The following is a 110458-nucleotide window of genomic DNA, read 5'->3' as shown; positions in this document are numbered from 1 at the left end:
ACGGGCGCCGGCGTGCTCAACCCGCTGCACGAGGTGGCGCAGGTCGTGGCCCGGCACGGCCGGGGGCTGATCGTGGACGCCATGAGCTCGTTCGGCGCCATCGAGATCGATGCGCGCAAGACGCCGTTCGATGCCGTGATCGCCGCCTCGGGCAAATGCCTCGAAGGCCCCCCGGGCATGGGCTTCGTCATTGCGCGCCGCAGCGTGCTGGAGCAATGTGAGGGCAACGCCCACTCGCTGGCGCTGGACCTGTACGACCAGTGGGTCTACATGCAGAAGACCACGCAGTGGCGCTTCACGCCGCCGACCCACATCGTCGCGGCGCTCGACGAGGCCATGACGCAGTACATCGAGGAAGGGGGCCTGCCCGCGCGCGGCGGGCGCTACGCGCGCAACTGCAAGGCGCTGATCGAGGGCATGCGCGCCCTGGGCTTGCGCAGCTACCTGGATGAAGGGCTGCAGGCGCCCATCATCGTCACCTTCCATGCGCCGGTGGACCCCGCGTACGAGTTCAAGGCCTTCTACCAGGAGGTCAAGAAGCGCGGCTACATCCTCTACCCCGGCAAGCTCACGCAGCTGGAGACCTTCCGCGTGGGCTGCATAGGCCACTTCGGCGAGGCCGGCATCCCCGGCGCCGTGGCCGCAGTGGCCGAAGCGCTCAAGGCCATGGGCGTCAAGCAGGTCAGCGAGCCCGAAATGGCCTGACCGGCCTGCTTCCCGCCCGCCCCCGGGGCGAGCGGGAAGGCGCAGAACTCCTAGAATCCAAGTCAGCGCCCGCGGCCGCATCGCGGGCGCAAGAGCGTGTTCAAAGGACTCCAGGAGACACCCCACCATGCGCATCCTCATCGCCGAAGACGACCAGGTGCTGGCCGACGGCCTGCTGCGCACGCTGCGCGGCTCCGGCGCCGTCGTGGACCATGTGGCCAGCGGCAGCGAGGCCGATGCCGCGCTGCTCACCAACAACGAGTTCGACCTGCTGATCCTGGACCTGGGTCTGCCCCGGCTGCACGGGCTGGAGGTCCTCAAGCGCCTGCGCGGGCGCGGCTCGGCCCTGCCGGTGCTCATCCTCACCGCGGCCGACGGCATCGAGGAGCGCGTCAAGGGCCTGGACCTGGGGGCCGACGACTACATGGCCAAGCCCTTCGCCCTGTCCGAGCTGGAGGCGCGCGTGCGCGCGCTCACGCGCCGCGGCATGGGCGGCACCAGCGCCACCATCAAGCACGGCCCGCTGGTGTACGACCAGGCCGGCCGCGTGGCCACCATAGACGGCAAGATGGTGGAGCTGTCCGCGCGCGAGCTGGGCCTGCTGGAGGTGCTGCTGCAGCGCGCCGGCCGCCTGGTGAGCAAGGAGCAGCTCGTCGAGCGCCTGTGCGAATGGGGCGAGGAGGTGAGCAACAACGCCATCGAGGTCTACATCCACCGCCTGCGCAAGAAGATAGAGCGTGGCCCGATACGCATCGCCACCGTGCGCGGCCTGGGCTACTGCCTCGAAAAGATTCCCGGTTAATGCTTCCATTTTGATAGCTGCAAGCGTTTGCCAGTAGGGCACTTGCGGCCAAAAAGACCGAAACCGTGAAAATCTTCCAGCGCGAGCAGCGCTCCCTCTTCGGCGAAATCCTGGACTGGATGCTCACGCCGCTGCTGCTGCTGTGGCCCGTGAGCCTGGCGCTCACCTGGCTCGTGGCCCAGGGTCTGGCGAACAAGCCGTTCGACCGCGCGCTCGAATACAACGCCCATGCGCTGGCCCAGCTCGTCACCGTGCAGGACGGGCGCGTGCTGTTCAACCTGCCCCAGCCGGCCAGCGAGATCCTGCGCGCCGACGAGTCCGACATCGTCTACTACCAGGTGCTCTCGCCCACGGGGGAATACCTCTCGGGCGAGCGCAGCCTGCCGCTGCCGCCGCCCGAGGAGCGCGTGATCTCCGGCGAGGTGCGGCTGCGCGACGCCGAGATGCGCGGCATCGACATCCGCGTGGCCTACATCTGGGTGCGCGTGCCCCTGCCCGACGCCCCGGCCGCCCTGGTGCAGGTGGCCGAGACGCGCTCCAAGCGCAGCGTGCTGGCCACCGAGATCATCAAGGGCGTGATGCTGCCGCAGTTCGTCATCCTGCCGCTGGCCGTGCTGCTGGTGTGGCTGGCACTGGCGCGCGGCATCAAGCCGCTGCACCAGCTGGAGGAGCGCATCCGCGCGCGCAAGCCCGACGACCTCTCGCCGCTGGACCACAAGGCCGTGCCCATGGAGGTGGCGCCGCTCGTCGATTCGGTCAACGACCTGCTGCGCCGCCTGTCCGAGTCCATGGCCACGCAGAAGCGCTTCCTGGCCGACGCGGCGCACCAGCTCAAGACACCGCTGGCCGGCCTGCGCATGCAGGCCGACCTCGCGCAGCGCGAGGGCACGAGCACCGAGGAGCTCAAACAGTCGCTCAAGCAGATCGGGCGCTCGTCCATCCGCGCCACGCACACCGTCAACCAGTTGCTGGCGCTGGCGCGCGCCGAAGGCGGCAGCGCCGTGGTGCAGCGCCAGCCGGTGGACCTGGCGCGCCTCGTGATCGAGGTGGTGGAGGGCAGCGTGCCGCGCGCCATGGACAAGTGCATTGACCTGGGTTACGACGGCGTCGACCCCGGTGTGCCCGGCGTGTGGATGGACGGCAACCCCACGCTGCTCAAGGAGCTGGTGCGCAACCTGGTGGACAACGCCATCAACTACACGCCCTCCACCAGCGACCATCCCGGCATGGTCACGGCGCGCGTGCTGCCCGACACCTTCGGTCGCGTGGTGCTGCTGCAGGTCGAGGACTCGGGCCCCGGCGTGCCCGAGGCCGAGCGCGAGCTGGTCTTCCAGCCCTTTTACCGCGCGCTGGGCACGGACGCCGACGGCTCGGGCCTGGGCCTGCCCATCGTGCGCGAGATCGCGCGCCAGCACGGCGCCGAGGTGGTGCTGGAGGACGTGCGCCCGGGCAGCAGCATGCCGGGCGCGCGTTTCAGCGTGCGCTTTGCGGCCGGCCGCCCCGGCGCGTGACGCTTGGAGGGAAAAGCAGGGACGGGCCGCCGTGGCGCAGAATGGCGCCCTCGCTTTCCAGACCGTGATGACCATGAGGAAAACCATCGCATCCGTATTCGCCACCCTGTCCGTCATGGCGGCCGGCGCCATTCCGGCGGCGCATGCGCAGGCCCCGGACCTGCCCGCCAAGCCGATCCACATCGTCGTGCCGTTCACGCCGGGCGGCGCGCAGGACATCATCGGCCGCGCCATCGGCACCAAGCTCGCCGAGCGCATCGGCCTGCCTGTCATCGTCGACAACAAGCCGGGCGCGGGCGGCGTGATCGCGGCCGAATCCGTGGCCAAGGCGGCGCCCGACGGAACCACGCTGTTCCTGGCCAGCGGCGGCGCGATCTCCATCGCACCCAGCCTGCTGGGCGGCAAACTGACCTACGACCCGGCCAGGGATTTCGCTCCGATCGCCATGCTGGTGGACACGCCCATGACCGTGGCGGTGCGCATGGACAGCCCGTTCAAGACCCTGGCCGACCTGATCGACGCCGCCAGGAAGAACCAGGGCAAGGTCAGCTTCGCGTCCACGGGCAACGGCACCATCACCCACCTGACGGGCGAATACCTGGCGCAGCGCGCCGGCGTGAAGATGCTGCACGTGCCGTACCGCGGCGCCGGTCCGGCGATCAACGACACCCTGGGCGGGCAGGTGGACTTCATCGTGACCAGCGTGGCGTCGGCCGAGGCCATGGTCACCGGCAGGAAGATGCGCGTGCTGGGCACGTTCACCGGCCGGCGCATCCCCAGCCTGCAGGGCGCCCCCACCGTCACGGAGGCCACGGGCCTGGGCGGCATGGAGGTGCCGGTGTGGGCCGGCCTGCTAGCGCCCGCGAAGACGCCGCCGGCCATGCTCAGGCGGCTGGAGTCCGAGGTGCTCGCCGTCTGCCGCTCGCCCGCGATCCACGAGCAGTTCGAGAAGCTGGGCGCCCTGTCCACCTGCGCCGGCGCGCCCGAGCTCGACCGCATGATCAAGGCGGACACGCAGCGCTGGAGCGAGGTGATCAAGCAGGGAGGGATCCAGGAATGACGCGCCAGGACATCCACGTGGGCGTCGCCGGGGTCGGCGGCATCGGCCTGGCGAACGCGGCCTGGCTGCGGCAGGCGGGGTTCGGGGTCTCGCTGTGGTCGCCGCGCGGCACGGGGCTCGCGGGCCCGGCGCGCTGCGAGCTGCATGCCACGGGCGTGCTCGGCGGCAGCTTCGAGGTGCAGGTCGCGGCATCGGCCGCCGAGCTGTCGCGGCATGCCGACGTGCTGGTGATCGCCGTCCCCGTGAACGGCCACAAGGCGGTCTTCGACGCCCTGGCGCCGCACCTGAGGACTGGCCAGACGGTGGTGGTGAGCTCCATGAGCTCGCTGTCCGCGCTGTACGCATACGAGCTGGCCAGGAGCCGGGGCGTGGACATCACCGTGGTCAGCATGGGCACGACCACGCTGACGGCGCGCCGCGCCGCGTCCAACGAGGTCAAGGTCATGACGCGCCGCACGCGCCTGGGCATCTCCGCGCTGCCGCAGTCGGCCCTGCCGCGGGCCAAGGCGCTGTGCCAGGCGCTGTTCGGCGACGTGTTCGACGAAGACGCGAACGCGCTGGCCAGCGCGCTCACGAACATCAACCCCGTGGCGCATGCGCCGCTGGCCGTGTTCAACTGGACGCGCATCGAGCGCGCGGAGAACTGGCCCCAGTACCACTACATGACGCCGCACGTGGCGTCCGTGATCGTGCGGCTGGATGCCGAGCGCCGCGCGCTGGCGCGTGCCTTCGGCCTGCACGTGCGCTCCATCGAGGAGCATTTCGCCAAGTCCTTCAACACCCGCTCCGAGCAACTGGCCGACATCGCGGCGGAACTGCACGCCAGCCGCGGCGGCCCCCCGGGCCCGACCGACGTGGGCACGCGCTTCCTGGGCGAGGACGTGCCCTATGGCCTGGCGTTCTCCAGCGTGCTCGCGCGCATCGCCGGCATGCCCATGCCGTGCACCGAGACCATGATCGAGGCCTCCAGCCTGATCACCGGCCGCGACCTGCGCGCGGAGAACGACCTGATCGACGCGCTGGGCCTGCGCAGCGAGACGCCCGACGGCCTGCTGGAGCGCCTGCGGTAAGAGGCTTGCCTCAGAAATCCCAGAGGTAGCTTTGCTGCCTGCGCGTGAACATCACGCACTCGCGCGTCGCCTTGCAGAACCAGGTCTGCAGGGTGGCGTCCAGCCCGCCCGGGGGCTCCCGCAGGCTGGCCGGGTCGAACACCACGGCGCAGGCCGCGCCGGGCGCGCGCACCGAGGCATAGCGCAGCCATTGCACGCCCCTGTCCTGGGCCGCCGCCGCGACGGCCTGGGTCTGGCGGTAGTCCGTGCCGCGGGTCCAGTCCGCCTGCGCCTGCGCCCATGGCGGCTGGGTCAGGTCTACGGCCCGCCCCCCGACGGCCGCCTGGAAGAAGCTGTGCTGGGTGAGCAGCGCCTCGTTGCGCAGTCCGGCGCTGTCGCGGATGAACCGGTTGCGCCAGTACGCCACCTCGGCGCATGCGGCATGCACGGTCTCGGCGCCGTACCACTGGCCCTTGGCCCCGGCCGGCCGGAAGCGGCTGGGGTGATGCGGGAAGTACCGGAACGGGGTAGCCAGCAGGTAGTGCGCGCCTCTGGCGCCGGGCGGCAGGCCCGGCTTGCTCGCCTCCAGCAGGTCCTCCAGCAACTCCTGCTCGCGCGGCGTATCGGCAAGCCGCATCGTCGCCACCACATGCTGGGCCTCCACGCCGCGCCAGGCCAGCATGGAGCGATCCGCCACCGAGCCGTCGAACCAGGAAACGGCCCAGGCCATTAGGGTCTGTTCAAAGTCTTTTCATGGAGCCCGTTGTCTCGCTTGGGGCTCGGCTGCAAGGCGCAAACCGCAGCCGGGCTGGTGGCCCGGCGAGGATTTGCAACGCCGCAGACGGGCTTCAAGCGAGGCAACCCTTCGGGCATGGCAGCAAACCGCCACGCTCGTCGTTGCTCCCCTTGCCCAGGCCGCCAGCATGGGCTGCGGCGGGCGCCTGGATCGTGACGGTTTGCTGCCATGCGGGCTCCATGAAAAGACTTTGAACAGGCCCTAGATGGGCGCCCTCATGCCATCGAGGTAGTTCAGGGTCGCCACCAGCCCCTCGGCCTTTTGCACGAGCACGAGCGGCTTGCCGCCCAGCGCATCGTTGTGGCTGTTCATCCACGCCAGGCGCTTGCGGTCGTCGTTGCCCACCAGCGCGTCCAGCGAGCGGAACACGCGCACCAGCAGCAGGGACAGCTCGCCCTCCTTGGAGTCGGGCCGGATCGGCTTGCCACTGTTGACGATGCGCGAGACCGTGGCCTCGCTCAACCCTATGGTGCGGGCCAGCGCCGCGCCCGAGAGGCCGAGCAGGGCCGCGGAGCGCGCCGTGGCCTTGGCCAGCACCTCGGCGCTCTGGGGTTTCAAGGCGCGGTGCTCCATGTGGCTTCTCCGTCAATACTTTCTATAGAAAGATTATGTGCCAAACCCATGAATTTTGGCTGCCCATGCGTCGGTTCAGGGTCACTCCGCCTCGCGGCCGCCTCCCTGGGTCTTGTCTATGCGCTGCATGTTCTCCAGCAGCTTGAGCAGGTAGTGCAGGCTGTGGGCGATGTCGTTCACCGAGAAGCCCTCCAGCGCATCCTCGTAGTAGGCAAGGATCTTGGGCTGCGCGCCCACCAGCCATACGTGCCGGCCCGCCTCGGTCATCGAGGCCAGGCGCGAGCGGCGGTCCCGCGGATCCGCCGCCAGGCTGACATGGCCGTCGCGTTCCATGCGGCTGAGCAGGCCGGAGAGGTTCTGCCGGCTCACCATCAGGTAGCGGGCCAGCTCGCCCACGCTCATGCCTTCGGCCGCCTGGGGGCGGGAGAGCGCCCCGAGCACCGCCCACTGCTGTGTCGTCAGTCCGTCCGATTCGAGGGCCCGCGTTCCTGTTTTATGCAACATATTTGCGCATTGGTAGAGGCGGAAGAAGACCCGGTTGGCCAGATCCATTCGAGAATTGTTCTCTTTTTGCATGGGGAAAACCATGAATTATCCAAAAATCAGCATGAATACTCTTGCTGTGCGAGAGGTTGATATGTAAATATCTTTACTCAATATCTTGCAAAAGCAAAGCAACACCCCCAACGATAGCAACTTGGCACATCGGGACCCAGGCCATGCATGTCGACACCCCCAATCCTTCGCCTGATGCCGTGTGGCGGCCGGACCGCGGCACGGTGGAAAACGCCAACCTCACGCGTTTCATGCGGGCGCTTGGCGTCGATGGTTTCGAGCAGCTCAACGAGCGCGCCGGCGCGGACCCGGGCTGGTTCCACGATGCGCTGATCCGCTTTCTGGACTACCGGTTCGAGCAGCCCTACGAGAAGGTGCTCGACCTGGGCGAGGGGCTGCCCTTCGCGCGCTGGTGCGTGGGCGGGACCACCAACGTGGTGCTCAACTGCATCGACCGGTGGCGCGGCACGGCGCGCTACACGCGGACCGCGCTGGTCTGGGAAGGCGAAGACGGCGCGGTGCAGGCCTGGAGCCTTGCGGACCTTGACCGCGAGGCCTGCCGGCTCGGCTGGGGGCTGCGCCGGCTGGGGTTGGGCCGGGGCGATGTGGTGGGCATGTACCTGCCCAACCTGCCGCAGGCCGCCGTCGCCATGCTGGCCGTCGCCAAGATCGGCGGCATCGTGCTTCCCATGTTCTCGGGGTTCGGCGCCGACGCCATCGCGCAGCGCCTGGGTGACGGGCAGGCCAAGGCGCTGATCACGGTCGATGGCTCCCTGCGGCGCGGCAAGCCGGTCGGCGCCAAGGCGGTGGCCGACGAGGCGCTGCCGCAGTGCCCCGGCGTGCGCCACGTCGTGGTCCTGGATCATCTGGCCACCGGGCATGGCTGGCGCGAGGGGCGCGACCACTGGTGGCACGAACTCGTCGCCGGCGCGCCGGACGACTGCGCGGCCGTGCCCACGGAAGCCATGCCGGCCGACGCACCCTTCCTGCTGATGTTCACGTCGGGGACCACCGGCAAGCCCAAGGGCGTGGTGCACTCGCACTGCGGCTTCCCGGTCAAGACGGCGCTGGATCTTTCCATCTGCATGGACCTCAAGCCCGAGGACCGTTTCCTGTGGATGTCGGACATGGGCTGGCTGGTGGGGCCGATCCTGGTGTTCGGCGGCTTGCTCGTGGGATCGACGGTGGTGCTGGCGGAAGGCGCGCCCAACTATCCGCAGCCGGACCGCCTGTGGCGCCTCATCGAACGCCACCGCGTCAGCTATCTGGGCCTCGCGCCCACGGTGGCGCGTCTTTCGATGTCGATCGCGGACGACGCCCTCGGAGCCCTCGACCTCGCATCTCTGCGCGTCATCGTCTCCACCGGCGAGCCCTGGACGCCCGAGGCCTGGCGCTGGACCTTCGAGCGCGTGGGCCGGTGCCGGGTCCCGCTCCTGAACTATTCCGGCGGCACCGAGGTGGGCGGCATCCTGACGGGCACGGTGATCCACCCGCTCAAGCCCTGCGCGTTCGCCGGCCCCGTGCCGGGGACGGGTGCCGACGTGGTCGATGCCGAAGGGGCCAGCGCCGGGCCGGGCGTGATGGGCGAGCTGGTGATGCGCAGCCCCAGCATCGGGCTCACGCGCGGGCTGTGGCATGACCGGGAGCGCTACCTTCAAAGCTACTGGTCCCGCCTGCCGGGCATGTGGGTGCATGGGGACTTCGCCAGCCGCGACGCCGATGGCATGTGGTACGTGCATGGCCGGTCCGACGACACGCTCAAGATCGCGGGCAAGCGCACCGGCCCCTCCGAGATCGAGGCCCTGCTGATGGACACCGGGCTGCTGCAGGACGCGGCTGCGATCGGCGTGCCCGATCCCGTCAAGGGCACGGCGGTGGTGTGCCTGTGCGTGCCGCGCTCCGGCATCGAGAAGGCCGGCGCGGCCGAGGCCCTGTCCGCCGCGGTCGCCGCGGGGCTGGGCGGGGCGTTCCGCCCCGCCAGGGTCGTCTTCGTCGATGACCTGCCGCGCACGCGCAACATGAAGACGATGCGCCGCGTGATCCGTGCCGCGTGGCTGGGAGACGACCCCGGAGACCTGAGCACGCTGGTCAACCCCGAGTCGGTGCAGGCCATCCGCGCGGCACTCGCGGCGCAGGGGCCAGCGTGACGCACCGGGCCCCTCTACTTCCTCTACTTCCATCACGTCGAACGACCAAGGAGACAACCATGCCACTGCGCACCCGCCACATTGCCCTGCTGCTCGGCCTTGCCGGCCTCGCGAGCTTCGGCGCCCAGGCCCAGGAGAAGATCCGCATCGGCTTCCTGACCGACATGTCCAGCGCCTACGCCGACCTGGACGGCAAGAACGGCGCCATGGCCATCCAGATGGCCATCGACGACTTCGGCGGCAAGGTCAACGGCCTGCCCGTCGAGCTCATCAGCGCCGACCACCAGAACAAGGCCGACATCGCCGCCTCCAAGGCGCGCGAGTGGATGGACACCCAGAACATCAGCATGCTCGTGGGCGGCACCAACTCCGCCGCCGCCCTGGCCATGGCCAAGCTCGCGCAGGAGAAGAAGCGCGTGTTCATCGCCAACGGCCCCGGCACCTCGGCGCTGACCAACGAGCAGTGCTCGCCCTACACCATCCACTACGCCTGGGACACCACGGCCCTGGCCAAGGGCACGGCGGGCGCCCTGCTCAAGCAGGGCTACAAGAACTGGTTCTTCCTCGCGGCCGACTACGCCTTCGGCGAGGCCCTGCAGCGCGACGCGACGAACGTGATCAAGGCCCACGGCGGCCAGGTCATCGGCGGGGTCAAGCACCCGCTGGGCGCGGCGGACTTCTCGTCCTTCCTGCTGCAGGCGCAGAACTCCAAGGCGCAGATCCTGGGCATCGCCAACGGCGGCAGCGACATGATCAACGCGCTCAAGGCCTCGCGCGAATTCGGCATCGGCAAGAACATGAAGGTCGCAAGCCTCATGCTCTTCCTGGTCGACGTGCACAGCATGGGCCTGAAGAACGCCGAGGGCCTGCTGTTCACCACGAGCTGGGACTGGAACCTGAACGACGAGAGCCGCCAGTTCGGTCGCCGCTTCTTCGAGAAGGCCAAGCGCATGCCCACCGACGTGCAGGCCGCGAACTACTCGGCCACCATGCAGTGGCTCAAGGCCGTGCAGGCCCTCAAGACCACGGATGCCGACAAGGTCATGGACTGGTTCAAGAAGACCCCGCTCAAGGACTTCTACGCCCAGGGCCGCGTGCGCCCCGATGGCCGCTACGTGCACGACATGTACCTCATGCAGGTCAAGGCGCCGGCGGAGTCCACCATGCCCTGGGACTACGTGAAGGTGGTCGCCACCATGCCGGGCGAAGAGGTCTTCACGACCAAGGCCGAGAGCCGCTGCGCGCTGTGGAAGTGACGCGCCGGCCATGTGGGACCTCTCCCTCCAGGGCGCCGCGCTGACGCCCTTCAGCGCCGAGGTGGAGCGCGGCCGCCTGCGCGCCTTCGCCCGGGCCACGGGGCAGGAGCATCCGCTGTTCCTGGACGAGTCGGCGGCCCGCGCGGCGGGCCACCCCGCCCTGCTGGTGCCGCCGACCTTCCTCTTCTGCCTGTCCATGGAGGGCCCGAACCCGCAGGAGATCTACGAGCGCCTGGGCGTGAACTATGCGCACGTGCTGCACGGTGAGCAGCATTTCGAGTACCACCGCCCGGCCTTCGCCGGCCAGATGCTGCACTTCGCGCCGCGCATCGGCCGGCTCTATGCGAAGAAAGGCGGCGCGCTGAGCTTCTTCGAGTGGGAGAACCGCGTGACGGACGGCGACGGGCGCGCGGTGGCCGAGCTGCGCAGCGTCATGGTGGAGCGCACGCCGCGGCAGGAGGGCGCGCATGCAGCCGCTTGACTTCGACGCCATCGCGGTGGGCGACGCCCTGCCAGGGATCGTGGAAGGCCCCGTCACCCGGCACGCGCTGGGCCTGTACGCCGGCGCCTCGGGCGACTACAACCCGCTGCACATCGACCAGGACTATGCGCGCCGCGAGGCGGGCATGCCGGACGTGTTCGCGCATGGCATGTTGTCGGCGGCGTACCTTGCGCGCGTGCTCACCCGCTGGGTGGACCCCACGGCCATCCGGCGCCTGAGCGTGCGCTTCGTGGCCATCACGCATGTCGGCGACGAGGTGCATTGCCGGGCCACGGTCGCCGGCAGGTTCCTGGACGGCGGCACGCCCTGCGTGCGCCTGGACCTGCGCGTGCACAACCAGGTGGGCGAGCCCCGGCTCAGGGGCACGGCCGTGGTCGCCGTGCGACGATCCCCTTCATCCATGTACGAGGACAGGACATGAAAGCAGCATTCATCACCGCCCACGGCGGCAACGAAGCGGTGCAGGTGTGCGCGCACAGCCTCCCCGCACGCACACCCGGCGAGGTGCGCGTGCGCGTGCAGGCGGCCACGCTCAACCAGGTGGACCTGTACATGCGCAACAGCGGCGCCGGCATCACGCACCGGCTGCCGCAGATCATGGGGCTGGACGCCGCCGGCACGGTCGAGGACTGCGACGACGCCGACCCGCTGCTGCGCCCGGGCCAGGAGGTGGTCATCCATCCCGGCGTCGCCTGCGGCCGCTGCGAGTTCTGCCAGCGCGGCGACAGCGCCCTGTGCACGCGCATCCAGTTCCTGGGCGAGCACCGCGACGGTACGTTCGCCCAGTGGATCCAGGTGCCGGCCGCGCAGGTCTTCCCCAAGCCCGCGCACCTGGGCTGGGCGGAGGCCGCCGCCCTCGGGGTCAACCACCTCACGGCCTGGCGCATGCTGTTCTCCAAGGCGCGCCTGCAGCCGTGGGAGACGGTGCTCGTCTTCGGCATCGGCGGCGGCGTCTCGCTCGCGGCGCTGCAACTGGCCAAGGCCATCGGCGCGCGCGTGATCGTGACCTCGCGCGACGACGCCAAGCTCGAACGTGCGCGTGCGCTGGGGGCCGACCACGGGATCAACGGCAAGACCCAGGACGTGGCGAAGGAAGTCATGGCCCTCACGGGCGGCCGCGGCGTGGACGTGGTGTTCGAGAACGTGGGCGCGGCCGCGTGGCCGTCGGCCATGAAGTCGCTCGTGCGCGGCGGCCGGCTGGTCACCTGCGGCGCCACCACGGGCGACCAGCCCGGGGCCGACCTGCGCCGCATCTTCGTGCGGCAGCTGCAGATCTTCGGCTCCAGCCTGGGCACGCACGGCGAATTCCATGACCTGCTCGGCTTCGTCGGGCGCACCGGCCTGCGCCCCGTGATCGACAGCGAATTCCCGCTGGACGAGGTGCATGGGGCGCTCGACCGCCTGGAGTCGGGGGCGCAGTTCGGCAAGATCGCGCTGCGCATCGACGGGCACTGAGCCCGGGTCAGCCGCAGGGCCGCAGTGCCTTGCCGGCGAGTGCCGGCTGCAGCGTGGCATCGATGTGCGCACGCTGCGCCCCGCTCACGGCCGGCAGGCGCAGCGTGTAGCCGGGCGTGTCGGAGCGCTCCTGCACCACGCGGGCCTTGCGCACGCCCTGGCCGGCGAGCTGGCCCAGGGCGCGCTGGGCGCCTTCCTCGGTGGAGTAGCGCCCCAGGGACAGGCCGGGCTCCAGCGCGGCGCCGGGGCGGTCGTAGTCCACCTTGAGCGCGCGCAGTTCGGCGCGCTTCCTGGCCACGGCCTCCTCGTCGGGGAAGCGCCCCAGATACACCATCCAGCGGCCCGCGGCCTGGACGGGCTCCAGGCTCCAGCTGCCGGCGGGCAGCTGGGCGGCGGCCTGGCGCAGGGCCTCGGCCTGGCGCGCGTCGAACATGCCGGCCTGCAGGCAGGCCGGGGGCTCGTCTGGCGTGGTGGCGGCTGCGCGGGCCGGCTGCGCGGAGGCAGGGCCCTGGCCCCCGGGGGGCAACAGGCGCAGGTTCTGCGGTTCGATCTGCTGCTCCAGGCGCTGCGGCTCGGACTCGCTGGCGGGGCCCAGCCCCCAGCCCTGCAGCAGGCCTTGCGACCAGGCGTAATAGCCGGCATTGGCCAGCAGCAGGACGATGGCGGCAAGGCGCAGCATGTCAGCTCTCCAGGATGCCGCGCATCGCCCGCAGTCCATGAAGCTGGCGCATCCCATGCGAGGGCCGCCGTGCAAGGGCCGCCCCGCCGCACGGGCGGCGTCCCCCTTCGAAGCGTGAGAGAAGGGGGAAGGCGCAAAGCGCCTCAGGGGGATGTCTCATTGCGGTTTCACGCTGATCTCGGCGCTGGTGATGGCCTGCATGCCGCGCGCGGTGTGCACGAGCAGGGCGCCGTCCTCGGCCACGCCATGGGCCGTGCCCTGGGTTCCGTCGCTCAGGGTCACGCCGCGCCCGGCCAGCAGGTCGCGCTGCGCGAAGCGCGCCTGGAAGGGTGCGAAGCCGTGCTCGGCGAAGCCCAGCAGCGTCTGCACCAGCGGCAGGGCGATGCGCTGCAGCGCGCTCGCTGCCGTGAGGGTGGAGTCCACCTCGCGCAGGCAGGCGGGCGGAGTGGACAGGCCCTGGGTGAGCACGGGCAGCACGTTCAGGCCTATGCCGATGACCACGTAGCGCGGCTCGCTGGGCGCGCCCGCAAGACTGGCCGTCTCCACCAGGATGCCGCCGAGCTTGCGCCCGTCCTGCAGCCACAGGTCGTTGGGCCACTTGAGCAGGATGCGCGGCTGCCCGCCGTCCGCGCCGGGCAGCGCGGGCTGCAGGCTTTCGGCCACGCTCACGCCCACGGCGAGCGACAGGCCCGCCCATTCGCGCGGCGCCAGCGGCAGGCCCAGCGAGAAGGTGAGGGCGGGCACCATGCCCGTGCCCTCGTAGGCGCCGGTGTGCCACTGGCGGCCCAGGCGGCCGCGCCCGGCGGTCTGCTCCTCGGCCACGAGCAAGGTGGGCTCCAGCCGGCCGTTGCGCGCGCGGCGCATGAGCTCGGTGCTGGTGGAGTCGATGCTGGGCAGCACCTCCACGGTGAAGCCGGGCAGCAGGGGCGCGACGGCCTGCCAGATGGCCTCGGCGGGCCAGCGCGCGGGGGTGGGGGCCGGGCTCATCGCTGCGCGCTCCGGCGGGCCTTGGGCGCCTTGGGCTGCTCCGGCGGGCCGGGCGGGGCCCAGCCGCGCTTGGGCGCGAGCAGCGTGCCGCGGCAGTTCCTGCTGCCGCACCAGCAGGGGTATTCGGCCTTGAGCTTCGGGGTGTAGCGCTCGTCGATGATCAGGCCGTAGTCGTAGTTGAGCTCCTCTCCAGCCTCGATGTTGCGCAGCGCGGTGATGAAGATGCGCCCATGGCGCTCGTCGGCGTAGCAGTTGGGGTTGCAGCTATGGTTGATCCAGCGCGCGGAGTTGCCGCCGAACTTTGCGTCGATCACGCGGTCTTCATCCACGTGGAAGTAGAAGGTGTGGTTGGGCTGCGCCGGGTCGTGCGGGTGGCGGCGCAGAGCCTCCTTCCAGCTGATGACCTCGCCCGTGTACTCGATGACGACCTCGCCCGCGGCGATGGGCTGCAGCGCGAACACGCCCTTGCCGTGCACGCCAGAGCGCCGGGTCTGTATGCGCCGCCCCGGGGCTGGCGTGGGGACTGCGGAGGATGTGGTGCCGGGCATGGTGGAAACTCTGTTAACTTGAATAGGTGCACACATGCGTGCGCGTGCGCGCGCAAGCAGCGGATTGTAGAAGCGCCTGTAAGGCGGAATTGACCCACAAATGACCAAGACCCTGGTAATTGCAGAAAAACCCTCGGTGGCGCAGGACATCGTGCGCGCCCTCACCCCCGTGGCCGGCAAGTTCGACAAGCACGAGGACCATTTCGAGAACGATCGCTACGTGGTCACCAGCGCCGTGGGCCACCTGGTGGAGATCCAGGCGCCCGAGGAGTTCGACGTCAAGCGCGGCAAGTGGAGCTTCGCCCACCTGCCGGTGATCCCGCCGTACTTCGACCTGAAGCCCGTGGACAAGACCAAGAGCCGCCTCGCCGCGGTGGTCAGGCAGGCCAAGCGCAAGGACGTGACGGAGCTTGTGAACGCCTGCGACGCGGGCCGCGAGGGCGAGCTGATCTTCCGCCTCATCGAGCAGTACGCCGGCGGCGCCAAGGGGGGCTTGGGCAAACCCGTGAAGCGTCTGTGGCTGCAGAGCATGACGCCGCAGGCCATCCGCGACGGCTTCGAGCACCTGCGTAGCGACGCGCAGATGCAGGGCCTGGCGAGCGCCGCGCGCAGCCGCTCCGAGGCCGACTGGCTCGTGGGCATCAACGGCACGCGCGCCATGACGGCCTTCAACTCGCGCGACGGCGGGTTCTTCCTGACCACCGTGGGCCGCGTGCAGACGCCCACGCTGTCGCTGGTGGTGGAGCGCGAGGAGAAGATCCGCAAGTTCGTGAGCCGCGACTACTGGGAGATCCACGCCGGCTTCCAGGCCGAGGCCGGGCAGTACCTGGGCAAGTGGTTCGACCCGAAGTGGAAGAAGAGCGAAGACCCCGAGGCGCGCGCCGACCGCGTCTGGTCGCTCAAGGAGGCCGAGGCCATCGCCCACGCCGTGCGCGGCAAGGCCGCCACCGTCACCGAGGAGAGCAAGCCCACCACGCAGGCATCGCCCCTGCTGTTCGACCTGACCAGCCTGCAGCGCGAGGCCAACGGCAAGTTCGGCTTCTCGGCCAAGACCACGCTGGCGCTGGCGCAAAGCCTGTACGAACGCCACAAGGCGCTGACCTACCCGCGTACCGACTCGCGCGCGCTGCCCGAGGACTACCTGCCCGTGGCGAAGAACACCTTCGCCATGCTGGCCGGCAGCGGCATGCGCCACCTGGCGCCCTACGCGCAGCAGGCGCTGGACGACGGCTACGTGCGGCCGTCCAGGCGCATCTTCGACAACGCCAAGGTGTCGGACCACTTCGCCATCATCCCCACCACGCAGGCGCCGCACGGCCTGTCGGAGGCCGAGCAGAAGCTCTACGACCTCGTGGTGCGCCGCTTCATGGCCGTGTTCTTCCCGAGCGCCGAATACCTCGTCACCACGCGCATCAGCCAGGTGGTGGGCCACTCGTTCAAGACAGAGGGCAAGGTGCTCGTCAAGCCCGGATGGCTGGCCATCTACGGCAAGGAGGCCGCGAGCGAGGTCGAGGGCGGCAAGGAAGGCGACAAGGGCCAGCCGCTGGTGCCCGTCAAGCCCGGCGAGATGACGCACACCGAGTTCGCCGAGGCCAAGGGCCTCAAGACCAAGCCCCCCGCGCGCTACAGCGAAGCCACGCTGCTGGGCGCCATGGAGAGCGCCGGCAAGCAGATCGACGACGAGGAACTGCGCAGCGCCATGCAGGAAAAGGGCCTGGGCACGCCGGCCACGCGCGCCGCCATCATCGAAGGCCTGCTCACCGAGAAGTACATGCTGCGCGAGGGCCGCGAGCTCATCCCCACGGCCAAGGCCTTCCAGCTCATGACGCTGCTGCGCGGCCTGCAGGTGGAGGAGCTGTGCCGCGCCGAGCTCACGGGCGAGTGGGAATACAAGCTCGCGCAGATGGAAAAGGGGCAGCTCAGCCGCGAGGCCTTCATGCAGCAGATCCAGGCCATGACCGAGAAGCTGGTGCGCAAGGCCAAGGAATACGACCGCGACACCATCCCCGGCGACTACGCCACGCTTGCCACCCCCTGCCCGAACTGCGGCGGCGTGGTCAAGGAAAACTACCGCCGCTACGCCTGCACCGGCGCGGGCGGCAGCGGCGAGGGCTGCGGCTTCTCGTTCGGCAAGTCGCCCGCCGGCCGCACCTTCGAGACGGCCGAGGCCGAGCAGCTCCTGCGCGAGCGCCGCATCGGCCCGCTGGAGGGCTTCCGCTCCAAGGCCGGCTGGCCGTTCACGGCGGAAGTCACCATCGCGCGCGACGAGGAGGCGGGCAACTACAAGCTCGAATTCGACTTCGGCGACGACAAAAACGCCGAGGAATCGGGCGAGATCGTGGACTTCGCGGGCCAGGAGAGCCTGGGACGCTGCCCCGTCTGCGGCGCGCCCGTCTACGAGCACGGCGGCAACTACGTCTGCGCCAAGGCCGTGCCCACCGCGCAGCAGCCGGTGCCGTCGTGCAGCTTCAAGAGCGGCAAGGTGATCCTGCAGCAGCCCGTGGAGCGCGCGCAGATGCACAAGCTGCTGGCCACGGGCAAGACCGACCTGCTCGACAAGTTCGTCAGCATGCGCACGCGTCGCCCCTTCAAGGCCTTCCTGGCTTGGGACGCGGCCGCGGGCAAGGTCAACTTCGAGTTCGAGCAGCGCGAATCCAAATACCCGCCGCGCAAGACCGCTGCTGCTGCGAAAACAGGAGCTGCCAGCGCCCGTGGGACGGGCGCTGCAGGCCCAAAAACCTCCAAGCCCGCCGCGAAGAAAACCGCCGCCGCCAAGACACCCCGCAAGACAGGCGCCGCCGGCAAGACCCCCAGCGCGCAACTCGCGGCGGTGATCGGCGCCGAGCCCGTGGCCCGCCCCGAGGCCGTGAAGAAGATGTGGGACTACATCAAGGCCCACAACCTGCAAGACCCCAAGGACAAGCGCACCATCGTCGCCGACGACAAGCTGCGCGCGGTGTTCGGCAAGGACAGCATCGGCATGTTCGAGCTGGCGGGCGTATTGGGCCGGCACCTGGCCTGACCTTCCAGCGATTCGGATTCATTCACTCAGGAGACCAAGTAACCATGTTCAGCCACGTCATGCTGGGAGCCAGCGACCTCGACAAATCCAAGCAGTTCTACGACGCCTTCCTCGGCGCCCTGGGCTGCAAGCCCGGCTTCACCGACCCGAAGAACCGCACCTTCTGGCGCCACGCGGGCAACACCTTTGCCATCTCCGCGCCCATCAACGGCGAGCCGGCCTGCCATGGCAATGGCAGCACCACGGGCTTCGCGGCCCAGTCGCCCGAGCAGGTGGATGCGGCGCACGCGGCGGGCCTTGCCGCCGGCGGCGTGACGTGCGAGGACCCGCCGGGCTGGCGTGCGGGCGCGTCGGGCGGGCCGCTGTACCTTGCCTACCTGCGCGACCCGGCCGGCAACAAGCTGTGCCTGCTGCACCGCCCGCCCAAGGAAGCCAAGCCGGCCTGACGGCGCAGCGCGCAAGGAGCCACACGCATGCTTCTGTCCGAACAATGGGTGCTGGTCACGGGCGGCGCCCGGGGCCTGGGCCAGGCCATCACGCGCGCCCTGGCGCGCGAGGGCGCCGGCGTCGTCGTCAACTACCACCGCAGCGAGGCGGCCGCGCTGGCGCTGGCCGAGGAGCTGGGCCCGCGCGCCATCGCGCTGCAGGCCGACGTGACCGACGCGGCCGCCGTGCAGAGCCTCTTCGCCGCCGCGCGCGAGCGCACGGGCGCCGGCATCAGCGCGGTGGTGAACAACGCGCTGGCGCAGTTCTCGTTCGACGGCGATGCGCGCCCCAGGCTGGGCGACATCGCCTGGGAGCGCTTCAGCCAGCAGATCGAGGGCGCGGTGAAGGGCGCGCTCAACACCATGCAGGCCGCGCTGCCCGGCATGCGCGCGCAGGGCTTCGGGCGCATCGTGAACGTGGGCACCAACCTGTTCCAGAACCCGGTGGTGCCGTACCACGACTACACGGCGGCCAAGGCGGCGCTGCTGTCGCTCACGCGCACGGCGGCGAACGACCTGGGGCCCGACGGCATCACGGTGAACATGGTCTCGGGCGGGCTGCTGCGCACCACCGACGCGAGCAGCGCTACGCCCGAGGCGGTGTTCGACCTGATCGCCAGCCTGACCCCGCTGCGCCGCGTGACCACGCCGGCCGAGTTCGCCGACGCGGTGCTCTTCTTCCTCTCGCCCTGGGCGCGCGCCGTGACGGGGCAGAACCTGGTGGTCGACAGCGGCCTCGTAAAGGATTGACCATGGCTCTCACGCACCCCATCACGGCCAAGTGGCCCGCCCGGCACCCCGACCGTCTGCAGCTGTATTCGCTGCCCACGCCCAACGGCGTGAAGGTGTCGATCGCGCTGGAGGAGATGCAGCTGCCCTACGAGGCGCACCTGGTCAGCTTCGAGAGCAACGACCAGTTCTCGCCCGAGTTCCTGTCGCTGAACCCGAACAACAAGATCCCCGCCATCCTCGACCCCCATGGCCCGGGCGGCAAGCCGCTCGCGCTGTTCGAGTCGGGCGCCATCCTCGTCTACCTGGCCGAGAAGACCGGCCAGCTGCTGCCCCAGGACGCGGCCGCGCGCTACGAGACGCTGCAGTGGCTCATGTGGCAGATGGGCGGCGTGGGGCCGATGTTCGGCCAGCTCGGCTTCTTCCACAAGTTCGCGGGCAAGGAGTACGAGGATAAGCGCCCGCTGGGCCGCTACGTGGCCGAGTCCAGGCGCCTGCTGGGCGTGCTGGAGCAGCGCCTGGCGGGCCGCGACTGGATCATGGGCGCCGACTACACCATCGCCGACATCGCCGTGTTCCCCTGGGTGCGCAACCTCGTGGGCTTCTACGGCGCGGGCGAGCTGGTGGGCTTCGATGCGTTCCCCAACGTGCAGCGCGCGCTGGCCGCGTTCGTGGCGCGGCCCGCGGTGCAGCGGGGGCTGGAGATTCCGGCGCGGGGCTGAAATGGTGGTCAAATCGGGCTGTGGCGCTTGACTGGTAAGCGCTTGCAGCTATGGTTTTGATACTTCTATCAGCGCATCGACCACCACGGCGCCTTCGCCAGCGGCGCCCACCATCACCGGGTTGAGGTCCAGCGACGCGATGGCACCGCGCGCGCCCGCGACCACCTGGCCCACGGCCACGGCGATGCGCGAGAGGGCCTGCACGTCCAGCGGCGGCTCGCCGCGCACGCCGCCGAGCAGCGGCGCGATGCGCAGCGTGCGCAGCGCGGCTTGCACCTGCTCCTCGGAGAACGGCGGCAGCAGCACGGCGCAGTCCTTGAGTGCCTCGACGTACTTGCCGCCGTCGCCCACGACGACCACGGGGCCGAAGACGGGGTCCATGCGCGCGCCCACCATGAACTCGCGCCGGGCCTTGTGTGTGGCGGCCACGATCACGCCGTCGCGCTGCACGCCAATCGCATCCATCCTGGCCCAGAAGCGCTCGAACAGCTCGGCGGCCTGCTCGCGCGTCTGCACGTTCAAGGCGACGAGGCCATGCTCGGATTTGTGCGGCACCTCGGCCGAGCAGGCCTTGACGACCGCGGGCGCGCCGATGGCGTCGAACGCGGCGCGCGCTTCATCCGCCGTGCGGCACAGGTGCATGGGCACCGTGGGCACACCGTGGCGCGCCAGCAGGCCCAGGCTGTCCACCTCGTTGAGAAAGCCCTGGGCGCCGGCGGGCACCTGCACGTCGGGCAGCGCCGGCCAGGCGGGGCGCGGCGCGCGCATCAGGGCCGTGTGGCCGGCCACCTGGGCCAGCACGGCGATGGCCTCGCCCTCGTTGGGGAAGGTGGCGATGCCGTGGGCGCGAAACGGCGCGGCCACGCCCTCCTGCCACGCGGCCACGGCCACGGGTTTGCTGGCGGCGGCCTCGAACGCGGCGGCGTCGCGCGCGAACCGCTCCACGTCGTAGCCCGCGCCGGCCACGGGAATGTTGATGAAGAACAGGTCGGCCGCCGGGTCCTGCGCCACGGCCGGCAGCACGTCGCCGAACAGGCCGCTGTTGGACAGCAGCGCGGCGGTCACGTCGATCGGGTTGCTCGCGGTGGCGAAGCCCGGCAGCTTGGAGGCCACGGCGGCCTGCGTGGCTTCGCTCAGCGGCGCCAGCGCCAGGCCCGCGTCGTCGGCCGCGTCGGCGCCCATCACGCAGCTCGCGCCGGAGTTGCTGATGACCACCAGGCGCCGCCCCTCTGGCCGCCAGCCCTTGAGGTAGGCGTGCGCGGCGCGCGCCTGCTCGTGCGGGTCGCGCACGCGCCAGATGCCGTGGTGCCGGAGGAAGGCGTCCACCGTGCGGTCCTCGTTGGCCAGCGCGCCGGTGTGCGACGACGCGGCCTTCTGCCCGCCCGCCGTGCGCCCGGCCTTCACGGCGACGATGGGCAGGTCGCGCTCGCGCGCATAGGCGGCGGTGGCGGCCAGCATCTCGGGCTGGGCGATGCTCTCCAGGTACAGCAGCAGCAGCTTCACGCCGGGGTCGTGGGCCACGGCCCAGGCCATCTCGGCCACGGTCACGTCGGCCTCGTTGCCCGTGGCGTGCACGTGGCGCACGCCCAGGCCGCGCCCGCGCACCAGGCCGTAGGCCACGGAGCTCATGCCGCCGCTCTGGCTCACGATGCCCACGGGGCCGTCCATCGGCGGCACTTCGATGAACATGGTGGAAAAGCCCGCGATGGCGCCGGTGCCGAAGTTGGCCAGGCCCTGCGTGTTGGGGCCATACAGGCGCATGCCCGCGGCGCGGGCCCTGGCCACCATGTGGTCCTGCAGCTCGCGCCCGGCGGGGCCCGTCTCGCCGAAGCCCGAGGCGATGACCACGGCGCCCTTGACGCCGCGCGCGGCGCATTCCTCCACGGCGGCGACGGTCTTGTCGCCGCCCAGGGCGATCACGGCGAGGTCGGGCACCTCGGGCAGCGCGGCCAGCGACGCGTAGCTCCTGTGGCCCTGGATCTCCTCGCGTGCCGGGTTGATGGGATAGACGGTGCCCCGGTAGCCGTGGCGCTGCATGTAGTAGATGGGGCGCCCGCCGATCTTGTGGATGTTCTCGGACGCGCCAATGATGGCGACCGAGCGCGGGTCGAGGGCGGAGGCGAGCAGGTCTTGCATGGGGGCCTTCAGTCGATCTTTGCGCCGGAGGTCTTGACCACCTTGTCCCACTTGTCTACTTCGGCTTGCAGGAAGCTGGCGTAGGCGGCGGGGGTGTTCCACGTGGCGGAGAAGCCCTGGGCCTCGAAGCGCTGGCGCACCTCGGGGTTTTCCAGCACTTTCTTCAGCTCCGCGCTCAGGCGGTTCACCACCTCGGGCGGCGTGCCGGCCGGGGCCAGCAGGCCGTTCCAGGCGATGGCCTCGTAACCGGGTAGGCCCGATTCGGCCACGGTGGGAATGTCGGGCGCGCTGGGCGAGCGCTGGCCGCTGGTGACGGCCAGGGCCTTGAGCTTGCCGGCCTTCACGTGCGGCATGGACGAGAGCATGGTGTCGAACATCAGGTCGGCCTGGCCGCCCATCACGTCGGTGAGCGCGGGGGCGCTGCCCTTGTAGGGCACGTGGGCCATCTTCACGCCGGCCATGGCGCTGAACAGCTCGGCCGACAGGTGCGTGGATTGGCCGTTGCCCGACGAAGCGTAGTTGAGCCCGCCCGGCTTGGATTTGGCGAGCGCGATCAGCTCCTTGACGTTGCTCACGGGCGTGGCGGGGCTGGTCACGATGACCAGCGGGCCGCTGGTGAGCTGCGAGACGGGCGCGAAGTCCTTGGTGATCGAGTAGTTGAGCCTGGCGAACAGCGAGGGGTTGATGGCGTGCGCCGTGGTGGCCACCACCAGCGTGTAGCCGTCGGGCGTGCTGCGGGCCACGGCCTCGGCGCCGATGTTGGCGCCCGCGCCGGGGCGGTTGTCCACCACGAAGGGCTGGCCCATCTGCTCCTGGAGCTTCTGCGCCACCACGCGCGCCACGATGTCCGTGGGGCCGCCCGGCGGGTAGGGCACGACCAGCTTCACGGGCTTGTCGGGGTAGCCGCTGGCCCAGGCGAGCGGGGCGGCGCACAGCGCTGCGCAGGCGAGGCCGATCCAGCGGCGGCGGGAGGGAATGGGGTGCATGTTTTGTCTCCTTGTGGCGGTTTCAGTCGATGGGGGTGAAGCGCAGCAGGGTGCGGCCCTGGTGCTCGAAGAACCCGGCCCGCACGCCCTGGCCGATCTGCACGCCCGGCGCGGCATGGCCCATGAGGCGCGGGCCTTCGTCCAGCTCCACGATCACCAGCGTGTAGGGCGCGAGCGGGCGGAAGTCGTCGGACGGCGCGCGCGCCACCACCGTGGCGGCGCGCACGGTGGCAGTGCCCGCGGCGTCGTGCCAACGCAGGTCTTCGCGGCCGCAGCGCTGGCAGGCGTGGCGCGCCAGGGTCTGGGCGTGGCCGCAGGCGGCGCAGCGCTGGTAGCGCACCACGCCCACGCGCAGGCCGTCGTTGAAGGGGGCGGCAAGCATGGTCAGTCCTCCCGGGAAAGAATCAGGCTCACGTGCGAGGACATCACGCCCCCGTCGGCATGCACGAAGGCGCGGCGCGGCGCGCGGATCTGGCGCTCTCCCGCCTGGCCGGTCATCTGCCGCCAGGCTTCCACTGCGTGCGCCATGCCGCCGGCCACGCCGCAGTGGCCGAACGAGAGCAGCCCGCCGTGCGTGTTGAGCGGCAGCGCGCCCGTGGGCGCGAAGTCGCCCGCGCGGGCCCGCGCGGCGGCGCCGGCGCGCGGGGCGAAGCCGGTCTCTTCGAGCAGCATCGCCAGCGTGATCGTGAACGAGTCGTAGATGCCCAGGTAGCCGATATCGGCGTGGGCCAGGCCGGCCTCGGCGAACGCCTGCGCTGCAGCCTCGCCCGCGCCGCACTGCATCACGTCGGCCATCGCGGTCAGATGCTGGTGGCGGTGCGCCTGCCCCGCGCCCGCCATGCGCACGGGCGCGTGCGGGCCGGGCTCGGCGGATACGACGAGCGCCATCGCGCCGTCCGAGATGGGGCAGCAGTCCAGCAGCGACAGCGGCGCGGCGATGGGCTTGGAGGCCAGCACCTCGGCCTGCGTGATGGGCGTGCGCAGGTGGGCCTCGGGGTGGCGCGCGGCGTTGGCGCGCATGAGCACGGCGAACTCCGCCAGGTCGGCGCGTGTGATGCCCGTGCGGTGCATGTATTCCGAGGCCATGAGCGCGTAGTAGGCAGGCACGCTGGCGCCGTTGGGTACCTCGTAGTCGGCGTCGCCCACCTGGGCCAGGGTCTGGATGGAGCTGTCGCGCGACTGGCCGGTGAGGCGGTTCTCGCCCGCCACCACCAGCACGTTGCGGCAGCGGCCCGCGCGCACCAGCTCGCGCGCGGCCATGAGCATGGCCGCGCCCGTGGCACCGCCCAGCTGCATGCCGTGCGCGTAGCGCGGCGACAGGCCGAAGCGCTCGCACAGCAGCGTGGACAGCATCAGGTGCGGCAGTGTGGTGGCGTAGCCGCAGAGCATGCCGTCGATGTCGCCGCGCGCCAGTGCGGCGCTGGCCAGGGCCTGCCGCGCGGCATCGGCCATCAGGTCGATGGGGCCGCGCCCTTCGTGGCGGCCGAAGGGCGTGCCGCCCGCGCCGCGCAGCCAGGCGGTGGGGGAATGGGTCACGGATGAGTCTCCTTGGCAGGGGGGCGTGGCGCGGCGCGGTGCTGCTGCGCCTCGGCCCAGCGCACCTGGCAGACGGTGGATTCGTGCTGCAGCGTCTGGGCCAGTGCGGCCTCGCGCGTCAGGATGCGTTCGTTCAGCGCCGCGATGCTCAGCGCCGCCACGGGGCGGCCCTCGGGGTCGAGGATGGGCACGGCGATGCCGCCCATGCGCTCGACCACCACGTCCAGCAGCACGACGTAGCCGCGTTCGCGCGCGTTGGCGATGCGCTCGCGCAGCAGCGCGGGCGTGATGCGCGGGTAGCGGCCCATCTGGCTGGCCAGGATGTCCAGCGCCGCCTCGCGCTCGGCCTCGGGCATCCAGGCCAGCAGCGCCAGGCTGCCTGCGCCGGCGCCCAGCGGCCGGCGGCTGCCCACGCGCAGGTAGTTGGCGCGGATGGGGTAGGTGCCCTCTTCCACGTCGATGCACAGCGATTCCACGCCGCTCGGTATGGAGAGCACCACGCTGTCCTCGAACCGCCCCACCAGCCGCAGCAGGCTGGGGCGCGCGAGCGGGCGCGGGTCGAAGCGCCGCAGCGCGGCGGCGCCCAGCACCATGAGCTCGGGCCCCAGCGAAAACTGCTTGCTGCGCGCGTTGCGCATCACGAAGCCGTCGCGCACCATCACCTCCAGCAGGCGCAGCGCGGTGGCCTTGTCCAGGTCGGCCGCGGCCGCGATGTCGGTCAGCCGCGCGTTGCCGCCCTCGGACATCACGCGCAGCACGCGCATGGCGCGTTCCACGGTGGATGTGCTGCTGCCGGGCGAATGGTTCACCACGGCCTTGGGGCGGGCGCTGGGGGGCATATGGGTGTTTCTTTCTTTGAAACGGCGGTGTGCGGGGGAATTTAGGTGCAGCCTGTACCCGGGGGCAAAGGCTGCTTTCGAAGTTTCAATGAATGAAACGATTGCCCCACCCCTCAAGGGGTAACCCTGACGCGGCCGCGTGCGGGACAATGCCAGGCTTTGCGCCGGTTTCCGCCCATGCCCCACGCCGTCTCCCAGCTGCGCGCCGAGCGCCTTGCGCGCAGCGCCAAGCCCTTCCTCGCGCGCGGCGGCTCGCGCCGCGCGCACTGCCCGGGCTGCAGGCTCGTCCCCAGCCACTGCATCTGCGCGCTGCGCCCGCTGTGCGGCACGCGCGCGGGCGTGTGCCTGCTGATGCACGACATCGAGCCGCTCAAGCCCAGCAACACCGGCTGGCTGATCGCCGACGTGGTGGCCGACACCTTCGCCTTCGGCTGGGCGCGCACCGAGGCCGACCCCGCGCTGCTCGCGCTGCTGGCCGATCCCCGGTGGCAGCCCTATGTGGTGTTCCCGGGCGAGTTCGTCGATCCCGCGCGCGTGGTGCACACGCTGGCGCCGCAGGCGGCGGCGGGGGAGGGCGGCGCGCCGGCGGCAGGCCGCCGCCCGCTGTTCGTGCTGCTGGACGCCACCTGGCCCGAGGCGCGCAAGATGTTCCGCAAGAGCCCCTACCTGGAGCGCCTGCCGGTGCTGAGCCTGCATGGTGATGCGGCCTCGCGCTACCGGCTGCGCCGCTCCACGCGGGGCGACCATTTCTGCACCTCCGAGGTCGCGGCCCAGTGCCTGGCGTTGGCTGGCGACGCGCGCGCGGGTGCGTTGCTGCAGGCCTGGCTCGACCTGTTCAGCGAGCGCTACCTGCAGGCGCGGGAACAGCGCCCTGCGGATGCGGACAGCGCCGCCCACCGGCAACTGCGCGCCCTGAGATCATGAACACGTTCTGATGACCGCGCATGCGTGATGCAGCCGGTTGCACGCGGCGGCGCGGGCATCAGCACAATGGGGCGTTTCGAGAAGCACACCACCATGCACCGCAGACTCCTCCTGACCCACACCGCCGCTAGCGCTCTGGCCCTGCTGGCCGGCTGCGCCAGCGCGCAGTCCGGCTACACCATCAGCACGCAGCAGATGCAGCAGGCGCTGGCCGAGCGCTTCCCGCGCAGCTACCCGCTGGGCGGCCTGCTGGACCTGCAGCTGCAGGCGCCGCGCCTGGTCCTGCTGCCCGAGCGCGACCAGGTCAACGCCGTGTTCGACCTGGCGGCCACGGGGGCGCTGCTGGCGCGCCGGCACACGGGCGTGTTCGACGTGGACTTCGCGCTGCGGTACGAGCCCACGGACCGCAGCATCCGCGCCTACCGGCTGCACGTGAACGCGCTGCGCCTCGATGGCCTCAAGCCCCAGGCGTCCGAGCTGCTGCAGCGCTACGGCCAGCAGCTGGCCGAGCAGTCGCTGCGCGAGGTGGTGCTGCACCAGCTGCGCGACAAGGACCTCGCGCCCATCGCCGCCATGGGCCTGCAGCCCGAGAGCATCAGCGTCACGCCGCGCGGGCTGCTCGTGCGCTTCGGCCCCAAGCCATTGTCCTGATTGCTCGTTATCTGATAGCTGCAGGCGCTTGCTGCACGGTCGCTGCGGCGTGTTTCTGCTTGGAACGCACAGGCGCGGGCACTGTCCTACGCCGCCATGGCGGCGCAGCGGTTACAAAAGAGGGATAGCAGCCACTACCCGTACCACGCCATGAACCAGACCCCGCCCGCCGCCCCGCATTGCCTGACCGCCGCCCCGCCCGAGCCGGTGGTGGTGATCACCGGCGCCTCCAGCGGCATAGGCCATGCCACGGCGCTGGCCTTCGCGCGGCGCGGCGCGCGCGTGGTGCTGGCCGCGCGCAATGCCGACACGCTCGCCCCCGTGGCGCTGGCCTGCCATGCCGAGGGCGGCCGGGCGCTGGGCATACCCACCGACGTGACCGACGCCGAGGCCGTGCAGGCCCTGGCCGACAAGGCGGTGCGCCACTTCGGGCGCATCGACATCTGGGTCAACGCCGTGGGCGTGGGGGCCGTGGGGCGCTTCGAGGGCGTGCCGATCGGGGCCCACCGCCGCGTGATCGAGGCCAACCTGCTCGGCCACCTGCACGGCGCGCACGCGGCGCTCACGCGCTTTCGCGACCAGGGCCACGGGCTGCTGGTGAACCTCATCTCGCTCGGCGGCTGGCTGCCCACGCCCTATGCCGCGGCCTACGCGGCCAGCAAGTTCGGCCTGCGCGGCCTGTCCGAGAGCCTGCGCGCCGAGGTCGCCGATCTGCCGCGCGTGCACGTCTGCGACGTGGCTCCCACCGTGGTCGATACGCCCGGCCTGTCGCACGGCGCCAACTACACGGGCCGGCGCCTGCGGGCGCCGCTGCCCATGGTGGACCCGCGCGCCGTGGCCCAGGCCATCGTGGACCTGGCCGACAGCCCGCAGCCGCGCGCCGTGACCTGGCTGGGCCTGGGCGCGCTGCCCGGGCGGCTGGCCCATGCGCTCGCGCCCCAGGGCACGGCGCGCGCGCTGCGCTGGCTCGGCGACCGGGGGCTGCGCCATGCCGCGCCCGCGCCGCTCACCGAGGGCAACCTGTTTTCCCCCTCGCGCCAGACCGCCATCGACGGCGGCCAGCGCCAGCGCATGGCCGGCGCGGCCGGCCTGGTGGCCCTGCTGGGCGCCGTGGGGCTGGCGGCCGGCTGGTGGCTGGGGCGGCGGCGCTGAAGTCATGCGGGCCTGGTGTTACCAGCGCCCGGCGTTTTCCTACAGACGCGGTGCATGGTTCGGGTCTACGATCGACAAAGGCCCCGGGGGCCACCAGGGATGCTCGGCACGAATCGTCGCGCCGCGTGCATCTGCGGCCTCGGGCGGTCTGCGGCGTTGCAAATGCCCGCAATGGCTATGGCCATTGCTGCGCTTTGCGCCTGGCAGCCCATCCCGCTCCGCAGCGCCCGCTTGCCGCTCGATTTGTGCCGAGCATCCCTGGCACCGCCCGGCCGAGTTCCGTATTGCGTCGGAGGCGATCATGATCGAGACACCGCAGATCATCGACATCAGCCCCCCGCGCACGACGGCCGTGATCCGCGTCTGCTGCCCGCGCGAGGAACTGCCATGCACCATGGGCCGCGGTGTGCGCGAACTGCTCGACCGCATCAAGGCCCAGGGCGCGCAGGCCATGGGCCCGCTGTTCACCCACCACCTGCGCGGCCCGACCGACAGCTTCGACTGCGAGGTCGGCGTGGCCGTGGACCGGCCCGTGCGCCCGGCGGGCCACGTGTGCCCGGGCCAATGGCCGGCCATGCGCGTGGCGCGCACCCTGTACCGCGGCCACTACGAAGACCTGCCGCAGGCCTGGGCCGCCCTGCGCGCCTGGATCGCGGCGCAGGGCCTGGCCGCCACCGGCGAGATGTGGGAGTGCTACATCACCGGCCCCGAGATCGGCTCGGATGCCAGCGCCTGGCGCACCGAGCTCTACCTGCCGCTGTGCGGCAAGGGTGTCTGATGCTCTTTAAATGAGAGCTGCTGGCGCTTGCTGTGAAAGCGCTGTGGGCCGATTTGTCCATAAATTCACCGCGCCGCCTGGGTAAACACGCTCTGAGCGTCAGGCGCCGAACTCCTGTGCCAGGAAGTCCACCACCGCCCGCACGCGCGGCGCGAGCGAGCGCCCGCGCGGGTAGAGCAGGTAGAAGCGGTCGTCCTCGGTGCGCTCCTGGTACTGCGTGAGCAGCGGCACGAGCTCGCCCGATTCCAGGTCGCCCGCGATGTGAAAGCGCGCGAGCCGCACCACGCCCAGCCCCAGCAGCGCGAAGGTGCGCAGCAGCTCGCCCTGGTTCGCGCCGATGTAGTTCGGGATGTCGATGGTCTTGAGCCCGCCCTCGTCGTGGAACGTCCAGCGGTTCCACTGCGTGCGGATGGTGAAGTTCAGGCACCGGTGGCGCAGCAGATCCTCGGGCCGCTGCGGCGTGCCGTGGCGCGCAAGGTATTGCGGCGCGGCGGCGATGACCCAGGGCCGCGCCATGAGCGGGCGGCCGATCAGCGTCTGCTCCGTGGGCCGCCCGCTGTGGATGGCCACGTCCAGCCCCTGGCGGATGAAGTCGCCGCGCTCCGTGCCCAGCACGAAGTCCAGGTGCAGGCGCGGGTGCCTGTCCAGCAGCCTGGGCAGCCGGGGCGCGACGAGGTACTTGGCCGTGGTCAGCGCGGTGTGGATGCGCACGGTGCCGGAGACCTCGGCATCGGCCACGCGCACGCCGGCCTCGGCCTCCTCCATCGCCTGCACCACCTGCTCGCCCGCCGCGCGAAAGCGCTCGCCTTCCTGCGTGAGGCGGATGGCGCCGGCCACGCGCTCGAACAGCCGCACGCCGAGGCGCGCCTCCATGCGCGCGATGAGCTTGCTGATCGTCGAGGGCGACAGGTGCAGCCTGCGGCCCGCGCCGGAAAAGCTGCCTTCCTCCACCACGCGCAGGAACACCTGCAGTTCGCCGAACTTGTCCATGACACCTTTTGTGAAATCCGTTCACATGCGCTTTGCCGCCGCATGCGTTGTCTGCCTGGTCTTCACTCTACAGAATGCCCCGCTATACCCAGAACGGAGACAACGCGAATGAGTGAGAACAAGCTGCTGCGCATCGGCTCGGGCGCGGCCTGGTGGGGCGACCGCGTGGAGCCCGCGCAGCTCAACGCCGAGCACGGCGACCTGGACTACCTGTGCTTCGAGACCATGGCCGAGGCCACCGTGTCGGCCGCGCAGGTGCGCGCGCGGCGCGATCCCGGCTTCCCCGGCTACGACACCTACCTGGACGACCGCATGCGCGCCGTGCTGCCCGCCTGCATGCGCCGGGGCACGCGCATCGTCTCCAACCAGGGCTGGATCAACCCGCAGGGCGCGGCCCGGCGCATCGTGGAGCTGCTGCGCGAGCTGGGCATCAGGGGCGTGAAGGTGGCGGCCGTGGGTGGCAGCCTCATCACCGACCGCGTGCTGGAACTGGCGCCCACCATCCTCGAAAACGGCCAGCCGACGGCCACGCTGAAGGACACGCTGATCTCCGCCGAGGCCTACATGGGCGCCGAGCCCATCGTGCAGGCGCTGCGCGAGGGCGCGCAGATCGTGGTGACGGGCCGCGTGGCCGACCCGTCGCTGTTCCTCGCGCCCATGGTGTACGAGTTCGGCTGGGACCCGCTGGACCACGAGAAGATCGGCGCGGGCAGCGGCATCGGCCACCTGCTCGAATGCGGCGCGCAGGTGACGGGCGGCTACTTCGCCGACCCGGGCCTCAAGGACGTGCCCGAGCCGTGGAACCTTGCCTTCCCCATCGCCGAGGTGGATGCGCAGGGCAACGTCACGCTCACCAAGGTGGCGGGCACGGGCGGCGCGATCACCGCGCAGACGGTCAAGGAGCAGATGCTCTACGAGGTGCACGACCCAGCCAACTACATCACGCCCGACGTGGTGGTGGACTTCACCCGCGCGCGCATCGAGCCGCTGGGCCCCGACCGCGTGCGCGTGACCGGCCTCGCGGGCAAGCCGCGCACGCCCACGCTCAAGGTCTCGATGGGATGCACCGAGGGCTTCATCGGCGAAGACATGTTCTTCTACGCCGGCCCCGGCGCGCTGCGCCGCGCGCAGCTTGCCAAGAAGATCCTGGAGGAGCGCTTCAGGATCGTGCAGCTCGACGCCGAGGAGGTGCGCATCGACTTCCTGGGCCTGAACGCCATCCACGGTGCGGCCACGCCGCCCGATGCGCCCGAGCCCTACGAGGTCGCCGTGCGCGTGGCCGCGCGCACCCGCACGCGCGAGGAGGCCGTGAAGGTCGGCCGCGAGGTGGACGGCATGGCCGTCTCCGGCGTGGGCCACACCGGCAAGCGCGTGCCGCACCAGGAGCGCACGCGCGAGGTCATCGGCGTGTGGTCCTCGCTCGTGCCGCGCGGGCAGGTGGCGGCGCACATCGACCATTTCACGAGCTGAACACGAGGAGCGACCGCCATGAAGGCACGACTGGAACAGGTGGCCCACACGCGCTCGGGCGACAAGGGCAACACCTCCAACATCGCCGTGTTCGCCTACGAACCCGCGCTGTATCCGCTGCTCAAGGAGCAACTGACCGCCGAGCGCTTCAAGGCCTTTCACCGCGAGGCCATCACCGGCGAGGTGCTGCGCTACGAGGCGCAGAACCTGCACGCACTCAACTTCGTCGCGCACGGCGCCCTGGGCGGCGGCGTTTCGCGCAGCCTGTCGCTGGACAACTACGGCAAGGCGTTGTCGGCGGCCATCCTGGGCTTCGAGCTCGATGTGCCCGAGGAGCTGGCGCCACTGCTGCGCAGTCGCGCGCCCGCCTGACATCCCCCACAACAAGCAAGGAGACAACCCCATGACCTTCAGGATCCTTCGCACGCTCGCGGCCCTGGCCCTCTGGGCCTGCGCCGCGCTGGCCCATGCCCAGAGCTACCCCGCCAAGCCGGTGCGCATCATCGTGCCCTACCCGGCGGGCGGTACCACGGACATCATCGCGCGCATCGCCGCCGCGCAGCTGGCCGAGCGGCTCAGGCAGCCCTTCGTGGTGGAGAACCGCGCGGGCGCGAGCGGCGCCATCGGCGCGGTGGCCGTGGCCCAGTCCGCGCCCGACGGCTACACGCTGGTCATGGGCACGGCCAGCTCGCACGGCATCAACTCCGCGCTGCAGAAGAACCTGCCCTACGACGCGGTGAAGGACTTCGCGCCCGTCACCGTGGTCGCCAGCACGCCCAACATCGTCGTGGTGCACCCGAGCGTGCCCGCCAAGACATTGGGCGAGCTGCTGGCGCTGGCCAAGGCGCAGCCGGGCAAGATCAACTTCGGCTCCACCAGCCCCGGCGGCTCGCCGCACATGAGCGCCGAGTTGCTCAAGATGATGGCCGGCGTGGACATGGCGCACGTGCCCTACAAGGGCGCCGCGCCCATGCTCACCGATTTGATCGGCGGGCAGATCCAGGCGGGCTTCGACAACCTGCCGTCCACCATCGGCTTCGTGCGCGGCGGCAAGGTGCGCGCGCTGGCCGTGACCACGCCGCAGCGCTGGCCCGGCGCACCCGACATTCCCACGGTGGCCGAGAGCGGCGTGCCGGGCTACGAGGTCTCGGGCTGGTTTGGCCTGCTGGCGCCTGCGGGCACGCCCAAGTCGGTACTCGACACGCTGCAATCGGCCGTGGCGCAGGCCGTGCAGCAGCCCGAGGTGGCCAGGCAGCTGCGCGACCTGGGCGCCGAGCCCGTGGCCAACAAGCCCGAGGCGTTCGCGCGCGACATCGCGGCCGACGTGGAGAAATGGCGCAAGGTGGTCCAGGCCACGGGCGTGAGGCTTGAGTGACGTGCGGCGCGCGTGCGGGACAATGGCGCATTCTTTTTTCTTGAACCGCGCGCCATGCACATCGCCAAAGACACCGCCGTCACCATCAGCTACAAGATCACCGACCCCGCCACCGGCAAGCCGCTCGACTCCGGCCACGTGGCCTACCTGCACGGCGGGTACGAGAACATCTTCCCCAAGGTCGAGGCCGCGCTCGAAGGCCAGGCCGCGGGCCATGCCGCCACGGTCGATCTGGCCGTGGAGGACGCCTTCGGCCCGCGCGACGAGAGCCTGGTGCGCACCATTCCCAAGAGCGAATTCCCGCCCGGCGTGAAGGTGGGCGGCCAGCTCCAGGGCCCGGGCGCCGACGGGCGGCCCCAGATGTTCCACGTGGTCAAGATCAAGGGCCCCGTGGTGCACCTGGACGGCAACCACCCGCTGGCCGGCCACGCGCTGCGCTTCGCCTGCAAGGTGACCGAGGTGCGCGCCGCCACGTCCGAGGAGATCGCACACCGCCACGTGCATGGCGGGCACGGGCACCACCACTGATGTGATCGCGAGGCAGTTCGCTATGTAAAAGTGAGCTGCCTGCGCTTTTCCCTATTGGGCTGAGACGTTGTTTGTCTCATAAATTCCTAAAGCCGGTTGTTGAAAGATAATTGCGAATCTTTCTCAATCGTCTTTTTATCATGTATCCGAACATCATCCGCTTCCCGCTGCTGCCCGCCGCGGCGGCCGTGGGCCTGGCGCTCGCGGCGGACGCCGCCGGCGCGCAGGCGCAGGCCACCGACAGCGCGCCCTCCCTGGCCACCGTGACCGTGGAGGCCAGCGCCGACGCGTCGGCCCAGGGCCTGGCCAAGCCCTACGCGGGCGGGCAGGTGGCGCGCGGCGCGCGCGTGGGCGTGCTGGGCACGCAGGACATGATGGACACGCCGTTCTCTGCCACCAGCTACACCAGCGAGCTGATCCAGGACCAGCAGGCGAAAAGCGTGGGCGACGTGCTGCTCAACGACGCCGGCGTGCGCCAGGCGCGTGGCTTCGGCAACTTCCAGCAGACGTATTTCGTGCGCGGCTTCACGCTGTATTCGGACGACGTGGCCTACAACGGGCTCTATGGCCTGGTGCCGCGCCAGTACATGGCCACCGAGTTCGTCGAGCGCGTGGAGGTGTTCCGCGGCGCGAACGCCTTCCTGAGCGGATCGGGCGCGGGCAGCGTGAGCGGCGGCGGCCTGGGCGGCCTCATCAACGTGGTGCCCAAGCGCGCAAGCAACGAGCCGCTCAGCCGCGTGGCCGTGGGCGTGGCCAGCGGCGGGCAGCTCTACGCGGCCACCGACCTCTCCCGCCGCTTCGGCCCGGACAGCGCCACGGGCGTGCGCCTGAACCTGGCGCGGCGCAGCGGCGACACGGGCGTGGACAACGAGGACACGCGCACCACCGTGGGCTCGCTTGGCCTGGACTGGCGCAGCAGCCGCACACGCCTGTCGGCCGACCTGGGCTGGCAGGAACACAAGCTGAGCGCACCCCGGCCCGCAGTCACGCCCACGGCCAGCCTGCCAATGCCGGCCGTGCCCGATGCCAAGGCCAACTATGCACAGCCCTGGACGTACTCCAACAGCCGCGACCTGTTCGGCACCGTGCGCGGCGAGTTCGATTTCAGCGACCAGTGGACGGGCTGGGCCGCCCTGGGCATGCGCCGCGGCAAGGAAGACAATTCCCTGTCGGGCCTGACGCTGTCGAGCGGCACGGGCAACGCCACGCTCAACCGCTTCGACAACACGCGCGAGAACCACATCAAGACCGGCGAGCTGGGCGTGCGCGGCAAGTTCGAGACCGGCGCGGTCAAGCACACGGCCGTGGCGTCGCTCACGGCCTTCGACTCCAGCGAGCGCAACGCCTGGGGCTACAACTACGCCACGGGCCAGACCAACAACATCTACCACCCCGTGGCGCTGACCCCGCCGGCCCTGACCGGCTTCGGCGGCACGCTGGGCAGCCCGCGCGAGACCGAGCGCATCAAGACCGGCAGCCTGGCGCTGGCCGACACCATGGCCTTCCTGGACGAGCGCCTGCTGGTCACGCTGGGCCTGCGCCACCAGACCATCAAGGTGGACGGCTTCGACGCCACGATCGGCGCCAGCTCCGGCAGCTACGACAAGAGCCGCGTGACCCCGGTGGGCGGCATCGTGTTCAAGCTGCGCCCCGAAGTGTCGGTCTATGCCAACTACATCGAAGGGCTGGCCAAGGGCGGCTCCGCCCCGGTGGTCAGCGGCGGGCAGCCCGTCGCCAATGCCGGCGAAGTGTTCGCGCCCTACGTCACGCGCCAGAAGGAAGTGGGCCTCAAGTACGACGGCGGCCACATCGGCGCCAGCGCCGCCTTCTTCACGACCGACATGCCCAGCGCCTACGTGGTGGGCAACGTCTACGGCGTGTTCGGCAAGCAGCGCAACCGGGGGCTGGAGTTCAACGTGTTCGGCGAGCCCGCCAAGGGCCTGCGCGTGCTCGGCGGCCTGACGCTGCTGGATGCCAAGTACCTGACCACGGCGGGCGGCGCCTTCGACGGCAACCGCGTGGTGGGCGTGCCGCGCAGCCAGGCCAACCTGGGCGCCGAATGGGACGTGCCGGGTGTGAGCGGCCTCGCGCTCAACGCGCGCGTGCTCTACACCGGCGCACAGTACGCCAACGCGGCCAACACCCTGCGCGCGCCGGGCTGGACGCGGCTGGACCTGGGCGCGCGCTACCTGCTGGACGTGGGCGGCAGGCTCGTCACGCTCAACGCGCGCGTGGACAACGTGGTCAACCGCGGCTACTGGGCCTCGGTGGGTGGCTACACCACCTACGGCTACCTCGTGCAGGGCGCGCCGCGCACCTTCTCGCTCATGGCCAGCGTCGATTTCTGATGCGCGCCTTCTGGACGGTCGTGCACCGCTGGGCGGGGCTCGCCGTGGCCCTGTTCCTCATCGTCGCCGGGCTCTCCGGCGCGGTGATCTCGTGGGACCACGAGATCGACGAGTGGCTCAACGCGGACATCATGCGCACGCCCGGCCGCGGCCCGCTGCAGGACCCGCTGCGGCTGGCCGCCGCCGTGGAGGCCGACGACCCGCGCGTGGAGGTGAGCTACATGACGCTGGGGCTGGAGGAGGGCCACGCGGCCTCCTTCCTCGTGCGGCCGCGCACCGATCCGGCCACGGGCGCCAGGTACGCGCTGGACTACAACACCGTCTACGTCGATCCCGTCACGGCCCGCATCACCGGCCACCGTGCCTCGCGCAGCATCGCGCTCAGCCGCCGCAACCTCATGCCCTGGCTGCGCCACCTGCACGAGAGCCTGCACATGCCCGCCTTCCGGGGCACGGACCGCTGGGGCGTCTGGCTCATGGGCGGCGTGGCGCTGGTGTGGCTGGTCGACAGCTTCGTGGCGCTGTACCTCACCTTCCCGCCGCGCCAGGGCAGGCGCTCGGCGCGCACCTGGGCCAGCCGCTGGCGCCCCTCGTGGGCGGTGCGCTGGCGCGCGGGTGGCTACAGGCTCAACTTCGACCTGCACCGCGCCGGGGGACTGTGGGTGTGGGGCGTCATCATCGTGGTGTCGTTCACCTCGTTCTCGCTGAACCTCTACCGCGAGGTGTTCTACCCGGTGATGAGCAAGATCTCGACGACCACGCCGGGGCCCTACGAAACCCTCAAGCCCGCGCCCATGGGCACCTTCATCGCGCCGCGCATCGGCTTCGCCGAGGCCATCGCCATCGCGCGCCGCGAGGGCGAGCGCCTGGGCTTCGCGCACCCGCCGGGCGGCATCTGGTACGGCGGCGACTTTCCGTTCTACAACGTCTCGTTCTTCGATCCGAGCGACGAGTCGGGCGCGATGGGCATGGGCCTGTCGAACGTCTACGTCAGCTCCGGGACGGGCGAGGTGCTCGGCACGCACCGCCCCTGGCACGGCACCGCCGCCGACGTGTTCGTGCAGCTGCAGCTGCCGCTGCACTCGGGCCGCATCCTGGGGCTGGCGGGGCGCATCCTCATGTCGTTCATGGGGCTCGTGGTGGCCATGCTCTCGGTCACCGGCATCGTGATCTGGGCGCGCAAGCACCGTGCGCGGACGCTTCAAAAGAAATAGCTGTAAGCGCTTGCTGGATAAGCGCTACATGCCGATTTTGCTAAAAACCGCCGCGCATGCCTGCATGCACCGTCCCCGATCCGGCGGGGCATCGGGCAGGCGCTGGAACATGGTGCGCTTCGTGTTGGTGAAGTGAGGGCGTGCAATGTCGCTCCAGGCCGTGGCGCGCACCGCGAGCCAGGGCGGCGAATTCAGCGCGGCCTCGGTCACCAGGTCGTAGCAGGCGAGCGACAGCGGCCCATGGTCGTGGTTGAGCATGCGCTGCGCGTGCGCGCAGCCCGGTACCGCGGCCAGGCCCGGCATGTGCTCCTGGTCGTACCACGCGGAAATCTCGGGCATCCAGCCCTCTTGCGGGTCCATCTCCACCACGTAATGCGCGGCGCACGCCTGGCCGCTGGAGTGCCCGGCGCGCTCGAAGACCTTCTCCAGCCGGGAGACGGCGACCTGCACCGCCTCGCCGGAGAAGGCCGCGGCCAGCGCCTGCTCCAGCGGCCATGCATCCTGCGGCGCCAGGCTGGCGCGCTGGTCCAGCGCGTAATACAGGTATATGGTGGGGGGCTGCACGGCGCGGGCGCCGCGCACCAGCCGCAGCGCGGGCGCGCCGGGCGGCAGCCGGGAGATCGCCGCGCCGGCGCGTGCCATCACGTCCCGGGGGCCGCCGGCCGCGGCGGGCCAGACCAGCTGGGCCAGCAGGAAGTCGGTAGGGGCGGTGGCGGCGTTCGGTGCGTGGTGACTCATGCGTGTCCGATGTGAAAGGCGGTGAGAAAGCGCGAGACCATGTTGTAGGCGCCGATGGTGGCGACCAAGTCCACCTGGCCCTGCGCGTCGAAATGCTGCCGGATGCGCGCGAACAGCGCGTCCGGCACCACGATGTCGCGCGTCATGGCGTCGGTCAGCTCCAAGGCCAGGCGCTCCCGGGTGCTCCAGGCGTCCGTGGCGGGCAGCGGCTGTTCGCGCGTGGCGTCGATGGCCTGCTGCGAGCAGCCGCCCTTGAGGGCGTGGGGCACGTGGGCGTCGAACTCGTAGGGCGCGCCGTTGAGCACCGCCACGCGCAGGATGACGAGTTCGCGCAGGCCGGCAGGCAGGCTGCTGCGGTTGCGCACGGCCGACAGCATCTGCTCCCAGCCGTGGGCGATGGGCGGGCTGTTGAGAAGTACCTGGTACAGCGGCGAGATGCGGCCCCGCTCGGCCATGATCCGGGCCTCCTGCTCGGCCAGTTCGGGGCGGGTGCCCGGGGTGACGGGTTCTATGCGCATGGCGATGGTGGTGTGGTGGCGGTTCAGTCGGGCGTGATCTGGTTGGCGCGCACGACGCGCCCCCATTTCGTGATGTCCTGTTGCAGCAGCTGGCTCAACTGCGCGGGCGAGGAGCCGGCCACCTCCGCGCCGGAGGCTTCCAGCCTGGACTTCACCTCGGGGTGGGCCAGCGCGCGGTGCACGGCCTTGCTCACGCGCTCCGCCTCGGCGGCAGGGGTGCCCTTGGCGGCGAACAGGGCATACCAGTTGTCGGAGTCCACGCCGGGGAAGCCCATTTCGGCAAAGGTCTTCACGTCGGGAAAGCGTGGGTGGCGCTTGGGCGCGGCCACGCCGATGGGCTTGAGCTTGCCCGCGGCGATGTGCCCCACGAGGCCGGGGATGTCCCCGAAGAAGCCGTTCACGTGCCCGGCGATGACGTCGGTGATGGCGGGCGCGGCGCCCTTGTAGGGGATGTGCGACAGCTTGATCTTCGCGCTCTCGTTGAGCAGCTCCATGGCCAGGTGCGGCACGCTGCCCGTGCCGGAGGAGGCCATGGTGAGCGGCTGGCCCGCGGTGCGCGCGGCCGCCACGAATTCGGCGCCCGTGTTGTAAGGGGCCTTGGCATTCACCACCAGGATCTCCACGTTGTTGACCACCAGGGAGACGGGGGTGAGGTCGCGCAGCGGGTCGTAGGACAGCTTGGGGTAGAGGGACGGGTTGATGGCCACGGCGCCCACGCTCGTGAGCCACAGGGTCTGCGCATCGGGCGCGGAGCGGGACACGAAGTCGGCCGCGATGGCGCCGTTGGCCCCGGGCTTGTTCTCGATGATCACGTTGCTGCCCAGCTCCTTGCCCAGGGCATCGGAGATCGTGCGGGCCACGAAGTCCACCGGGCCGCCGGGCGGGAAGGCCACGATGAGGCGTACGACCTTGGGCTGTGCCATGGCGGCGCTGCCCAGGGCCAGGCCGGTCAGCGCCAATGCGATGGCGCGGCGGGTGCGTGAAAAGGTGCGCATGGGAATGTCTCCGGTTGTGGGTTCGAAAGGCTCTGGGGAATGGGGCGGGGCCGCCGTCAGTCGCAGCGCACGGACATGCCGCCGTCCACGATGATTTCGGTGCCGGTCACGAAGCGCGCCTCGTCGCTGGCCAGGTACAGCGCGGCGTTGGCCGTGTCGCGCCCGTCGCCCATGAAGGGCAGCGGGATGCGCGATTGGCGCTCCTGCAGCAGCGCCTGCACGTCGCCGCCCGCGCGCTGGCCCGCCAGCCGGGCCTCCACCATCGGGGTGTGCAGCTGGCCCGGCACCACGGTGTTCACGCGGATGCCCTGCTTCGCGTACTGCACGGCGAGCACGCGCGACAGCTGGATCACGCCCGCCTTGGTGGCGGCATAGGCCACCTGGGCCGAGCCCGTCCAGCGGATGCCCGAGGTGGACGACAGGTTCACGATGGCGCCGCCGCCCTGCGCCAGCATGTGCGGCAGCGCATGCTTGCAGGTGAGAAAGACGCTCTTGAGGTTGTAGTCCACCTGGGCGTCCCAGACCTCCTCGCTCATCTCCACGGGGCCGCCCTTGGCAGAGCCGCCCACGTTGTTGACGAGGACGTCCAGCCGCCCCAGCGCGTCGACGCACCGGGCGATGGCGTCGGCCACCGAGGAGCCCTGGGTCACGTCGCAGGCGCCCGCGATGAAGGTGCCGCCGCATCCGCGGATGAGTTCGGCGGTCTCCTGCAGGCGGGCGGGATCGCGGTCCACGCCGAACACCCTGGCGCCCTCCTGGGCAAAGCGCACGGCGATGGCGCGGCCATTGCCCCAGCCGGCGCCGACGGAGCCGGCGCCGGTGACAAAGGCGGTCTTCCCGGCCAGGCGGCCGTGGGGATTGCAGGGGGTGGTGGCGTCGAAGGGCATGTCGGGTAAAGGAAGAGTGGATGGAGGGAGGCGGGGGCGCGTTCAGCCGGAGATGCCCTGGCTGAAGCGGTACAGGCGTTCCGGGTTGTCCACCAGCAGGGCCTGCAGCACCGATGGCGTGGGGGCGATCCCGGCCAGCGCGTCCACCAGCCGCCCATCGTCCGGCACGTGCGTGTGGTTGGGGTGTGGCCAGTCCGTGCCCCAGAGGCAGCGCTCCGGGGCGCGCTCCAGCAGGCGGCGGGCCAGGCGGATGCCGTGCGCATAGGGTGGCGTGGCATCGATGCGGTCGATGCCGCTGACCTTGACGTGGAACAGCGGGTTGTCCAGCAGGCGCTCCAGCGCCGCGAAGTCGGGATGCCCGGCGCCCAGGGTGGCGTCCACGCGCCCCATGTGGTCGATCACCACGGGCACGGCGCTCTCGGCGAGCCGGGGGCCCAGCGTGTGCACCAGACTGCTCTCGAAGTGCACCTGCAGGTGCATGCCGGCATCGGCCAGGTGCGGCGTGAGGGCCAGGACGTCGTCCACCGATGCAGTGCTGGCCAGGTGCTTCATGAAGTTGAAGCGCACGCCGCGCATGCCGGCGCCGGCCAGGCGCCGCAGTTCTCGGGAATCCACCGTGTGCGGCACCAGCGCCACGCCCAGATAGTTGCCGCCGCCGGCCGCGATGGCGTCCTCGACCACGGCGTTGTCGAAGCCATGGCAGGCCGATTGCACGATGACGCAGCGCGAGATGCCCAGCTGCCGGTGCAGCGCGAACAGGGTGGCCTTGCCGGCGTCGGCGGGCGTGAAGCTGCGCTGCGGCGCGAACGCGAACTCGGCCGCCGGCCCGAAGACATGCACGTGGCTGTCGCAGGCGCCGGGCGGCAGGCGCAGCCGGGGCGTGCTGGGCGTCGGGTCGTAGGTCTGCACGACGGTGGTGGCGGGGTGGCTCATGTCCGTGAACGAGTGGTGCGATGCGGGCGATTGTGAGTAGCGTTCCCCCGGCAAGCCATAAATACGGATCAATAGCAGCTATCAATAAAATGCATGCATCTGGATCAGCACCCGCGGCACATGGACTTGACCCGCCTGCAGTACTTCGTGGCAGTGGCAGAGGCCGGCAGCCTGAGCCGCGCCGCGGCGGCGCTTTCCATGTCGCAGCCGGCGCTGAGCCGCCAGGTTCTGCTGCTGGAGGAGGAGCTGGGCCAGCGCATGTTCGACAGGACGGGGCGCGGCGTGGTGCTCACGCCCTCGGGGGAGGCGCTGCTCGCGCATGCGCGAGCCGTCTTCGCGCGCTGGGAGGAGGCGCGCGCCGACATGCTGGACCGCCAGCGCAGCCCGCGCGGCCGAGTCACGGTGGGGCTGCCCCCGCGGGTGGCGCACGTGCTCACGGCGGATCTGGTGCAGCAGTTCCTGGCCCGCTTCCCGGAGGCCTCGATCACGGTGGAAGAAGGGCTCAGCGTGCGCCTGCGCGAGTCCCTGGTGGCGGGGCGCGTGGACCTGGCGGTCCTGTTCGATCCGCCGCACTCGCCGCAGTTGCTGCTGGAGACGCTGCTGCGCGAGCCCGTCGTGCTGATCAGCACCGCGCCGGTGCCATCGAAGATACGCTTGGCGGCCGTGGCCCGACGCAGCCTGGTGATGCCCAGCGGGCCGCATTCACTGCGGCAATTGCTGGAAAGCCACACCCGGCCGCGCAACATGGCCCTGAAGGTCGTGGCCGAGGTGGACTCCGTGCAGACGGTACTGTCGCTGGTGGCGCGCGGCGTGGGCGACACCGTGCTGCCGCAGAGCGCCGTGCGCTCCTGGCCTTACGCGGAGCAGGTCCACGTGGCTGCCGTCGTCGCGCCGTCCATGCGCAACCGCCTGGTACTGGCCATCCCCCGGGCGCGGCCCGCCACGCTGCTCAGCAGGAACGCGGCCCAGATCCTGCGCGAGCTGCTGGCGCGGCACTTCGGGTAGTCAGCGCTGCCGCAGCAGCGCGCGGCGCAGCAGGCGCTCCGCGCGGTCGCGGATGTGCAGCGGGCTGTGGCCCGGCCGGGGGCGTGCGCGCGCGTCGGCGCAGGCGGCCAGGAAGTCGTGCAGCAGCGGCGTGTCGTCCAGCATCGCACCGCTCGCGGCGCGGAACTCCGGGTGCCATTGCGTGGCCGCGATGTAGCCGCGCCCGTGGCCGTGGCGGCGGCGGATGGCCTCGGGCACCGCGTCGGGGTAGCTCCAGGCCTCGATGTCGAAGCCCGGCGCGAGGTTCTTGATCCCCTGGTGGTGAATGCTGTTGACCGTCACGCGCGGCTGGCCGGGGTACAGGCGCGCCAGGCGCGTGCCGGGCACGATGTCCACCTCGTGGAAGTGCTGGTCGTAGGCGGTCGCGTTGCGGTGCTGCATGGCGCCGGGGTGCTGGGTCTCTATGTCCTGGTAGAGCGTGCCGCCGAAGGCCACGTTGATGAGCTGCAGGCCCCGGCACACGCCGAAGATGGGCTTGCCCTGCTGCTCGAACGCCTCGACCACGGCCAGGTCGTACAGGTCGCGCACGCGGTCGCCCAGCCAGGCGTCCTTGAGCGGCACCTCGCCGTAGCTGCCGGGCCACACGTCGGAGCCGCCGTGCATGACCACGCCGTCGAGCCATTCGGCGTAGTGCTTGAGCGTGACGTCGCCGCGCGCCGTCTCGCCCGTGGGGCAGGGCACCATCACGACCAGCGCGCCGGCCGACATGATCCAGTGCGCGATGGATTGCTCAACGTATTGCAGCGTCTTGTTGGTGAACAGCGAGCGGCCCGGGTCGGCGTGCGAGAAACAGGCCGACAGGCCGATCTTCAGCCGGCTGGCCGTGGGATGGAGGGCAGACATGCAAGGGTTGTAGCACTGCAGCGCCGGCCAGTCTGTAGGAGAGCGCTGCCCCGGGCCCCAAGCGCTCGCCGGCTACCAATAATTGATGCGAATCAAGCCGCCGGCTGCCGGGTGGGGCATGATGGACGGCATGGGGCCTGCATCCGCACCCCGGTTTCACCAAGGAGGAAAACATGCAAATTCAGGTGCATACCAACGACCACATCCAGGGCGGCGAATCGCTGGTGCGCTGGGTGCAGGAAGAGGCCACGACCCGCCTGGCCCGTTTTCGCGAGCATGTGACGCGCGTGGAGGTGTTCCTGTCCGACGTGGACGGCGGCAAGTCCGGCGCGGTCGACAAGCGCTGCGTGATCGAGGCCCGCCCCGCCGGCCGCCAGCCCGTGGCCGCCCATGCCGAGGCGCCCAAGGTGGCCGATGCCTTCGCCGCCGCCGCCGACAAGCTGCTGCGCTCGCTGGGCGACGACATCGCGCGCGCCAAGGACCGCCAGGGGCGCGAGACCATCCGCACCGCAGAGTAAGGATCGCTATCGAATAAGTAGCTTCTTGCGCTTGCTGCAAGGGCGCTAGACCCTGTTTTGGCTCTGAACGGGCCGCAGACACACCATGTGCCTGCGGCCCTTTTTGCAGGGTACAAAAAACGCGCCCGAAGGCGCGTCGCTGTACAGGGAGTGCGAGCGGCTTACTTGCCGGCCATCACGCGCACCATCTCCAGGCACTTGTTGGAGTAGCCCCACTCGTTGTCGTACCAGGCCACGACCTTCACGAAGGTCTTGTCCAGGGCGATGCCGGCGTCGGCGTCGAACACCGAGGTGTGGGTCTCGCCGACGAAGTCGGTGGCCACCACCTTGTCCTCGGTGTAGGCCAGCACGCCCTTGAGGGCGCCCTGCGACTGGGCCTTCATCTCGGCCTTGATCTCGTCGTAGCTGGCTTCCTTCTCCAGCTCCACCGTCAGGTCCACCACCGATACGTCGGAGGTGGGCACGCGGAAGGACATGCCGGTCAGCTTCTTGTTCAGCGACGGGATCACCACGCCCACGGCCTTGGCGGCGCCGGTGCTGCTGGGGATGATGTTCTCCAGGATGCCGCGGCCGCCGCGCCAGTCCTTGTTGGACGGGCCGTCCACGGTCTTCTGCGTGGCGGTGGCGGCGTGCACGGTGGTCATCAGGCCGCGCTTGATGCCCCACTTGTCGTGCAGCACCTTGGCCACGGGGGCCAGGCAGTTGGTGGTGCAGCTGGCGTTGCTGATGATGGCCTGGCCGTCGTAGGTCTTGTGGTTCACGCCGAACACGAACATCGGCGTGTCGTCCTTGGAGGGGGCGGACATCAGCACCTTCTTGGCGCCGGCGGCGATGTGCTTCTCGGCGCTGGCCTTGTCCAGGAACAGGCCGGTGGACTCGATCACGATGTCGGCACCGACCTCGTTCCACTTCAGGTTGGCGGGGTCGCGCTCCTGCGTGAGGCGGATCTTCTTGCCGTTGACGATGAGCGTGTTGCCATCGACCGCGACCTCGCCCTTGAAGCGGCCGTGCACGCTGTCGTACTTGAGCATGTAGGCCAGGTAGTCGGGCTCCAGCAGGTCGTTGATGCCAACGACTTCGATGTCGGAGAAGTTCTGCACGGCAGAGCGCAACACGTTGCGGCCGATGCGGCCGAAGCCGTTGATGCCAATCTTGATCGTCATGGTTAAGCCTCTAGGGATGAAAAAAAAACTTCAGCGCTTGCGCTGCAGCGCGGCACGCACGGTGTCGGCTACGTTCTCGGCCGTGAAGCCGAAGTGCTTGAACAGCACGCCGGCCGGGGCCGACTCGCCGTAGGTGTCGATGCCGACCACGGCGGCGCATCCGTACTTCCACCAGCCGTCGGTCACGCCCATCTCGACGGCGATGCGCGGCAGGCCGGCGGGCAGCACGAGCTGCTTGTACTTCACGTCCTCGCGGTCAAAGGCGGTGGTGCTGGGCATGGAGACCACGCGCACGGCGATCTTGCGCACGGCCAGGAGCTTCTGCGCGGCCAGGGCCAGCTGCACCTCGGAGCCGGTGGCGATGATCACGGCCTGCGCTTTCTTCTTGAGGCCGATGTCTTTCGGCTCCGAGAGGATGTAGGCGCCGCGCGAGATGTCGCCCAGGTCCTTCTTCGGTGCGTAGGGCAGGTTCTGGCGCGAGAGCAGCAGCGCCGTGGGCTTGTCGCGGTTGGACAGGGCCACGCTCCAGGCCACGGCGGTCTCGGCCGTGTCGGCGGGGCGCCAGACGTCCAGGCCGGGGATCAGGCGCAGGCTGGCCGCATGCTCGATGGACTGGTGCGTGGGACCGTCCTCGCCCAGGCCGATGGAGTCGTGCGTGAAAACGTGGATCACGCGCTGCTTCATCAGCGCGGCCATGCGGATGGCGTTGCGGCTGTAGTCGCTGAACGTGAGGAAGGTGCCGCCGTAGGGGATGAAGCCGCCGTGCAGCGCTATGCCGTTCATGATGGCGGCCATGCCGAACTCGCGCACGCCGTAATTGATGTGGCGGCCTACCTGGCCGTCCTCGGTCCTGGCGACGGCGCCGCTGGCCTCCATGCGCAGCGCGGGCGTGCTCTTGGTGTTGGTGAGGTTGGAGCCGGTCAGGTCGGCGCTGCCGCCCAGCAGTTCGGGCAGTGCGGCGGTGAAGGCTTCCAGCGCGATCTGGCTGGCCTTGCGGCTGGCCACGGTCTGGCCTGCAGTGTGCGCCGCCACCACCGTGTCTACGGCCACCTGGGCGAAGTGCTTGGGCAGGTCGCCGGCCATGCGGCGGGACAGTTCGAACGCCAGCTCGGGGTAGGCGGCCTCGTAGGCGGCGAAGCGCAGCGTCCACTCGGCCTCGGCGGCTTGGCCGGCGGCCTTGGCGTCCCAGTCGGCATAGACGGACTCGGGGATCGCGAAGGGCTCGTGCGACCAGCCCAGCGCGGCGCGCGTGAGGTTGATCTCCTCGGCGCCCAGGGGCTCGCCGTGGGCCTTGGCGGTGTTGGCGCGGTTGGGGCTGCCTTTGCCGATGGCGGTCTTGCAGACGATCAGCGTGGGCTTGTCCACGCTGGCCTTGGCCTGGCCAATGGCGGCGGCCACGGCCTCCACGTCGTGCCCGTCCACGGCGTCGATCACGTTCCAGCCGCAGGCGGCGAAGCGCTGGGGCGTGTTGTCGATGAACCAGGGCGCCACCTGGCCGTCGATGCTGATGCCGTTGTCGTCGTACAGCGCGATCAGCTTGTTCAGCTTCCAGGCGCCGGCCAGGCCCACGGCCTCGTGGCTGATGCCCTCCATGAGGCAGCCGTCGCCCAGGAATACGTAGGTGTGGTGGTCCACGATGGCGTGGCCCTCGCGGTTGAACTCGGCGGCCAGCAGCTTCTCGGCCAGCGCGAAGCCCACGGCGTTGGTCACGCCCTGGCCCAGCGGGCCGGTGGTGGTCTCCACGCCCGGGGTGATGCCGTGCTCGGGGTGGCCGGCGGTCTTGCTGTGCAGCTGGCGGAAGTTCTTCAGCTCCTGCAGGGGCAGGTCGTAGCCCGTGAGGTGCAGCAGCGCGTACAGCAGCATCGAGGCGTGGCCGTTGGACAGCACGAAGCGGTCGCGGTCCATCCACTGCGGGTTGGTGGGGTTGTGCTTCAGATGCCGGCCCCACAGCGCCACGGCCATGTCGGCCATGCCCATGGGGGCGCCGGGGTGGCCGGAGTTGGCTTGTTGAACGGCATCCATTGCGAGTGCGCGGATCGCATTCGCCATTTGTTGTGCATTGGCCATGAAAGTGGAAAGGGGCTGGGGCAAAGCCCAGCATTTTACCGGGGTGCACCAGAGGGAGCGCCGGCGGCAGGGCGATGCACTACAGTGCGGCCATGCACACACAGCCTCCCGCCCTGCTGCTGGCCGCCGGCCGCGGGGAGCGCATGCGCCCGCTCACCGACCACACCCCCAAGCCCTTGCTGCAGGTGCAGGGCCGGCCGCTGCTGGAGTGGCACCTGCAGGCGCTGGCCGATGCCGGCGTGGCGCGCGTGGTGGTCAACACGGCCTGGCTGGGAGAGCAGATTTCAAGCCATTTTGGCCCCCGGCCATTACTGGGCGGGCGCGAGCAGCTATCGATTTCATATTCGCACGAGGGCCGCGACTTCGGCCGCGCGCTGGAGACGGCCGGCGGCATCGCGCGCGCGCTGCCGCTGCTGGGCGGCGCGGTGTTCTGGCTGGCGGCGGGCGACGTGTTCGCGCCGGATTTCCGCTTCGACCCCGAGGCCGCCCGGCGGTTCGCCGCTGGCGGCGCGCTGGCCCACCTGTGGCTGGTGGAGAACCCGCCGCATCACCCCCGCGGGGACTTCGGCCTGTCCCCGCAGGGGCTGGTGCTGAACCTGCCCGAGGGCGATGCGCGGGAGCGCTTCACCTACAGCACCATCGCCCTGCTGCGCGTCGAACTGTTCGCCGCGCCCTGGTGCGACATTCCCGCCGGCAACCCCGAGGGCCTGGCCGCGCCGCTGGCGCCGCTCTTGCGCCGCGCCATGGATGCCGGGCGCGTGACGGGCGAGCTTTACCGCGGGCGCTGGACGGACGTGGGCACGCCCGGGCGCCTTGCCGCGCTGAACGCCACGGCCCCGTCCCAGGGGTAGCCGCCATGCGCTACGAGCTCTCGGACCTGCGGCTGTTCCTGGAGATCGCACAGGCGCGCAGCCTGACGGCGGGAGCCGCGGCGGTCTTCATCACGCCGTCGGCCGCGAGCTACCGGCTCAAGAACCTGGAGCAGGCGCTGGGCACGGCGCTGTTCGAGCGCACGCCCAGGGGCATGGACCTGACCCCCGCGGGCGACGCGATGCTGCTGCACGTGCGCGAGCTGTTCGAGGGCGTGGAGCGCATGCAGAGCGACGTCGGCCGGTTCATCTCGGGCGTCAAGGGGCATGTGCGGCTCATTGCCAACAGCAGCTCCCTCAACGGCTTCGTGACGCCGACGCTGGGACGCTTCCTGGTCGCCTATCCGGGCATCGATGCGGAGATCGAGGAGCGCCAGAGCGAGACCATCCCGGCGGCGGTGCTCGCGCGCGAGGCTGACGTGGGCATCTTCGCGGGGCCTTCGTCCGTGCAGGGGCTGGCCACCCACCCCTATGCCGTCGACCGCCTGGTCATCGTCACGCCGCGCGACCACGTGCTGGCCTCGCAGTCCAGCCTGTGCCTGGGCGCGGCGCTGGAGTTCGACTTCGTCTGCATGGCGCGCACCAGCAGCAACTACCTGTTCCTGCGCGATACCGCGCAGAAGTACGGCAAGACCGTGCGCGCGCGCCTGCATGCGCACGGCTTCGACGCCGTGCTGTCGCTGGTGGCCGCGGGCGTGGGCATAGCGCTCATGCCCAGGAGTGTGCTCGGCGGCCGCCTGCAGCCGGATCAGGTCGCGGTCCTGCCGCTCGACGAGCCCTGGGCCCTGCGCGAGCTGAGCCTGGTCGTGCGGCAGGACGCCAGGTTCCCGGGCTTCATCACGGAGTTCGTGAACTTCCTGCTCGAAGACCCGCAGGTCGCCATGACCCGCGCCTGATCCCCGCGCGGCTGGCTCCGGCCGTTCGAAATTCTCCAAGACAGCGTTCGAATCTTTGCGATGGAACGGGCGCAGGGCCGTTCCTACACTGGGGCAGCGCCGCATCAGGCGTTCGGCGGTGCCGGTCGCGCACCCAGACAACACGCAAGGAGACAACACATGGATTTCACGCTGTTCCACAGGGCCCGCTCCATGGCCCGCGCCGCCGCGCTGTGCGGCCTGGCCCTGGCGGCCTCGGCCATGCCGGCCCACGCGCAAGGCGGCGCCTATCCGGCCAAGCCGGTCACGGTGGTCGTGGCCTTTCCGCCGGGCGGCATGACGGACATCGTCAGCCGCGCGCTGGCCAAGGAATTGCAGGAAAGGCTCAAGCAGCCCTTCGTCGTGGAAAACCGCCCGGGCGGCGCGGGCCAGGTGGGCACGGAATACGTGGCCCGGCAGTCCGCCGATGGCTACACCCTGCTGGTGGGCGCGACCGGCTACGTGATCGCGCCCGCGATGAAGAAGGTGGGCTACGACCCGCTCAAGAGCCTGGAGCCCGTGGCCGTGCTGGCCAGGGCGCCCAACCTGATCGTGGTGAACCCCGGCGTGCCGGCTAAGAATGCCCAGGAATTCCTGGCCTGGGCGAAGAAGCAGCCCAACATCCCCTTCGGCACCGCGGGGGCCGCGGGCTCCACCCACCTGGGCGGCGAGTGGCTGCGCAAGGTCACGGGCTACCAGTTCACCCACGTGCCGTACAAGGGCGCGGCGCCGGCGACGAACGATGCCGTGGCGGGCCAGATCCCCATGGCGGTGCAGGACTCGATGAGCGTGTCGGCCTTCATCACGTCGGGCCGCCTGCGCCCGATCGCGAACCTGGCGGCCGAGCGCAGCAAGCTGTTCCCCGAGCTGCCGACGCTGCGCGAGGCGGGCGCTCAGTTCAAGGACTTCGACGTCTATACCTGGCTGGGCTTGTACGCCCCCGCCGGCACGCCGGCGCCGGTGCTCGCGCTGCTCAACGGCGAGATCAACAGGATCATGAACTCGCCCGAGATGACCGAGCGCCTGCGCCTGCAGTACAGCGAGCCGCTGGGCGTGAAGGACCTGGCGCAGACGCGCAGCTTCGTCGCGGCCGAGGTCGCCAAGTGGAAGCGCGTCGTGCTCGAAACCGGCGTCAGCGCGGAGGAGTGAACGCATGACGGATATCGGTGCGCCGCAATCGGCCGTGGCCAGTGCCTGCGACCAGCGCTACTTCGGTGCGCTGGCCGAGGGGCGGTTCGAAATTCCGCGCTGCCTGTCCTGCGGCAGGTTCCACTTCTACCCGCGCGTGTGCTGCCCGCACTGCGGCTCGCAGGATCTTGAGTGGGTCGCGCCCTCGGGCAATGGCACGGTGTACTCGGTGACCATCGTGCGCCGCGCGGAAGGGGACTACACGGTGGTGCTGGTCGATCTGGAAGAAGGCCCGCGCCTCATGAGCCGCGTGGTCGGCATGCCGGTGGAGCAGGTGCGCATCGGCCTGCCGGTGCGCACCCGCATCGATGCCATGGCGGACGGGCCGCTGCTGGTCTTCACGGCGCGCGGGGAGGTGCGGACATGAATACGCACGCATCACGCGGCTCCATCGCCATCCTGGGCACGGGCCTGGCCGGCATGGGCCATGCCGGCGGCGCCACCGAGCAGGAAATCATCGCCCGGGCCTCCTGCCTGGCGATAGAGCGCAGCGGCCTCGCCAAGTCCGACATCGACGGCATCATCACCTCCAGCCTCACCTCGCCGTGGTGGGTGATGCGCATGGCCGAGTACCTGGGGATACGGCCGCGCTTCTCCGATAGCACCATGTTCGGCGGCTCGGCCTTCATCGCCGACCTGAAGATCGCGCAGATGGCCATCGACGCGGGCGAGTGCGAGAACGTGCTCATCTGCTACGGCGCCACGCCGCGCAGCGCGCCCAGCAGCTCGCGCATCAACCAGATGCGCGCCGAGCTCGACCCGCAGCCCTACGAGCACCCGTACAAGGCCTTCAACCCCGTTTCCAGCTACGCGCTGGCCGCGGCGCGGCACATGTACGAGTACGGCACGACACGCAGGCAGCTGGCCGAGGTGGCGGTGGCCGCGCGCAAGTGGGCGCAGCTCAACCCGGACGCGTTCTCCAAGAAACCGCTCGGCGTGGACGACGTGCTCAACGCCAGGATGATCTCGGACCCGTTCACCGCGCTCGACTGCTGCCTGGTCACGGACGGTGCGGGCGCCATCGTCGTCACCTCGGCGCGGCGCGCCAAGGCACTGCACGCCAGGCCCATCTACGTGCTGGGCAGCGGCTTCGCGCACTGGCATCGCCAGATCTCGTGCATGGAAGACCTTACGGTGACCCCGGCCGTGGAGTCCGGGCGCAAGGCGTTCGCGCAGGCGGGCCTGCAGCCGCGCGACATCGACGTGGTGGAGCTCTACGACGCCTTCACCATCAACCCCATCCTGTTCCTGGAGGACCTGGGCTTCTGCAGGAAGGGCGAGGGCGGCGCCTTCGTCGAGGGCGGCCGCATCGAGCCGGGCGGCGCGTTCCCCATGAACACCAACGGCGGCGGGCTCTCCTGCGTGCACCCGGGCATGTACAGCATCTTCCTGATCATCGAGGCGGTGACGCAGCTGCGCGGCGAGGGCATGGCCAGGCAGGTCGCCGGCGCGGAAACCGCGCTGGTGCATGGCAACGGGGGCGTGCTGTCCAGCGAGGCCACGGCCATCCTGTCGTCACAGTTGTAGGGGGTACGTGATGCTTGCGAATGCACTGCAAGGGGTGCGGGTGATCGACCTGTCCCGCATCCTGGCCGGGCCCTGGTGCACCCAGAACCTGGCGGACCTGGGCGCCGACGTGCTCAAGATCGAGCGGCCCGTCCAGGGCGACGACACGCGCGGCTGGGGGCCGCCCTTCGCCACGGCCGGATCCGGCGAAAAGGTGGCGGCCTATTTCCTGTCCTGCAACCGCGGCAAGCAGTCGGTGACGGCGGACTTTGCCGACGCTGCCGACCGCGACTGGCTGCTGCGCCAAGTCCGGGACGCGGACGTGCTGGTGGAGAACTACAAGGTCGGCACGCTCGCGAAATACGGCCTGGACTACGCATCGCTGGCCGCGATCAACCCGGGCCTGATCTACCTGTCCGTCACCGGCTTCGGCCAGAGCGGCCCCTTCGCCCACAAGCCGGGTTACGACTACATCTTCCAGGGCATGGGCGGCCTGATGAGCTACACCGGCATCGCGGACGGCGAGCCGGGCGCGGGACCCTTGCGCACCGGCGTGGCCGTGGTGGACCTGATGACCGGCATGTACGCCACCAGCGCGGTGCTGGCGGCGCTGGTGCAGCGCGCTCGCACGGGCCGCGGCCAGCACCTGGACATCGCCCTGCTCGACGTGGCCGTGGCCATGAACGCCAACCAGGCGAGCAACTACCTCGTGTCGGGCGAGAGCCCGGCGCGCATCGGCAACACGCACCCGAACCTGGCGCCCTACGAGGTGTTCGCCTGCGCCGACGGCCACGTCATCCTGGCCATCGGCAACGACACGCAGTTCGTGGCGTTCTGCCGGCTCATGGGCGCGGACTGGCACCTGCAGCCCGACTTCGCGACCAATGCCGGCAGGCTTACGCACCTCAAGCGGCTGCGCCCGCTGCTGCGCGAGAAGCTGGCGGCCTGGCGGGTCGAGGCGCTGGGCCGGGCGCTCGACGAGCACGGCATCTCGTGGGGAAACGTCAACGACATGGAGCAGGTGTTCGCCCACCCCCAGGTGCGGCACCGGCAGATGCTGCAGACCGTCGATCACCCGCAGCTGGGCACGCTCAGGCTGGTGCGCAACCCCATGGTGCCCGCGGGCCGGGATGCCCCGGTCACCCCGCCACCCGTACTCGGGCCCGCAGCCAGGCCCAGGACCCATCAACCCGTAAACCAGGAGACTTGAGTGACACACGTGAAGAAGACATTGCTGGCGGTCGCGCTGTGCGCGGCCACCGCGCCCGCCGCATGGGCCGCCGGCTACCCCGAGCGCCCCGTGCGCCTGATCGTGCCCTACGCCGTGGGCGGCGCGACCGATGTGATCGGGCGCGTCGTGGCGCGCTACCTCGGCGAGGAGCTGGGGCAGTCCGTCGTGGTGGAGAACAAGCCCGGCGCCGGCGGCAGCACCGGCTCGCTCCACGCATCCAAGCAGCCCGCGGACGGCTATACGCTGGTGATGATGGTGGAGAGTTCGCACGCGGTGAACCCCAACGTCTACGCCAAGCCGGCCTACGACCCGGTGAAGGACTTCACGCCCATCAGCAACATCGCCAACGTGCCCGGCGTGATGGTGGTCGGCTTCGACTCGGCCTACAAGTCGGTCCGGGACGTGGTGGAGGCCGCGCGCAAGGCGCCGGGCAAGCTCAACTACGGGTCGTCGGGCAATGGCGGGTACAGCCATTTGAGCGGGGCGCTGTTCGGCAACACCACGGGCACGCAGATCACCCATGTGCCCTACAAGGGACTGGGCCCCGCCCTCAACGACCTGATGGCCAAGCAGATCGACGTGGTGTTCGACAACATGCCCTCGTCCGGCGGCCTGATCGCCGGCAAACAGCTGCGCGCGCTGGCGGTCTCCAGCCCGAAGCGGCTGGCCAGCCTCCCCGACGTGCCCACCTATGCCGAGGCGGGCCTCAAGCCCATGAACGAGATGTCCTGGTACGGGATCGGGGCGCCGGCCAACCTGGACCCGGCCATCCTGGCCAGGCTGAGCACCGCGCTGAAGAAGACGCTGCAGAATCCGGAGCTGGTCAAGACCATCGAACAGCAGTCGGCCATCGTGGACTACCAGACGCCGCAGCAGTTCAAGGAAACGGTGGAGCGCTCCAACAAGGCCTGGGCGCGCCTCGTCAAGGACATCGGTTTCGAGAAAATGTGATGGGTGAAAAAGCCATGTATTCCCAGATTTCCTACCCCACGCCAGCGACTGCCGTCCTGACCATCGCCGACGCGGGCCCGCTCAACGTGCTGAGCACGCCCGTGATCCGCGCCCTGACGGCGCAATTGGGCGAGCTGGCGGAAAACAGCGAGCTGCACTGCCTGGTGCTGCGCGGTTCGGGCTCGCGCGCCTTCATCGCGGGCGCCGACATCAAGGAGATGGCCGCGCTCACGGCGTCCACGGGGCGCGCCTTCATCAGTGCACTGCGCGACCTGTGCAACGCCGTGCGCCACTTCCCCGTGCCGGTCATCGTGCGCCTGGAAGGGCATACGCTGGGCGGCGGCCTGGAGCTGGCCATGGCCGGCGACCTGCGCATCGCCGCGGATGACGCCGTCGTCGGCATGCCCGAGGTCAAGGTGGGCATCCCCTCGGTGATCCACGCCGCCATGATGCCCGCGCAGATCGGCGCGGCGCGCGCCGCCTGGCTGCTGCTCACGGGCGAGAACATCCCCGCCACCCAGGCCCAGCAATGGGGCCTGATCAACGAATGCGTGCCCAGGGACAGGCTCGACGAGCGCATCCTGGAGATCGCCGCAGGGCTGGCGCAGATCGGCCCCGTGGTGCTGCGCCAGCAAAAGCGCCTGCTGCGCCGCTGGGAGTGCATGACCGTGGACGCGGCCATCGACGACAGCATCGCCGAGTTCGGCGAGGCCTTCAAGACGGGCGAGCCGCAGCACCACATGAACGCGTTCCTCGAACGGAAGAACAAGCGTTCCTGAGAGCCTATTCATGGTCTTGTCATGGTGCCCGTTGCCCCGCAAAGGCAGCGTCTGCGGCGTTGCAAATCCTCGCCGGGCCACCAGCCCGGCTGCGGTTTGCGCCTTGCATCCACTGCCTTTGCGGGGCAACGGGCACCATGACAAGACCATGAACAGGCTCTGCCTGCCCGCGGTGGGGGCAGGCGCGCGCGCCGCGGCGGCGGCGCACAGTACGATAGTGCATGACCTCCATCTACACCCAACGCCGTGCGCGCCTGGCGGCTCAGCTGGGCGCGGGCGGCATCGCCATCGTGCCCACCGCGCCGCAGTACGGCCGCAACCGCGACAGCGAGTACCTGTACCGCCACGACAGCTACTTCTACTACCTCACCGGCTTTACCGAGCCGGATGCCTGGCTGGTGCTGAGCGCCGAGGGCGAGAGCACGCTGTTCTGCCAGCCCAAGGACCTGGAGCGCGAGATCTGGGACGGCTACCGCCTCGGCCCGGAGGCGGCCGTGGCGGCCCTGGACGTGAACGCCGCGCATTCCGTGGCCGAGCTCGATGCGCGCCTGCCGCGCCTGCTGGAAAACCGCAGCCAGGTCTGGTTCCCGTTCGCCACCCATGCGGGTCTGGCGGCGCGCGTGGAGGGCTGGATGGACCAGGTGCGCGCGCGCGTGCGCTACGGCGCGCTGTGCCCGGCGCAGCAGGGCGACCTGTGCGAGCTGCTCGACGAGATGCGCCTGATCAAGGATGCGCATGAACTCGCCATCATGCGCCGCGCCGGCGCCATCAGCGCGCGCGCCCACGTGCGCGCCATGCAGAGGAGCAGCCGCATGCTGCGCGCGGGCGAGGACGTGCGCGAGTACCACCTGGACGCCGAGCTCCTGCACGCCTTCCGCGAAGAGGGCTCGCAGTATCCCGCCTACAGCTCCATCGTGGCCTCGGGCGCCAATGCCTGCGTGCTGCACTACCGCGCCGACACCGCGCCCGTGCGCGCGGGCGAGCTGGTGCTGATCGACGCCGGCTGCGAGCTCGACGGCTACGCATCGGACATCACGCGTACCTTCCCGGCAGACGGGCGCTTCACCGGCCCGCAGCGCGCCCTGTACGACCTTGTGCTGGAAAGCCAGAAAGCCGCTATCGCCGCGATACGGCCCGGCAGGCGCTTCAACGACCCGCACGATGCTGCCGTGGCCGTGCTGGCCCAGGGCATGCTGGACCTCGGGCTGCTCGACAAGGACAAGGTGGGCGGCGTGCAGGACGTGATCGACAAGCGCGCCTATTTCCAGTTCTACATGCACCGCACCGGCCACTGGATGGGCATGGACGTTCACGACTGCGGCAGCTATGTCGAGCCCGGCGAGGTGGGCCGGGTGAGCGAACGCAAGGATCCGCTGTCGGGCGAGCTGATCAAGGACCGCCCCAGCCGCATCCTGCGCCCGGGCATGGTACTGACCGTGGAGCCTGGCATCTACGTGCGCCCCGCGCCGGGCGTGCCCGGGCAGTTCCACGGCATAGGCATACGCATCGAGGACGACGCCGTCGTCACCGATGACGGCTGCGAGCTCATGACGCGCGGCGTGCCGGTGGAGGGCGACGAGATCGAGGCGCTGATGCGGGCATGACGGCGTGATTTGGAAACCGTCTTGTAACCTGTTTTGTGTAAAAATCGAAACTCGATTACATCCACTGAGAGAGACATGTTCATGCGAAGCCGCCGCGCCACCAAAATCGTCGCCACCCTGGGCCCCGCCTCCAGCGACCCGCTGCTGCTGGAGCAGATGATCGCGGCGGGCGTGAACGTGGTGCGCTTGAACTTCAGCCACGGCAAGGCGCGCGACCACGTGGAGCGCGCCGCCAAGGTGCGCGAGGCCGCCCAGCGCGCCGGGCGCGAGGTGGCCATCATGGCCGACCTGCAGGGCCCCAAGATCCGCGTGGGCAAGTTCGCCGAGGGGCGCGTGCACCTGGAGGTGGGGCAGCCGTTCGTCCTCGACGCCTCGCGCACCGAGCCCGGCGACCTGCAGGGCGTGGGGCTGGACTACAAGGAGCTGCCGCGCGACGTGAGGGCGGGCGACGTGCTGCTGCTCAACGACGGCCTGATCGTGCTGCAGGTCGATGCGGTGCGCGGCGAGGCCGTGCACACCACGGTGAGGATAGGCGGCGAGCTGTCCAACAACAAGGGCATCAACAAGCAGGGCGGGGGCCTGACGGCGCCGGCCCTCACGGCCAAGGACATGGAGGACATCAAGACGGCGATGAGCTTCCAGGCCGACTACGTGGCCGTGAGCTTTCCCAAGAACGCCACCGACATGGAGATGGCGCGCCAGCTGTGCAACGTGGCGGCCGCCGAGTTCCGCCACAAGCCCGGGCTGATCGCGAAGATAGAGCGCGCCGAGGCCATTCCGCGCCTCGAAGAGATCCTGCACGTATCCGACGGCATCATGGTCGCGCGCGGCGATCTGGCCGTGGAGGTGGGCAACGCCGCCGTGCCGGCGCTGCAGAAGAAGATGATCCGCATGGCGCGCGACATGGACAAGGTCGTGATCACCGCCACCCAGATGATGGAGAGCATGATCTCCAACCCCGTGCCCACGCGCGCCGAGGTCAGCGACGTGGCCAACGCCGTGCTCGACGGCACCGACGCCGTGATGCTCAGCGCCGAGACGGCCGCCGGCAAGTATCCGCTGGAGACGGTGCAGGAGATGGCCAAGATCTGCGCCGCCGCCGAGGCCGCAGAGGACCCCGACCGCGACGCCGACTTCGACGGCCAGACGGCGGGCCGCGTCGACCAGTCCGTGGCCATGGGCGCGCTGTTCACCGCCCACCACCTGGGCGCCAAGGCCATCGTGGCCATGACCGACAGCGGCTCCACGGCCCTGTGGATGAGCCGCCACCGCATCCACATCCCGATCTACGCGCTGACGCCCAAGGTGGCCACGCAGCGGCGCATGGCCATGTTCCGCAATGTGCGCCCCCTGCTCATGGACACCAGCGCCGACCGCGACACGGCCCTGGAGCAGGCCGAGAACCACCTGAAGATGCGCAACATCGTGCAGCAGGGCGACCTGTACGTGATTACCTGCGGCGAGCCCATGGGCGCGCCGGGCGGCACGAACATGCTCAAGATCTGCCGGGCGCGGTGAGCGCGGCGCCGCCCCACCCGCGCCGGTCGGCCGGGCATGGGGCGATCGCGCGGGCTGGCAGTGGCGGGTGGGTAGAATCGGCGGTTACCAGGCGGTTACCGCCGCTTTCTCCTCAACCTTCGAACGGATCCATCGCCATGCCTCTCGTCTCGATGCGCGAACTGCTCGACCATGCCGCCGACAGCGGCTATGGCATTCCCGCCTTCAACGTCAACAATCTGGAGCAGGTGCAGGCCGTGATGGCCGCGGCCGACGAGGTGGGCGCACCCGTCATCCTCCAGGCTAGCGCCGGTGCGCGCAAGTACGCGGGCGAGAGCTTCATCAAGTACCTGATCCTGGCGGCGGCCGAGGCCTATTCGCACATCCCGCTGGTCATGCACCAGGACCACGGCACCTCGCCCGCCGTGTGCGAGGGTGCGCTCAAGCTCGGCTTCGGCTCGGTGATGATGGACGGCAGCCTCAAGGAGGACGGCAAGACGCCGGCCGACTTCGACTACAACGTGCGCGTGACGCGGCAGGTGGTCGAGATGGCCCACAAGGTCGGCGCCACCGTCGAGGGCGAGCTCGGCTGCCTGGGCAGCCTGGAGACCGGCGAGGCCGGCGAGGAAGACGGCATCGGCGCGGCCGGCAAGCTCAGCCACGCCCAGATGCTGACCGACCCCGAGGAGGCCGCGCAGTTCGTCAAGACCACGCAGCTCGACGCCCTGGCGATCGCCATCGGCACCAGCCACGGCGCCTACAAGTTCACGCGCCCGCCCACGGGCGACGTGCTGGCGATTTCGCGCGTCAAGGAAATCCACGCGCGCATCCCCAACACCCACCTGGTGATGCACGGCTCCTCGTCCGTGCCGCAGGATCTGCTGGACATCATCAACCAGTACGGCGGCAAGATGAAGCAGACCTACGGCGTGCCGGTCAAGGAGATCCAGGAGGCCATCAAGCATGGCGTGCGCAAGATCAACATCGACACCGACATCCGCATGGCCATGACCGGCGCTGTGCGCAAGTTCCAGGCCGAGAACCCCGACAAGTTCGACATGCGCGAGTGGATGAAGCCGGCGCGCGAGGCCGCCAAGGCGATCTGCAAGCAGCGCTACCTGGAGTTCGGCTGCGAAGGCCAGGGCGCCAAGATCAAGGGCCATACCTTGGAGCAGATGGCGCAGAAATACGCCGCGGGCGCACTGGGCCAGGTCGTCAACTAAGGCCTCGTTCCCTCCCTCCGAAGATCGGCAGCCTGTGGCTGCCGATTTTTTTGAGGTTTGCGCATCATGTAAGCTCGCGGTCAGCATGGCCATGCCCATCGCGTGCCTCAACCCTTTGCTTCCATGACGCTGACGAGTTCGATTATCCGGCGCCTGCTGCCCTGCGCCCTGGTGGTGCTGGCGGCTTGCGCACCCCTGTCTCCCACGCAGACTGAGTACCCGGTGGGCCGTGCGAGCCTGGCGCTGCCGCCGGGGGTGTGGGAAGACCTGGGCGCGGCCGACGAGGCCATCGAGGTGCTGCCGGCGCCCGCAAGCACCATGGCCCTGCAGGCCCGCGCCGTGGCGCTGCGTGGCGCGCGCCAGGAGCTGCTGGCGGTGCTGCGCGTGCATACCAACCGCGACAACCATCCCCGCGACCCCGTGTACTGGACGGGCCGCTGCCCGCAGCAGGAGGGCCTGATGGTGGAGGACGCCACCCGCGGCAGCACGGTGCGCGTGGACTGCCTGCGCTTCAAGCGCCGGGCCGACGGCACGCAATGGCTGGAAAAGAACGACCCGGATTTCGCGCGGTGGCTCGATCGCCGCAAGATCGTCATGGGCAAGCCATATTCATACTTGAGCTACCGCTATGCCGCTACGGGCAGCGCCGTGGTGGAGGTGGATGTGCTGGTGGACCCGCGGCTGTTGACCCCCGTGGCCCGCAACAACCATGAATTCCTGGCGGCAGGCTGGCCGGCGCTGCAATGGGGTCGCGATCTGGCGCAGGCCGTGCGCGTGAGCACGGGCATGATGGACGGCTACCTGGCGATTCCGCCCTTCCCGTTCGCGATCCCCATACCCTGATGCTCCACCGCATCGGCATGGCATAACAATTTTCAAACTTCGAGGAGAACAAGCATGCAGACCAGTCCAACCCCGCCGGTGCAGCGCATCGGCGTGCCCAGGGAAACCTTCCCGGGCGAGAAGCGCGTGGCCACCGTCCCCGACGTGGTGGAAAAGCTCATCAAGCTCGGCTTCACCGTTGCCGTCGAATCGGGCGCGGGCGACGCCGCCAACTTCAGCGACGAGGCCTACCGCGCCGCCGGCGCCGAGGTGCTGCCCGATGCCGCCGCGCTGTGGGCCGCGTCGGACATCGTGCTCAAGGTGCGTCCGCCGAGCAGCGAGGAAGCGGCGCTGATGCGCGAGGGCGGCATGCTCATCGGCTTCGTCTGGCCGGCACAGAACCCCGACCTGATGCAGCAGCTCGCCGCGAAGAAGGCCACCGTGCTGGCCATCGACTGCCTGCCGCGCACGCTCAGCCGGGCGCAGAAGATGGACGCGCTCACCTCCACGGCAGGCGTGTCCGGCTACCGCGCCGTGATCGAGGCGGCGAACGCCTTCGGCCGCTACTTCAACGGCCAGATCACGGCCGCGGGCAAGGTGCCCCCGGCCAAGGTATTCATCGCCGGCGCCGGCGTGGCGGGCCTGGCGGCCATCGGCACGGCGGCCAACCTGGGCGCCATCGTGCGCGCCAACGACACGCGCGCCGAGGTGGCCGACCAGGTGAAATCGCTGGGCGGTGAGTTCGTCAAGGTGGACTACGAGGAAGAAGGCTCGGGCGGCGGCGGCTACGCCAAGGTCATGAGCGAGGGCTTCCAGGCCGCGCAGCGCCAGATGTACGCCACCCAGGCCAAGGACGCGGACATCATCATCACCACCGCGCTGATCCCCGGCAAGCCGGCCCCCAAGCTCATCACCGCCGAGATGGTGCAGAGCATGAAGCCCGGCAGCGTGATCGTGGACATGGCCGCCGAGCAGGGCGGCAACTGCGAGCTCACGGTGCCCGGCGAGGCCGTGGTGCGCCACGGCGTGACCATCATCGGCTACACCGACCTGGCCTCGCGCCTGGCCAAGCAGTCGTCCACGCTGTACGCCACGAACCTGCTGCGCCTCGTGGAAGAGCTGTGCAAGGCCAAGGACGGCCATGCCGTGGTCAACATGGAGGACGACGCGATCCGCGGCCTCACCGTGATCAAGGACGGCTCCGTCACCTGGCCCGCCCCGCCGCTGAAGGCGCCGCCCGCGCCGGCGCCCAAACCTGCCGCCGTCGCGCCCGTGGAGCAGAAGAAGGGCGGCCATGGCCATGGCAGCACCGGCCCGCTGCCGGCCACCACCCTGGCCGTCATCTTCGCCGTGGCGGCGGTGCTGTTCTGGTTCATCGGCGCCTATGCGCCCGCGGCCTTCCTGGGACACTTCACAGTGTTCGTGCTCGCCTGCTTCATCGGCTACATGGTGGTGTGGAACGTCACGCCCGCGCTGCACACGCCCTTGATGAGCGTGACCAACGCCATCTCCAGCATCATCGCCATCGGCGCGCTGGTGCAGATCGCGCCGCCCGAAGCAGGGGCGAGCGGGCGCCCCGACGGGCTGATCCTTTGGCTGGCCTTTGCAGCGCTGGTGCTCACGGCCGTCAACATGTTCGGCGGCTTTGCCGTGACGCGCCGCATGCTCGCCATGTTCCGCAAATAAGAACCAGATAAGAACCATAAGAAAAGGAAGACGAACATGTCCCAGAGCCTCGCCACGGTGGCCTACATCGGCGCCACCATCCTGTTCATCCTCAGCCTGGGTGGTCTGTCCAACCCGGAAACCTCGCGCCGCGGCAACCTGTTCGGCATGATCGGCATGGCGCTGGCCGTGCTGGCCACGGTGTTCGGCCCGCGCGTCAGCCCCTCAGGGCTGGCCTGGATCGTCGGCGCGCTGGTCATCGGCGGCGGCATCGGCCTGTATGCGGCCAGGATCGTCAAGATGACGCAGATGCCCGAGCTGGTCGCGCTCATGCACAGCCTCGTGGGCCTGGCGGCCTGCCTCGTGGGCTTCGCCAGCTACGTCGATACCTCGATCCAGTTGGAAGGCGCGGAGAAGGCCATCCACGAGGTGGAGATCTACGTCGGCATCCTGATCGGCGCGGTCACCTTCTCGGGCTCGCTCATCGCCTTCGGCAAGCTCGCCGGCAAGATCGGCGGCAAGCCGCTGCTGCTGCCCGCGCGCCACTGGCTCAACCTCGCCGCGCTGCTGGTGGTGATCTGGTTCGGCCGCGAGTTCCTCAACGCCCACGACGTGCAGGCGGGCATGCCGGCGCTGGTCGTGATGACGGTGATCGCGCTGCTGTTCGGCGTGCACATGGTCATGGCCATCGGCGGCGCCGACATGCCGGTGGTGGTGTCCATGCTCAACAGCTACTCGGGCTGGGCGGCGGCGGCCACGGGCTTCATGCTCTCCAACGACCTGCTGATCGTCACCGGCGCGCTCGTGGGCTCGTCGGGCGCCATCCTCTCCTACATCATGTGCAACGCGATGAACCGCAACTTCATCAGCGTGATCGCGGGCGGATTCGGCTCGGGCGGCGGCGCGCCGGCGAAGAAGGGCGACGCCGCCGAGCCCCAGGGCGAGGTGGTGCCCATCAGCGCTGCCGAGACCGCGGAGCTGCTGCGCGAGGCCAAGAGCGTCATCATCGTGCCCGGCTACGGCATGGCCGTGGCCCAGGCCCAGCACACGGTGTACGAGATCACGCAGACCCTGCGCGAGAAGGGCGTCAACGTGCGCTTCGCCATCCACCCCGTGGCGGGCCGCATGCCGGGCCACATGAACGTGCTGCTGGCCGAGGCCAAGGTGCCCTACGACATCGTGATGGAGATGGACGAGATCAACGAGGACTTCCCCGACGCGGACGTGGCCATGGTCATCGGCGCCAACGACATCGTGAACCCCAGCGCGCTCGAAGACCCGGCCAGCCCCATCGCCGGCATGCCGGTGCTGGAGGTGTGGAAGGCCAAGACCTCGATCGTGATGAAGCGCTCCATGGCCTCGGGCTACGCCGGCGTGGACAACCCGCTGTTCTACAAGGAGAACAACCGCATGCTGTTCGGCGATGCCAAGAAGATGCTGGACGAGGTGCTGGTTACGCTCAAGGGCTGACGGGGCATAATCGGCCAATAAAAAGTACGACCGTGCGGATTTTTCCAGCACGGTTTTTCATATTCGATGAATTCATCAGGAGACTTGGAGATGACCGACCGACCATGGCTGGCGGCCTATCCGCAGGGCGTGCCTGCCGATATCGACCCGACGCAGTACCAGTCGCTGGTGCAGCTGATGGAGCAGGCCTTTCGCGACTATGCGGACCGCACCGCCTACAGCTTCATGGGCAAGGACATCAGCTTTGGCGAGACCGATGCCCTGAGCCGCCGCCTCGCCGCTTACCTGCAGAGCCTGGGCCTGGCGCGCGGCGACCGCGTGGCCCTGATGATGCCCAACGTGCCGCAGTACCCCATCGCCGTGGCGGCGGTGCTGCGCGCGGGTTTCGTGGTGGTGAACGTGAACCCGCTGTACACGCCGCGCGAGCTGGAGCACCAGCTCAAGGACTCGGGCGCCAAGGCCATCGTCATCATCGAGAACTTCGCCGCCACGCTGCAGGCCTGCATCGCCCACACGGCCGTCAAGCACGTGGTGCTGTGCGCCATGGGCGACCGGCTGGGGCTCAAGGGGCTGCTCGTCAACTACGTGGTGCGCAACGTCAAGAAGCTGGTGCCGCCCTACCAGCTGCCGGGCGCGGTGCGCTTCAACGACGCGCTGGCCAAGGGCGCGTCGGCCGCGTTCAGCCAGCCCGAGCTCGCCCCCGACGACATCGCGCTGCTGCAGTACACGGGCGGCACCACGGGCGTCAGCAAGGGCGCGGTGCTGCTGCACCGCAACGTGATCGCCAACGTGCTGCAGTCCGAGGCCTGGAACGCGCCCGCCACGAGCAAGATCCCGGCCGGCGAGCAGCCCACGGCCGTGTGCGCGCTGCCGCTCTACCACATCTTCGCCTTCACGGTGAACATGATGCTCTCCATGCGCACGGGCGGAAAGACCATCCTGATCCCCAACCCGCGCGATCTGGCGGCCGTGCTCAAGGAGCTGTCCAGGCACCGCTTCCACAGCTTCCCGGCCGTGAACACGCTGTTCAACGGCTTGGCCAACCATCCCCAGTTCAACACGGTGGACTGGAGCCACCTGAAGGTCTCGGTGGGCGGCGGCATGGCCGTGCAGGCGGCCGTGGCCAAGCTGTGGCTGGAGAAGACCGGCTGCCCCATCTGCGAGGGCTACGGCCTGTCGGAAACCAGCCCCTCGGTCAGCTGCAACCCGGTCACGGCCAAGGAGTTCTCGGGCACCATCGGCGTGCCCATTCCCAGCACGTACATGCGTATCCTCGACGACGACGGGCATGACATCTCGGCCACCGGCCAGCCCGGCGAGATCGCCATCAAGGGCCCGCAGGTCATGGCCGGCTACTGGCAGCGGCCCGACGAGACCGCCAAGGTCATGGCCGAGGACGGCTACTTCAAGACCGGCGACATCGGCACTATGGACGAGCGCGGCTACTTCAAGGTGGTGGACCGCAAGAAGGACATGGTGCTGGTCAGCGGCTTCAACGTCTACCCCAACGAGGTGGAGGACGTGGTGGCACTGATGCCCGGCGTGCTGGAGTGCGCCGTGGTTGGCGTGCCCGACGACAGGACCGGCGAGGCTGTCAAGCTCGTCATCGTGAAGAAGGATCCGGTGCTGACCGAGGCGCAGGTGCGCGAGTTCTGCAAGGCCAATCTCACGGGCTACAAGCAGCCCAAGGTGGTCGAGTTCCGCACGGAGCTGCCCAAGACCCCCGTGGGCAAGATCTTGCGCCGCGAGCTGCGCGACAAGAAGTAGCGCAGCCGCCAACCGCTGCAGAGCCGGGATAATCCCGGCTTTTTCACGTCCGCCCCGCCATGACCACCGCCATCCTCAGCGCCCTGTCCGAAGAGCAGGGCAGCCTCGTCCACGCTCTGGCTCAGCCCGAGCGCGTCATGCATGCCGGCCGCGCCTTCTGGCGCGGCGGCCTGCAGGGGCAGCCCGTGGTGCTGGCGCTGTCGGGCATCGGCAAGGTGGCGGCAGCGACCACGGCCACGGTGCTGGCCGAGCGCTTCGGCGTGGAGCGCATCGTGTTCACCGGCGTGGCCGGTGGCCTGGGCGCGGGCGTGCAGGTGGGCGACGTGGCCGTGGCGCATGGTTTCCTACAGCACGACATGGATGCCTCGCCCATCTTCCCGCGCTGGGAGCTGCCCGGCTACGGCATGGCGCGCATGCCCTGCGATGCAGGGTTGACCGCTATGCTATTCGAAGCTGTAAATGATTATTTGACAAGGGGTAAGGGCGGTTTTGATCCTCAAAATCCGGGGATCGGGCACAGCCATGCGTCGCGCGTGCACCAGGGGCTGATCGTCAGCGGCGACCGCTTCGTCTCCACCTCGGCCGAATCCGGCGCGCTGCGCCAAGCGCTGGCCGCGGCCGGCCATGAGGCGCTAGCCGTGGAGATGGAGGGCGCGGCCGTGGCCCAGGTGTGCCACGACTATGGCCTGCCCTTCGCGGCCGTGCGCACCATCTCGGATCGCGCCGACGATGGCGCCCACGTGGACTTCCCGCATTTCGTGCGGCACGTGGCCAGCCGCTATGCCGACCACATCATCCGGGAATTCCTGCGATTGCTCTCGAAATAAGAGCTACTGGCGCTTTCGTATAAAGCGCTGGAGGTGGATTTGGCTCATGACCTTGCGGCCAGGGTTATTCACGGCAGCTCCTCGGCCAGCACCAGCACCGCCGCGCGCCCGGGCAGTTGCAGCCGGTCGCGGCCGTCGCGCTGCAGGTAGGGCGCTAGGTGCTCCAGCAGGTGCACGGCCTGGGCCACACGCTCGCTCGCATGCGGGCCGCCGAAGATGCTGACGCCTCCGGTGGTGAACGGCGCGTCCATGGGAACCCCTATCGCGGCCATACTGCTGTGCGCACCCGAGGTCACCGCCGCGCTGCTGGAGGTGGACGCCGACGGCTGCCAGCAGCGTGCCAGCACACGCTGCCCAGGAGCTGCAGGCCGGGAGCGGGTGCGCTGGTCATGGGGACGATCGTGCGGGGCGTGGGCATGCATCGTAGGCAGGTGCCCGGGGGCTGCGCAACACCCCGGACGGGGAATGTTGTGAGCGTCCACTGTTTTCCAGGGCCGCAGTGCTGTGTGGCCTCCGGTTCAGGCTCGGTAAGGGGTCTGCGCGCTGTCCGTCAGAGCGGGCGGGGTCCGAGCACCTGCCTGAACCAGGGTTGGATCGCGAGAAACACGATGTTCTCGTCGCAGTGGATGCTGTGCCGGATGCGCTTGGTGAACTGGCGGTGGCGGGGGACGGCCAGGGCCCGCATGACGACTGTGGCCGCGGTGATGGCGAGCGGCAGTCCCACGATCGCCATGACGATGGGCAATTGGATCGTCCGCATGTTCTCGATGAAGGATTGATTCGACACCTCTTCGGCACTGCTTCAAAACGCCCCTGGGTCGCAAGGCCGGAACGCATGGATGGCGGGTGGAGCCACGGGTGCCATCTTGGGCGGCGGGCGTTTCGCAGGCGTTGCTCGAAGCCTCCGGCCCGTGGCGGAACGTTTCCCGGCCGTACCCTTTGGCTTATTTGCTATAAAAATATAGCTGTTAGCGCTTGTTTAGCAAAGATTTCAGCCGTATTTTGCTGTAATCCATGGACCAGGTGCTTATGCGGCCGACGGCTTGCAGGCCGGCTACTTCAACCAGCCGCGCTTGCGGAAGTACAGCATGGGCACCACGGCGCTGGCGATCATGAGCGCGATGGCGTAGATGTAGCCATGCTCCCATTCCAGCTCGGGCATGGCGCGGAAGTTCATGCCGTAGACGCTGGCGATCAAGGTGGGCGGCAGCAGCGCCACGCTGGCCACCGAGAAGATCTTGATGATCTTGTTCTGGTTGATGTTCAGGAAGCCGACCGTGGCATCCATGAGGAAGTTGATCTTGTCGAACAGGAACTGCGTGTGGCTGTCGAGCGACTCAATGTCGCGCAGGATCTGGCGCGCGTCCTCGAATTGCTCGGCGTTGAGCATCTTGCTGCGCATCATGAAGCTCACGGCGCGGCGCGTGTCCAGCATGTTGCGGCGGATGCGGCCGTTCAGGTCCTCCTGCCAGGCGATGTCGGCCAGCACGCGCTGGGCGTGGTCGTCGGTCACGTGGCCCTCGAGCACCTGGGTGCTGACCTTTTTCAGGTCGTCGTAGATGCCTTCGAGCGTGTCGGCGGAATATTCGACGTCGGTGTCGAACAGCGACAGCAGCACTTCCTTGGCATCCTCGATGAGCCCCGGCGCGCGGCGCGCGCGCATGCGCAGCAGGCGGAACACAGGGATGTCCTCATCGTGGATGGAGAACAGCACGCCGCAGCTCTTGAGCCCGGTGTTGTGCTGGTTCAGGATGAAGGCCACGCGCACCGAGCGCGGCTCCTCGTCATCGTCCACCAGGAAGTCGCTGCGGATGTGCAGCTCGCCGTTGTCTTCCTCGTAGAAGCGCGCCGACTCCTCGATGTCCTCGTCCATCGCGTCCTCGGGGATGGACAGGCCGTAGTGCTGCTTGATCCAGCGCTTTTCCTCCAGCGTGGGCGACTCCAGGTCCACCCAGATCGGCTGGAAGCGCGCCAGCTCTTCCAGGGACTCGATTTCTTCCTGGACCAGCCGGCCATTGGCGAGCGAAAAGATGTTGAGCATGGCTCACTTTCCCGGTTGTTTTTGTGGTGTCTGCAAGGGGGATGGGGTGCTTTCAGCCCCTCGGCAGTCCGGGAGGCTGAAAGCTACCAACTGGGGTAGCTTTCCATGGCGCTATTTCCTGAATGTGTAAGCTAGCAATTATCGCACTCGCCCCCGATGGGCGCAGGGGCTCAGCCAGCGGCCGTATGGCGCACCAGGGCCAGCGCGCGGCACAGGTCGGCCCAGGCGGCGGCCTTGGCCTCGGGGGCGCGCAGCAGGTAGGCCGGGTCGTAGCTGACCACGGCCGGCGTACCGTCGGCCAGTCGGTGCGTGGCGGCGCGCAGGCGCCCCAGGGGCTCGCGGCTGCCCAGCACCGCGCGCGCCGCGGCCAGGCCCAGTACCAGCACCATGGCCGGGCGCAGCGTGGCCAGCGCCTGCTGCAGGCCGGCGGCGGGCTCCACGCCCTCGGCCGACAGGCCGGGCGCGGGACGGCCCAGCGTGGCCACGAAGGTGCGCGGGTGCCGGTGCAGGCCCATGGCGCGCAGCATGTTGTCCAGCAGCCGGCCGACCTCGCCAGCCAGGGGCTCTCCCGGCGTGGGACTCTCCAGCACGACCAGCCAAGCCTCGCCCAGTCCGGGCGGCGTGGCGGCCGGGTCGGCCTGCGGGTACAGCGCCTGGGGCGCGCCGAGCAGCAGGCCACCCGGCGGAGCGCCTGCCGGTGCCGCGCGCGCGGCGGGCTCCGGCGTCGGGCGCCGCGCGGGTGCGGGCGCGGCCGCCTGCATGGGCGGGGGCACCGCCGCCTCGGCGTGGGCGGCGGTGGGCTGGGCGGGGACGGGCTCCGGGGCCGGTCGCGGCGGCGGCGCGGCCCAGACGGTGACGCCCATTTCCTGCAGCATGGCGCGTTGGCGCGCGTCCAGTTCGAGGCTCATAGCGGCAGACTCATGACCACGGCGTCCTCGCGCTGGCCGTCCGGGCCCGGGTAGTAGCACTTGCGCAGGCCCACGCGGCGGTAGCCGTGGGTTTCGTAGACGTGCCGGGCGCGCTCGTTGCTTACGCGCACCTCCAGCCACAGCCATTGCGCGCCCTGGCTGCGCGCCCACAGGGCCAGGGCATCGAGCATCACGTGGGCCCAGCCCTGGCGTTGGAAGGCCGGCGCCACGGTGATGTTGAGCAGATGCGCCTCCTGCACGCCGGGCATGGCGACGAAGTAGCCCAGGATCTGGGCGCCCGCCGTGAGCAGCTGGACCTGGTAGCCGGCGGCCAGGGCGTCGGTGAAATTGCCACGCGACCAGGGATGGGAATAGGCGTTTTGCTCGATCGCCATGAGCGCGTCCAGGCGCTCGGGCGTCAGGGGCTCGAACCGGGCCTCGGTGGTGGCTGGGGGCTGGGCCATCGCGTTCATGCGTGCGGGGCCGGCGTGGCACGCCGGGCGGCCTCTCTCTCTGCGGTGGTTTGCGCCACCTTGTCGCGGATGTAGCGCGGCAGCGCGGCGTCCGCGCGCACGGCGCAGCCGGCAGCCAGCAGGGCCGGCGCCAGGCGCAGCAGGGCCGTGGCCGTGGGCAGGGCCTGCACGTGGGGCGCGCCGGGCGCCAGGCGCGCGCCATAGGCGGCGCGGGCGTTGCCGGCCAGCGTCCAGCCGGCGGGCACTTCCACGGCCTCGGGGGCGCACAGGCCGAAGTCCTGCGGCGCGCGCCAGTGGCCGCCGGTGGCAGCCGTGGCGTCGGGTTGCCACTCGAAGGGCGCCGTGTAGACCTCGTCCATGCGCGCGTCCAGCGTGGCAACCACGCGCGTGCAGCCATGCGCCGCGCGGGCCTCCTCGGCCACGGCCAGCAGCGTGTCCACGGGCAGCACGGGCACGCCCTGGCCGCCGCGCGCGCCGAAGGCCAGGCCCTGGGCCACGGAGCAGGCCGTGCGCAGCCCCGTGAACGAGCCCGGCCCGCGGCCGAAGACCACGGCGTCGAGCCGCTCGAACGACAGCCCGGCCTGCGCCAGTAGCGCGAGGATGGCCGGGATCAGGGTGGCCGATGCCTGGGCGCCGCCTGGGCCGTGGTGCTCGCACACCAGCGCGCCGTGCAGTACGGCGATGGACAGGGTGTCGGTGCTGGTGTCGAAGGCGAGCAGATTCATGGAGGGTCCGATTATCGGCTGCGCGCCGGGCCATGGCGGCGTGCGGGGCCGGGCAGGGCGATAGACTTTGCGGCCATGTTGCCCCTGACCCTTGCGCGCGCCTGCCGCCGCCTGCGCCGCGCGGCTTGCGCCGGCATCGCCAGCCTCTGCCTGGGCGCCTGCGCCGCGGCCCCGTCCGGCCCGCCGACCGATGCCGGCGCACTGCCCCCCGCCGTCGATGCGGCGCTGCAGCGCGCCGGGCTGCCGCGCACGGCGTTGTCGGCCATGGTCGTGGACGTCGAGGGGCGCGCGCCCGCACGCCTGGCCTACCAGGGCGACAAGGCGGGCAACCCGGCCTCGGTCATGAAGCTGGTGACCACCTTCGCGGCGCTGGACATGCTGGGACCGGCCTTCACCTGGGACACGCCCGTGTACCTGGACGCCATGCCCCGGGACGGGCGCCTGCGCGGCAACGTCTACATCAAGGGCCAGGGGGACCCCAAGCTGGTGGTGGAGCGGCTGTGGCTGCTCATGCGCAGCCTGCGCGCGCTGGACGTCGCCCGGATCGAGGGCGACATCGTGCTCGACCGCAGCGCCTTTGCGCTGCCGGCCCACGACCCGGCCGGGTTCGACGGCGAGCCCTGGCGCCCCTACAACGCCGCGCCCGACGCGCTGTTGCTCAACTACAAGGCCGTGGCCATGGACTTCATGCCCGACGCGGCCGCCGGCGTGGCCCGCGTGCGCTACGCGCCGCCGCTGGCCGGGATGGATCTGCCGGCCAGCGTGCCCCTGGCGCCCCCGGGCACGGCCTGCGGCGACTGGCGCACAGCCTTGCGCGCCGATTTCGCCGATGCCGCGCGCATCGCCTTCCAGGGCGTGTACCCGCAGGCCTGCGGCGCGCGCGAGTGGTCCGTGGCGCCGGCCGATCCGGGCGGCTATGCGGCGCGCGCCGTGGAGGGCATGTGGCGCGAGGTGGGCGGCACGCTTGCGGGCCGCGTGCGCGACGGCCAGGTGCCCGCGGGCCTGCAGCCGGCGTTCGTTAGCCGCTCGCCCGCGCTGGCGGAGGTGGTGCGCGACATCAACAAGCACAGCAACAACGTCATGACGCAGCAGCTGCTGCTCACGCTGGGGCTGCACAGGGGCGGCCAGGGCAGCTTCGAGGCCGCGCGCGCCGTGCTCGCCCAGTGGTGGCGCCAGCGCATGGGCGGCACCGATGCGCCCGTGGTGGACAACGGCGCGGGCCTGAGCCGCGAGGCGCGCCTGAGCCCGCGGGCGCTGGCACGCATGCTGCAGCAGGCCTGGGCCTCGCCCGTGATGCCGGAGTTCGTCGCCTCGCTGCCGGTCGCGGGCGTGGACGGCACGCTGCGCCGCAGGCCGGTCCTGGCCGCGGGCGCCGCACACCTCAAGACCGGCAGCCTGCGCGACGTGGCGGCCATGGCCGGCTACGTGCTGGCCGCCAGCGGGCGCCGCTACGTGCTGGTGGCCATCATCAACCACCCGGACGCGGCCGCGGCGCGGCCCGCGCTCGACGCACTGGTCGACTGGACTGCGCGCGATACGGGCTTGTGACCGGCCCGCATTGGTGGTTTCCCCCGGCATCGGAAGGGCGGGCCGGGATTAACATCGCGAAATAAAACGAACGATCGTTCTATTTACAACAGGAGATTCGCGATGAACAAATGGACGGGACTGGCCATGGCCAGCGCCGCCGCAATTCTGGCGGCATGCGGCGGGGGCTCCGACCCGGGCGGCAGCACCGAGACCGATCTGAGCGGGGCGCGCGGCTCCCTCATGTACAACCCGCCGCTGCGCGTGACGGCGCTTTCCGCGGCAGAGCTCAAGGACCGGCTCGCGGCCAACCCGAGCGGTCAGAGCCTGCTGGCGCTCGCGGGCGCGCCCAAGTGCGGCGTGAACATCCACTACATCGAATACGGCACCGTAGGCGGCGCGGGCGAGAAGACGAACGCCTCGGGCGCGCTCATGGTGCCTACGGGCGACGCGGCGGGCTGCAGCGGAGCGCGCCCCGTGGTGCTGTATGCCCATGGCACGAGCACCGACCGCGCCTACAACATCGCCGACATCACCGAGCCCGCGCGCCCCGGCGCCTCCGAGGGCACGCTGCTGGCCGCCATGTATGCGGCGCAGGGCTTCATCGTGGTAGCACCCAACTACGCGGGCTATGACGTTTCCAAGCTCGGCTACCACCCCTACCTGAACGCGGACCAGCAGTCCAAGGAGATGATCGACGCGCTCACCGCCGCGCGCAAGGCGCTGCCCGGCATCAACGGCCAGGACGGCGGCAAGCTGCTCATCACCGGTTACTCGCAGGGTGGCCACGTGGCCATGGCCACGCACCGTGCGCTGCAGGCGGCCAACCAGATCGTGACGGCGTCGGCACCCATGTCGGGGCCCTACGCGCTGGGGGCCTTCGGCGATGCCGTGTACTACGGCAACGTGAACCTGGCCTCCACCGTGTTCACGCCGCTGCTGGCGTCGAGCTATCAGAAGGCCTACGGCAACCTCTATGCTCAGCCCTCTGACATGTTCGAAGCGGCCTACGCCACCGGCATAGACCAGTTGCTGCCGTCCACCACGCCCATCGACACGTTGTTTGCCCAGGGCAAGCTGCCGCAGACGCAGCTCTTCAGCAGCACGCCGCCTGATCCCGCCTTCGCCGGCGTCACGCCACCGACCCAGCCGCCCGAGCTGGCGCCGCTGTTTGCCCTCGGCTTTGGCAGCAACAACCTGATCAAGAACAGCGTGCGCCTGGCCTACCTGCAGGATGCGATCGCCAATCCCGACGGCGCCGTGCCCAGTGTGACCACCGGGGCGCAGGCGGCCGCGCCCCGGCACCCGCTGCGCCAGGCCTTCAAGGCCAACGACCTGCGCAACTGGGCACCCCGGCGGCCCGTGCTGCTGTGCGGCGGCAATGCCGACCCGACGGTGTTCTACAAGGTCAACACCACGCTGATGCAGAGCTTGTGGTCCGCGCCTTCGCCGCTGGCCCTGCCGACCGGCCTGCTCACGGTGCTGGACGTGGATTCGGCCAGCGGCGGCGCGTCCGACCCGTTCGCTGCCGTCAAGGCCGGGTTCGCCCAGGCCAAGGCCAATGCGGCCGCGCAGGGCGGCGCCAATGCCGTGGTGCAGGCCTACCACGGCTCGCTGGTGCCGCCGTTCTGCAACGTGGCCGCGCGCGCGTTCTTCCAGCAGGTGCTGGCATCGGGCGGCTGAACGCCGTTGCACAAGGAGTACCGACACCATGGCACGCTTCATCTCCCATGCCCTGTCCGCCGCCGCGCTGCTCGCGCTGTGCGGCACCGCCTCGGCCCAGTTCACCGTGCGCGGCGGCCTGAGCCACATCGCCCCCCATTCCTCGGCCACCGACGCCGTGGGCCCCATGCTGCCCGGCCCGCCGTCGGGCATCAGCATCGATGTGCAGAACAAGTCCACGCTGTTCCTGTCGCTGGCCTACGGGTTCCACCCGAACATGGAGTTCGAGCTCGCGCTGGGCTATCCGCCGACCCATGACGTGAACGCCAAGATCGCCCCCTGGCTGCCGCCGCACATCGTGGCCTTCGACGGCCGGAAGGTGGCCGAGGTGCGCCAGATCGCCCCCACGCTGTTCTTCAACTACAAGTTCGGCGACGCGACCAGCCGGTGGCGCCCCTTCGTGGGCGTGGGGCTGAACTACACCAACTTCGACAAGCGCACCTCCACGGCCGCGAACAACGCGCTCAACGGCGGCCCCACGGACATCCGCCTCTCCGACTCCTGGGGCCTGGCGGGGCAGGTGGGCCTGAGCTACCGCATCAACGAGCGCTGGTCCATCACCGGCGCCGTCGCCACGGCGCGCGTCAAGAGCAAGCTCACGACGCACACGGCCGGCGTGCAGCGCGAGATCGACATCCGCTTCCACCCCGTGGTGCTGACGGTCAACGCCGGCTACACGTTCTGACCGGCCTGCGCCGGATGCGAAAAAGCCGACCCGCGGGTCGGCTTTTTCACGCGCGGGGCGGCCTGCGATCACCAGCGCTGGCGCAGGCGGTCGTAGGCGTAATCGCCGAACCTGCGGTGCGCGGCCGGCGTGAGGTACACCTTGTCGGCGAACACGTAGCGGCCGGGATCGGCGTCGGTCAGCAGCGTGGACGAGGTGCACAGGGACGAGTTCACCTCGCCAGCGCCTATGCCTATGCCCGGGCCGGCGTCCACCGAGGTGCAGACCGGCGTTCTGCCGTCGGTGAAGCCATAGCCGCCGGGGTTGCCCTGGAACAGGTTCACGTAGTAGGCGATGTCCACGTAGAACACGGTCTTGCGCAGGTCCTCGATGGCGACCAGCAGGTCGTTGTTGAAGCGCAGGCTGGCGCTGCTGATCAGGTCCTGCTTGCCGATGGCCACGGCCCAGGGCGTGCGGCTCAGGTCGTAGGTGCCGGTCACCAGGATGTGCTTGGCACCAGCGTCGGACAGGCGGCGCACCTGCGCGGCAAGGTTCTTGCCAGCCTGGCTCGCGGCGTCCACGTACTGCGCCTCGGTGAGCGTGCCCGCCTGCACGGCGGCCATGCCGGCGATGATGTCGCTCGCGCCGGCGCTGACGATCACGAGGTCGCCGTCGGCGGGCTGCTGGCCGGCGAGGAACTGGGTCACCTGCTGCGTCACCGTGGGCGTGCTGGCGTCGCCCGCCGCATCGGGGGTGGCCGCCACGCGCGCATTGCCCTGGGCGTAGCTCAGGCCGCTGGCCGACACGGGCGCGATCGTGCCGCCGTAGCGCGAGGCGAGCTGCTTCGTCCAGATGTTCAGGGTGCCGTCGTTGACCGTGTAGCTCTTGCCTCCCACCTGGCCCACGTCGGCCTGGGCGTCGCCGAAGGCGACGAAGCGCGTGGGCGTGAAGGCGGATTCGACGTCGCTGGAACCACAGGCCGCCAGCAGGGCGGCCGATGCACAGGCGGCCGCCAAGAAGCTGCGGCGCATCCAATTTGCTGGCATGTATTTCTCCGGATTGAGGTGGGCGAGAGTTTAACGACAGGGTTGCGGCGCCGTGTGAAGACGTCAGCCCGCGGCCGCGGCGCGCTGCAGGCGGTCGCGCACGCCCTCCCAGTCGGGCGTGTCGGGCGGGGTCTCGATCCAGATCAGGCGCGCGCCCGCGTCGTCGAAGCCGCGCAGCGCGGCGAACAGCTGCTGCGCGGCCGCGGCCGCGTCGTCGGGCATGCGGCGCAGGATGATCCTGGACGATGCCGAGCGCAGCGGTGCGCGCGCGTACACGGCCAGGTGGGCGGCGTCGGCGCCCAGCACGTCCAGGCCGGCCTGCAGCTGCCTGGCGTCCATCAGGCGCACGCGTGCCGTCGGGGCGTAATGAGCCAAAAGCGTGCCTGAAGCGCGTGGTGTGTGCGCCGGCAGCTCTTCTTTCGATAGTGGGCGCAGGCCGCAGGCGCGCTGCACGTCCGCGCGCGAGATGGCGCCCGGGCGCAACAGCACCGGCACGCCGCGCGTGCAGTCGATGATGGTGGACTCTATGCCCACGGCGCAGGCGCCGCCGTCGAGCACCAGCAGTTCGTCGCCGAACGCGTCGGCCACGTGCTGCGCCGTGGTCGGGCTGACTTTGCCGAAATGGTTGGCGCTGGGCGCGGCCACGCCCCACACGGGCGGGTCGAGCCGCTGGCAGGCGGCCAGCACGGCATGGGCCACGGGGTGGGCGGGGCAGCGCAGGCCCACGCTGTCCTGCCCGCCCGTGGAGGCCCGCGCCGCGGCGGGCAGGCGCGGCAGGATCAGCGTGAGCGGGCCGGGCCAGAAGGCGTCGATGAGCTGCTGCGCGAACAGCGGCACCTCCTTGGCGTAGTGGGTGATGGCCGTGCTGTCGGCCACGTGCACGATCAGCGGGTGGTTGGCGGGCCGGCCCTTGGCGGCGAAGATCCGGGCCACGGCCGCGTCGTTGTCCGCGTCGGCCGCCAGGCCGTAGACGGTCTCGGTCGGCAGGCCCAGCAGCTCGCCGCGCGCCAGCAGCCGCGCCGCGGCCTGTACCGAGGAGGGGAGCGTGCCGTCCAGGATCATGGGGGTCAGAAGGGTTCGATGCCGAGGATGGCCGCCGCCTTGAGTGCCGTGGCGCGCACGGCCCCGGGCGTGGCGCCCGTGACGTTCAGGTGGCCCATCTTGCGCCCGCGCTTCGCGTCGCGCTTGCCGTACAGGTGCAGGTGGCAGCCGGGCAGCGCCAGCACCTCGTCCCAGGGCGGCGTGGCGGGGCCGTCGCCGTCCCTGAACCATAGGTCGCCCAGCAGGTTCAGCATGATGGCCGGGCTGTGCAGGCGCGGCTGCACCAGGGGCAGGCCGGCCATGGCGCGCACCTGCAGCTCGAACTGCGACACGTCGCAGGCGTTCTGGCTGTAGTGGCCGCTGTTGTGCGGGCGCGGGGCGATCTCGTTGACCACCAGGGCGCCGTCCTGCAGCACGAAGAACTCCACGCACAGCACGCCCACGTAGTCCAGGCCATCTGCTACCGATTTGGCAGCTGCCAGCGCTTGACGGGCCTGCCCTGGAGGCAGATTTCCCTCATGAACCTCGGTCACGGCCAGGATGCCGCCCCTGTGCAGGTTGCGCTGCACGGGCAGGTGCACGACATGGCCGTCCCGGCCGCGCGCCACGATGACGGAGCACTCGTGCGCCAGCGGCAGCATTTTTTCGAGCACGCAGGGCACGCGGCCCAGATCGTCCCAGGCGGCGGCCAGCTCCTGTGGCGTATTCACGCGCGCCTGGCCCTTGCCGTCGTAGCCCAGGCGCGCGGTCTTCAATATGCCGGGCAGCAGGCCGGCATCCACGGCGGCCAGCTGCGCGGGCGTCGCTATCACCGCGTGCGGCGCCACGGGCACGCCGCAGCGCACGAAGTGGGCCTTCTCGGCCGCGCGGTCCTGCGCGATCGCCACGGCGCCGCCCGCGGGCGACACGGGCAGGCTGCGCGCCAGGATGTCGAGCGCGGCGGCGGGCACGTTCTCGAACTCGGTGGTTACGGCGGCGCACAGGCGCGCCAGTTCGGCCAGGCCCTGCGGGTCCTCGTAGCCCGCGCGGATGTGGTGCTGGCTCACCAGCCCGGCCGGGCTGGCTGCGTCGTCGTCCAGCACGGCCGTGGAGTAGCCCATGGCCTGGGCCGCGTGCACGAACATGCGCCCCAGCTGCCCGCCGCCGAGCACGCCCAGCGTGGCGCCGGGCAGGATCACGCCCCGGCCCGCGCTCATGTGGCCACCGGGGGCAGGGTCATGGCGCGCGCGGCGGCGGTCTGCTCGGCGCGGAAGGCTTCGAGCCGCTCGCGCAGCGCAGGGTCGTTGTTGGCCAGCAGGGCCACGGCGAACAGCGCCGCGTTGGCCGCGCCGGCCGCGCCGATGGCGAAGGTGGCCACGGGCACGCCCTTGGGCATCTGCACGATGGAGTGCAGCGAATCCACGCCCGAGAGATGCTTGCTGGCCACGGGCACGCCCAGCACCGGCACGCAGGTCTTGGCGGCGATCATGCCGGGCAGATGGGCGGCGCCGCCTGCGCCCGCGATGATGGCCTTGAGGCCGCGGCCGGCGGCGGCCTCGGCGTAGCGGAACATGTCGTCGGGCATGCGGTGGGCCGAGACCACCCGCGCCTCGTGCGCGATGCCGAACTGCTGGAGGATGGCGGCTGCGTGCTGCATGGTGTCCCAGTCGCTGCTGGAGCCCATGACCACGCCGATCTGGATGGGGTTCATGTGAGGAGTGCGCGCAACGGCGCTCGTCGGGGGAACCCGGCATTTTACTTTTCGGACATGCACCGCGCCCGCCGGGGTTCTGTTCCACGGCGCCGAATATGTCCGAGAATCCCCGTTGAGCCATTACCGGGATGCCTATACATGATCGACGTTACCCTGGAAACCTTTGAGACCGAGGTGGTCGCCGCCTCCATGAGCCAGCCCGTGCTGGTGGACTTCTGGGCACCCTGGTGCGGCCCGTGCAAGACGCTGGGCCCGGTGCTGGAGAAGTTGGAGACCGAATACGCGGGCCGCTTCAAGCTCGCCAAGATCGACTCCGACCAGGAGCAGCAGCTGGCCGCCATGTTCGGCATCCGCAGCATCCCGACCTGCGTGCTGATGATGAACGGCCAGCCGGTGGACGGCTTCATGGGCGTACAGCCCGAGGGCCAGCTGCGCGCCTTCCTCGACAAGCACGTGCCCAGCGCCGAGGCGCTGCAGGCGGAGGAACAGGAGGAAGAAGCGCAGGATGCGCTGGCCGAAGGCGACACCGAGGGCGCGCTGGAAAAGCTGCAGCACGCCGTGGCCACCGACCCGGCCAACGACGAGGCGCGCTTCGACTACGTGAAGCTGCTGCTGCAGCTCGGCCGCGAGGACGATGCCAAGGTGGCCTTCGCCCCCGTGATCGCAAAGGCCGAGGCCTCGCGCCGCCTGGGCGCGCTCAAGGCCTGGATGGATGCTCTTGATTTCGTAGCTGCTGGCGCGCATGGGGAGGGCGCTGACGCCCAATTCGATGCAAAGATTACCGCCAACAAGCGCGACTTCGAGGCGCGCTTCGGCCGCGCACGCTGGCTCATGGCGCGCCAGCGCTGGCAGGAGGCCATGGACGAGCTGCTGGAAATCCTCATGCGCGACAAGGCCTGGAACGACGAGGCCGCGCGCAAGACCTACGTGGCCATCCTGGAGATCATCGAGCCGCCCAAGCCCAAGGTGGCCGAGGGCCAGATCCCGCCCGAGGACCCGGTGGTGGCGGCCTACCGCCGGCGCCTGAGCTCGGTGGTGCTGAGCTGAAAGAAACAAGGCCCCGCGAGGGGCCTTGTCTTTTGCTGGAAGCCGGGAATCAGGCAGTGAGCCGCTGCAGCGCCTCGCGGTACTTGGCGGCCGTCTTCTCCACCACCTCGCGCGGCAGGCGCGGCGCGGGGGCGGTCTTGTTCCAGGGCTTGCCGCCCACCTGGGCCTGCTCCAGCCAGTCGCGCACGAACTGCTTGTCGTAGCTGGGCGGGTTCTCGCCGCGGGCCAGCGCCTCGGCATAGCCCTCCACGGGCCAGTAGCGCGAGCTGTCGGGCGTGAGCACCTCGTCCATCAGCACCAGCGTGCCGTCCTTGTCGAGGCCGAACTCGAACTTGGTGTCGGCAATGATCATGCCCTTGGCGAGCGCGATGGCGGCGGCGGCCTCGTACAGCTGGATGGAAACGTCGCGGATCCTGGCGGCCAGATCCGGGCCGACCATCTCCACGGTACGCTCGAACGTGATGTTCTCGTCATGCTCGCCCATGGCGGCCTTGGCGGCCGGCGTGTAGATGCTGTGGGGCAGCCTGGCGGCATTGGTCAGGCCGTCGGGCAGCGGCACGCCGCAGACCGAGCGCGACTCCTGGTACTCCTTCCAGCCGCTGCCGGCCAGGTAGCCGCGCACCACGGCCTCGATGGGAATCGGCTTGAGGCGCTTGACGAGCATGGAGCGCCCCCGCACCTGGGGCGCCTCGGCCGGCGTGACCACGCTCTCGGGCGCCTCGCCGGTCAGGTGGTTGGGCACGACGTGGCCCAGCTTGTCGAACCAGAACAGCGCCATCTGCGTGAGCAGCTCGCCCTTGCCGGGGATCGGCTCTCCCATGATCACGTCAAAGGCCGAGAGCCGGTCGCTGGCCACCATCAGGATGCGGTCGTCGCCCACGGCGTAGTTGTCGCGCACCTTGCCGCGCGCCAGCAGCGGCAGCGAGGTCAGGGCGGAGGTGTGCAGGGCAGAGGTGCTGGGCTGGGTCATAGAGACGGTCGGGCGAAAGGGTCTGCCCCGCCATCGCCGGGGCCAAAGCGGGCCATTCTAGCCGTGGCGCCGGAGCCTGTGGCGCGGCGATTCGCGGGCCGCCACAGGCTGGAAATCCAGCCGATTGTGAAGCTTTTTGCGCGCCTTGGCACCCCGTTGCCATATCCCGTGCGCCCCGGGCGGGAACGCATTGCGTTCCGTGGCGCGCGGGCGCATAGTGAATCCAGGCCCGAATGCATTCACGTTCGCCAGCCGCCCCGAGCCGGTATCAGGACGGTGTTTTTCAACCAGTGAGCCACAGGAGGCTTGTCTATGAACTTGACGATCAGCGGTCATCACCTTGAAGTGACCCCCGCCTTGCGTAGTTACGTGACGTCCAAGCTGGAGCGCATCATCCGCCACTTCGACCAGGTGGTGGATGTCAAGGTGCTATTGACCGTAGAGAAGCAGAAGGAAAAGGAAAAACGCCAGCGCGCCGAGTGCACGGTGCACGTGAAAGGAAACGACCTGTTCGTGGAGAGTGCGCATTTCGACCTGTACGCAGCCGTGGACGAACTGATGGACAAGCTGGACCGCATGGTCGTGCGCCACAAGGACCGCATGCAGGATCACCAGGCAGGCGTGCGCCGCGCCACCGTGCAGGCCGCCGCGGCATCCTGAGTGAACGGCCAGAGCCCGTCCGCGCCACCGCTCGTGCAAAAGCGGTGGTGCCGCAACCGCCCGCGGGGCGGTTTTTTGTTGCTGGTGGATACACTCTCAGGGTTTCCGCTGGGCGTGCATAATCGTCGCTCACTGTGACCATGAACCGACTCGCTTCCATACTGCCTCCCGCACAAGTGCTCGTGAGCGTCGATGCCACTAGCAAGAAACGTGCATTCGAGGAGGCCGGCCTGCTGTTCGAGAGCCAGCACGGCCTGTCCCGGGCCCTGATCACCGACAGCCTCTTCGCGCGCGAGCGCCTGGGCTCCACGGGGCTGGGCCATGGCGTGGCCATTCCGCACGGCCGCATCAAGGGGCTGAAATCGCCCATGGCGGCGGTGTTCCAGCTGGCCCATCCGATCGGCTTCGACGCGCCCGACGAGCAGCCCGTGGTGCTGCTGATCTTCCTGCTGGTGCCCGAGGCTGCCACACAGAAGCACCTGGAGATCCTGTCGGAAATCGCCGAGCTGCTCAGCGACAGCGCGTTGCGCGAGCGCCTCAAGAGCTGCGCCGACGCCGCCAGCCTGCACGGCATGATCTCGGGATGGCAGTCGGCCCAGAGCGCCTGACGCCACGCCCTAGGGCCTGCTAACACTATGGAAGGGGTAGCGAAGCTCATGACAGCCCGTCCATCCAGGCGCGCGACGCAGTGCGTGCGTGTGCACGCACAAGGAGCGCAACGCCGAGGGGCGGGCTGTCATGAGCTTCCCTTCGGGTTGTCTCGCAAAGGGGCCGTCTGCGGCGTTGCCCACGCTTGCAAGGCATCAGCCTTGGCCAGCGCGCGGGCGCCTTGCACCCAGCCCCTTTGCGAGGCAACGCGATCCCCTTCCATAGTGTTAACAGGCCCTAGCCATCGGCTGCCATGAAACCCAACGTCGTCAGCGCCGATGTGCTCTTCGAGGAGTTCCGCACCCTGCTCAAATGGGAGTGGGTCGCGGGCCTGGGGGCTTCAGAGCGGCGCTTCGCCGAGGTGGCTGTGCGCGCCGCGCGCTCGGGCGCAGACCTCGTCGGCTACCTCAACTACATACACCCCTACCGCGCGCAGATCCTGGGCGAGCGCGAAGTCGCCTACCTGACCAACGCGACGCCCGGGGACTGCAAGCGCCGCATCGCGCGCATCGTCACGCTGGAGCCTCCGGTGCTGGTGCTGGCCGACGGCCAGGCCGCGCCCGAGGAGGTGGTGTCGATGTGCGAGCGTGCGCAGATTCCGCTGTTCGCCACGCGGGAGTCGGCGGCCTTCGTCATCGACGTGCTGCGCGCCTACCTGTCCAAGCACTTCGCCGACCGCACCACCATGCACGGCGTGTTCATGGACATCCTGGGCCTGGGCGTGCTCATCACGGGCGAATCGGGCCTGGGCAAGAGCGAGCTGGGGCTGGAGCTGATCTCGCGCGGCCACGGCCTGGTGGCCGACGACGCGGTGGACCTGTACCGCATCAACCAGACCACCATCGAGGGCAAGTGCCCCGACCTGCTGCAGAACCTGCTCGAAGTGCGCGGCATCGGCCTGCTGGACATCCGCGCCATCTTCGGCGAGACGGCCGTGCGCCGCAGGATGCGCCTGAAGCTCATCGTGCACCTGGTGCGCAAGGAAACCATGGAGCGCGACTACGAGCGCATGCCCTACGAGCCGCTCACGCAGGACGTGCTGGGCGTGCCCGTGCTCAAGGTGGTGATCCAGGTGGTGGTCGGGCGCAACATCGCCGTGCTGGTCGAGGCCGCGGTGCGCAACACCATCCTGCAGTTGCGCGGCATAGACACCTACCAGGAATTCGTCGAGCGCCACCGCCGCGCCATGGAAGGCGGCGGCGCCTGACCGCGCATCAGCGCTTCTTGGCGCAACTGGCGCACTGGCCGTACAGGGCCATGGAATGGTCCTGTATCACCCAGCCTTTGGACTGGGCGATCAGGTTCTGGCGCTTCTCGATCTCGGGGTCGTAGAACTCCTCGACCTTGCCGCAGGCCGTGCACACGAAGTGGTCGTGGTGCTGGCCCTCGTTGAGTTCGTAGACGGCCTTGCCGCTCTCGAAGTTGCTGCGGATCAGGATGCCGGCCTGCTCGAACTGCGTGAGCACGCGGTAGACGGTGGCCAGGCCGATGTCCGAGCGCTCGTCCAGCAGCACGCGGAACACGTCCTCGGCCGTCATGTGGCGCTGGGCGCCCTTTTGGAAGATTTCCAGGATCTTCAGCCGGGGCAGCGTCGCCTTCAGGCCGGTGCTCTTGAGTTCGTCGATGTTCGTCATGACAAGGTCCTTCATCTGCCAGGGCGAAATCAGGGATGGTGCGCCCCGCAGGCTGGGCGCCAGGCCCGGGCCGCTACAATGGACCGGATCATATCCCCTATGCCTAAACCCATGTCTGCTCCCGCCCGTAGGGGCGCCCGTCGGGGCGCCATAGTGTTGCTGGCCGCCGTGCTGGCCGGTTGCGCGGGCACCGGCGAGCGCCTGTCGAACGTCGTCACGCCCTACAAGGTGGCCGTGGTACAGGGCAACTTCGTCTCGCGCGAGCAGGTGCAGATGCTGCAGCCCGGCATGGGGCGCCAGCAGGTGCGCGAGATCCTGGGCACGCCGCTCATGGTGAGCGTATTCCACGGCGACCGCTGGGAATACGTCTTCACGCTCAAGCGCCCGGGCGTGGAGGCGCAGACGCGCAAGCTCACCGTGTTCTTCAAGGACAACGTGATGGACCACGTCGAAGGCGACGAGATGCCCTCCGAGTCTGAGTTCGTGGCCTCGCTCACCTCCAAGGTGTCCAAGCCCAAGGTGCCCCAGTTGGAGGCCACCGAGGCGCAGCTGGCGCGCTTTCCCAAGGCCGAGTCCGCCGTGCCCGGGCCTTCCCCCGCACCTGCCGCGCCGCCCGTCGCGAGCTACCCGCCGCTGGAATCGCCGCGCCGCTGAGTGTCCCCGGCCCGCCCATGGCGGAGCCCGTTCCCGTTTTGATTGCGAGCTGACATGACCTCATCCTCTTCCGTACCCCGCCGCGTGGCCGTAGCCGGCGCCAGCGGCCGCATGGGCCGCATGCTCATCGAGGCGATCCAGGCAAGCGACGACTGCGTGCTGGCCGGCGCGCTGGACCTGCCCACCAGCCCCGCCGTGGGCCAGGACGCCACCGCCTTCCTGGGCCGCGCGAGCGGCGTGGCCATCACCGCCGACCTGCGCGAGGGGCTGAAGAATGCCGATGTGCTGATCGACTTCACGCGCCCCGAGGGCACGCTGGCCCATGCGGCCGTGTGTGCCGAGCTGGGCGTGCAGATGGTCATCGGCACCACGGGCTTCTCCGACGCGCAGAAGGCCGACATGGAGGCCGCCGCGCGCAAGGTGGCCATCGTGCTCGCGCCCAACATGAGCGTGGGCGTGAACGTCACGCTCAAGCTGCTGCAGATGGCCGCGCAGGCGCTCGCCACGGGCTACGACATCGAGATCATCGAGGCGCACCACAAGCACAAGGTGGACGCGCCCTCGGGCACGGCCCTGAAGATGGGCGAGGTGATCGCCGAGGCGCAGGGCACGCGCCTTGCCGACCGTGCCGTGTACGAGCGCTACGGCCACACGGGCGAGCGCAAGGAGGGCAGCATCGGCTTTGCCACCGTGCGCGGCGGCGACATCGTGGGCGACCACACCGTGCTGTTCGCCGGCACCGGCGAGCGCGTGGAGATCACGCACAAGTCCAGCAGCCGCGCCGGCTACGCGCAGGGCAGCCTGCGCGCCGTGCGCTTCCTGGCCGGGCAGCGCGCGGGCATGTTCGACATGTTCGACGTGCTGAACCTCAAGTAGCCGCCTCATGGACGGCATGCGCTGGCTGCACCAGGGCGACGCGGTCGCGCAGGGGCTGGCCCTGCTGCTGCTCGCCATGTCGGTGGCCAGCTGGGTCGTAATCCTCTGGAAGCTGCGCCTGATGTGGCGCGCCCGCGTGGACGTGCCGCGCAGCACGGCTGCGTTCTGGCAGTCGCCGTCGCTCGCCGCGGGGCTCGAACGCCTGCCGCCCTGCGATCGCGAGGCGCTGGTGCTGCCGCTGGTGCGCGCCGCCGCGCAGGTGGCGTGCTCTGGCTCGGGCGCCGCGCTGGCCGACCAGGGCGCTATTGCGCAGCGCCTCACGCGCGCGCTGCGCGATGCCCTGCACGGCGTGCTGGGCCGGCTGCAGTTCGGCCAGGTGCTGCTCGCCACCGTGGGCTCGACGGCGCCCTTCGTGGGGCTGCTGGGCACCGTGTGGGGCATCCACCATGCGCTCGGGGCGCTCGCGGGCGCCGAGCAGATCACCATCGAACGCCTTGCCGGCCCCGTGGGCGAGGCGCTCGTCATGACCGCTGCGGGCCTGTCGGTGGCGATCCCCGCCGTGCTGGCCTACAACTGGTTCGGCCGCGCCATCGGCCGCATCGAGGCCGACCTCGAAGGCTTTGCGCGCGACCTGCGCGAGCTGGTCGCCGCCGCAGGCTGACCCGCCATGGCATTCGGCCGGCTGGAGCGCACGCAGGGCCCCGAGCCCATGAGCGAGATCAACGTCACCCCGCTCGTGGACGTGATGCTGGTGCTGGTGGTCATCTTCATCCTCACCGCGCCGCTCCTCGCCAACTCCATCCGCCTGGAGCTGCCGCGCGTCCAGGGTACGCAGCCGGGCGCGGCGCCGCAGTCCGTCACCGTGTCCGTGGACAAGGCGGGCCAGGCCTTCCTCGACGGCGAGGCGCTGGCGCAGGACGCGCTGGCCGCGCGCCTGAAGGACGTCGCCGCGCGCCGGCCCGACACCGAGGTGCAGTTGCGCGCGGACGCGGCCGTGCCCTACGGCCGGGTGGCGGAGCTCATGGGCGCGGCACAGGCTGCGGGGCTGTCGCGCATCGGCTTCGTGGCCGAGCCATCGAAGAAGTAGCCTGCCTCACTGCGCCGCCGCGGCGCCGCCCTGCAGCAGCGACTCCAGCGCATCCGCGGGCATGGGCCGCGACAGCAGATAGCCCTGGAGCACGGCGCAGCCTTGCTCGGTCAGGAACTGGCGCTGGGCGGGCGTCTCCACGCCCTCGGCGACCACGGACAGATCCAACCCGCGCGCGATGTGCAGCACGGCGGAGGCCAGCGAGCGGACGGTGGCGCTGGTTTCTATGTCCTGCACGAAGCTCGCGTCGAGCTTGATTTCGCCGATCGGCAGGCGGTGCAGCGCGCTCAGGCTGGAGTAGCCTGTGCCGAAGTCGTCCAGCGACAGCGCGATGCCGCGCTCGCGCACGGCGCGCGCGGTGGCGAGCACGGCCGGGTCGGACGTGAGCATGACGGCCTCGGTGATCTCCACCGTCAGGTCCGCGGGCTGCAGGCCGTGGGCCGTGAGCGTGCCGGCCAGCAGGTCCGGCAGGGCGGGGTCGAGGAAGCTGTCGGCATCGAGGTTGACCGACACGCGCGGCACGGCCACGCCGCGCCTGCGCCAGTCGGCCATCTGGCGGCAGGCTTCCTGCAGCACCCATTTCGTGAGGGCGTCGAGCAGGCCGCATTCCCCGGCCGTCTCGACCACGCGCGGCGGCGGGATCGGGCCGTGCTGCGGGTGCGTCCAGCGCAGCAGCGCCTCCACGCCGTGCAGGGCCTGGCCGTGCATCTGGGGCTGGTAGTGCAGGGCCAGGCCCCCGCTGCGCAGCGTCGCGCGCAGGTCGGACTCCAGGCGCGAGCGCTCCTGTGCCTGGTCGTTCATCTCGGCGCTGTAGAAGTGATAGCACTGACCGCCCGCGCTCTTGGCCTGGTACATCGCCATGTCGGCGCAGCGCAGCAGGCTGTCGGCGTCGGTGCCGTCCTCGGGGTACATGGCGATGCCCAGGCTGGCACTGGGGTACAGCACGGCGCCCTCGGCCTCCACGGGCTGGGCGACGGCGGCGAGCAGCCGCTCGGCCACGGCCGCCGCCTGGCTGGCGCCGCACTGCGGCAGCACGAGCACGAATTCGTCGCCGCCCATGCGCGCGGCCACGTCGCCGGCGCGGGCGCTGTCCTGGAGCCGGGTGGCCACGGCGCTCAGCAGCGCGTCGCCCGCAGGGTGGCCCTGCGTGTCGTTGACCTGCTTGAAGCGGTCGAGGTCTATGAACAGCAGCGCCAGCGGCGCGCCGCTGCGCCGCGCCTCGTGCAGCCTGCGTTCGGCCTGCGTGCGCAGCATGCTGCGGTTGGCCAGGCCCGTGAGCGCGTCGTAGTAGGCGAGCTGGTGGATGTGGGCGCGCTCGCGTTCGCGCTCCAGCAGCAGGGCGCACAGGTGCAGGCCCATGTCCACCAGGCGCTCGTGCAGCGCGTCGGGGCCGCGCGGCTCGCGGTAGTAGAAGGCCAGGGTGCCGAGCACGGTGCCGTCGCGCGCCTTGATGGGGTTGGACCAGCAGGCGCGCAGGCCGTGGCGGGTGAACGCCCGCTGCACGGGCGCCCAGCGCGGGTCGGTTGCGATGTCGGCGGACAGCGCCGGCTGGCCCGTGGCCGCCGCCGCGCCGCAGCAGCCGACCTCGGGACCGATGGGCACGCCGTTGGTCAGGGCCTCGATCTCGGACGGCATGCTGGGCGCGGCGAGCACGCGCATGCAGCCGTCGGCGTCCACCTCCAGCAGCGTGGCGGTGACCTCGGGCGCGATGCGCTCGACCTCGCGGCACAGCAGCATGGCCACGTCGTGCAGCGGCGCGTTGTGCGCCATCGCGTCCAGCACCTTGTGCTGGAGCACTTCGTGCATCTTGGTGTGCGTGATGTCGGTGAGCACGAACACGATGTGCTCCAGCTCGCCCGCGGCGCCGCGCACCGGGTTCATCATGACCGAGGCCCAGAGCGGGCGCCCGTCGCTTGTGTAGAGCAGTAGCTGGGTCTGCATCTCCTGCCCGGCCTCGGCGCAGGCGCGCAGCGCGTCGATGGCGCCCACGTCGGTGTGCGGCCCGCGGGCCAGTTCGGGCAGCCGCCGCCCGAGCGCGTGGGCGCCGGCGAAGCCCAGCAGCCGCGTGAAGCCCGCGTTCACGTAGGTGATGCGCCGGTCGGCATCGGCCACGACCATGCCGCTGCCGCTGCGGTCGGCCACGAGCGAGAGCTGGCGCAGGTGCTGCTGCTGCGCGCGCTGGGCCGTCACGTCCTTGAGGAAGGCGGTGTAGAGCACGCGCGTGCCGATCACCACGCGGGAGATCGACATCGACGCCCATAGCCGCGTGCCGTTGCGGCGCTCCACCGGCACGTCGCGCGAGGTGCCAACGATGCGGTTGATGCCCGTGATGCGGTTGGTGTTTACGTAACCGTCGTGCGCCTCGCGGATGCCCGGCGGCACCAGCATGCCGACGTTGCGGCCCAGCACCTCGGCGCGCGGCCAGCCCCACAGGGTCTCGGCCGCAGCGTTGAACAGTACCACGCGGTTGTGCTCGTCGATGACGACCACGGCATCGACGGCCTGCTCCAGCGTCTGTACCAGGAGCTGTTCGTGCAGGCCCCGATCCGAGGGGGCCGAGCCGGGAAGGATGGTAGGAAGCACGACGGTACGTGACTTGTAGTTGCGTAACTATTGTAACGTTCGCATTTTCATTTCCGATAGGCGGAGAGCCATGCGGAACTGTAACGGGGCGTGCCCGCGGCCTGCGGCGGCCTCTTCGACTAGGGCGGTGTTCTGCTGGCGAACGGGGATGTCTCTGCTGGGGATCTGTCGCATTCTTCTCAATCAAGCGAGCGTCGATGGCAACGGCCCGAGTAGAGCCGTGCAGGCGGGGCTGCGTTGATCTGCTTAACTTGCAGTTACATAAATATACGATCAGTCGTTTATTTTTGGTGATCCGCCGACGCGAGTTGACAGTGTTTGACGGTTGAGTGCGCGGCATTGAAGGCAGACACCGGCAAATATGACGTACGGCAAGGGTTGGGAGATTGTGGGTCGCGGCGCAAGCCAGGGCCGTCATTGCCCGCGCCGGACTTCCAGGTAGGTGCGTATGGCCCAGATCGCCTCCTGGGACAGCGTGCCCTCGAAGGGCGGCATGTAGACGCGCCCGTCACGCGTACGCCCGCGCCTGACCGTGCCCAGGTAATAGTCGTCCATGTCGGTGTAGCAGGCGGCTTTCTTGCCGGCATCGGCCAGGCCGCTGCATTCCTCGTCGAACTTGCGCTGGCCCGGGGCGATGCCGCCAGAGACGGCCTCCAGGCCATGGCAGCGGGCGCAGTTCTGGTTGTAGGCCGAGCTGCCGATGCGCAGGGCCTCCTTTTGCGCCGCACCCTTGCTGCAGGGGTTCGCCTCCAGCCATTTGCTGCCTAGTTGCGGCAGGCTGCTGGTGTCTACGGCCTGCGGCACCACGTCGCCATGGGCCATGGCAGTTGCCGCGCTGTAGGCAAGGATGAGGGTCAGCAGTTGGCGTTGCAGAAAACGCAGGGAAATGACGCGCATGGATGTCTCCTGTTGAGAGAAAGGGATTTCCCCGCAACGGAGCAATATGCGGACCAGATCAAGGTGCCTGCACATGGGAGCGATGTACAAGTGCGTGCGGGCACAAGGCCGTGCAGCGGGGTGTTGCAGCTTGGAGCAATCGGGTGCGCTGCTGGTTGGAACACTTTTTGCTGCAACGATCCTGGCCGCCTTCGGGCTCTGGAGCCGGGGGCAAATCCCCGGAGTACTCCAAAGTTTCGTGAGGGCATGGAGAAAAAATGCCCGGGATCCGGGGAGGCCTTGTATATCTACGCACATGCACCAGGCGGCTTTCCGCCACATGGGGCAATAAAAAGCCGGGCCCATCGAGCCCGGATCTGGAGACATGATGAGCATCCCTCTTTCTGGCCCATTGGCACAGCGACAGGGTCCAGCCCCCGGCACCTTGGGGGCGACCCAGGATTACACGGAGGTCATAGGCAAGGCGCATCAGCGTTCCCAGCGCTATGGCGTCGTCGCCTGGGAGAGACCGGACTTCTCCACGTCGGCGCAGTGCGACCTCAACGACGTGGTGGAGAACAACCGCTTCCTGTTCCAGTACGCCGCGCCGGTCATGGAGACGCTGTACGAGCAGATCGCCAACACCCACAGCATGGTGCTGCTGACCACCGCGCAGGGGCTGGTGCTGCATTCCCTGGGGGACAAGGACTTCCTGGAAAAGGCCTCCCGCGTTGCCCTGGCGCCCGGCGTGGACTGGTCGGAAAAGGCCAAGGGCACCAATGCCATAGGCACGGCCCTGAGCGAGGAGACGGCGGTCACGGTGCACGGCGAGCAGCACTACATGCACGCCAACCACGCGCTGACCTGCTCGTGCGCGCCGATTTTCAACCCCCATGGCCAGGTCGTCGGCGCGCTGGATGTCTCCGGCGACCACCGCAGCTACCACCAGCACACCCTGGCCCTGGTGCGCATGTCGGCGCAGATGATCGAGAACCAGATGTTCGCCGGCAGCTTTCCCAAGGCGGTACGGCTGCACTTCCATGCGCGCCCGGAATTCCTGGGCACCCTGGTCGAGGGCATCGCGGTGTTCACCCCCGAGGGGCGCTTCCTGTCGGCCAACCGCAGCGCACAGTTCCAGCTGGGCCTGCCTTTCGGCGCCCTGCAGGCGCGCACCTTCTCCTCGCTGTTCGACCTGCCGATGTCGGCCTTGCTGGAGCTGTTCGGCGGGACCTCGGATGCGCCCAGGCAGCTGCATCTGCACAGCGGCGTTTCCGTCTGGTGCCGGGCCGACGTCAAGCCGGCCGGTCCCTGGGCGGCCCCCACGTTTGCCGAGCGGCCCGCCGCGGCGCCGGCGCGCAAGGCGCAGCTGTCCTCGCTGCAGTACCTGGACACGGGCGACACCCAGGTCGCGGCGGTGATCCACAAGCTGCGCAAGGTGGTGGACCGCGACATACCGGTGATGATCCTGGGCGAGACCGGCACCGGCAAGGACCTGCTGGCCCAGGCGTTTCACAACGATTCCGCGCGGGCGCGCCAGCCGTTCGTGGCGGTCAACTGCGCGTCCATTCCCGAATCCTTGATAGAGGCCGAGCTGTTCGGCTATGAGGAGGGCGCCTTCACCGGCGCGCGCAAGAAGGGCGCCATCGGAAAGATCGCCCAGGCCCACGGCGGCACCCTGTTCCTCGACGAAATCGGCGACATGCCCAAGCATCTGCAGGCGCGGCTGCTGCGCGTGCTGCAGGAGCGGCGCATCAGCCCCCTGGGGGCGGGCAAGGAGGTGGACGTGGACGTGGCGGTGGTCTGCGCCACCCACAAGAACCTCAAGGACCTGATCGCGCGCAGCGACTTCCGCGAGGACTTGTACTATCGCTTGAACGGCTTGGTGGTGCGCCTGCCGGCGCTGCGCGAGCGCACGGATTTCGAATGCGTGGTCAGGAAGCTGCTCAAGTCGCTGTGCGACGACGGGCAGCATGTCGGTATCTCCGAGCCGGTCATGGAACTGTTCCGCAGCTACCACTGGCCCGGCAACGTGCGCCAGCTGCACAACCTGCTGCGCACGGCGGTGGTCATGGTGGGCCGCGAGGGGGAGATCGCGGCCGAGCATCTGCCCGACGATTTCCTGGAGGAGCTGCATGCGATGCAGGCGCCGGCCCTTGCCCCCGCATGCCCGTTACCCGAACTCGTCCTGCCAGGCGATGCCGGCGCCGACGGCCACAGCCTGCAGGACGTCACCCTCCATGCCATGGCACAGATGTTGCGGCTGCACAAGGGCAATGTATCAGCGGCGGCCAAGGCCCTGGGGGTCTCCCGCAACACCATCTACCGCAAGAAGAACCTGCTGCCGCCGGACTTGCTGAACTGATTTGGAGCTTTGGCAGGCCATGGCGCATGCCACGGGAGTCGGCGGCCCATTGCGCGGGCGCGACGCCGCCCGCGTCCTGGGCGTCCATGTCCACGTGGTTGGCCACCACCGTCCAGTGGCTGTATTCGCCGCTGCTGGTGTCCAGCCGGGCGTTGAGCAGGTTCTTGTCGGCCGCGCTCTGGCGCCGGTAGCCGTCGGTCAGGTAGCGGCTGGCGCTGACCGTGTAGCCTACGCCGCCGCTCTCTCCGTGGCCTTCAGCCCCAGGCGCTTCTGGCCATTGCTGCCCATGGCGAAGCTGCTGTGCAGCTGCGGCGCGCCCTCGCCGCGTTCGGTGTAGGCCTGTATCACGCCGCCCGAGGCATTGCCGTACAGCGTGGAATAGGGGCCGCGCAGGACTTCCAGGCGCTCCAGCGACGACAGGTCGATGTGGTTGGCCTGGCCCTGGCCGTCGGGCATGGTGGCCGGGATGCCGTCCATGTACACCTGTATGCCGCGCACGCCGAAGGTCGATCGGGCCCCATGGCCGCGGATCGACAGCTGCAGGTCCTGCGCGTAGTTCTGGCGGTTCTGTATCAGCATGCCGGGCACGTTGCCCAGCGACTCCGACAGGTTCACCTGCCATTGGCGTTCGCGCAGCTGCTGCCCGCCCACCACGGTCACGGCGGCGGGGGCCTTCTCCACGGCCGTGGGCGACAGGACGCTGCGCACCGTGACTTCGGGCAGGGCAGGGGCCGCGGCCTCCTGCGCCGCCGCGCCCTGGACGCACAGCAGGCCGCAGAGCGCGGCGCGCAGCGGCCGGCCGGCGGCCGTGCAGAGCTGGTTCAGACGCATGTTCCACTCCTTCCATGGTGGCGCGGCCCCCACGCTCCGCCGCTGCGGATGCTGCATCACCGGCGCATGGGGGTGGCGGGGGTCAGAAGAAGCCGAGCGCCTTCGGGCTGTAGCTGACGAGCAGGTTCTTGGTCTGCTGGTAGTTGGACAGGGCCTGCTTGTGGTTCTCGCGGCCGATGCCCGACTTCTTGTAGCCGCCGAAGGCGGCGTGCGCGGGGTACAGGTGGTAGCAGTTGGTCCACACGCGGCCCGCCTGGATGGCGCGGCCCATGTGGTAGGCCTGCATGCCGTTGCGCGTCCACACGCCGGCGCCCAGGCCGTAGTCGGTGTCGTTGGCGATGCGCACGGCGTCCGCCGCGTCCTTGAAGATCGTCACCGAGGCCACGGGGCCGAAGATTTCCTCCTGGAACACGCGCATGCCGTTCTGGCCGTACAGCAGAGTGGGCTTGATGAAGAAGCCGTCGTTGATCTCGCCGCCCGCGCGCAGGCGCTCGCCGCCGGTCAGGCACCGGGCGCCTTCCTGGCGGCCGATGTCGATGTAGCCCAGGATGCGTTCGAGCTGCTGCTGCGACACCTGCGCCCCCACCATGGTGCTCTTGTCCAGCGGATGGCCCTGCTTCATGGCCTCGACGCGCGCCACGGCGCGCTCCATGAAGCGCTCGTAGATCGACTCCTGCACCAGGATGCGCGAGGGGCAGGTGCAGACCTCGCCCTGGTTCAGCGCGAACATGGAGAAGCCTTCGAGCGCCTTGTCCAGGAACTCGTCGTCGGCGTCCAGCACGTCGGCGAAGAAGATGTTGGGGCTCTTGCCGCCGAGCTCCACGGTGGAGGGGACCAGGTTGTCGGCCGCGGCGTGCAGGATGCGCTGGCCCACGGCGGTGGAGCCGGTGAAGGCGATCTTCGAGATGCGCCTGCTCGTGGCCAGCGCCTCGCCGGCCTCCTTGCCGAAGCCGTTGACGATGTTCACCACGCCCGGGGGCAGCAGGTCGGCGATCAGCTCCATCAGCACCATGATGGAAGCGGGGGTCTGCTCGGCGGGCTTCATCACCACGCAGCAGCCCGCGGCCAGCGCCGGGGGCAGCTTCCACGAGGCCATGAGGATGGGGAAGTTCCACGGGATGATCTGGCCGACCACGCCGATGGGCTCGTGGAAGTGGTAGGCGACGGTGTTGGCGTCGATCTCGGAGATGCCGCCCTCCTGCGCGCGGATGCAGCCCGCGAAGTAGCGGAAGTGGTCGATGGCCAGCGGAATGTCGGCGGCCATGGTCTCGCGCAGGGGCTTGCCGTTGTCGATGGTCTCGGCGATCGCCAGCAGCTCCAGGTTCTGCTCCATGCGGTCGGCGATCTTGAGCAGGATGTTGGAGCGCTCGGTCACCGAGGTCCTGGCCCATGCGGCCTGCGCGGTGTGGGCGGCGTCCAGGGCCAGGTTCACGTCGTCGGCGTCCGACCGCGCCACCGTGCAGAACGGCTTGCCGGTGATGGGGGAGACATTGTCGAAATAGCGTCCGGCCAGCGGGGCCACCCATTTGCCGCCGATGAAGTTGTCGTACTTTTGCTTGTAGGGGTAGCGGGCCTCGAGGTTGAAATACTTGAGCTCGAACATGTCCATGGTGATCTCCTGTTGGGTTGATGGTCGGTGAGGGCAAGAAGACCGACTGCCCGGAGACATACAAACTCTGTGCCAAGCCCCGGATGGCGGGGAAGGGCGCCAAAAGCGCCCGAACCGGGGCCTTCGTGCTGCCGACTGTCACGAATCGCTACGCATGTGTCCCAGATTGCGCCACTGCCGCCATGCCCTGGTACACATGCCCCGCCGCCCCCGGCCTTTCTCCTCCTGGCGACGGCGGGGCATCCAGAAAATCAGTGAAAATTGCCGTAAACCGCCGAATGACAAGCGCTGGCAGCTATTGTTTTCATTGCATCGCGGCCCGCTGCAGGCCCGCCCGTATGTCGCCCCCCGTCGGGCTCTGGTACATCCGCAGGTCGAACTCGGGCAGCACGGCGATCAGGTGGTCGAAGATGTCGCCCTGGATCGCCTCGTACTGCACCCAGGCCGTGGTGGCGGTGAAGCAGTACAGCTCCAGCGGCACGCCCTCGGCCGTGGGCTCCAGGGCGCGCACCATCAGCGTCATACCCTGGTGGATGCCCGGGTGGGCCCGCAGGTAGGCCTGCACGTAGGCGCGGAAGGTGCCGAGGTTGGTCAGCCGCCGCAGGTTGGCGGGAGCGGCGGCGTCCTCGCCCAGGGCGGCGTTGGTGGCCTGCACGGCCTCGCGCTTGTGCGCCAGGTAGGGCGCCAGCAGGGTGATGCGCGACAGGCGGTCGATGTCCTCGTCGCTCAGGAAACGCACGGTGGTGGTGTCGAGCCGCAGCGTGCGCTTGATGCGCCGCCCCCCGGACTCGCTCATGCCGCGCCAGTTGCGGTAGCTCTCGCTCATCAGCCGCCAGGTGGGGATGGTGGTGATGGTCTTGTCCCAGTTCTGCACCTTCACCGTGTGCAGGGCGATGTCCACCACGTCGCCGTCGGCGCCCACCTGGGGCATCTCTATCCAGTCGCCCACGCGCAGCATGTCGTTGGACGAGAGCTGCACGCCCGCGGTGAACGAGAGGATGGTGTCCTTGAACACCAGCATCAGCACCGCCGACATCGCGCCCAGGCCCGACAGCAGGATCAGCGGCGAGCGGTCGATGAGCACCGCCACGATGACGATGGCCCCCACCAGGGTCAGCGCCAGCTTGCCCAGCTGCACGTAGCTCTTGATGGAGCGCGTGCCCGTGGGCGCGCCGCCCGGCGCCTGCTCCAGCAGGACGGCGTCGAGCAGGGCGTTGAGCGTGCGCACCAGCTGCAGCACGGTGAGCGCCACGGCCAGGTTGCGGATCACCGCGAAGGCCACCGGATCCAGGTGCGGCACGGCGCCGATGCCCGCCTGCATGACCAGCGACGGCACCACGCGCGCCAGCCGGCGCAGCACCTGGTCGTGCCAGACCACGCGCGCCCAGCGCACGTCCATGCGTTCGCGAATGCGCGGCACCATGTGCAGCAGAAGGTACTGCGCCACGGCCTGGGCGACGTAGGACAGCAGCAGCAGGCCCGCCAGGCCGATGGCCGCCTGCATCCGGGGGCTGAACGAACCCAGCAGCGCGAGGGTGGTCTCGGTCAAGAAAAACTCCTTGCAATGGAACGGCACGCCGGCCCTTGCGGGCGGGCGGTGCGGGGTGGAATGGGGGATGAACGCCTAGAATTGGGCGCAACTGATGCTTAGTGTGACCGCTGCGCCGCAGCGCAGTTCCCCGCAGTCCCTTTTTCTCCAGCTTCCATGCAAGACAAATACAACCACACCGAGGTGGAGCGCGCAGCGCATGCCCACTGGAACGCCAGCGACGCCTACCGCGTGGCCGAGGACGCGGCCCGGCCGAAGTTCTACGCCTGCTCCATGCTGCCCTACCCCAGCGGCAAGCTGCACATGGGCCATGTGCGCAACTACACCATCAACGACATGCTCACGCGCAGCCTGCGCATGAAGGGCTACAACGTGCTCATGCCCATGGGCTGGGACGCCTTCGGCCTGCCGGCCGAGAACGCCGCGCTCAAGAACGGCGTGCCCCCGGCGCGGTGGACCTACGAGAACATCGCCTACATGAAGCAGCAGATGCAGGCCATGGGCCTGGCCATCGACTGGAGCCGCGAGGTGGCCACCTGCGACCCCGATTACTACAAGTGGAACCAGTGGCTGTTCCTCAAGATGCTGGAGAGGGGCATCGCCTACCGCAAGACCCAGGTCGTGAACTGGGACCCGGTGGACCAGACGGTGCTGGCCAACGAGCAGGTCATCGACGGCAAGGGCTGGCGCACCGGCGCGCCGGTGGAAAAGCGCGAGATCCCGGGCTATTACCTCAAGATCACCGACTACGCGCAGGAGCTGCTCGACCACGTGCAGATCGGCAACGAGAAGGCGACCCTGAACGGCTGGCCCGACAAGGTGCGGCTGATGCAGGAGAACTGGATCGGCAAGTCCAGCGGCGTGCGCTTCGCGTTCACGCACGACATCGAGGGCGCGGACGGCAAGCCGATCCAGGACGGCAGGCTCTACGTGTTCACCACGCGCGCCGACACCATCATGGGCGTCACCTTCTGCGCCGTGGCGCCCGAGCACCCGCTGGCCCAGCACGCGGCGGCCGGCAACCCGCGGCTCGCCGCCTTCATCGAGGAATGCAAGAAGGGCGGCACCACCGAGGCCGAGCTGGCCCTGAAGGAAAAGGAGGGCATGCCCACGGGCCTGTTCGTCACCCACCCCCTGACGGGTGAGCAGATCGAGGTCTGGGTCGGCAACTACGTGCTCATAAGCTACGGCGACGGCGCCGTGATGGGCGTGCCCGCGCACGACGAGCGCGACTTCGCCTTCGCCCTCAAGTATGACCTGCCGATCACGCAGGTCATCCTGGTCGATGGCGAGACCTTCGACGACCAGCGCTGGCAGGACTGGTATGCCGACAAGGAGCGCGGCGTCACCATCAACTCCGACAACTTCAGCGGCCTGGGCCACCAGGACGCCGTGGCCGCCGTGGCCCATGCGCTGGCCGCCAAGGGCCTGGGTGAGCTCAAGACCACCTGGCGCCTGCGCGACTGGGGCATCAGCCGCCAGCGTTACTGGGGCACGCCCATTCCCATCATCCACTGTGAGGACTGCGGCCCCCAGCCCGTGCCCGAGAAGGACCTGCCCGTGGTGCTGCCGCAGGACCTGGTGCCCGACGGCTCGGGCAACCCGCTGGTCAAGAGCGAGGCCTTCCACGCCGGCGTCACCTGCCCCTGCTGCGGCAAGAGCGCGCGGCGCGAGACCGACACCATGGACACCTTCGTGGACAGCTCCTGGTACTTCATGCGCTATTGCGACGCCAGGAACGGCGAGAAGATGGTCGCCGAGGGCGCCGACTACTGGATGCCCATGGACCAGTACATCGGCGGCATCGAGCACGCCATCCTGCACCTGCTGTACGCGCGCTTCTGGACCAAGGTCATGCGCGACCTGGGGCTGGTGAAGGTGGACGAACCCTTCACGCGTCTGCTCACCCAGGGCATGGTGCTGAACCACATCTACAGCCGGCGCACGGCCAAGGGCGCCAAGGACTACTTCTGGCCGCACGACGTGGAACATGTGTTGGGCGATGACGGCAAGATCGTCGGCGCGCGGCTCAAGAACCCCGCCGAGAGCGGTGACGGCCTGCTGCCCGCCGGCACGCCCATCGACTACGAGGGCGTGGGCACCATGTCCAAGTCCAAGAACAACGGCGTGGACCCGCAGCACCTGATCGAGAAGTACGGCGCCGACACCGCGCGCCTGTACACCATGTTCACCGCGCCGCCCGAGCTCACGCTCGAATGGAACGACGCCGCCGTCGAGGGCAGCTACCGCTTCCTGCGCCGCGTGTGGAATTTCGGCGTCAAGCTGTCTGCTATCGATAAGGAAGCTGCCCTGAAAAGCGTGGCGGGCGCTACAAGCCTGAAAGACGTGGAATTCGGCAAGGAGGCCCGCGCCCTGCGCCTGGAGATCCACACCGTGCTCAAGCAGGTGGACTACGACTACCAGCGCATGCAGTACAACACCGTGGTCTCGGGCGCCATGAAGATGATCAACGCGCTGGAGGACTTCAAGGCCATGGACGGCGCCGGCGCCCAGGTCGCGCTGATCGAGGGCTTCGGCATCCTGCTGCGCGTGCTCTACCCGGCCACGCCGCACATCACCCACGTGCTGTGGCAGGGCCTGGGCTATGCCGGCGCGCTGGGCGATCTGCTGGACGCCGCCTGGCCCCAGGCTGACCCGCAGGCCCTGGTGCAGGACGAGCTCGAACTCATGCTGCAGGTCAACGGCAAGCTGCGCGGCGCCATTCGCGTCGCCGCCACGGCCGACAAGGCCTCCATCGAGCAGGCGGCGCTGGCCAGCCCCGACCTGCACAAGTTCGCCGAAGGCCGGGCGCCCAAGAAGATCGTCATCGTGCCCGGGCGCCTCGTCAACGTGGTGCTGTGATGCGCAGGCGCACACTGCTCGCCGGCCTGGCCGCCGCCCCCGCGGCCGGCCTGCTCGGCGCCTGCGGCTTCCGCCTGCGCGGCGCGCCGGAGTTCGCCTTCCGCACGCTGTACGTGCAGGCCCCCGCGGGCTCGGCGCTCGCGCGCGACCTCGTCCGCACCCTGCAGGGCGGGGGCGGCGAGCTCACCGTGCTCACCGACCCCGCCCAGATGCCCCAGGCCGAGGCCGTGCTGGACCTGCTCTCCGAGCGGCAGGAGCGCGTGGCCGTGGGCATGAGCTCCGCCGGCCAGGTGCGCGAACTGCAGCTGCGCCTACGCATACATTTCCGCCTGCGCGGCCAGCAGGGCCAGGAATGGATCGCCGACACCGAACTGCTGCAGCAGCGCGACATCAGCTACAACGAAACGCTGGCCCTGTCCAAGGAGGGCGAAGAGGCCATGCTGTTTCGCGACATGCGCAACGACCTGGTCCGGCAGCTGATACGCCGCCTGTCCGCCGTGAGACCCCAGTGATGCCCGCCTCACGGGGCCCTATGCAAATCCCTCTGAACCAGCTCGGCGCGCACCTGCACAAAGGCCTGCGTTCGCTCTACACGCTGCACGGCGACGAGCCGCTCTTGCAGCAGGAGGCGCAGGACGCCATCCGCGCCGCCGCGCGCGCCCAGGGCTACACCGAGCGCAGCAGCCACACCGTCGCCGGCGCGCACTTCGACTGGAGCGCGGTGCTGGCCGCGGGTGGGTCCTTGAGCCTGTTCGCCGACAAGCAGATCCTGGAGATCCGCATCCCCTCGGGCAAGCCCGGCAAGGACGGCGCCTCCGCGCTGCAGCAGATCGCCGCCCAGGCCGACGGCAACGACAGCACCCTCACCATCGTCCTGCTGCCGCGGCTGGACAAGGCCACCCGCACGGGCGCGTGGTTCTCGGCCCTGGAGGCGCACGGCGCCACCGTGCAGATCGACCCCGTGGAGCGCGCCGCGCTGCCGCAGTGGATCGCCCAGCGTCTGGCCGCCCAGGGTCAGCGCGTGGCCCCGGGCGAGGAGGGCCAGCGTACGCTGCAGTTCTTTGCCGATCGCGTGGAGGGCAACCTGCTGGCCGCACACCAGGAAATACAAAAGCTCGCGCTGCTGCACCCCCCGGGCGAGCTGGCCTGGGAGCAGGTCGAGGCCGCCGTGCTCAACGTCGCGCGCTACGACGTGTTCAAGCTCAGCGAGGCCGTGCTCTGCGGCCAGGTGGCGCGCGTGCAGCGCATGCTCGACGGCCTGCAGGCCGAGGGCGAGGCCGAGGTGCTGGTGCACTGGGCCTTGGCCGAGGACATACGCGCCTTGAAGCGCGTGAAGGACGCCATGAACGCCGGCAAGCCCCTGCCCATGGCGCTGCGCGAAAACCGCATCTGGGGCGCCAAGGAGCGCCTGTACGAGCGCCTGCTGCCGCAGGCGGGCGACGCGCAGCTGGCGCGCCTGGTGCACTCCGCCCACGTCGTGGACGGCATCGTCAAGGGCCTCAAGGTGCCGGACTGGCCCACCAGCGGCTGGCAGGCGCTCTCGCGGCTGGCGCTGCAGATGTGCCGGCTGGGGCAATCCGCCGCACCCGCTGCCAGGCCTCAATTTCGATAGCTGCCAGCGCTTGCCTGGCAAGGGCTAGGAGCCTGGACGGCAGAAGGCGTCGAAGCGAAACGTGCGAAAAACGAAGACAGCGTGGTGATGCCAACAAGCCCATAGCCGAGCCATGGGCGCCGTTGGGAGCATCGCGATGGACCGTTTTCTCGCGCGTTGCAGCCGACGCAGCTTCTGCCGCCCAGGCTCCTAGGGGCATTTTCAGCCCATGAGCACGCCGCGCGCCTTGTCCACCCACAGCTGCAGGCTGTCCACCACGCCCTGGTGGCTGAAGGAGCAGCTTTCCTCGGTGAACAGGGCGCCGGCTTCCAGGCGGTCCAGCAGGCCCAGCAGCACCTCGCCGTAGCGCGGCGGCAGGGCCGCGAGCAGATCGGCGTGGCCGCGCGCGGCGGAGCTGAAGGCGTGGGGGCTGGTGCGCATGTCCTGCAGGGCGCGCAGATCGTGCTGCAACTGGTCGAGCTGATGGGCGGCGAGTGGGGCGGGCATGGTGCGTAGCGTAGCGTCAGGTTGGCTCTCCAGTGCGCCGGGACGGGGTGCCTTCGGCATGGCGTAACGCTGCGTACGCTTGTTGCACTGGTGTTACCTGCGTCAGCTTGAGATTACAAAACGCGTGCGTGAAACTGGATCGCCGCGGCCCGCTGCCGCGGAAGTACTGGCGTATCCAGGGCCTTGCCGGCTGTGTGGGTGCGCACTACGCGTTGGAGCATGGTCCCAAGCACGGCCGTCATGGCTCCGACCACTGCAGGCGAGTCCGCCTCCGTGGCGGATCGACACGCACTTCGGCGAGGAGAAATGATCATGGCAACACGACAAGAAACCGGGCGCGGCCCGGCCGGCAAGTCCGGTGGCGGCGATCAATGCGAATGCCGTTCGGGCCCGCTGGCGGGCACGGCCTTCGTGGGGCTGCGGGGCCTCAACAACACGACGGGCAAGTGGCTGCACTATGCCGATGTCGATGGCCAGGCGATCTTCGAAGGGGACATCGTGCTGGGGAGCGTCGCCGACATGCAGGCGGACGAGTCGGGCAACCCGGTGCTGTTCTCGGTCGGCATCACCAGCCCCGATGGCGTGCAGTTCCGCTGGGCCAATGGCCGCGTTCCGTACGAGATCGACGCCGCCCTTCCGAACCAGGCGCGGGTCACGGACGCCATCGCGCACTGGGAGGCGAACACCGTCATCCGTTTCGTCGCCCGCACGCCGGCCAATGCCGCGCAGTACCCGGACTACGTGCGGTTCGTGCCCGGCAGCGGGTGCTCGTCGAATGTCGGGCGCCGCGGCGGTGCGCAGTCGATCACCCTGGGCACGGGCTGCACGCTGGGCAACGCGATCCATGAGATCGGGCACGCCGTTGGCCTGTGGCACGAGCAGAGCCGGGAGGACCGCGACCAGTTCGTGCAGGTCAACTGGGCGAACATCGATCCGGCGATGCAGCACAACTTCAACCAGCACATCCAGGACGGCGACGACCTGGGCGCGTACGACTTCGGGTCGATCATGCATTACCCGGCGACGGCCTTCTCGACCAACGGGCAGCCCACGCTGGTGCCGCGGGTGCCGCTGCCGCCGGGCGTCACCATGGGGCAGCGCACGGGCCTGTCCGCCGGCGACATCGCGGGCGTCCTGGCCATGTATCCCAATGTGCGGCCGACGATCAAGGAGATCGCCAAGGATCCGATCCGCGATACGGTCAAGGAAGTGCGCAAGGATCCGATCAGCGACACGGTCAAGGAGATTGCCAAGGATCCCATCCGTGACACGATCAAGGAGGTGCGCAAGGACCCGATCAGCGACACGGCCAAGGAGATCGGCAAGGACCCGATCAGGGAAACGGTCAAGGAGGTCGGCCGGGACCCGATCGGCCCTGGCCCCGGCCCGCTGATCAACCCGGCCGCCGGCGGGATTGCCACGCCCTTCGTGCTGGCCGGGGCGAGCCGCCAGCCGCAGATGGACAACCCCGGCGATGCGATGCAGCAGGCGGCCGAGCAGCTGGAGCAGCTCGCCGCCGCCCACCAGGAGGCCCAGGCCGCCGCCGATGCGCTGGCGCTGGAGCTGGAGCAGGCCCTGCAGGCCTGGCGCGCGATGGGGGGCGGCGAGGGGACGGCATGATCGTCGTCGTCTCCTACCCGGGCGAGGAGCACACCGACGCCGTGTGCGCGCGCCTGGCCGCCGCCGGGGAGCCGGTCCACCGGCTGGACCTGTCGGAGTTCCCCGGCCGGCGGCCGCTGGCCTTCGGCTGGCCCGGCCATGGCGCGCCGTCGCTGCAACTGCTGGGCGAGGAGCCCATCGACCTGGCGACGGCCGATGCCGTGTGGTGGCGGCGTGTGCGCCCCTTCGAGATAGACCCCGCGGTGGGGCCCGCCGACCGGCGCCAGTTCGCCCACAGCGAGACGGAGCAGGCCGTGCTGGGCATGCTCGATTCGATCGACGCGCCGTGGATCAATCCCCGCGGGGCCGACGATGCCGCGCACCGCAAGCCGCTGCAGTGGACGCAGGCCGCGGCCGTCGGCCTGACGCTGCCGCCGACCTGCGTGACGACGTCCGCCGATGCCGCGCGCGCCTTCTGCGACGCGCACCGCGGCGCCGGCGTGGTGTTCAAGCCCTTTCTCGCCAGCATCGCGGACTGGCGCGAGACCCGCCTGGTCGAGGCCGAGGACCTTGCGCGCCTGGAACTGGTGCGGCTGGCGCCGGTGATCTTCCAGCGCTGCATCCAGGGCGTGGACCTGCGCGTCACCGTGATCGGCGAGGCCATCTTTGCCGCCGAGATCGACGCCCGCGACAGCGACTACCCGACCGACATGCGCATGGTGATCGGCCAGGCGAAGATCCGTGCCGTCGAATTGCCCGCGGCATTGGCCGCCCGCCTGCTGGCCTTGATGCGGCGGCTCGGGCTGGTCTATGGCGCGATCGACTTGAAGCAGGACGCCCGCGGCGACTATTATTTCCTGGAGGTGAATCCCGCCGGCCAATGGCTGTTCGTGGAGTCGCGCACAGGCCTGCCGATCACGCAGGCGCATGCGGACGCGCTGCGCAGGCTCGCTGCCGGGCAGCGCCAGCGAAGGCGCCACGGCCCTTCATCATCCCAACCTATCAGGTCACGCCAAGACGATGCCCCATCTCGAAGGTCAGGTGCTATGGCCCAGCGACGCACCGCCGAGCGGCGCTGAGCTGGTGCTCACGGTCGAGCTGCGCGACGTCGGGCGCCAGGACGCCGCGGCGCCGCTGGTCGCGCAATATGCCGCCCCGGTGCGCGCGCCGGTGCATGGCGACGCCAGTGCGTTTCGCCTGGACTGGGCCGACCCGGCGGGCCTGCTGGGCCGGCCCACGTCCGAGCTCGCGCTGCAGGCGCGCGTCCTGGACGGCCGCGGCACGCTGCGGTACATCAGCACGGAGCATGTGGCCGCCGCGCAAGGCGCGTGCGTGAAACTGCAGCGCGTGGGCTGACGCGCGGCGCTCCCGCAATGGGCGGCCCAGGCCATGGCGCCGGCAGTGCCGAACTGCGCCACAATTCGCGCATGAACGCCCTGAACATCGCCGAATACACCCAGACGTTGGGTTTACAAGCAAAAGCCGCTTCAGCGCTTATGGCGCGTGCGCCAGCAGCTATTAAAAACAAAGCGTTGCTGGCGCTCGCCCGGCTGCTGCGCGAGAACGTCGGCGCGCTGCAGCTGGACAACGCGCGCGACCTGGAGCGCGCGCGCGCCGCGGGCCTGGCGGAGCCCATGGTGGACCGCCTGAAGCTCACGCCCAAGGTGATCGAGACCTGCGCCCAGGGCTGCGAGCAGCTGGCGGCCATGCCGGACATCATCGGCGAGATCATCGGGATGAAGCAGCAGCCCAGCGGCATCCGCGTGGGCCGGATGCGCGTGCCCATCGGCGTCTTCGGCATGATCTACGAGAGCCGGCCCAACGTGACCATCGAGGCGGCGTCCCTGAGCATCAAGAGCGGCAACGCCTGCATCCTGCGCGGCGGTTCCGAGGCCATCGACTCCAACCAGGCGCTGGCACGGCTGGTGGCTCGGGCGCTGGCCGAGGCCGGCCTGCCCGAGCACGGCGTGCAGCTGGTGCAGACCACCGACCGCGCGGCGGTGGGCCAGCTGATTGCCATGCCCGAGTACGTGGACGTGATCATCCCGCGCGGCGGCAAGGGGCTGATCGAGCGCATCAGTGCCGAGGCCAAGGTGCCCGTCATCAAGCACCTGGACGGCAACTGCCACACCTACGTGGACGACCCCTGCGACGTGGACATGGCCGTGAACGTGGCCGACAACGCCAAGACGAACAAGTACAGCCCCTGCAACGCGAGCGAGGGCCTGCTGGTGGCGCGCGGCGTGGCGGCCGGGTTCCTGCCGCGGATCGGCGCCGTCTACGCCGCCAAGGGCGTGCAGATGCGCGGCGACGCCGAGGCGCTGGCCATCCTGCGCGCCGTGCCGGGCGCCGACCTGGCCGAGGCCACCGAGCAGGATTGGAGCGAGGAGTACCTGGCGCCCATCATCAGCGTGAAGGTGGTGGCGGGGCTGGATGAAGCCATCGCGCACATCAACCGCTACGGCAGCCACCACACGGACGCCATCCTCACGCGCGACCACATGCACGCGCAGCGCTTTCTGCGCGAGGTGGATTCGGCCAGCGTGATGGTCAACGCCAGCACGCGCTTCGCCGACGGCTTCGAGTACGGCCTGGGCGCCGAGATCGGCATCAGCACGGACAAGTTCCACGCGCGCGGGCCCGTGGGCATCGAGGGCCTGACGTCGCTCAAGTGGGTGGTGCTGGGCGAGGGCGAGGTGCGGGGCTGATTAGCTCCTGACTTAATAGCTGATAGAGCGTATCCACATTGGTCTAGAGGCCAATTTCATATGAAAATCATCATCCTGGGCGCGGGCCGCGTGGGCCAGAGCGCGGCGGCCAGCCTGGTGTCAGAGAGCAACGACATCACCGTCATCGACACCGATGCCCAGCGCCTGCGCGACCTGGAGGCGCGCCTGGATCTGCGCGGCGTGGTAGGCAACGGCATAGACCCGGCCGTGCTGGCCGAGGCCGGCGCGCGCGACACCGACCTGCTCATCGCCTGCGCGGCGCAGGACGAGACCAACCTGGTCTGCGCCAAGGTGGCGCAGATGCAGTTCAACGTGCCGAGCTGCATCGCGCGCGTGCGCACCAACGGTTTCGAGGACGGCAGCGCGCTGCTCTCGCGCGAGGGCTTCGCGGTGGACCACATCCTGTGCCCCGAGAACTCGCTGGTGCGCTACATCGGCAAGCTCATGGAATACCCCGGCGCGTTGCAGGTGCGCGAGTTCGCCGACGGGCGCGCCTGCCTGGTGTCGGCGCGCGCGCGCGCCGGCGCGCCGGCCGTGGGCCTGGAGATCAAGCTGCTGCGCGAGCAGATGCCGGACGTGGCGGTGCGCATCGTCGCCATCTACCGGCGCTTTCCCGACGAGCCCGACCGCTTCGTGCCCTGCGACGGCGCCACGCGCATCGAGCCGGGCGACGAGGTGTTCGCGCTGGCCGGCCGCGAGCGCGTGCCCCAGGTGCTGGCGGCGCTGCGCATGCGCCCGGGCCAGCCGCCGCGCGTGGTGCGCCGCATCATGATGGCCGGCGGCGGCGTGGTCAGCGAGCGCCTGGCGCGCGCCCTCGCGGCCGAGCAGGGGCGCTTCAACATCAAGATCATCGAGCACGACGCGCAGCGCTGCGTGGCGCTGGCGTCGAACCTGCCCGAGGAAGTGCTGGTGCTGCAGGGCGAGTCGTCGGACGAGGAGCTGCTGGGCGAGGAGGGCATCGAGGAGGTGGACTTCTTCCTGGCGCTGTCCAACGACGACGAGAACAACATCATGTCTTGCCTGCTGGCTAAGCGCATGGGCGCGCGCCGCGTGCTGGCGCTCATCGACCGCCAGGCCTATGCCGAGCTGATGCACGGCACGCAGATCGACATCGCCCTGACGCCCGCGCAGGCCATGCTGGGCGAACTGCTGGCCTACACGCGCCAGGGCGACGTGCAGGCAGTGCACAGCCTGCGCCGCGGCGTGGCCGAGGCGCTGGAGATCGTGGCGCGCGGCGACCGCAAGAGTTCGCGCGTGGTGGGCCGGCGCGTGGAGGATCTGTCGCTGCCGCCGGCTGTGCACATGGGCCTGATCGTACGCGGCCTGCCCGACCCGGACGCGCCGCCGCCGCCCGAGGGCGCCATCGTGCCTGTGCAGCCGCGCACGCCCGAGGTCATCATCCCGCGCAGCCACACGGTGATCGAGAGCAACGACCATGTGGTGTTCTTTCTGCCGAACAAGCGCCTGGTGCGCGAGGTGGAAAAACTGTTCCGCGTGAACGCCATCTTCTGCTGAAATGCGCGACCTGTTCCCCGTCCTGCGCGTGCTGGGCATGCTCATGTGCATGTTCTCCCTGGGCATGGTGCTGCCGGGCCTGCTGTCGTGGTGGCTGCAGGAGGCGGTGTGGCGCGTCTACCCGGCCTCCGTCCTGGCGACCCTGGGGGCGGGGCTCGTGCTGTGGTGGCTCCTGCGCGGCCACCGTCAGGAGCTGCAGCCGCGCCACGGCGTGATCCTGGTGACGCTGGTGTGGGTGCTGCTGCCGCTGTGCGCCAGCCTGCCACTGTGGCTGGCCATGGCGCAGCTGGGGCAGCCGATCACGTTCACGCACGCGTACTTCGAGGCCGTCTCGGGCCTGACGACCACGGGCTCCACGGTGCTCTCGGGGCTGGATGCGCTGCCACTGTCGGTCAACTTCTGGCGCACCTTCCTGCAGTGGATGGGCGGCATGGGCATCCTGATCCTGGCCGTGGCCGTGCTGCCGCTGCTGGGCGTGGGCGGCAGCCAGCTCTTCAAGGCCGAGGCCGCGGGCCCCATCAAGGACACCAAGCTCACGCCGCGCATGACGGAGACGGCCAAGGGGTTGTGGGGCGTGTACGCGGCGCTGTCCGTCGTGTGCGCGCTGTGCTTCTGGGTCGGGGGCATGACGCCCATGGACGCCGTCATGCACATGTTCACCACCGTGAGCTTGGGAGGCCTGTCCTCGCACGACGCGAGCTTCGCCTTCTTCGAATCGCCCGTGCTGGAGGCGATGGCGGTGTTCTTCATGCTGGTGGCCAGCTGCAACTTCACGCTGTACTTCGTGGCGCTGCGCAAGGGCCACTGGCGGGGCTTCTGGCGCGACCCCGAGGTGCGCGCCACCATGGCGGTGCTGATCGGCGGGGGCTTGCTGGTGGCACTGCTGCTGTGGGCCAACGGCGTGTACGAGCCGCTGCAGGCGCTGCGCCACGGCATGTTCCACGTGGTGTCCGTGGCCACGACCACGGGCTACGCCACGCAGGACTACCTGGCCTGGCCGGTGTTCGCGCCGGTGTTCATGCTGCTCCTGTCGGGCGTGGCCACGAGCGCCGGATCGACGGGCGGCGGCATCAAGATGGTGCGCATGCTGATCCTGGTGCAGCAGGCGCGCCGCGAGCTCACGCGCCTGGTGCACCCGCGCGCCGTGCAGCCGGTGCTGTTGGGCGGGCGCGTGGTGGACAACCGCATGATCTTCTCGGTGCTGGCCTTCATGCTGGTCTACGGCGCCACGGTGATCGTGCTGAGCATGGTGCTGCTGCTGACCGACCTCGACCCGCTGACGGCATTCTCCGCCGTGCTCGCCAGCGTGCACTGCACGGGGCCGGGGCTGGGCACGATAGGCCCGAGCTCCAACTACGCGGGGCTGACCGACTTCCAGATCTGGATCTGCACCCTGGGCATGCTGCTGGGGCGGCTGGAGATACTGAGCTTCATGGCGCTGCTGTCGCCCGCGTTCTGGCGTCGGTGAACTACGTACGGGAGGCGGCGTGCCGCGTCCCTACAATGCGGCGCTTGACTGCAATACCTGGGGTTATATGGTTCCGCACCTCGTCACCGCACTCACAGGCCCGATCAACGAGCTGGAGCAGCGCATCCTGGACTCCATGCCGGCCATCGAGCGCTGGTTCCGCCTGGAGTGGATGGAGCACACGCCGCCGTTCTACAGCTCGGTGGACATCCGCAATGCCGGCTTCAAGCTGGCGCCCGTGGACACCAACCTGTTTCCCGGCGGCTGGAACAACCTGACCGACGAGATGCTGCCGCTGGCGGTGCAGGCGGCCATGGCGGCCATCGAGAAGATCTGCCCCGAGGCGCGCAACCTGCTCATCATCCCCGAGAACCATTCGCGCAACACCTTCTACCTGGCCAACGTGGCGCAGCTGGTGCGCATCTTCAACATGGCTGGGCTCAACGTGCGCGTGGGCTCGATCAGCCCGGACATCAAGAAGACCACCACCATCACGCTGCCCCACGGCGAGACGGTGACGCTGGAGCCGGTGATCCGCACCAAGCGCCGCCTGGGACTGAAGAACTTCGATCCCTGTACCATCTTGCTCAACAACGACCTGTCGGCCGGTGCGCCGGGTATCCTGGAGGAGCTGTACGAGCAGTACCTGCTGCCGCCGCTGCACGCAGGCTGGAGCGTGCGCAGGAAGAGCCACCATTTCAAGAGCTACGAAGAGGTGGCCAAGCGCTTCGGCAAGATGCTGGGCATAGATCCCTGGCTCATCAACCCGCTGTTCGGCAACGTAGAGGGCGTGGACTTCAACCAGGGAACGGGCATGGAGGGGCTGGCCAGCGTGGTCGACGCGCTGCTCGCCAAGGTGCGGCGCAAGTACAAGGAATACGGCATCAAGGAAAAGCCCTTTGCCGTCGTCAAGGCCGACAACGGCACCTACGGCATGGGCATCATGACCGTGCACGACGCCAAGGAGCTCGAAGGCCTGAACCGCAAGACGCGCAACAAGATGGCCGTGATCAAGGACGGTCAGGAGGTGCACGACGTGATCGTGCAGGAGGGCGTGCTGACCCAGGAGCGCGTGCACGAGGCCGTGGCCGAGCCCGTGGTCTACATGATGGACCGCTACGTGGTCGGGGGCTTCTACCGCATGCATGCCGAGCGCGGCGTGGACGAGAACCTGAACGCTCCCGGCGCGAGCTTCGTGCCGCTGGCCTTCCAGCACAGCACCCAACTGCCCCAGCCCGGCGCCCGCCCGGGCGCGAGCGCGCCCAACCGCTTCTACATGTACGGCGTGATCGCGCGCCTGGCCATGCTGGCCGCCAGCTACGAGCTGGAAGCCACGGACCCCGAGGCCGAGATCTACGACTGAACGCCCGCATGCGCCGCCTGCGAGGGCGGCGCACAATGGCGGCCACGCAAAAGAACCCAGGAACTTCTGGTTCTTAAGACCAGGGGAATCGCACCGTGCAAAACACCAAATCGTCGTTGGCCTTTAGGACCCTGGGCGCCATCGGCGTCGTGTATGGCGACATCGGCACCAGTGTGCTGTACACGCTCAAGGAAGTGTTCGGCTCGGGCCACGTGCCGTTCACGCACGCCAACGTGTACGGCGTGCTGTCCATCGTGTTCTGGACGCTCACCATCATCGTCTCGCTGAAGTACGTGGTCTTGGTGTTGCGCGCCGACAACAACGGCGAAGGGGGGCTGGTCGCCATGCTGGCGCTGGCCTCGCAGTCGGTCAAGGACAAGGCGCCCGCCCTGCGCAAGTGGATGCTGGCGATAGGCATCTTCGGCACCTGCCTGTTCTATGGCGACGGCGTCATCACGCCGGCCATCACAGTGCTGTCGGCGGTGGAGGGCCTGGACGTGGTCTCGCCCACGTTCCGCAGGGCGGTGATACCGCTCACGCTGCTGATCCTGTTGGGACTGTTCCTGCTGCAAAAGCGCGGCACGGCGGGCATAGGCCGGTTCTTCGGGCCGGTCATGGTGCTCTGGTTCCTCTCCATCGGGGCGCTGGGCGTCTACCACATCGCGGGCCACCCGGAGATCTTGTTCGCCTTGAGCCCGCACCACGCGCTGCGCTTCATTGCGCACCAGCCTGGCACCACCTTCATCATCCTGGGGGCGGTGGTGCTGTGCGTGACCGGCGGCGAGGCGCTGTACGCCGACATGGGCCACTTCGGGCGCCAGCCCATCCGGCTGGCCTGGTTCTCCATCGTCATGCCCGCGCTCACGCTGAACTATTTCGGCCAGGGCGCGCTGCTGCTGGCCGAACCTGAGGCCGTGGCCAACCCGTTCTTCCACCTGGCGCCGGACTGGATCACGCTGCCGCTGGTCGGCCTGGCCACCGTGGCGGCCGTGATCGCCTCGCAGGCGTTGATCTCGGGGGCCTTCAGCGTGACCAAGCAGGTGATCCAGCTGGGCTACCTGCCGCGGCTGCAGATACAGCACACGAGCACCTGGGACACGGGCCAGATCTACATGCCTTTCGTCAACTGGGCCTTGTTCGCCATGATCGTGCTGGCCGTGGTGCTGTTCCGCTCGTCGAGCAACCTGGCGGCGGCCTATGGCATTGCGGTGACGCTGGACATGACCATCACCACCGTGCTCACCTTCTTCGTCGTGCGCTACGGCTGGGGCTACCCGCTGGCGCTGTGCGTCGCGGCCACAGGCTTCTTCTTCACCGTGGACATCCTGTTCTTCGGCTCCAACCTGCTCAAGCTGGTCGAGGGCGGCTGGTTCCCGCTGCTGCTCGGCGGCCTGGTGTACACGCTGATGATGACCTGGAAGCGCGGGCGCGAACTGCTCAACAAGGCCCTGCAGGACACGGCGCTGGGGCTGGCGGAGTTTCTGGAGTCGCTGTTCGTCGCGCCGCCAGCGCGCGTGGACGGCACGGCGGTGTTCCTGACCAGCGAGCCGGGCATCGTGCCCAACGCCCTGCTGCACAACCTCAAGCACAACAAGGTGCTGCACGAGCAGAACCTGTTCGTCACTGTATGCAACCACGAAACCCCGTGGATAGGCATGGACAAGCGGCTCGAAGTGGAGTCACTGGGCCACGATTGCTGGCAGGTGATGGTGCACTACGGCTTCAAGAACGACGTGAACCTGCCGCGCGCGCTCTCCAACATCACCGGCCGCGGCATCAAGCTCGACCCCATGGGCACGAGCTACTTCCTCTCGCGCGAGATCGTCATGCCCACCCTTGGCCGGGGCATGGCGGCCTGGCGCGAAAAGCTGTTCGCCCAGATGCACCACAACGCGGGCGCGGCGGCTGAATTCCTCAACCTGCCCAGCAACGCGGTGGTCGAGCTGGGCGGCAAGATCGAAATCTGAGCAGCCGTCGGCACGGTGCATTCCATATTCCATTGTTTTAGCCTCCAACCCTTGTGTGGAAAGCGGCGGAAGCTATTATTTTGATAGTTTCATGCGCTCCGCGAGCCGGAGGGCGGTGCCACAATCCGCCGCTATGCAGTTTTTCAAAGACCTGAGCCTGTCCGCCTTCACGGCAGGCTTCGTGGCCGTGCTGGTGGGTTTCACCAGCTCCGTGGCCATCGTGTTCCAGGCGGCGCAGGCGTTCGGCGCCACGCCCGAGCAGATCACGTCCTGGATGTGGGCGCTGGGGCTGGGCATGGGTCTGTGCTCGCTCGTGCCCTCGCTTATCCTGCGCCAGCCGGTCATGGTCGCCTGGTCCACGCCGGGCGCGGCCGTGCTGGCCACAGCGGGGCTGGCGGGGGGCTTTTCCATGGGCGAGGCCGTCGGCGCCTTCATGGTCTGCGCGCTGCTGATCACGCTGGCCGGCGTCACCGGGTGGTTCGAGCGGGTGATGAGCCGCATTCCCATGGAAATCGCCTCGGCGCTGCTGGCGGGCGTGCTGGCGCGCTTCGGCATGCAGGCCTTCGCGGCCCTGCAGACGGCGCTGCCGCTGGTGCTGGCGATGCTGCTCGCCTACCTGCTGGCGCGCCGCCTGCTGCCGCGCTATGCCGTGGTGCTCACGCTGACCGCGGGCATCGTCTGGGCGGCGGCCGGCGGGCAGATGCGCTGGTCCGCCGTGCACCTGGCGCCGGCCATGCCGGTATTCACCGCGCCGCAGTTCAGCCTGCAGGCGCTGATGAGCCTGGCCCTGCCGCTGTTCATCGTGACCATGGCCTCGCAGAACCTGCCGGGCGTGGCCGTGATGCGCGCCACCGGTTACCAGCTGCCGGTCTCGCGCCTCATCACCATGACGGGCCTGGCCACGCTGGCGCTGGCCCCGTTCGGCGCCTTCGCCCTCAACTTCAGCGCCATCACCGCCGCCATCTGCATGGGGCCCGAGGCGCACCCCGACCGCGCGCGGCGCTACACGGCCGCGGCTTCCTGCGGACTGCTGTACATCGCCGTGGGCATCTTTGGCGCGGTGGTCACGGGGCTGCTGACGGCCTTTCCCCAGGAACTGGTG

Annotated in this window: 104 protein-coding genes (2 of these 104 running past the window's edge); 66 read left to right on the top strand and 38 right to left on the bottom strand. The window is 69.6% G+C overall.

What is annotated here, in order from left to right:
* The 5 genes from ALIDE2_RS22595 to ALIDE2_RS22575 form a co-directional block, all read left to right on the top strand.
* Window positions 1-705, top strand: the 3' portion of a protein-coding gene (locus tag ALIDE2_RS22595) for a 2-aminoethylphosphonate--pyruvate transaminase (protein WP_013723228.1). It extends 426 nt beyond the left edge of the window; the window shows 705 of its 1131 coding nt (coding positions 427-1131); its start codon lies off the left edge, out of view; the stop codon is at window positions 703-705.
* A 127-nt stretch (window positions 706-832) separates the two neighbouring features.
* Entirely contained in the window at window positions 833-1507 is a 675-nt protein-coding gene (locus ALIDE2_RS22590) for a response regulator (protein WP_013520956.1), read from the top strand.
* A 65-nt stretch (window positions 1508-1572) separates the two neighbouring features.
* Window positions 1573-3018, top strand: a complete 1446-nt coding sequence (locus tag ALIDE2_RS22585) for a sensor histidine kinase (protein WP_013723227.1) — start codon at window positions 1573-1575, stop codon at window positions 3016-3018.
* Window positions 3019-3085: 67 nt separating this feature from the next.
* A complete protein-coding gene (locus ALIDE2_RS22580; protein ID WP_238530071.1) occupies window positions 3086-4078 on the top strand; it encodes a Bug family tripartite tricarboxylate transporter substrate binding protein in 993 nt (330 codons plus the stop codon).
* Complete coding sequence (locus ALIDE2_RS22575; protein WP_013723225.1) at window positions 4075-5148, top strand: NAD/NADP octopine/nopaline dehydrogenase family protein; 1074 nt, start codon at window positions 4075-4077, stop codon at window positions 5146-5148. Before ALIDE2_RS22580 ends, ALIDE2_RS22575 begins: the two co-directional genes overlap by 4 nt.
* A 10-nt stretch (window positions 5149-5158) precedes the next feature.
* Here ALIDE2_RS22575 and ALIDE2_RS22570 read toward each other — a convergent pair whose 3' ends face one another.
* The 3 genes from ALIDE2_RS22570 to ALIDE2_RS22560 all read right to left on the bottom strand — a co-directional run bounded on the left by ALIDE2_RS22570 (window position 5159) and on the right by ALIDE2_RS22560 (window position 7084).
* Window positions 5159-5857: an RES family NAD+ phosphorylase gene (locus ALIDE2_RS22570; protein WP_013520952.1), complete on the bottom strand. Its 699-nt coding sequence runs from the start codon at window positions 5855-5857 to the stop codon at window positions 5159-5161.
* 267 nt (window positions 5858-6124) lie between these two features.
* Window positions 6125-6496: an antitoxin Xre/MbcA/ParS toxin-binding domain-containing protein gene (locus ALIDE2_RS22565; protein WP_013520951.1), complete on the bottom strand. Its 372-nt coding sequence runs from the start codon at window positions 6494-6496 to the stop codon at window positions 6125-6127.
* An 81-nt stretch (window positions 6497-6577) separates the two neighbouring features.
* The gene (locus ALIDE2_RS22560) at window positions 6578-7084 is read right to left on the bottom strand and encodes a MarR family winged helix-turn-helix transcriptional regulator (protein WP_013520950.1); all 507 of its coding nucleotides are present in this window, start codon (window positions 7082-7084) and stop codon (window positions 6578-6580) included.
* A gap of 131 nt (window positions 7085-7215) precedes the next feature.
* On the opposite strand from ALIDE2_RS22560, the gene ALIDE2_RS22555 reads away from it, so the two are divergent.
* Genes ALIDE2_RS22555 through ALIDE2_RS22535 form a run of 5 tightly spaced genes read left to right on the top strand, consistent with a single transcriptional unit; the run spans window position 7216 to window position 12411 of the window.
* Window positions 7216-9198 (top strand): AMP-binding protein, encoded by a 1983-nt coding sequence (locus tag ALIDE2_RS22555; protein WP_013520949.1) that lies wholly within the window; start codon window positions 7216-7218, stop codon window positions 9196-9198.
* 59 nt (window positions 9199-9257) lie between these two features.
* Window positions 9258-10454: an ABC transporter substrate-binding protein gene (locus ALIDE2_RS22550; protein WP_013520948.1), complete on the top strand. Its 1197-nt coding sequence runs from the start codon at window positions 9258-9260 to the stop codon at window positions 10452-10454.
* Window positions 10455-10464: 10 nt separating this feature from the next.
* Window positions 10465-10935 carry a MaoC family dehydratase N-terminal domain-containing protein gene (locus ALIDE2_RS22545; protein WP_013520947.1) on the top strand — a complete coding sequence of 157 codons (471 nt, stop codon included), beginning with the start codon at window positions 10465-10467 and terminating at the stop codon, window positions 10933-10935.
* Window positions 10922-11377, top strand: a complete 456-nt coding sequence (locus tag ALIDE2_RS22540; protein ID WP_013520946.1) for a MaoC/PaaZ C-terminal domain-containing protein — start codon at window positions 10922-10924, stop codon at window positions 11375-11377. The genes ALIDE2_RS22545 and ALIDE2_RS22540 overlap by 14 nt, the downstream gene beginning before the upstream one ends.
* On the top strand, window positions 11374-12411 hold the full coding sequence (locus ALIDE2_RS22535) for a zinc-binding dehydrogenase (RefSeq protein ID WP_013520945.1): 1038 nt from the start codon (window positions 11374-11376) through the stop codon (window positions 12409-12411). Before ALIDE2_RS22540 ends, ALIDE2_RS22535 begins: the two co-directional genes overlap by 4 nt.
* A gap of 7 nt (window positions 12412-12418) precedes the next feature.
* Here ALIDE2_RS22535 and ALIDE2_RS22530 read toward each other — a convergent pair whose 3' ends face one another.
* The 3 genes from ALIDE2_RS22530 to ALIDE2_RS22520 form a co-directional block, all read right to left on the bottom strand.
* The gene (locus tag ALIDE2_RS22530; RefSeq protein WP_013520944.1) at window positions 12419-13090 is read right to left on the bottom strand and encodes an SPOR domain-containing protein; all 672 of its coding nucleotides are present in this window, start codon (window positions 13088-13090) and stop codon (window positions 12419-12421) included.
* A 156-nt stretch (window positions 13091-13246) separates the two neighbouring features.
* Window positions 13247-14077: a biotin--[acetyl-CoA-carboxylase] ligase gene (locus ALIDE2_RS22525; RefSeq protein WP_013520943.1), complete on the bottom strand. Its 831-nt coding sequence runs from the start codon at window positions 14075-14077 to the stop codon at window positions 13247-13249.
* Window positions 14074-14625: an SET domain-containing protein gene (locus ALIDE2_RS22520; protein WP_013520942.1), complete on the bottom strand. Its 552-nt coding sequence runs from the start codon at window positions 14623-14625 to the stop codon at window positions 14074-14076. Before ALIDE2_RS22520 ends, ALIDE2_RS22525 begins: the two co-directional genes overlap by 4 nt.
* A 100-nt stretch (window positions 14626-14725) precedes the next feature.
* Between ALIDE2_RS22520 and ALIDE2_RS22515 the strand changes: the two genes are divergently transcribed.
* From ALIDE2_RS22515 to ALIDE2_RS22500, 4 genes are read left to right on the top strand one after another with little or no spacing between them, the layout of a single operon-like run.
* On the top strand, window positions 14726-17647 hold the full coding sequence (locus ALIDE2_RS22515; protein WP_013520941.1) for a DNA topoisomerase III: 2922 nt from the start codon (window positions 14726-14728) through the stop codon (window positions 17645-17647).
* Window positions 17648-17691: 44 nt separating this feature from the next.
* Window positions 17692-18093, top strand: coding sequence for a VOC family protein (locus ALIDE2_RS22510; RefSeq protein WP_013520940.1), 402 nt, complete (start codon window positions 17692-17694; stop codon window positions 18091-18093).
* A gap of 27 nt (window positions 18094-18120) precedes the next feature.
* The gene (locus tag ALIDE2_RS22505) at window positions 18121-18882 is read left to right on the top strand and encodes a 3-oxoacyl-ACP reductase (protein ID WP_013520939.1); all 762 of its coding nucleotides are present in this window, start codon (window positions 18121-18123) and stop codon (window positions 18880-18882) included.
* 2 nt (window positions 18883-18884) lie between these two features.
* Window positions 18885-19583, top strand: coding sequence for a glutathione S-transferase N-terminal domain-containing protein (locus tag ALIDE2_RS22500; protein ID WP_013520938.1), 699 nt, complete (start codon window positions 18885-18887; stop codon window positions 19581-19583).
* 48 nt (window positions 19584-19631) lie between these two features.
* Here ALIDE2_RS22500 and ALIDE2_RS22495 read toward each other — a convergent pair whose 3' ends face one another.
* The 5 genes from ALIDE2_RS22495 to ALIDE2_RS22475 are packed head-to-tail and all read right to left on the bottom strand — an operon-like array spanning window position 19632 to window position 25080.
* Entirely contained in the window at window positions 19632-21719 is a 2088-nt protein-coding gene (locus tag ALIDE2_RS22495) for an acetate--CoA ligase family protein (RefSeq protein WP_013723224.1), read from the bottom strand.
* An 8-nt stretch (window positions 21720-21727) separates the two neighbouring features.
* The gene (locus ALIDE2_RS22490; protein ID WP_013520936.1) at window positions 21728-22705 is read right to left on the bottom strand and encodes a tripartite tricarboxylate transporter substrate binding protein; all 978 of its coding nucleotides are present in this window, start codon (window positions 22703-22705) and stop codon (window positions 21728-21730) included.
* Window positions 22706-22727: 22 nt separating this feature from the next.
* Entirely contained in the window at window positions 22728-23087 is a 360-nt protein-coding gene (locus tag ALIDE2_RS22485) for a Zn-ribbon domain-containing OB-fold protein (RefSeq protein ID WP_013520935.1), read from the bottom strand.
* Between the two features lie 2 nt (window positions 23088-23089).
* Entirely contained in the window at window positions 23090-24241 is a 1152-nt protein-coding gene (locus ALIDE2_RS22480; RefSeq protein ID WP_013723223.1) for a thiolase family protein, read from the bottom strand.
* The gene (locus ALIDE2_RS22475) at window positions 24238-25080 is read right to left on the bottom strand and encodes an IclR family transcriptional regulator (RefSeq protein WP_013723222.1); all 843 of its coding nucleotides are present in this window, start codon (window positions 25078-25080) and stop codon (window positions 24238-24240) included. Before ALIDE2_RS22475 ends, ALIDE2_RS22480 begins: the two co-directional genes overlap by 4 nt.
* 177 nt (window positions 25081-25257) lie before the next feature.
* Between ALIDE2_RS22475 and ALIDE2_RS22470 the strand changes: the two genes are divergently transcribed.
* The 4 genes from ALIDE2_RS22470 (at window position 25258) to ALIDE2_RS22455 (ending at window position 28585) form a co-directional block, all read left to right on the top strand.
* Window positions 25258-26004 (top strand): tRNA-uridine aminocarboxypropyltransferase, encoded by a 747-nt coding sequence (locus ALIDE2_RS22470; protein ID WP_013723221.1) that lies wholly within the window; start codon window positions 25258-25260, stop codon window positions 26002-26004.
* A gap of 27 nt (window positions 26005-26031) precedes the next feature.
* A complete protein-coding gene (locus ALIDE2_RS22465; protein ID WP_013723220.1) occupies window positions 26032-26655 on the top strand; it encodes a hypothetical protein in 624 nt (207 codons plus the stop codon).
* Window positions 26656-26805: 150 nt separating this feature from the next.
* Entirely contained in the window at window positions 26806-27807 is a 1002-nt protein-coding gene (locus ALIDE2_RS22460) for an SDR family oxidoreductase (RefSeq protein WP_238530068.1), read from the top strand.
* 301 nt (window positions 27808-28108) lie between these two features.
* Window positions 28109-28585, top strand: coding sequence for a GyrI-like domain-containing protein (locus tag ALIDE2_RS22455; protein WP_013520929.1), 477 nt, complete (start codon window positions 28109-28111; stop codon window positions 28583-28585).
* Window positions 28586-28684: 99 nt separating this feature from the next.
* Here ALIDE2_RS22455 and ALIDE2_RS22450 read toward each other — a convergent pair whose 3' ends face one another.
* On the bottom strand, window positions 28685-29575 hold the full coding sequence (locus tag ALIDE2_RS22450) for a LysR family transcriptional regulator (protein WP_013520928.1): 891 nt from the start codon (window positions 29573-29575) through the stop codon (window positions 28685-28687).
* 108 nt (window positions 29576-29683) lie between these two features.
* On the opposite strand from ALIDE2_RS22450, the gene ALIDE2_RS22445 reads away from it, so the two are divergent.
* From ALIDE2_RS22445 to ALIDE2_RS22420, 6 genes are all read left to right on the top strand, one after another.
* The gene (locus ALIDE2_RS22445; RefSeq protein WP_013520927.1) at window positions 29684-31045 is read left to right on the top strand and encodes an acyclic terpene utilization AtuA family protein; all 1362 of its coding nucleotides are present in this window, start codon (window positions 29684-29686) and stop codon (window positions 31043-31045) included.
* Between the two features lie 18 nt (window positions 31046-31063).
* Entirely contained in the window at window positions 31064-31417 is a 354-nt protein-coding gene (locus ALIDE2_RS22440) for an AtuA-related protein (protein WP_013520926.1), read from the top strand.
* 31 nt (window positions 31418-31448) lie between these two features.
* The gene (locus tag ALIDE2_RS22435; RefSeq protein ID WP_013723218.1) at window positions 31449-32420 is read left to right on the top strand and encodes a Bug family tripartite tricarboxylate transporter substrate binding protein; all 972 of its coding nucleotides are present in this window, start codon (window positions 31449-31451) and stop codon (window positions 32418-32420) included.
* A gap of 54 nt (window positions 32421-32474) precedes the next feature.
* Complete coding sequence (locus ALIDE2_RS22430; protein WP_013520924.1) at window positions 32475-32948, top strand: FKBP-type peptidyl-prolyl cis-trans isomerase; 474 nt, start codon at window positions 32475-32477, stop codon at window positions 32946-32948.
* Between the two features lie 140 nt (window positions 32949-33088).
* A complete protein-coding gene (locus tag ALIDE2_RS22425) occupies window positions 33089-35296 on the top strand; it encodes a TonB-dependent receptor (RefSeq protein ID WP_013723217.1) in 2208 nt (735 codons plus the stop codon).
* Complete coding sequence (locus ALIDE2_RS22420) at window positions 35296-36510, top strand: PepSY-associated TM helix domain-containing protein (protein WP_013520922.1); 1215 nt, start codon at window positions 35296-35298, stop codon at window positions 36508-36510. The genes ALIDE2_RS22425 and ALIDE2_RS22420 overlap by 1 nt, the downstream gene beginning before the upstream one ends.
* 24 nt (window positions 36511-36534) lie before the next feature.
* Here ALIDE2_RS22420 and ALIDE2_RS22415 read toward each other — a convergent pair whose 3' ends face one another.
* From ALIDE2_RS22415 to ALIDE2_RS22395, 5 genes are read right to left on the bottom strand one after another with little or no spacing between them, the layout of a single operon-like run.
* A complete protein-coding gene (locus ALIDE2_RS22415; protein WP_013520921.1) occupies window positions 36535-37248 on the bottom strand; it encodes a hypothetical protein in 714 nt (237 codons plus the stop codon).
* On the bottom strand, window positions 37245-37766 hold the full coding sequence (locus tag ALIDE2_RS22410) for a carboxymuconolactone decarboxylase family protein (protein ID WP_013520920.1): 522 nt from the start codon (window positions 37764-37766) through the stop codon (window positions 37245-37247). Before ALIDE2_RS22410 ends, ALIDE2_RS22415 begins: the two co-directional genes overlap by 4 nt.
* Before the next feature lie 23 nt (window positions 37767-37789).
* A complete protein-coding gene (locus ALIDE2_RS22405) occupies window positions 37790-38761 on the bottom strand; it encodes a Bug family tripartite tricarboxylate transporter substrate binding protein (protein ID WP_013520919.1) in 972 nt (323 codons plus the stop codon).
* 56 nt (window positions 38762-38817) lie between these two features.
* The gene (locus tag ALIDE2_RS22400) at window positions 38818-39648 is read right to left on the bottom strand and encodes an SDR family NAD(P)-dependent oxidoreductase (RefSeq protein ID WP_013520918.1); all 831 of its coding nucleotides are present in this window, start codon (window positions 39646-39648) and stop codon (window positions 38818-38820) included.
* 42 nt (window positions 39649-39690) lie between these two features.
* Window positions 39691-40581 carry an amidohydrolase family protein gene (locus ALIDE2_RS22395; RefSeq protein ID WP_013723216.1) on the bottom strand — a complete coding sequence of 297 codons (891 nt, stop codon included), beginning with the start codon at window positions 40579-40581 and terminating at the stop codon, window positions 39691-39693.
* Window positions 40582-40701: 120 nt separating this feature from the next.
* Between ALIDE2_RS22395 and ALIDE2_RS22390 the strand changes: the two genes are divergently transcribed.
* Entirely contained in the window at window positions 40702-41586 is an 885-nt protein-coding gene (locus ALIDE2_RS22390; protein WP_013723215.1) for a LysR family transcriptional regulator, read from the top strand.
* On the opposite strand, the gene ALIDE2_RS22385 is transcribed toward ALIDE2_RS22390, so the two are convergent.
* Entirely contained in the window at window positions 41587-42468 is an 882-nt protein-coding gene (locus ALIDE2_RS22385) for a gamma-glutamyl-gamma-aminobutyrate hydrolase family protein (RefSeq protein WP_013723214.1), read from the bottom strand.
* 173 nt (window positions 42469-42641) lie between these two features.
* Between ALIDE2_RS22385 and ALIDE2_RS22380 the strand changes: the two genes are divergently transcribed.
* Window positions 42642-42986, top strand: a complete 345-nt coding sequence (locus ALIDE2_RS22380; RefSeq protein ID WP_013520914.1) for an HPF/RaiA family ribosome-associated protein — start codon at window positions 42642-42644, stop codon at window positions 42984-42986.
* Window positions 42987-43147: 161 nt separating this feature from the next.
* On the opposite strand, the gene gap is transcribed toward ALIDE2_RS22380, so the two are convergent.
* Both gap and tkt read right to left on the bottom strand, forming a co-directional pair.
* Complete coding sequence (gene gap, locus ALIDE2_RS22375; RefSeq protein ID WP_013520913.1) at window positions 43148-44149, bottom strand: type I glyceraldehyde-3-phosphate dehydrogenase; 1002 nt, start codon at window positions 44147-44149, stop codon at window positions 43148-43150.
* 30 nt (window positions 44150-44179) lie between these two features.
* Window positions 44180-46216, bottom strand: a complete 2037-nt coding sequence (tkt, locus tag ALIDE2_RS22370) for a transketolase (protein WP_013520912.1) — start codon at window positions 46214-46216, stop codon at window positions 44180-44182.
* A gap of 74 nt (window positions 46217-46290) precedes the next feature.
* Here tkt and ALIDE2_RS22365 point away from each other — a divergent pair, with 74 nt between their 5' ends.
* The 16 genes from ALIDE2_RS22365 to ALIDE2_RS22290 all read left to right on the top strand — a co-directional run bounded on the left by ALIDE2_RS22365 (window position 46291) and on the right by ALIDE2_RS22290 (window position 64529).
* Window positions 46291-47067 carry a nucleotidyltransferase family protein gene (locus ALIDE2_RS22365; protein WP_013520911.1) on the top strand — a complete coding sequence of 259 codons (777 nt, stop codon included), beginning with the start codon at window positions 46291-46293 and terminating at the stop codon, window positions 47065-47067.
* Window positions 47068-47072: 5 nt separating this feature from the next.
* Window positions 47073-47981: a LysR family transcriptional regulator gene (locus ALIDE2_RS22360; RefSeq protein WP_013520910.1), complete on the top strand. Its 909-nt coding sequence runs from the start codon at window positions 47073-47075 to the stop codon at window positions 47979-47981.
* Between the two features lie 159 nt (window positions 47982-48140).
* Window positions 48141-49148: a tripartite tricarboxylate transporter substrate binding protein gene (locus ALIDE2_RS22355; protein ID WP_013520909.1), complete on the top strand. Its 1008-nt coding sequence runs from the start codon at window positions 48141-48143 to the stop codon at window positions 49146-49148.
* Between the two features lie 4 nt (window positions 49149-49152).
* On the top strand, window positions 49153-49554 hold the full coding sequence (locus ALIDE2_RS22350; protein ID WP_013520908.1) for a Zn-ribbon domain-containing OB-fold protein: 402 nt from the start codon (window positions 49153-49155) through the stop codon (window positions 49552-49554).
* Entirely contained in the window at window positions 49551-50714 is a 1164-nt protein-coding gene (locus ALIDE2_RS22345) for a thiolase (RefSeq protein ID WP_013520907.1), read from the top strand. Before ALIDE2_RS22350 ends, ALIDE2_RS22345 begins: the two co-directional genes overlap by 4 nt.
* A 10-nt stretch (window positions 50715-50724) precedes the next feature.
* Window positions 50725-51903 (top strand): CaiB/BaiF CoA transferase family protein, encoded by a 1179-nt coding sequence (locus tag ALIDE2_RS22340; protein WP_013520906.1) that lies wholly within the window; start codon window positions 50725-50727, stop codon window positions 51901-51903.
* Window positions 51904-52875 (top strand): Bug family tripartite tricarboxylate transporter substrate binding protein, encoded by a 972-nt coding sequence (locus tag ALIDE2_RS22335; RefSeq protein ID WP_013520905.1) that lies wholly within the window; start codon window positions 51904-51906, stop codon window positions 52873-52875.
* Window positions 52875-53654, top strand: a complete 780-nt coding sequence (locus tag ALIDE2_RS22330) for an enoyl-CoA hydratase (RefSeq protein ID WP_013723213.1) — start codon at window positions 52875-52877, stop codon at window positions 53652-53654. The genes ALIDE2_RS22335 and ALIDE2_RS22330 overlap by 1 nt, the downstream gene beginning before the upstream one ends.
* A gap of 221 nt (window positions 53655-53875) precedes the next feature.
* On the top strand, window positions 53876-55258 hold the full coding sequence (locus ALIDE2_RS22325; RefSeq protein WP_013520903.1) for an aminopeptidase P N-terminal domain-containing protein: 1383 nt from the start codon (window positions 53876-53878) through the stop codon (window positions 55256-55258).
* Window positions 55259-55339: 81 nt separating this feature from the next.
* A complete protein-coding gene (gene pyk / locus ALIDE2_RS22320; RefSeq protein WP_041701749.1) occupies window positions 55340-56776 on the top strand; it encodes a pyruvate kinase in 1437 nt (478 codons plus the stop codon).
* Window positions 56777-56913: 137 nt separating this feature from the next.
* Complete coding sequence (fba, locus tag ALIDE2_RS22315; protein WP_013723211.1) at window positions 56914-57978, top strand: class II fructose-bisphosphate aldolase; 1065 nt, start codon at window positions 56914-56916, stop codon at window positions 57976-57978.
* A gap of 123 nt (window positions 57979-58101) precedes the next feature.
* Window positions 58102-58821, top strand: a complete 720-nt coding sequence (locus ALIDE2_RS22310; RefSeq protein ID WP_013723210.1) for a hypothetical protein — start codon at window positions 58102-58104, stop codon at window positions 58819-58821.
* A 54-nt stretch (window positions 58822-58875) separates the two neighbouring features.
* Window positions 58876-60486: a Re/Si-specific NAD(P)(+) transhydrogenase subunit alpha gene (locus tag ALIDE2_RS22305; protein WP_013520899.1), complete on the top strand. Its 1611-nt coding sequence runs from the start codon at window positions 58876-58878 to the stop codon at window positions 60484-60486.
* A gap of 36 nt (window positions 60487-60522) precedes the next feature.
* Window positions 60523-61935: a Re/Si-specific NAD(P)(+) transhydrogenase subunit beta gene (pntB, locus tag ALIDE2_RS22300; protein ID WP_013520898.1), complete on the top strand. Its 1413-nt coding sequence runs from the start codon at window positions 60523-60525 to the stop codon at window positions 61933-61935.
* A 90-nt stretch (window positions 61936-62025) separates the two neighbouring features.
* The gene (locus ALIDE2_RS22295) at window positions 62026-63702 is read left to right on the top strand and encodes a long-chain-fatty-acid--CoA ligase (RefSeq protein ID WP_013520897.1); all 1677 of its coding nucleotides are present in this window, start codon (window positions 62026-62028) and stop codon (window positions 63700-63702) included.
* A 59-nt stretch (window positions 63703-63761) separates the two neighbouring features.
* Entirely contained in the window at window positions 63762-64529 is a 768-nt protein-coding gene (locus ALIDE2_RS22290; RefSeq protein ID WP_013520896.1) for a 5'-methylthioadenosine/adenosylhomocysteine nucleosidase, read from the top strand.
* 68 nt (window positions 64530-64597) lie between these two features.
* Here ALIDE2_RS22290 and ALIDE2_RS22285 read toward each other — a convergent pair whose 3' ends face one another.
* From ALIDE2_RS22285 to tsaB, 6 genes are all read right to left on the bottom strand, one after another.
* Complete coding sequence (locus tag ALIDE2_RS22285; RefSeq protein ID WP_013520895.1) at window positions 64598-64780, bottom strand: hypothetical protein; 183 nt, start codon at window positions 64778-64780, stop codon at window positions 64598-64600.
* A 299-nt stretch (window positions 64781-65079) separates the two neighbouring features.
* Entirely contained in the window at window positions 65080-65316 is a 237-nt protein-coding gene (locus tag ALIDE2_RS22280) for a hypothetical protein (RefSeq protein ID WP_238530066.1), read from the bottom strand.
* Window positions 65317-65583: 267 nt separating this feature from the next.
* Window positions 65584-66570, bottom strand: coding sequence for a magnesium/cobalt transporter CorA (gene corA / locus ALIDE2_RS22275; RefSeq protein ID WP_013520893.1), 987 nt, complete (start codon window positions 66568-66570; stop codon window positions 65584-65586).
* A 170-nt stretch (window positions 66571-66740) separates the two neighbouring features.
* A complete protein-coding gene (locus ALIDE2_RS22270; RefSeq protein WP_013723209.1) occupies window positions 66741-67478 on the bottom strand; it encodes a uracil-DNA glycosylase family protein in 738 nt (245 codons plus the stop codon).
* On the bottom strand, window positions 67475-67951 hold the full coding sequence (gene rimI, locus ALIDE2_RS22265) for a ribosomal protein S18-alanine N-acetyltransferase (RefSeq protein WP_013520891.1): 477 nt from the start codon (window positions 67949-67951) through the stop codon (window positions 67475-67477). The genes ALIDE2_RS22270 and rimI overlap by 4 nt, the downstream gene beginning before the upstream one ends.
* Entirely contained in the window at window positions 67948-68676 is a 729-nt protein-coding gene (gene tsaB, locus ALIDE2_RS22260; protein ID WP_013520890.1) for a tRNA (adenosine(37)-N6)-threonylcarbamoyltransferase complex dimerization subunit type 1 TsaB, read from the bottom strand. Before tsaB ends, rimI begins: the two co-directional genes overlap by 4 nt.
* Before the next feature lie 75 nt (window positions 68677-68751).
* On the opposite strand from tsaB, the gene dacB reads away from it, so the two are divergent.
* From dacB to ALIDE2_RS22245, 3 genes are all read left to right on the top strand, one after another.
* A complete protein-coding gene (gene dacB, locus ALIDE2_RS22255) occupies window positions 68752-70224 on the top strand; it encodes a D-alanyl-D-alanine carboxypeptidase/D-alanyl-D-alanine endopeptidase (protein ID WP_013520889.1) in 1473 nt (490 codons plus the stop codon).
* Between the two features lie 102 nt (window positions 70225-70326).
* Complete coding sequence (locus ALIDE2_RS22250) at window positions 70327-71886, top strand: alpha/beta hydrolase family protein (protein WP_013520888.1); 1560 nt, start codon at window positions 70327-70329, stop codon at window positions 71884-71886.
* 28 nt (window positions 71887-71914) lie between these two features.
* Window positions 71915-72610: an OmpW/AlkL family protein gene (locus ALIDE2_RS22245; protein WP_013520887.1), complete on the top strand. Its 696-nt coding sequence runs from the start codon at window positions 71915-71917 to the stop codon at window positions 72608-72610.
* 68 nt (window positions 72611-72678) lie between these two features.
* Here ALIDE2_RS22245 and ALIDE2_RS22240 read toward each other — a convergent pair whose 3' ends face one another.
* The 4 genes from ALIDE2_RS22240 to purE all read right to left on the bottom strand — a co-directional run bounded on the left by ALIDE2_RS22240 (window position 72679) and on the right by purE (window position 76366).
* Window positions 72679-73635 (bottom strand): SGNH/GDSL hydrolase family protein, encoded by a 957-nt coding sequence (locus tag ALIDE2_RS22240; RefSeq protein WP_013520876.1) that lies wholly within the window; start codon window positions 73633-73635, stop codon window positions 72679-72681.
* Between the two features lie 63 nt (window positions 73636-73698).
* On the bottom strand, window positions 73699-74697 hold the full coding sequence (locus ALIDE2_RS22235; RefSeq protein WP_013723208.1) for an L-threonylcarbamoyladenylate synthase: 999 nt from the start codon (window positions 74695-74697) through the stop codon (window positions 73699-73701).
* 5 nt (window positions 74698-74702) lie between these two features.
* The gene (locus tag ALIDE2_RS22230) at window positions 74703-75872 is read right to left on the bottom strand and encodes a 5-(carboxyamino)imidazole ribonucleotide synthase (RefSeq protein WP_013520874.1); all 1170 of its coding nucleotides are present in this window, start codon (window positions 75870-75872) and stop codon (window positions 74703-74705) included.
* Window positions 75869-76366, bottom strand: coding sequence for a 5-(carboxyamino)imidazole ribonucleotide mutase (gene purE / locus ALIDE2_RS22225; protein WP_013520873.1), 498 nt, complete (start codon window positions 76364-76366; stop codon window positions 75869-75871). The genes ALIDE2_RS22230 and purE overlap by 4 nt, the downstream gene beginning before the upstream one ends.
* A 141-nt stretch (window positions 76367-76507) precedes the next feature.
* On the opposite strand from purE, the gene trxA reads away from it, so the two are divergent.
* Window positions 76508-77416 carry a thioredoxin gene (gene trxA, locus ALIDE2_RS22220; protein ID WP_013520872.1) on the top strand — a complete coding sequence of 303 codons (909 nt, stop codon included), beginning with the start codon at window positions 76508-76510 and terminating at the stop codon, window positions 77414-77416.
* Window positions 77417-77465: 49 nt separating this feature from the next.
* Here trxA and ALIDE2_RS22215 read toward each other — a convergent pair whose 3' ends face one another.
* A complete protein-coding gene (locus ALIDE2_RS22215; RefSeq protein ID WP_013520871.1) occupies window positions 77466-78386 on the bottom strand; it encodes a phosphoribosylaminoimidazolesuccinocarboxamide synthase in 921 nt (306 codons plus the stop codon).
* Window positions 78387-78698: 312 nt separating this feature from the next.
* On the opposite strand from ALIDE2_RS22215, the gene hpf reads away from it, so the two are divergent.
* The 3 genes from hpf (at window position 78699) to hprK (ending at window position 80901) form a co-directional block, all read left to right on the top strand.
* Window positions 78699-79046, top strand: coding sequence for a ribosome hibernation-promoting factor, HPF/YfiA family (gene hpf, locus ALIDE2_RS22210; RefSeq protein ID WP_013520870.1), 348 nt, complete (start codon window positions 78699-78701; stop codon window positions 79044-79046).
* A 140-nt stretch (window positions 79047-79186) separates the two neighbouring features.
* Window positions 79187-79654: a PTS sugar transporter subunit IIA gene (locus tag ALIDE2_RS22205; RefSeq protein WP_013520869.1), complete on the top strand. Its 468-nt coding sequence runs from the start codon at window positions 79187-79189 to the stop codon at window positions 79652-79654.
* 293 nt (window positions 79655-79947) lie between these two features.
* The gene (hprK, locus tag ALIDE2_RS22200) at window positions 79948-80901 is read left to right on the top strand and encodes an HPr(Ser) kinase/phosphatase (RefSeq protein WP_013520868.1); all 954 of its coding nucleotides are present in this window, start codon (window positions 79948-79950) and stop codon (window positions 80899-80901) included.
* 7 nt (window positions 80902-80908) lie between these two features.
* Here hprK and fur read toward each other — a convergent pair whose 3' ends face one another.
* A complete protein-coding gene (fur, locus tag ALIDE2_RS22195) occupies window positions 80909-81328 on the bottom strand; it encodes a ferric iron uptake transcriptional regulator (protein WP_013520867.1) in 420 nt (139 codons plus the stop codon).
* Between the two features lie 111 nt (window positions 81329-81439).
* Here fur and ALIDE2_RS22190 point away from each other — a divergent pair, with 111 nt between their 5' ends.
* Genes ALIDE2_RS22190 through ALIDE2_RS22175 form a run of 4 tightly spaced genes read left to right on the top strand, consistent with a single transcriptional unit; the run spans window position 81440 to window position 83945 of the window.
* Window positions 81440-81982, top strand: coding sequence for an outer membrane protein assembly factor BamE (locus ALIDE2_RS22190; protein WP_013723207.1), 543 nt, complete (start codon window positions 81440-81442; stop codon window positions 81980-81982).
* 54 nt (window positions 81983-82036) lie between these two features.
* Window positions 82037-82858: a 4-hydroxy-tetrahydrodipicolinate reductase gene (gene dapB, locus ALIDE2_RS22185; protein ID WP_013520865.1), complete on the top strand. Its 822-nt coding sequence runs from the start codon at window positions 82037-82039 to the stop codon at window positions 82856-82858.
* A gap of 7 nt (window positions 82859-82865) precedes the next feature.
* On the top strand, window positions 82866-83519 hold the full coding sequence (locus ALIDE2_RS22180) for a MotA/TolQ/ExbB proton channel family protein (protein ID WP_013520864.1): 654 nt from the start codon (window positions 82866-82868) through the stop codon (window positions 83517-83519).
* A gap of 6 nt (window positions 83520-83525) precedes the next feature.
* A complete protein-coding gene (locus ALIDE2_RS22175) occupies window positions 83526-83945 on the top strand; it encodes an ExbD/TolR family protein (protein ID WP_013520863.1) in 420 nt (139 codons plus the stop codon).
* 6 nt (window positions 83946-83951) lie between these two features.
* Here the strand turns inward: ALIDE2_RS22175 and ALIDE2_RS22170 are convergent, their stop codons facing one another.
* Both ALIDE2_RS22170 and pedF read right to left on the bottom strand, forming a co-directional pair.
* Window positions 83952-86528 (bottom strand): EAL domain-containing protein, encoded by a 2577-nt coding sequence (locus ALIDE2_RS22170; protein ID WP_013723206.1) that lies wholly within the window; start codon window positions 86526-86528, stop codon window positions 83952-83954.
* 414 nt (window positions 86529-86942) lie between these two features.
* Window positions 86943-87425 carry a cytochrome c-550 PedF gene (gene pedF, locus ALIDE2_RS22165; protein ID WP_013520861.1) on the bottom strand — a complete coding sequence of 161 codons (483 nt, stop codon included), beginning with the start codon at window positions 87423-87425 and terminating at the stop codon, window positions 86943-86945.
* 367 nt (window positions 87426-87792) lie between these two features.
* On the opposite strand from pedF, the gene ALIDE2_RS22160 reads away from it, so the two are divergent.
* Window positions 87793-89766, top strand: a complete 1974-nt coding sequence (locus tag ALIDE2_RS22160) for a sigma-54-dependent Fis family transcriptional regulator (RefSeq protein WP_013520860.1) — start codon at window positions 87793-87795, stop codon at window positions 89764-89766.
* Between the two features lie 228 nt (window positions 89767-89994).
* Here the strand turns inward: ALIDE2_RS22160 and ALIDE2_RS22155 are convergent, their stop codons facing one another.
* From ALIDE2_RS22155 to ALIDE2_RS22145, 3 genes are all read right to left on the bottom strand, one after another.
* Window positions 89995-90597 carry a Plug domain-containing protein gene (locus tag ALIDE2_RS22155; protein WP_049787108.1) on the bottom strand — a complete coding sequence of 201 codons (603 nt, stop codon included), beginning with the start codon at window positions 90595-90597 and terminating at the stop codon, window positions 89995-89997.
* 82 nt (window positions 90598-90679) lie between these two features.
* Window positions 90680-92206 (bottom strand): acetaldehyde dehydrogenase ExaC, encoded by a 1527-nt coding sequence (exaC, locus tag ALIDE2_RS22150; protein WP_013723205.1) that lies wholly within the window; start codon window positions 92204-92206, stop codon window positions 90680-90682.
* 304 nt (window positions 92207-92510) lie between these two features.
* Window positions 92511-93710, bottom strand: coding sequence for a mechanosensitive ion channel family protein (locus tag ALIDE2_RS22145; protein WP_202190509.1), 1200 nt, complete (start codon window positions 93708-93710; stop codon window positions 92511-92513).
* A 201-nt stretch (window positions 93711-93911) separates the two neighbouring features.
* Between ALIDE2_RS22145 and leuS the strand changes: the two genes are divergently transcribed.
* The 3 genes from leuS to holA are packed head-to-tail and all read left to right on the top strand — an operon-like array spanning window position 93912 to window position 98229.
* Window positions 93912-96617: a leucine--tRNA ligase gene (gene leuS, locus ALIDE2_RS22140; protein ID WP_013723204.1), complete on the top strand. Its 2706-nt coding sequence runs from the start codon at window positions 93912-93914 to the stop codon at window positions 96615-96617.
* On the top strand, window positions 96617-97129 hold the full coding sequence (locus tag ALIDE2_RS22135) for an LPS-assembly lipoprotein LptE (protein WP_013520856.1): 513 nt from the start codon (window positions 96617-96619) through the stop codon (window positions 97127-97129). The genes leuS and ALIDE2_RS22135 overlap by 1 nt, the downstream gene beginning before the upstream one ends.
* Window positions 97130-97149: 20 nt before the next feature.
* Window positions 97150-98229: a DNA polymerase III subunit delta gene (gene holA / locus ALIDE2_RS22130; RefSeq protein ID WP_013723203.1), complete on the top strand. Its 1080-nt coding sequence runs from the start codon at window positions 97150-97152 to the stop codon at window positions 98227-98229.
* A 201-nt stretch (window positions 98230-98430) separates the two neighbouring features.
* Here holA and ALIDE2_RS22125 read toward each other — a convergent pair whose 3' ends face one another.
* The gene (locus ALIDE2_RS22125) at window positions 98431-98715 is read right to left on the bottom strand and encodes a hypothetical protein (protein ID WP_013520854.1); all 285 of its coding nucleotides are present in this window, start codon (window positions 98713-98715) and stop codon (window positions 98431-98433) included.
* A 312-nt stretch (window positions 98716-99027) separates the two neighbouring features.
* On the opposite strand from ALIDE2_RS22125, the gene legP reads away from it, so the two are divergent.
* The 9 genes from legP to ALIDE2_RS22080 all read left to right on the top strand — a co-directional run.
* Window positions 99028-100335: a Dot/Icm T4SS effector Zinc-dependent metalloprotease LegP gene (gene legP, locus ALIDE2_RS22120; protein WP_013723202.1), complete on the top strand. Its 1308-nt coding sequence runs from the start codon at window positions 99028-99030 to the stop codon at window positions 100333-100335.
* A complete protein-coding gene (locus tag ALIDE2_RS22115) occupies window positions 100332-101393 on the top strand; it encodes an MvdC/MvdD family ATP grasp protein (RefSeq protein WP_013723201.1) in 1062 nt (353 codons plus the stop codon). The genes legP and ALIDE2_RS22115 overlap by 4 nt, the downstream gene beginning before the upstream one ends.
* A complete protein-coding gene (locus ALIDE2_RS22110) occupies window positions 101335-101670 on the top strand; it encodes a hypothetical protein (protein WP_013520851.1) in 336 nt (111 codons plus the stop codon). Before ALIDE2_RS22115 ends, ALIDE2_RS22110 begins: the two co-directional genes overlap by 59 nt.
* Before the next feature lie 71 nt (window positions 101671-101741).
* Entirely contained in the window at window positions 101742-103022 is a 1281-nt protein-coding gene (locus ALIDE2_RS22105) for a glutamate-5-semialdehyde dehydrogenase (RefSeq protein WP_041701746.1), read from the top strand.
* A 60-nt stretch (window positions 103023-103082) separates the two neighbouring features.
* The gene (gene trkA, locus ALIDE2_RS22100; protein WP_013723199.1) at window positions 103083-104558 is read left to right on the top strand and encodes a Trk system potassium transporter TrkA; all 1476 of its coding nucleotides are present in this window, start codon (window positions 103083-103085) and stop codon (window positions 104556-104558) included.
* A gap of 1 nt (window position 104559) precedes the next feature.
* Complete coding sequence (locus ALIDE2_RS22095) at window positions 104560-106026, top strand: TrkH family potassium uptake protein (RefSeq protein WP_013723198.1); 1467 nt, start codon at window positions 104560-104562, stop codon at window positions 106024-106026.
* 67 nt (window positions 106027-106093) lie between these two features.
* Window positions 106094-107389 carry a glutamate--cysteine ligase gene (gshA, locus tag ALIDE2_RS22090; RefSeq protein ID WP_041701177.1) on the top strand — a complete coding sequence of 432 codons (1296 nt, stop codon included), beginning with the start codon at window positions 106094-106096 and terminating at the stop codon, window positions 107387-107389.
* A gap of 95 nt (window positions 107390-107484) precedes the next feature.
* Window positions 107485-109356, top strand: a complete 1872-nt coding sequence (locus tag ALIDE2_RS22085) for a potassium transporter Kup (RefSeq protein ID WP_013723196.1) — start codon at window positions 107485-107487, stop codon at window positions 109354-109356.
* A gap of 133 nt (window positions 109357-109489) precedes the next feature.
* Window positions 109490-110458 carry the 5' portion of a benzoate/H(+) symporter BenE family transporter gene (locus ALIDE2_RS22080; RefSeq protein WP_041701176.1) on the top strand. 231 nt of this gene lie beyond the right edge of the window, so only the first 969 of its 1200 coding nucleotides appear in the window; it begins with the start codon at window positions 109490-109492; its stop codon lies beyond the right edge, outside the window.

The sequence above is a fragment of the Alicycliphilus denitrificans K601 genome, assembly GCF_000204645.1.
Lineage (GTDB): Bacteria > Pseudomonadota > Gammaproteobacteria > Burkholderiales > Burkholderiaceae_C > Alicycliphilus > Alicycliphilus denitrificans.
Note: the sequence above shows the minus strand (reverse complement) of the source record. Positions and strands in the feature narration are given on the sequence as shown.

Excerpts from the sequence above, each read along its gene's own strand:
- ALIDE2_RS22490 (WP_013520936.1), bottom strand. The coding sequence starts at position 22,705 with ATGCACCCCATTCCCTCCCGCCGCCGCTGGATCGGCCTCGCCTGCGCA.
- tsaB (WP_013520890.1), bottom strand. The coding sequence starts at position 68,676 with ATGAATCTGCTCGCCTTCGACACCAGCACCGACACCCTGTCCATCGCC.
- ALIDE2_RS22125 (WP_013520854.1), bottom strand. The coding sequence starts at position 98,715 with ATGCCCGCCCCACTCGCCGCCCATCAGCTCGACCAGTTGCAGCACGAT.
- ALIDE2_RS22555 (WP_013520949.1), top strand. The coding sequence starts at position 7,216 with ATGCATGTCGACACCCCCAATCCTTCGCCTGATGCCGTGTGGCGGCCG.
- ALIDE2_RS22305 (WP_013520899.1), top strand. The coding sequence starts at position 58,876 with ATGCAGACCAGTCCAACCCCGCCGGTGCAGCGCATCGGCGTGCCCAGG.
- ALIDE2_RS22330 (WP_013723213.1), top strand. The coding sequence starts at position 52,875 with ATGGGTGAAAAAGCCATGTATTCCCAGATTTCCTACCCCACGCCAGCG.
- ALIDE2_RS22135 (WP_013520856.1), top strand. The coding sequence starts at position 96,617 with ATGCGCAGGCGCACACTGCTCGCCGGCCTGGCCGCCGCCCCCGCGGCC.
- ALIDE2_RS22475 (WP_013723222.1), bottom strand. The coding sequence starts at position 25,080 with ATGCCCCCCAGCGCCCGCCCCAAGGCCGTGGTGAACCATTCGCCCGGC.
- ALIDE2_RS22215 (WP_013520871.1), bottom strand. The coding sequence starts at position 78,386 with ATGACCCAGCCCAGCACCTCTGCCCTGCACACCTCCGCCCTGACCTCG.
- ALIDE2_RS22500 (WP_013520938.1), top strand. The coding sequence starts at position 18,885 with ATGGCTCTCACGCACCCCATCACGGCCAAGTGGCCCGCCCGGCACCCC.
- ALIDE2_RS22385 (WP_013723214.1), bottom strand. The coding sequence starts at position 42,468 with ATGTCTGCCCTCCATCCCACGGCCAGCCGGCTGAAGATCGGCCTGTCG.
- holA (WP_013723203.1), top strand. The coding sequence starts at position 97,150 with ATGCAAATCCCTCTGAACCAGCTCGGCGCGCACCTGCACAAAGGCCTG.
- rimI (WP_013520891.1), bottom strand. The coding sequence starts at position 67,951 with ATGAACGCGATGGCCCAGCCCCCAGCCACCACCGAGGCCCGGTTCGAG.
- ALIDE2_RS22245 (WP_013520887.1), top strand. The coding sequence starts at position 71,915 with ATGGCACGCTTCATCTCCCATGCCCTGTCCGCCGCCGCGCTGCTCGCG.
- ALIDE2_RS22115 (WP_013723201.1), top strand. The coding sequence starts at position 100,332 with ATGATCGTCGTCGTCTCCTACCCGGGCGAGGAGCACACCGACGCCGTG.
- ALIDE2_RS22095 (WP_013723198.1), top strand. The coding sequence starts at position 104,560 with ATGCGCGACCTGTTCCCCGTCCTGCGCGTGCTGGGCATGCTCATGTGC.
- ALIDE2_RS22530 (WP_013520944.1), bottom strand. The coding sequence starts at position 13,090 with ATGCTGCGCCTTGCCGCCATCGTCCTGCTGCTGGCCAATGCCGGCTAT.
- fur (WP_013520867.1), bottom strand. The coding sequence starts at position 81,328 with ATGACGAACATCGACGAACTCAAGAGCACCGGCCTGAAGGCGACGCTG.
- ALIDE2_RS22230 (WP_013520874.1), bottom strand. The coding sequence starts at position 75,872 with ATGAGCGCGGGCCGGGGCGTGATCCTGCCCGGCGCCACGCTGGGCGTG.
- ALIDE2_RS22415 (WP_013520921.1), bottom strand. The coding sequence starts at position 37,248 with ATGAGTCACCACGCACCGAACGCCGCCACCGCCCCTACCGACTTCCTG.
- ALIDE2_RS22290 (WP_013520896.1), top strand. The coding sequence starts at position 63,762 with ATGACCACCGCCATCCTCAGCGCCCTGTCCGAAGAGCAGGGCAGCCTC.
- ALIDE2_RS22440 (WP_013520926.1), top strand. The coding sequence starts at position 31,064 with ATGAAGGCACGACTGGAACAGGTGGCCCACACGCGCTCGGGCGACAAG.
- trkA (WP_013723199.1), top strand. The coding sequence starts at position 103,083 with ATGAAAATCATCATCCTGGGCGCGGGCCGCGTGGGCCAGAGCGCGGCG.
- ALIDE2_RS22465 (WP_013723220.1), top strand. The coding sequence starts at position 26,032 with ATGCAGCCGGTTGCACGCGGCGGCGCGGGCATCAGCACAATGGGGCGT.
- ALIDE2_RS22445 (WP_013520927.1), top strand. The coding sequence starts at position 29,684 with ATGAGTGAGAACAAGCTGCTGCGCATCGGCTCGGGCGCGGCCTGGTGG.
- trxA (WP_013520872.1), top strand. The coding sequence starts at position 76,508 with ATGATCGACGTTACCCTGGAAACCTTTGAGACCGAGGTGGTCGCCGCC.
- ALIDE2_RS22235 (WP_013723208.1), bottom strand. The coding sequence starts at position 74,697 with ATGATCCTGGACGGCACGCTCCCCTCCTCGGTACAGGCCGCGGCGCGG.
- ALIDE2_RS22390 (WP_013723215.1), top strand. The coding sequence starts at position 40,702 with ATGGACTTGACCCGCCTGCAGTACTTCGTGGCAGTGGCAGAGGCCGGC.
- ALIDE2_RS22295 (WP_013520897.1), top strand. The coding sequence starts at position 62,026 with ATGACCGACCGACCATGGCTGGCGGCCTATCCGCAGGGCGTGCCTGCC.
- ALIDE2_RS22535 (WP_013520945.1), top strand. The coding sequence starts at position 11,374 with ATGAAAGCAGCATTCATCACCGCCCACGGCGGCAACGAAGCGGTGCAG.
- ALIDE2_RS22175 (WP_013520863.1), top strand. The coding sequence starts at position 83,526 with ATGGCATTCGGCCGGCTGGAGCGCACGCAGGGCCCCGAGCCCATGAGC.
- ALIDE2_RS22460 (WP_238530068.1), top strand. The coding sequence starts at position 26,806 with ATGAACCAGACCCCGCCCGCCGCCCCGCATTGCCTGACCGCCGCCCCG.
- pyk (WP_041701749.1), top strand. The coding sequence starts at position 55,340 with ATGCGAAGCCGCCGCGCCACCAAAATCGTCGCCACCCTGGGCCCCGCC.
- ALIDE2_RS22355 (WP_013520909.1), top strand. The coding sequence starts at position 48,141 with ATGGATTTCACGCTGTTCCACAGGGCCCGCTCCATGGCCCGCGCCGCC.
- ALIDE2_RS22365 (WP_013520911.1), top strand. The coding sequence starts at position 46,291 with ATGCACTACAGTGCGGCCATGCACACACAGCCTCCCGCCCTGCTGCTG.
- tkt (WP_013520912.1), bottom strand. The coding sequence starts at position 46,216 with ATGGCCAATGCACAACAAATGGCGAATGCGATCCGCGCACTCGCAATG.
- ALIDE2_RS22485 (WP_013520935.1), bottom strand. The coding sequence starts at position 23,087 with ATGCTTGCCGCCCCCTTCAACGACGGCCTGCGCGTGGGCGTGGTGCGC.
- ALIDE2_RS22400 (WP_013520918.1), bottom strand. The coding sequence starts at position 39,648 with ATGCCCTTCGACGCCACCACCCCCTGCAATCCCCACGGCCGCCTGGCC.
- dapB (WP_013520865.1), top strand. The coding sequence starts at position 82,037 with ATGACCTCATCCTCTTCCGTACCCCGCCGCGTGGCCGTAGCCGGCGCC.
- ALIDE2_RS22340 (WP_013520906.1), top strand. The coding sequence starts at position 50,725 with ATGCTTGCGAATGCACTGCAAGGGGTGCGGGTGATCGACCTGTCCCGC.
- ALIDE2_RS22205 (WP_013520869.1), top strand. The coding sequence starts at position 79,187 with ATGAACCGACTCGCTTCCATACTGCCTCCCGCACAAGTGCTCGTGAGC.
- ALIDE2_RS22455 (WP_013520929.1), top strand. The coding sequence starts at position 28,109 with ATGATCGAGACACCGCAGATCATCGACATCAGCCCCCCGCGCACGACG.
- ALIDE2_RS22420 (WP_013520922.1), top strand. The coding sequence starts at position 35,296 with ATGCGCGCCTTCTGGACGGTCGTGCACCGCTGGGCGGGGCTCGCCGTG.
- ALIDE2_RS22565 (WP_013520951.1), bottom strand. The coding sequence starts at position 6,496 with ATGGAGCACCGCGCCTTGAAACCCCAGAGCGCCGAGGTGCTGGCCAAG.
- ALIDE2_RS22270 (WP_013723209.1), bottom strand. The coding sequence starts at position 67,478 with ATGAGCCTCGAACTGGACGCGCGCCAACGCGCCATGCTGCAGGAAATG.
- hpf (WP_013520870.1), top strand. The coding sequence starts at position 78,699 with ATGAACTTGACGATCAGCGGTCATCACCTTGAAGTGACCCCCGCCTTG.
- ALIDE2_RS22405 (WP_013520919.1), bottom strand. The coding sequence starts at position 38,761 with ATGCGCACCTTTTCACGCACCCGCCGCGCCATCGCATTGGCGCTGACC.
- ALIDE2_RS22160 (WP_013520860.1), top strand. The coding sequence starts at position 87,793 with ATGAGCATCCCTCTTTCTGGCCCATTGGCACAGCGACAGGGTCCAGCC.
- exaC (WP_013723205.1), bottom strand. The coding sequence starts at position 92,206 with ATGGACATGTTCGAGCTCAAGTATTTCAACCTCGAGGCCCGCTACCCC.
- ALIDE2_RS22360 (WP_013520910.1), top strand. The coding sequence starts at position 47,073 with ATGCGCTACGAGCTCTCGGACCTGCGGCTGTTCCTGGAGATCGCACAG.
- ALIDE2_RS22105 (WP_041701746.1), top strand. The coding sequence starts at position 101,742 with ATGAACGCCCTGAACATCGCCGAATACACCCAGACGTTGGGTTTACAA.
- ALIDE2_RS22310 (WP_013723210.1), top strand. The coding sequence starts at position 58,102 with ATGACGCTGACGAGTTCGATTATCCGGCGCCTGCTGCCCTGCGCCCTG.
- ALIDE2_RS22570 (WP_013520952.1), bottom strand. The coding sequence starts at position 5,857 with ATGGCCTGGGCCGTTTCCTGGTTCGACGGCTCGGTGGCGGATCGCTCC.
- ALIDE2_RS22430 (WP_013520924.1), top strand. The coding sequence starts at position 32,475 with ATGCACATCGCCAAAGACACCGCCGTCACCATCAGCTACAAGATCACC.
- ALIDE2_RS22520 (WP_013520942.1), bottom strand. The coding sequence starts at position 14,625 with ATGCCCGGCACCACATCCTCCGCAGTCCCCACGCCAGCCCCGGGGCGG.
- ALIDE2_RS22495 (WP_013723224.1), bottom strand. The coding sequence starts at position 21,719 with ATGCAAGACCTGCTCGCCTCCGCCCTCGACCCGCGCTCGGTCGCCATC.
- ALIDE2_RS22425 (WP_013723217.1), top strand. The coding sequence starts at position 33,089 with ATGTATCCGAACATCATCCGCTTCCCGCTGCTGCCCGCCGCGGCGGCC.
- pntB (WP_013520898.1), top strand. The coding sequence starts at position 60,523 with ATGTCCCAGAGCCTCGCCACGGTGGCCTACATCGGCGCCACCATCCTG.
- ALIDE2_RS22540 (WP_013520946.1), top strand. The coding sequence starts at position 10,922 with ATGCAGCCGCTTGACTTCGACGCCATCGCGGTGGGCGACGCCCTGCCA.
- ALIDE2_RS22325 (WP_013520903.1), top strand. The coding sequence starts at position 53,876 with ATGACCTCCATCTACACCCAACGCCGTGCGCGCCTGGCGGCTCAGCTG.
- ALIDE2_RS22545 (WP_013520947.1), top strand. The coding sequence starts at position 10,465 with ATGTGGGACCTCTCCCTCCAGGGCGCCGCGCTGACGCCCTTCAGCGCC.
- ALIDE2_RS22505 (WP_013520939.1), top strand. The coding sequence starts at position 18,121 with ATGCTTCTGTCCGAACAATGGGTGCTGGTCACGGGCGGCGCCCGGGGC.
- ALIDE2_RS22510 (WP_013520940.1), top strand. The coding sequence starts at position 17,692 with ATGTTCAGCCACGTCATGCTGGGAGCCAGCGACCTCGACAAATCCAAG.
- ALIDE2_RS22345 (WP_013520907.1), top strand. The coding sequence starts at position 49,551 with ATGAATACGCACGCATCACGCGGCTCCATCGCCATCCTGGGCACGGGC.
- hprK (WP_013520868.1), top strand. The coding sequence starts at position 79,948 with ATGAAACCCAACGTCGTCAGCGCCGATGTGCTCTTCGAGGAGTTCCGC.
- fba (WP_013723211.1), top strand. The coding sequence starts at position 56,914 with ATGCCTCTCGTCTCGATGCGCGAACTGCTCGACCATGCCGCCGACAGC.
- ALIDE2_RS22380 (WP_013520914.1), top strand. The coding sequence starts at position 42,642 with ATGCAAATTCAGGTGCATACCAACGACCACATCCAGGGCGGCGAATCG.
- ALIDE2_RS22410 (WP_013520920.1), bottom strand. The coding sequence starts at position 37,766 with ATGCGCATAGAACCCGTCACCCCGGGCACCCGCCCCGAACTGGCCGAG.
- ALIDE2_RS22450 (WP_013520928.1), bottom strand. The coding sequence starts at position 29,575 with ATGGACAAGTTCGGCGAACTGCAGGTGTTCCTGCGCGTGGTGGAGGAA.
- ALIDE2_RS22250 (WP_013520888.1), top strand. The coding sequence starts at position 70,327 with ATGAACAAATGGACGGGACTGGCCATGGCCAGCGCCGCCGCAATTCTG.
- gap (WP_013520913.1), bottom strand. The coding sequence starts at position 44,149 with ATGACGATCAAGATTGGCATCAACGGCTTCGGCCGCATCGGCCGCAAC.
- ALIDE2_RS22110 (WP_013520851.1), top strand. The coding sequence starts at position 101,335 with ATGCCCCATCTCGAAGGTCAGGTGCTATGGCCCAGCGACGCACCGCCG.
- leuS (WP_013723204.1), top strand. The coding sequence starts at position 93,912 with ATGCAAGACAAATACAACCACACCGAGGTGGAGCGCGCAGCGCATGCC.
- corA (WP_013520893.1), bottom strand. The coding sequence starts at position 66,570 with ATGCTCAACATCTTTTCGCTCGCCAATGGCCGGCTGGTCCAGGAAGAA.
- ALIDE2_RS22240 (WP_013520876.1), bottom strand. The coding sequence starts at position 73,635 with ATGCCAGCAAATTGGATGCGCCGCAGCTTCTTGGCGGCCGCCTGTGCA.
- ALIDE2_RS22580 (WP_238530071.1), top strand. The coding sequence starts at position 3,086 with ATGACCATGAGGAAAACCATCGCATCCGTATTCGCCACCCTGTCCGTC.
- dacB (WP_013520889.1), top strand. The coding sequence starts at position 68,752 with ATGTTGCCCCTGACCCTTGCGCGCGCCTGCCGCCGCCTGCGCCGCGCG.
- ALIDE2_RS22285 (WP_013520895.1), bottom strand. The coding sequence starts at position 64,780 with ATGGACGCGCCGTTCACCACCGGAGGCGTCAGCATCTTCGGCGGCCCG.
- pedF (WP_013520861.1), bottom strand. The coding sequence starts at position 87,425 with ATGCGCGTCATTTCCCTGCGTTTTCTGCAACGCCAACTGCTGACCCTC.
- ALIDE2_RS22435 (WP_013723218.1), top strand. The coding sequence starts at position 31,449 with ATGACCTTCAGGATCCTTCGCACGCTCGCGGCCCTGGCCCTCTGGGCC.
- ALIDE2_RS22395 (WP_013723216.1), bottom strand. The coding sequence starts at position 40,581 with ATGAGCCACCCCGCCACCACCGTCGTGCAGACCTACGACCCGACGCCC.
- legP (WP_013723202.1), top strand. The coding sequence starts at position 99,028 with ATGGCAACACGACAAGAAACCGGGCGCGGCCCGGCCGGCAAGTCCGGT.
- ALIDE2_RS22350 (WP_013520908.1), top strand. The coding sequence starts at position 49,153 with ATGACGGATATCGGTGCGCCGCAATCGGCCGTGGCCAGTGCCTGCGAC.
- ALIDE2_RS22470 (WP_013723221.1), top strand. The coding sequence starts at position 25,258 with ATGCCCCACGCCGTCTCCCAGCTGCGCGCCGAGCGCCTTGCGCGCAGC.
- purE (WP_013520873.1), bottom strand. The coding sequence starts at position 76,366 with ATGAACCCCATCCAGATCGGCGTGGTCATGGGCTCCAGCAGCGACTGG.
- ALIDE2_RS22590 (WP_013520956.1), top strand. The coding sequence starts at position 833 with ATGCGCATCCTCATCGCCGAAGACGACCAGGTGCTGGCCGACGGCCTG.
- ALIDE2_RS22155 (WP_049787108.1), bottom strand. The coding sequence starts at position 90,597 with ATGCGTCTGAACCAGCTCTGCACGGCCGCCGGCCGGCCGCTGCGCGCC.
- ALIDE2_RS22525 (WP_013520943.1), bottom strand. The coding sequence starts at position 14,077 with ATGAGCCCGGCCCCCACCCCCGCGCGCTGGCCCGCCGAGGCCATCTGG.
- ALIDE2_RS22180 (WP_013520864.1), top strand. The coding sequence starts at position 82,866 with ATGGACGGCATGCGCTGGCTGCACCAGGGCGACGCGGTCGCGCAGGGG.
- ALIDE2_RS22145 (WP_202190509.1), bottom strand. The coding sequence starts at position 93,710 with ATGCAGGCGGCCATCGGCCTGGCGGGCCTGCTGCTGCTGTCCTACGTC.
- ALIDE2_RS22550 (WP_013520948.1), top strand. The coding sequence starts at position 9,258 with ATGCCACTGCGCACCCGCCACATTGCCCTGCTGCTCGGCCTTGCCGGC.
- ALIDE2_RS22515 (WP_013520941.1), top strand. The coding sequence starts at position 14,726 with ATGACCAAGACCCTGGTAATTGCAGAAAAACCCTCGGTGGCGCAGGAC.
- ALIDE2_RS22190 (WP_013723207.1), top strand. The coding sequence starts at position 81,440 with ATGTCTGCTCCCGCCCGTAGGGGCGCCCGTCGGGGCGCCATAGTGTTG.
- ALIDE2_RS22560 (WP_013520950.1), bottom strand. The coding sequence starts at position 7,084 with ATGGTTTTCCCCATGCAAAAAGAGAACAATTCTCGAATGGATCTGGCC.
- ALIDE2_RS22575 (WP_013723225.1), top strand. The coding sequence starts at position 4,075 with ATGACGCGCCAGGACATCCACGTGGGCGTCGCCGGGGTCGGCGGCATC.
- gshA (WP_041701177.1), top strand. The coding sequence starts at position 106,094 with ATGGTTCCGCACCTCGTCACCGCACTCACAGGCCCGATCAACGAGCTG.